Annotated in this window: 115 protein-coding genes and 1 tRNA gene (2 of these 116 cut by a window edge); 75 read left to right on the forward strand and 41 right to left on the reverse strand. The window is 64.2% G+C overall.

Going from position 1 to position 113,391, the window contains the following annotated elements; all coding sequences use genetic code 11:
- From H6955_09335 to H6955_09355, 5 genes are all read right to left on the reverse strand, one after another.
- Positions 1-204, reverse strand: partial view of a hypothetical protein gene (locus H6955_09335; GenBank protein MCP5313749.1) — the 5' portion only. It extends 240 nt beyond the left edge of the window; only the first 204 of its 444 coding nucleotides appear in the window; it begins with the start codon at positions 202-204; its stop codon lies off the left edge, out of view.
- Position 205: 1 nt separating this feature from the next.
- On the reverse strand, positions 206-2,011 hold the full coding sequence (gene sulP / locus H6955_09340; GenBank protein ID MCP5313750.1) for a sulfate permease: 1,806 nt from the start codon (positions 2,009-2,011) through the stop codon (positions 206-208).
- The gene (locus tag H6955_09345) at positions 2,008-2,364 is read right to left on the reverse strand and encodes a hypothetical protein (protein ID MCP5313751.1); all 357 of its coding nucleotides are present in this window, start codon (positions 2,362-2,364) and stop codon (positions 2,008-2,010) included. The genes sulP and H6955_09345 overlap by 4 nt, the downstream gene beginning before the upstream one ends.
- A gap of 109 nt (positions 2,365-2,473) precedes the next feature.
- Positions 2,474-3,757 carry a HAMP domain-containing histidine kinase gene (locus H6955_09350; protein MCP5313752.1) on the reverse strand — a complete coding sequence of 428 codons (1,284 nt, stop codon included), beginning with the start codon at positions 3,755-3,757 and terminating at the stop codon, positions 2,474-2,476.
- The gene (locus H6955_09355; GenBank protein MCP5313753.1) at positions 3,747-4,427 is read right to left on the reverse strand and encodes a response regulator transcription factor; all 681 of its coding nucleotides are present in this window, start codon (positions 4,425-4,427) and stop codon (positions 3,747-3,749) included. Before H6955_09355 ends, H6955_09350 begins: the two co-directional genes overlap by 11 nt.
- A gap of 449 nt (positions 4,428-4,876) precedes the next feature.
- On the opposite strand from H6955_09355, the gene H6955_09360 reads away from it, so the two are divergent.
- Complete coding sequence (locus H6955_09360) at positions 4,877-5,635, forward strand: mobilization protein (GenBank protein ID MCP5313754.1); 759 nt, start codon at positions 4,877-4,879, stop codon at positions 5,633-5,635.
- 433 nt (positions 5,636-6,068) lie between these two features.
- On the opposite strand, the gene H6955_09365 is transcribed toward H6955_09360, so the two are convergent.
- The 5 genes from H6955_09365 to flgA form a co-directional block, all read right to left on the reverse strand.
- Positions 6,069-6,145 (reverse strand) — tRNA-Arg (locus tag H6955_09365).
- Between the two features lie 185 nt (positions 6,146-6,330).
- Complete coding sequence (locus tag H6955_09370; protein ID MCP5313755.1) at positions 6,331-8,598, reverse strand: CZB domain-containing protein; 2,268 nt, start codon at positions 8,596-8,598, stop codon at positions 6,331-6,333.
- A 339-nt stretch (positions 8,599-8,937) separates the two neighbouring features.
- Positions 8,938-9,417 carry a flagellar protein FlgN gene (locus tag H6955_09375; protein ID MCP5313756.1) on the reverse strand — a complete coding sequence of 160 codons (480 nt, stop codon included), beginning with the start codon at positions 9,415-9,417 and terminating at the stop codon, positions 8,938-8,940.
- 5 nt (positions 9,418-9,422) lie between these two features.
- A complete protein-coding gene (gene flgM / locus H6955_09380) occupies positions 9,423-9,758 on the reverse strand; it encodes a flagellar biosynthesis anti-sigma factor FlgM (GenBank protein MCP5313757.1) in 336 nt (111 codons plus the stop codon).
- Positions 9,759-9,892: 134 nt separating this feature from the next.
- Positions 9,893-10,603 (reverse strand): flagellar basal body P-ring formation protein FlgA, encoded by a 711-nt coding sequence (gene flgA / locus H6955_09385; GenBank protein ID MCP5313758.1) that lies wholly within the window; start codon positions 10,601-10,603, stop codon positions 9,893-9,895.
- Between the two features lie 113 nt (positions 10,604-10,716).
- On the opposite strand from flgA, the gene H6955_09390 reads away from it, so the two are divergent.
- The 13 genes from H6955_09390 to flgL all read left to right on the forward strand — a co-directional run bounded on the left by H6955_09390 (position 10,717) and on the right by flgL (position 22,953).
- Positions 10,717-11,658 carry a chemotaxis protein CheV gene (locus tag H6955_09390; protein ID MCP5313759.1) on the forward strand — a complete coding sequence of 314 codons (942 nt, stop codon included), beginning with the start codon at positions 10,717-10,719 and terminating at the stop codon, positions 11,656-11,658.
- A 36-nt stretch (positions 11,659-11,694) separates the two neighbouring features.
- The gene (locus H6955_09395) at positions 11,695-12,516 is read left to right on the forward strand and encodes a methyltransferase domain-containing protein (GenBank protein MCP5313760.1); all 822 of its coding nucleotides are present in this window, start codon (positions 11,695-11,697) and stop codon (positions 12,514-12,516) included.
- Between the two features lie 170 nt (positions 12,517-12,686).
- Positions 12,687-13,082, forward strand: a complete 396-nt coding sequence (flgB, locus tag H6955_09400) for a flagellar basal body rod protein FlgB (GenBank protein ID MCP5313761.1) — start codon at positions 12,687-12,689, stop codon at positions 13,080-13,082.
- A complete protein-coding gene (gene flgC / locus H6955_09405; GenBank protein ID MCP5313762.1) occupies positions 13,079-13,492 on the forward strand; it encodes a flagellar basal body rod protein FlgC in 414 nt (137 codons plus the stop codon). Before flgB ends, flgC begins: the two co-directional genes overlap by 4 nt.
- Positions 13,493-13,498: 6 nt before the next feature.
- Positions 13,499-14,182, forward strand: a complete 684-nt coding sequence (locus H6955_09410) for a flagellar hook assembly protein FlgD (protein MCP5313763.1) — start codon at positions 13,499-13,501, stop codon at positions 14,180-14,182.
- Between the two features lie 14 nt (positions 14,183-14,196).
- Positions 14,197-15,471, forward strand: a complete 1,275-nt coding sequence (gene flgE / locus H6955_09415) for a flagellar hook protein FlgE (GenBank protein MCP5313764.1) — start codon at positions 14,197-14,199, stop codon at positions 15,469-15,471.
- Positions 15,472-15,559: 88 nt separating this feature from the next.
- Positions 15,560-16,300, forward strand: coding sequence for a flagellar basal body rod protein FlgF (locus tag H6955_09420; protein MCP5313765.1), 741 nt, complete (start codon positions 15,560-15,562; stop codon positions 16,298-16,300).
- 96 nt (positions 16,301-16,396) lie between these two features.
- Positions 16,397-17,182, forward strand: coding sequence for a flagellar basal-body rod protein FlgG (flgG, locus tag H6955_09425; GenBank protein ID MCP5313766.1), 786 nt, complete (start codon positions 16,397-16,399; stop codon positions 17,180-17,182).
- Positions 17,183-17,212: 30 nt separating this feature from the next.
- A complete protein-coding gene (locus H6955_09430; GenBank protein MCP5313767.1) occupies positions 17,213-17,926 on the forward strand; it encodes a flagellar basal body L-ring protein FlgH in 714 nt (237 codons plus the stop codon).
- Positions 17,927-17,939: 13 nt separating this feature from the next.
- Positions 17,940-19,130: a flagellar basal body P-ring protein FlgI gene (locus H6955_09435; GenBank protein ID MCP5313768.1), complete on the forward strand. Its 1,191-nt coding sequence runs from the start codon at positions 17,940-17,942 to the stop codon at positions 19,128-19,130.
- Between the two features lie 8 nt (positions 19,131-19,138).
- Positions 19,139-20,062: a flagellar assembly peptidoglycan hydrolase FlgJ gene (gene flgJ, locus H6955_09440; GenBank protein ID MCP5313769.1), complete on the forward strand. Its 924-nt coding sequence runs from the start codon at positions 19,139-19,141 to the stop codon at positions 20,060-20,062.
- A 24-nt stretch (positions 20,063-20,086) separates the two neighbouring features.
- Positions 20,087-22,048: a flagellar hook-associated protein FlgK gene (gene flgK / locus H6955_09445; protein MCP5313770.1), complete on the forward strand. Its 1,962-nt coding sequence runs from the start codon at positions 20,087-20,089 to the stop codon at positions 22,046-22,048.
- Between the two features lie 2 nt (positions 22,049-22,050).
- Entirely contained in the window at positions 22,051-22,953 is a 903-nt protein-coding gene (flgL, locus tag H6955_09450) for a flagellar hook-associated protein FlgL (protein MCP5313771.1), read from the forward strand.
- A gap of 76 nt (positions 22,954-23,029) precedes the next feature.
- Here the strand turns inward: flgL and H6955_09455 are convergent, their stop codons facing one another.
- Complete coding sequence (locus H6955_09455) at positions 23,030-24,772, reverse strand: OmpA family protein (protein ID MCP5313772.1); 1,743 nt, start codon at positions 24,770-24,772, stop codon at positions 23,030-23,032.
- 233 nt (positions 24,773-25,005) lie between these two features.
- On the opposite strand from H6955_09455, the gene H6955_09460 reads away from it, so the two are divergent.
- Together H6955_09460 and H6955_09465 are read left to right on the forward strand one after the other, a co-directional pair.
- Positions 25,006-26,586 carry a CHAD domain-containing protein gene (locus tag H6955_09460; protein ID MCP5313773.1) on the forward strand — a complete coding sequence of 527 codons (1,581 nt, stop codon included), beginning with the start codon at positions 25,006-25,008 and terminating at the stop codon, positions 26,584-26,586.
- Positions 26,583-27,356 (forward strand): AAA family ATPase, encoded by a 774-nt coding sequence (locus tag H6955_09465; protein ID MCP5313774.1) that lies wholly within the window; start codon positions 26,583-26,585, stop codon positions 27,354-27,356. Before H6955_09460 ends, H6955_09465 begins: the two co-directional genes overlap by 4 nt.
- 23 nt (positions 27,357-27,379) lie before the next feature.
- Here the strand turns inward: H6955_09465 and H6955_09470 are convergent, their stop codons facing one another.
- Positions 27,380-29,449, reverse strand: coding sequence for a hypothetical protein (locus H6955_09470; GenBank protein MCP5313775.1), 2,070 nt, complete (start codon positions 29,447-29,449; stop codon positions 27,380-27,382).
- A 278-nt stretch (positions 29,450-29,727) separates the two neighbouring features.
- Between H6955_09470 and pseB the strand changes: the two genes are divergently transcribed.
- From pseB to H6955_09580, 22 genes are all read left to right on the forward strand, one after another.
- Positions 29,728-30,726 carry a UDP-N-acetylglucosamine 4,6-dehydratase (inverting) gene (gene pseB, locus H6955_09475; protein ID MCP5313776.1) on the forward strand — a complete coding sequence of 333 codons (999 nt, stop codon included), beginning with the start codon at positions 29,728-29,730 and terminating at the stop codon, positions 30,724-30,726.
- Positions 30,723-31,871 (forward strand): UDP-4-amino-4,6-dideoxy-N-acetyl-beta-L-altrosamine transaminase, encoded by a 1,149-nt coding sequence (gene pseC / locus H6955_09480; GenBank protein ID MCP5313777.1) that lies wholly within the window; start codon positions 30,723-30,725, stop codon positions 31,869-31,871. The genes pseB and pseC overlap by 4 nt, the downstream gene beginning before the upstream one ends.
- A gap of 53 nt (positions 31,872-31,924) precedes the next feature.
- Positions 31,925-33,052 (forward strand): exo-alpha-sialidase, encoded by a 1,128-nt coding sequence (locus tag H6955_09485; protein ID MCP5313778.1) that lies wholly within the window; start codon positions 31,925-31,927, stop codon positions 33,050-33,052.
- A gap of 5 nt (positions 33,053-33,057) precedes the next feature.
- Positions 33,058-34,146, forward strand: coding sequence for a pseudaminic acid synthase (gene pseI, locus H6955_09490; protein MCP5313779.1), 1,089 nt, complete (start codon positions 33,058-33,060; stop codon positions 34,144-34,146).
- A complete protein-coding gene (locus H6955_09495) occupies positions 34,139-35,827 on the forward strand; it encodes an NTP transferase domain-containing protein (protein MCP5313780.1) in 1,689 nt (562 codons plus the stop codon). Before pseI ends, H6955_09495 begins: the two co-directional genes overlap by 8 nt.
- Positions 35,824-36,531 carry an HAD-IA family hydrolase gene (locus H6955_09500; GenBank protein ID MCP5313781.1) on the forward strand — a complete coding sequence of 236 codons (708 nt, stop codon included), beginning with the start codon at positions 35,824-35,826 and terminating at the stop codon, positions 36,529-36,531. The genes H6955_09495 and H6955_09500 overlap by 4 nt, the downstream gene beginning before the upstream one ends.
- The gene (locus H6955_09505) at positions 36,528-37,403 is read left to right on the forward strand and encodes an ATP-grasp domain-containing protein (GenBank protein MCP5313782.1); all 876 of its coding nucleotides are present in this window, start codon (positions 36,528-36,530) and stop codon (positions 37,401-37,403) included. The genes H6955_09500 and H6955_09505 overlap by 4 nt, the downstream gene beginning before the upstream one ends.
- A 145-nt stretch (positions 37,404-37,548) precedes the next feature.
- Entirely contained in the window at positions 37,549-38,556 is a 1,008-nt protein-coding gene (locus H6955_09510) for an SDR family oxidoreductase (GenBank protein MCP5313783.1), read from the forward strand.
- 82 nt (positions 38,557-38,638) lie between these two features.
- A complete protein-coding gene (locus tag H6955_09515) occupies positions 38,639-39,319 on the forward strand; it encodes a cytidyltransferase (protein MCP5313784.1) in 681 nt (226 codons plus the stop codon).
- A 19-nt stretch (positions 39,320-39,338) separates the two neighbouring features.
- Positions 39,339-39,929 (forward strand): SIS domain-containing protein, encoded by a 591-nt coding sequence (locus H6955_09520; GenBank protein MCP5313785.1) that lies wholly within the window; start codon positions 39,339-39,341, stop codon positions 39,927-39,929.
- On the forward strand, positions 39,926-40,840 hold the full coding sequence (locus tag H6955_09525) for a hydroxyacid dehydrogenase (protein ID MCP5313786.1): 915 nt from the start codon (positions 39,926-39,928) through the stop codon (positions 40,838-40,840). Before H6955_09520 ends, H6955_09525 begins: the two co-directional genes overlap by 4 nt.
- Positions 40,833-41,594 (forward strand): inositol monophosphatase, encoded by a 762-nt coding sequence (locus H6955_09530; protein ID MCP5313787.1) that lies wholly within the window; start codon positions 40,833-40,835, stop codon positions 41,592-41,594. The genes H6955_09525 and H6955_09530 overlap by 8 nt, the downstream gene beginning before the upstream one ends.
- Positions 41,594-42,565, forward strand: a complete 972-nt coding sequence (locus H6955_09535; GenBank protein MCP5313788.1) for a methyltransferase domain-containing protein — start codon at positions 41,594-41,596, stop codon at positions 42,563-42,565. Before H6955_09530 ends, H6955_09535 begins: the two co-directional genes overlap by 1 nt.
- Positions 42,562-43,620, forward strand: a complete 1,059-nt coding sequence (locus H6955_09540; protein MCP5313789.1) for a Gfo/Idh/MocA family oxidoreductase — start codon at positions 42,562-42,564, stop codon at positions 43,618-43,620. The genes H6955_09535 and H6955_09540 overlap by 4 nt, the downstream gene beginning before the upstream one ends.
- A gap of 11 nt (positions 43,621-43,631) precedes the next feature.
- Positions 43,632-44,816, forward strand: coding sequence for a glycosyltransferase (locus H6955_09545; GenBank protein ID MCP5313790.1), 1,185 nt, complete (start codon positions 43,632-43,634; stop codon positions 44,814-44,816).
- Between the two features lie 11 nt (positions 44,817-44,827).
- Positions 44,828-45,646, forward strand: coding sequence for a DUF115 domain-containing protein (locus H6955_09550; GenBank protein ID MCP5313791.1), 819 nt, complete (start codon positions 44,828-44,830; stop codon positions 45,644-45,646).
- A 12-nt stretch (positions 45,647-45,658) separates the two neighbouring features.
- Positions 45,659-46,540 (forward strand): hypothetical protein, encoded by an 882-nt coding sequence (locus H6955_09555; GenBank protein ID MCP5313792.1) that lies wholly within the window; start codon positions 45,659-45,661, stop codon positions 46,538-46,540.
- Between the two features lie 4 nt (positions 46,541-46,544).
- Positions 46,545-47,612 carry a glycosyltransferase gene (locus tag H6955_09560; GenBank protein MCP5313793.1) on the forward strand — a complete coding sequence of 356 codons (1,068 nt, stop codon included), beginning with the start codon at positions 46,545-46,547 and terminating at the stop codon, positions 47,610-47,612.
- A gap of 32 nt (positions 47,613-47,644) precedes the next feature.
- A complete protein-coding gene (locus H6955_09565; GenBank protein ID MCP5313794.1) occupies positions 47,645-48,682 on the forward strand; it encodes an SDR family NAD(P)-dependent oxidoreductase in 1,038 nt (345 codons plus the stop codon).
- Positions 48,683-48,742: 60 nt separating this feature from the next.
- Positions 48,743-50,932 (forward strand): class I SAM-dependent methyltransferase, encoded by a 2,190-nt coding sequence (locus tag H6955_09570; GenBank protein ID MCP5313795.1) that lies wholly within the window; start codon positions 48,743-48,745, stop codon positions 50,930-50,932.
- Between the two features lie 14 nt (positions 50,933-50,946).
- Positions 50,947-51,762, forward strand: coding sequence for a DUF115 domain-containing protein (locus H6955_09575; GenBank protein ID MCP5313796.1), 816 nt, complete (start codon positions 50,947-50,949; stop codon positions 51,760-51,762).
- Positions 51,759-53,225 carry a glycosyltransferase family 2 protein gene (locus H6955_09580; protein MCP5313797.1) on the forward strand — a complete coding sequence of 489 codons (1,467 nt, stop codon included), beginning with the start codon at positions 51,759-51,761 and terminating at the stop codon, positions 53,223-53,225. Before H6955_09575 ends, H6955_09580 begins: the two co-directional genes overlap by 4 nt.
- Before the next feature lie 22 nt (positions 53,226-53,247).
- Here the strand turns inward: H6955_09580 and H6955_09585 are convergent, their stop codons facing one another.
- From H6955_09585 to fliW, 5 genes are all read right to left on the reverse strand, one after another.
- Entirely contained in the window at positions 53,248-53,952 is a 705-nt protein-coding gene (locus H6955_09585; protein ID MCP5313798.1) for a class I SAM-dependent methyltransferase, read from the reverse strand.
- A gap of 169 nt (positions 53,953-54,121) precedes the next feature.
- On the reverse strand, positions 54,122-56,044 hold the full coding sequence (locus H6955_09590; GenBank protein MCP5313799.1) for a hypothetical protein: 1,923 nt from the start codon (positions 56,042-56,044) through the stop codon (positions 54,122-54,124).
- Positions 56,041-57,339: a motility associated factor glycosyltransferase family protein gene (locus tag H6955_09595; protein ID MCP5313800.1), complete on the reverse strand. Its 1,299-nt coding sequence runs from the start codon at positions 57,337-57,339 to the stop codon at positions 56,041-56,043. The genes H6955_09590 and H6955_09595 overlap by 4 nt, the downstream gene beginning before the upstream one ends.
- A 171-nt stretch (positions 57,340-57,510) precedes the next feature.
- On the reverse strand, positions 57,511-58,353 hold the full coding sequence (locus H6955_09600; GenBank protein MCP5313801.1) for a flagellin FliC: 843 nt from the start codon (positions 58,351-58,353) through the stop codon (positions 57,511-57,513).
- A 251-nt stretch (positions 58,354-58,604) separates the two neighbouring features.
- The gene (fliW, locus tag H6955_09605) at positions 58,605-59,069 is read right to left on the reverse strand and encodes a flagellar assembly protein FliW (GenBank protein MCP5313802.1); all 465 of its coding nucleotides are present in this window, start codon (positions 59,067-59,069) and stop codon (positions 58,605-58,607) included.
- Between the two features lie 365 nt (positions 59,070-59,434).
- Here fliW and H6955_09610 point away from each other — a divergent pair, with 365 nt between their 5' ends.
- The 5 genes from H6955_09610 (at position 59,435) to H6955_09630 (ending at position 63,044) form a co-directional block, all read left to right on the forward strand.
- Positions 59,435-60,247 carry a flagellin FliC gene (locus tag H6955_09610; GenBank protein ID MCP5313803.1) on the forward strand — a complete coding sequence of 271 codons (813 nt, stop codon included), beginning with the start codon at positions 59,435-59,437 and terminating at the stop codon, positions 60,245-60,247.
- A 196-nt stretch (positions 60,248-60,443) separates the two neighbouring features.
- Entirely contained in the window at positions 60,444-60,809 is a 366-nt protein-coding gene (locus H6955_09615) for a flagellar protein FlaG (protein MCP5313804.1), read from the forward strand.
- 43 nt (positions 60,810-60,852) lie between these two features.
- On the forward strand, positions 60,853-62,190 hold the full coding sequence (gene fliD / locus H6955_09620) for a flagellar filament capping protein FliD (protein ID MCP5313805.1): 1,338 nt from the start codon (positions 60,853-60,855) through the stop codon (positions 62,188-62,190).
- 98 nt (positions 62,191-62,288) lie between these two features.
- Positions 62,289-62,729 carry a flagellar export chaperone FliS gene (fliS, locus tag H6955_09625; protein ID MCP5313806.1) on the forward strand — a complete coding sequence of 147 codons (441 nt, stop codon included), beginning with the start codon at positions 62,289-62,291 and terminating at the stop codon, positions 62,727-62,729.
- 3 nt (positions 62,730-62,732) lie between these two features.
- Positions 62,733-63,044 (forward strand): flagellar protein FliT, encoded by a 312-nt coding sequence (locus tag H6955_09630; GenBank protein ID MCP5313807.1) that lies wholly within the window; start codon positions 62,733-62,735, stop codon positions 63,042-63,044.
- On the opposite strand, the gene ccsA is transcribed toward H6955_09630, so the two are convergent.
- Entirely contained in the window at positions 63,041-63,850 is an 810-nt protein-coding gene (ccsA, locus tag H6955_09635) for a cytochrome c biogenesis protein CcsA (protein MCP5313808.1), read from the reverse strand. The genes H6955_09630 and ccsA overlap by 4 nt on opposite strands.
- A gap of 96 nt (positions 63,851-63,946) precedes the next feature.
- Here ccsA and ffh point away from each other — a divergent pair, with 96 nt between their 5' ends.
- Together ffh and H6955_09645 are read left to right on the forward strand one after the other, a co-directional pair.
- Positions 63,947-65,320, forward strand: a complete 1,374-nt coding sequence (ffh, locus tag H6955_09640) for a signal recognition particle protein (GenBank protein ID MCP5313809.1) — start codon at positions 63,947-63,949, stop codon at positions 65,318-65,320.
- On the forward strand, positions 65,301-66,074 hold the full coding sequence (locus H6955_09645) for an OmpA family protein (protein MCP5313810.1): 774 nt from the start codon (positions 65,301-65,303) through the stop codon (positions 66,072-66,074). The genes ffh and H6955_09645 overlap by 20 nt, the downstream gene beginning before the upstream one ends.
- 15 nt (positions 66,075-66,089) lie before the next feature.
- On the opposite strand, the gene H6955_09650 is transcribed toward H6955_09645, so the two are convergent.
- Positions 66,090-66,623, reverse strand: coding sequence for a DUF2452 domain-containing protein (locus tag H6955_09650; protein ID MCP5313811.1), 534 nt, complete (start codon positions 66,621-66,623; stop codon positions 66,090-66,092).
- A gap of 108 nt (positions 66,624-66,731) precedes the next feature.
- Between H6955_09650 and rpsP the strand changes: the two genes are divergently transcribed.
- From rpsP to H6955_09685, 7 genes are all read left to right on the forward strand, one after another.
- Complete coding sequence (rpsP, locus tag H6955_09655; GenBank protein ID MCP5313812.1) at positions 66,732-66,986, forward strand: 30S ribosomal protein S16; 255 nt, start codon at positions 66,732-66,734, stop codon at positions 66,984-66,986.
- 72 nt (positions 66,987-67,058) lie between these two features.
- Positions 67,059-67,580 carry a ribosome maturation factor RimM gene (rimM, locus tag H6955_09660; GenBank protein MCP5313813.1) on the forward strand — a complete coding sequence of 174 codons (522 nt, stop codon included), beginning with the start codon at positions 67,059-67,061 and terminating at the stop codon, positions 67,578-67,580.
- 8 nt (positions 67,581-67,588) lie between these two features.
- Positions 67,589-68,326 carry a tRNA (guanosine(37)-N1)-methyltransferase TrmD gene (gene trmD, locus H6955_09665; protein MCP5313814.1) on the forward strand — a complete coding sequence of 246 codons (738 nt, stop codon included), beginning with the start codon at positions 67,589-67,591 and terminating at the stop codon, positions 68,324-68,326.
- Positions 68,327-68,344: 18 nt separating this feature from the next.
- A complete protein-coding gene (gene rplS, locus H6955_09670) occupies positions 68,345-68,701 on the forward strand; it encodes a 50S ribosomal protein L19 (protein MCP5313815.1) in 357 nt (118 codons plus the stop codon).
- A gap of 290 nt (positions 68,702-68,991) precedes the next feature.
- Positions 68,992-69,636 (forward strand): PEP-CTERM sorting domain-containing protein, encoded by a 645-nt coding sequence (locus tag H6955_09675; protein ID MCP5313816.1) that lies wholly within the window; start codon positions 68,992-68,994, stop codon positions 69,634-69,636.
- A gap of 449 nt (positions 69,637-70,085) precedes the next feature.
- Positions 70,086-70,691 carry a glutathione S-transferase family protein gene (locus H6955_09680; protein MCP5313817.1) on the forward strand — a complete coding sequence of 202 codons (606 nt, stop codon included), beginning with the start codon at positions 70,086-70,088 and terminating at the stop codon, positions 70,689-70,691.
- 304 nt (positions 70,692-70,995) lie between these two features.
- Complete coding sequence (locus H6955_09685) at positions 70,996-72,828, forward strand: SLC13 family permease (GenBank protein ID MCP5313818.1); 1,833 nt, start codon at positions 70,996-70,998, stop codon at positions 72,826-72,828.
- Between the two features lie 44 nt (positions 72,829-72,872).
- Here the strand turns inward: H6955_09685 and H6955_09690 are convergent, their stop codons facing one another.
- Genes H6955_09690 through H6955_09700 form a run of 3 tightly spaced genes read right to left on the reverse strand, consistent with a single transcriptional unit; the run spans position 72,873 to position 75,866 of the window.
- Entirely contained in the window at positions 72,873-73,880 is a 1,008-nt protein-coding gene (locus tag H6955_09690) for a GTP-binding protein (protein MCP5313819.1), read from the reverse strand.
- Position 73,881: 1 nt separating this feature from the next.
- Positions 73,882-74,937, reverse strand: coding sequence for a hypothetical protein (locus tag H6955_09695; GenBank protein ID MCP5313820.1), 1,056 nt, complete (start codon positions 74,935-74,937; stop codon positions 73,882-73,884).
- Positions 74,934-75,866: a hypothetical protein gene (locus tag H6955_09700; GenBank protein MCP5313821.1), complete on the reverse strand. Its 933-nt coding sequence runs from the start codon at positions 75,864-75,866 to the stop codon at positions 74,934-74,936. Before H6955_09700 ends, H6955_09695 begins: the two co-directional genes overlap by 4 nt.
- A 155-nt stretch (positions 75,867-76,021) precedes the next feature.
- On the opposite strand from H6955_09700, the gene H6955_09705 reads away from it, so the two are divergent.
- Positions 76,022-76,831 carry a ferritin-like domain-containing protein gene (locus tag H6955_09705; GenBank protein MCP5313822.1) on the forward strand — a complete coding sequence of 270 codons (810 nt, stop codon included), beginning with the start codon at positions 76,022-76,024 and terminating at the stop codon, positions 76,829-76,831.
- Positions 76,816-77,499: a UDP-2,3-diacylglucosamine hydrolase gene (locus tag H6955_09710; GenBank protein ID MCP5313823.1), complete on the forward strand. Its 684-nt coding sequence runs from the start codon at positions 76,816-76,818 to the stop codon at positions 77,497-77,499. The genes H6955_09705 and H6955_09710 overlap by 16 nt, the downstream gene beginning before the upstream one ends.
- Before the next feature lie 13 nt (positions 77,500-77,512).
- On the opposite strand, the gene H6955_09715 is transcribed toward H6955_09710, so the two are convergent.
- Positions 77,513-78,247 (reverse strand): UDP-2,3-diacylglucosamine diphosphatase, encoded by a 735-nt coding sequence (locus tag H6955_09715; protein MCP5313824.1) that lies wholly within the window; start codon positions 78,245-78,247, stop codon positions 77,513-77,515.
- A 101-nt stretch (positions 78,248-78,348) separates the two neighbouring features.
- Between H6955_09715 and H6955_09720 the strand changes: the two genes are divergently transcribed.
- Complete coding sequence (locus H6955_09720; GenBank protein ID MCP5313825.1) at positions 78,349-79,218, forward strand: AEC family transporter; 870 nt, start codon at positions 78,349-78,351, stop codon at positions 79,216-79,218.
- Positions 79,219-79,241: 23 nt separating this feature from the next.
- Here the strand turns inward: H6955_09720 and H6955_09725 are convergent, their stop codons facing one another.
- Both H6955_09725 and H6955_09730 read right to left on the reverse strand, forming a co-directional pair.
- On the reverse strand, positions 79,242-79,682 hold the full coding sequence (locus H6955_09725; protein MCP5313826.1) for a GIY-YIG nuclease family protein: 441 nt from the start codon (positions 79,680-79,682) through the stop codon (positions 79,242-79,244).
- A gap of 124 nt (positions 79,683-79,806) precedes the next feature.
- Positions 79,807-80,409, reverse strand: a complete 603-nt coding sequence (locus H6955_09730; protein MCP5313827.1) for a TetR/AcrR family transcriptional regulator — start codon at positions 80,407-80,409, stop codon at positions 79,807-79,809.
- Between the two features lie 161 nt (positions 80,410-80,570).
- On the opposite strand from H6955_09730, the gene H6955_09735 reads away from it, so the two are divergent.
- A complete protein-coding gene (locus H6955_09735; GenBank protein MCP5313828.1) occupies positions 80,571-81,017 on the forward strand; it encodes a DUF2852 domain-containing protein in 447 nt (148 codons plus the stop codon).
- A gap of 185 nt (positions 81,018-81,202) precedes the next feature.
- On the opposite strand, the gene H6955_09740 is transcribed toward H6955_09735, so the two are convergent.
- The 4 genes from H6955_09740 to H6955_09755 form a co-directional block, all read right to left on the reverse strand.
- Positions 81,203-81,619, reverse strand: coding sequence for a hypothetical protein (locus H6955_09740; protein ID MCP5313829.1), 417 nt, complete (start codon positions 81,617-81,619; stop codon positions 81,203-81,205).
- Positions 81,620-81,760: 141 nt separating this feature from the next.
- The gene (locus tag H6955_09745) at positions 81,761-82,156 is read right to left on the reverse strand and encodes a hypothetical protein (protein ID MCP5313830.1); all 396 of its coding nucleotides are present in this window, start codon (positions 82,154-82,156) and stop codon (positions 81,761-81,763) included.
- Between the two features lie 222 nt (positions 82,157-82,378).
- Complete coding sequence (locus H6955_09750; GenBank protein MCP5313831.1) at positions 82,379-82,867, reverse strand: peptidyl-prolyl cis-trans isomerase; 489 nt, start codon at positions 82,865-82,867, stop codon at positions 82,379-82,381.
- A gap of 45 nt (positions 82,868-82,912) precedes the next feature.
- Entirely contained in the window at positions 82,913-83,476 is a 564-nt protein-coding gene (locus H6955_09755) for a peptidyl-prolyl cis-trans isomerase (GenBank protein MCP5313832.1), read from the reverse strand.
- A 179-nt stretch (positions 83,477-83,655) separates the two neighbouring features.
- Between H6955_09755 and H6955_09760 the strand changes: the two genes are divergently transcribed.
- The 3 genes from H6955_09760 to H6955_09770 are packed head-to-tail and all read left to right on the forward strand — an operon-like array spanning position 83,656 to position 86,460.
- Positions 83,656-85,164, forward strand: coding sequence for a cysteine--tRNA ligase (locus H6955_09760; GenBank protein MCP5313833.1), 1,509 nt, complete (start codon positions 83,656-83,658; stop codon positions 85,162-85,164).
- Positions 85,161-85,514: a hypothetical protein gene (locus tag H6955_09765; GenBank protein MCP5313834.1), complete on the forward strand. Its 354-nt coding sequence runs from the start codon at positions 85,161-85,163 to the stop codon at positions 85,512-85,514. The genes H6955_09760 and H6955_09765 overlap by 4 nt, the downstream gene beginning before the upstream one ends.
- On the forward strand, positions 85,507-86,460 hold the full coding sequence (locus tag H6955_09770; protein MCP5313835.1) for a DUF3616 domain-containing protein: 954 nt from the start codon (positions 85,507-85,509) through the stop codon (positions 86,458-86,460). The genes H6955_09765 and H6955_09770 overlap by 8 nt, the downstream gene beginning before the upstream one ends.
- 40 nt (positions 86,461-86,500) lie before the next feature.
- Here the strand turns inward: H6955_09770 and H6955_09775 are convergent, their stop codons facing one another.
- The 3 genes from H6955_09775 to H6955_09785 all read right to left on the reverse strand — a co-directional run bounded on the left by H6955_09775 (position 86,501) and on the right by H6955_09785 (position 88,467).
- Positions 86,501-87,358: a sulfurtransferase gene (locus H6955_09775; GenBank protein MCP5313836.1), complete on the reverse strand. Its 858-nt coding sequence runs from the start codon at positions 87,356-87,358 to the stop codon at positions 86,501-86,503.
- Positions 87,355-87,831 carry an EVE domain-containing protein gene (locus tag H6955_09780; GenBank protein MCP5313837.1) on the reverse strand — a complete coding sequence of 159 codons (477 nt, stop codon included), beginning with the start codon at positions 87,829-87,831 and terminating at the stop codon, positions 87,355-87,357. The genes H6955_09775 and H6955_09780 overlap by 4 nt, the downstream gene beginning before the upstream one ends.
- A 135-nt stretch (positions 87,832-87,966) precedes the next feature.
- The gene (locus H6955_09785; protein MCP5313838.1) at positions 87,967-88,467 is read right to left on the reverse strand and encodes a rhodanese-like domain-containing protein; all 501 of its coding nucleotides are present in this window, start codon (positions 88,465-88,467) and stop codon (positions 87,967-87,969) included.
- 399 nt (positions 88,468-88,866) lie between these two features.
- Here H6955_09785 and H6955_09790 point away from each other — a divergent pair, with 399 nt between their 5' ends.
- Positions 88,867-89,238: a hypothetical protein gene (locus tag H6955_09790; protein MCP5313839.1), complete on the forward strand. Its 372-nt coding sequence runs from the start codon at positions 88,867-88,869 to the stop codon at positions 89,236-89,238.
- Between the two features lie 131 nt (positions 89,239-89,369).
- Here the strand turns inward: H6955_09790 and H6955_09795 are convergent, their stop codons facing one another.
- The 5 genes from H6955_09795 to H6955_09815 all read right to left on the reverse strand — a co-directional run bounded on the left by H6955_09795 (position 89,370) and on the right by H6955_09815 (position 94,053).
- Entirely contained in the window at positions 89,370-90,173 is an 804-nt protein-coding gene (locus tag H6955_09795) for a hypothetical protein (protein ID MCP5313840.1), read from the reverse strand.
- Positions 90,174-90,286: 113 nt separating this feature from the next.
- Positions 90,287-90,799, reverse strand: coding sequence for a hypothetical protein (locus tag H6955_09800; GenBank protein ID MCP5313841.1), 513 nt, complete (start codon positions 90,797-90,799; stop codon positions 90,287-90,289).
- 692 nt (positions 90,800-91,491) lie between these two features.
- Positions 91,492-92,499, reverse strand: coding sequence for a small ribosomal subunit biogenesis GTPase RsgA (rsgA, locus tag H6955_09805; protein MCP5313842.1), 1,008 nt, complete (start codon positions 92,497-92,499; stop codon positions 91,492-91,494).
- Between the two features lie 5 nt (positions 92,500-92,504).
- Positions 92,505-92,786, reverse strand: a complete 282-nt coding sequence (locus H6955_09810) for a cytochrome c (protein MCP5313843.1) — start codon at positions 92,784-92,786, stop codon at positions 92,505-92,507.
- 19 nt (positions 92,787-92,805) lie between these two features.
- Positions 92,806-94,053, reverse strand: a complete 1,248-nt coding sequence (locus H6955_09815; GenBank protein MCP5313844.1) for a M48 family metallopeptidase — start codon at positions 94,051-94,053, stop codon at positions 92,806-92,808.
- A 149-nt stretch (positions 94,054-94,202) separates the two neighbouring features.
- On the opposite strand from H6955_09815, the gene orn reads away from it, so the two are divergent.
- Positions 94,203-94,748 (forward strand): oligoribonuclease, encoded by a 546-nt coding sequence (orn, locus tag H6955_09820; GenBank protein ID MCP5313845.1) that lies wholly within the window; start codon positions 94,203-94,205, stop codon positions 94,746-94,748.
- Positions 94,749-94,926: 178 nt separating this feature from the next.
- Here the strand turns inward: orn and H6955_09825 are convergent, their stop codons facing one another.
- Both H6955_09825 and H6955_09830 read right to left on the reverse strand, forming a co-directional pair.
- The gene (locus tag H6955_09825; protein ID MCP5313846.1) at positions 94,927-95,379 is read right to left on the reverse strand and encodes a tetratricopeptide repeat protein; all 453 of its coding nucleotides are present in this window, start codon (positions 95,377-95,379) and stop codon (positions 94,927-94,929) included.
- Positions 95,380-95,444: 65 nt separating this feature from the next.
- A complete protein-coding gene (locus H6955_09830) occupies positions 95,445-96,911 on the reverse strand; it encodes a cytochrome C552 (GenBank protein MCP5313847.1) in 1,467 nt (488 codons plus the stop codon).
- Positions 96,912-97,272: 361 nt separating this feature from the next.
- Here H6955_09830 and H6955_09835 point away from each other — a divergent pair, with 361 nt between their 5' ends.
- The gene (locus H6955_09835) at positions 97,273-97,989 is read left to right on the forward strand and encodes a Crp/Fnr family transcriptional regulator (GenBank protein ID MCP5313848.1); all 717 of its coding nucleotides are present in this window, start codon (positions 97,273-97,275) and stop codon (positions 97,987-97,989) included.
- A gap of 6 nt (positions 97,990-97,995) precedes the next feature.
- Here the strand turns inward: H6955_09835 and queG are convergent, their stop codons facing one another.
- Complete coding sequence (gene queG / locus H6955_09840; protein ID MCP5313849.1) at positions 97,996-99,066, reverse strand: tRNA epoxyqueuosine(34) reductase QueG; 1,071 nt, start codon at positions 99,064-99,066, stop codon at positions 97,996-97,998.
- A gap of 155 nt (positions 99,067-99,221) precedes the next feature.
- Between queG and H6955_09845 the strand changes: the two genes are divergently transcribed.
- The 13 genes from H6955_09845 (at position 99,222) to H6955_09905 (ending at position 112,929) form a co-directional block, all read left to right on the forward strand.
- A complete protein-coding gene (locus tag H6955_09845) occupies positions 99,222-100,730 on the forward strand; it encodes an NAD(P)H-hydrate dehydratase (protein MCP5313850.1) in 1,509 nt (502 codons plus the stop codon).
- Positions 100,731-100,750: 20 nt separating this feature from the next.
- A complete protein-coding gene (gene tsaE / locus H6955_09850) occupies positions 100,751-101,203 on the forward strand; it encodes a tRNA (adenosine(37)-N6)-threonylcarbamoyltransferase complex ATPase subunit type 1 TsaE (protein ID MCP5313851.1) in 453 nt (150 codons plus the stop codon).
- 104 nt (positions 101,204-101,307) lie between these two features.
- Complete coding sequence (locus tag H6955_09855; protein MCP5313852.1) at positions 101,308-102,612, forward strand: N-acetylmuramoyl-L-alanine amidase; 1,305 nt, start codon at positions 101,308-101,310, stop codon at positions 102,610-102,612.
- 100 nt (positions 102,613-102,712) lie between these two features.
- Complete coding sequence (locus H6955_09860) at positions 102,713-103,138, forward strand: DsrE family protein (GenBank protein MCP5313853.1); 426 nt, start codon at positions 102,713-102,715, stop codon at positions 103,136-103,138.
- 116 nt (positions 103,139-103,254) lie between these two features.
- Positions 103,255-105,042: a DNA mismatch repair endonuclease MutL gene (mutL, locus tag H6955_09865; protein MCP5313854.1), complete on the forward strand. Its 1,788-nt coding sequence runs from the start codon at positions 103,255-103,257 to the stop codon at positions 105,040-105,042.
- Between the two features lie 67 nt (positions 105,043-105,109).
- Positions 105,110-106,066, forward strand: a complete 957-nt coding sequence (gene miaA, locus H6955_09870; GenBank protein ID MCP5313855.1) for a tRNA (adenosine(37)-N6)-dimethylallyltransferase MiaA — start codon at positions 105,110-105,112, stop codon at positions 106,064-106,066.
- 214 nt (positions 106,067-106,280) lie between these two features.
- A complete protein-coding gene (gene hfq, locus H6955_09875; protein ID MCP5313856.1) occupies positions 106,281-106,541 on the forward strand; it encodes an RNA chaperone Hfq in 261 nt (86 codons plus the stop codon).
- An 86-nt stretch (positions 106,542-106,627) separates the two neighbouring features.
- Positions 106,628-107,938: a GTPase HflX gene (gene hflX / locus H6955_09880; GenBank protein MCP5313857.1), complete on the forward strand. Its 1,311-nt coding sequence runs from the start codon at positions 106,628-106,630 to the stop codon at positions 107,936-107,938.
- An 81-nt stretch (positions 107,939-108,019) separates the two neighbouring features.
- Positions 108,020-109,192 carry an FtsH protease activity modulator HflK gene (hflK, locus tag H6955_09885; GenBank protein ID MCP5313858.1) on the forward strand — a complete coding sequence of 391 codons (1,173 nt, stop codon included), beginning with the start codon at positions 108,020-108,022 and terminating at the stop codon, positions 109,190-109,192.
- A complete protein-coding gene (gene hflC / locus H6955_09890) occupies positions 109,192-110,061 on the forward strand; it encodes a protease modulator HflC (protein MCP5313859.1) in 870 nt (289 codons plus the stop codon). The genes hflK and hflC overlap by 1 nt, the downstream gene beginning before the upstream one ends.
- Before the next feature lie 176 nt (positions 110,062-110,237).
- On the forward strand, positions 110,238-110,423 hold the full coding sequence (locus H6955_09895) for a DUF2065 domain-containing protein (protein ID MCP5313860.1): 186 nt from the start codon (positions 110,238-110,240) through the stop codon (positions 110,421-110,423).
- 3 nt (positions 110,424-110,426) lie between these two features.
- On the forward strand, positions 110,427-111,611 hold the full coding sequence (locus H6955_09900) for an ATP phosphoribosyltransferase regulatory subunit (GenBank protein MCP5313861.1): 1,185 nt from the start codon (positions 110,427-110,429) through the stop codon (positions 111,609-111,611).
- Between the two features lie 25 nt (positions 111,612-111,636).
- The gene (locus tag H6955_09905; GenBank protein ID MCP5313862.1) at positions 111,637-112,929 is read left to right on the forward strand and encodes an adenylosuccinate synthase; all 1,293 of its coding nucleotides are present in this window, start codon (positions 111,637-111,639) and stop codon (positions 112,927-112,929) included.
- Between the two features lie 80 nt (positions 112,930-113,009).
- On the opposite strand, the gene H6955_09910 is transcribed toward H6955_09905, so the two are convergent.
- Positions 113,010-113,391, reverse strand: partial view of a CZB domain-containing protein gene (locus H6955_09910; GenBank protein ID MCP5313863.1) — the final stretch only. 2,015 nt of this gene lie beyond the right edge of the window; 382 of the gene's 2,397 nt are visible here — the last part of the coding sequence; the start codon falls outside the window, past its right edge; it ends in the stop codon at positions 113,010-113,012.

The raw sequence follows: 113,391 nt of genomic DNA on the forward strand, positions 1-113,391 counted from the left end.
ATGGGGAATCGTCTGCTCAAGCAGCCACTGGGCCTCGACCAGTGCCTGGCGGCCCGGGGCGTACAGTTCGCTACGGCGCGACCCGATCCCGAGGATGTCGAAAGAGAGCAGGGCAGTCCCGAACAGGATGACCAGCAACAGCAGGGTGGTTGCCGCGACGTAGATGCGGCGCGCGTTCCTTACCGAAACACTGAACACGGCCATATCACCCCGTCTCGCCGACTGCCAGTTCCTGGCACTCGACGAATACGCGCGCGCTGCAGGTGCTGCAATGCGCGTGGTCCAGCTGTGCGACCGCGGCGGCGATGCCGGCACTCTTCGACTCGTAGACCGCGTCACGCCCGATGTCATCGAGATAGCCGCCGCGCTCGAGGAATGCCAACACGGCCGGCTTGACCCGGAATAGGTACAGTCGCCGACCCGCACGCTTCAGACGTGCCGCCTCCTGGACGAGGAACTCGGCTCCTGCCACGTCGATGAAATTGATGCCGTGGGCGATCAGCGCGGTATCGCGCGGTATCCGGTCGCGGCCTTCCATGTTGCGCAGCCGCTCGGCGACGTGGCTGACCGCGCCGAAGAACAGAGAACCGTCGATACGCACCAAGCGCAGTTTCGGGCACTGCGCAAGGCCCTTGGCGTCGTTGAAGCGACGGCGCGGCAGGTTCGGGTCCGGCACCCGCTGTTCGAGATGCGGGCGCGATGTGCGATTCAGGTAGGCGATCAGCGACAGGCCGACACCGAGCAGTATCGCGAACTCGAGGTCGAGCAACAGTGCGGACAGGAAGGTCACCGTCATGACGGCAGACTCCGACTGGCTGGCACGCAGGATCTTGCGAATGTGGTGGCCGTCGACCAGCCCCCAGGCGACAAGCATCAGCACGCCGGCCATCGCGGCATTGGGCAGGTATGCCGCCAGCGGTGCCACGAGCACGACGATGCCCATCAGCAGCACGCCGGCGAACACGGCCGCCAGCGGGGTCTTGGCGCCGGCCTCGTAGTTGAGCCCGCTACGATTGAACGAGCCGGTGGCGACATAGCCCGAGAAAAAGCTGCCGACCACATTCGACAGACCCTGGCCGACGAATTCCTGGCTGCCGTCGATGTGCTGTCCGGTCTTGATCGCGATCGACCGGGCGATGGAGACGGCCTCGGTCAACGCGAACAGGGTCACGGCCAGTGCCGTCGGCGCCAGTTCGCGCAGGGTCGCGAGATCGAACGCCGGCATCGACAGTGGAGGCAACTGGTCGGGCAGGGCACCGACCGTGGCAATGCCGTGCTCGGGACCGCCGATCAACAGTGCGGTCAGGCTCCCGATCAGCATCGCACCAATCATGTAGGGGACCCGTGGCAGGTAGCGTTTCAGCGCGATACCACTGAACAGCGTGACCAGTGACACGGCGAGTACGTAGGGATTGATCGCGTCCGGTTGGGCGATCAGGTGGTGCAGGGTCCCGAACAGGTCGCTGCCACGTGGAATCGGCACGCCGAAGAAGTGCTTCAGCTGGCTCACGCCGATCAGCACGGCAGCCCCGGCGGTAAATCCCACGATGACCGAATGCGAAATGAAATTGACCAGGGTACCGAGGCGTGCGAAACCCATGAACAACTGGATCGCGCCGACCATCAGTGTCAGGGTCAATGCGAGACGCACGTATTCGACGCTACCCGGTTCGGCAAGAGCGCTCAGCGACGAGAACAGTACGATGGACGCTGCAGTGGTCGGCCCGGAGACCAGGTGCCAGGATGAACCGAACAGCGCGGCGATGATCGCGGGCACCATGCCGGCGTACAAGCCGTACTCCGGCGGCATTCCGGCGATCGTCGCGAACGCGACCCCTTGGGGCAATACCACGATCGCGCCAGTCAGCGCGGCGACCAGGTCGCTGCTCAGCGTGCCGCGGTTGACCCGGGGCAGCCAAGCGAGGAACGGTAACAGGCGCCTCAGGCCGGCACCGGTGCCCACCCGGTCGAGGGCATGCTGCGCGGTGTTGGCGAAGGCTCCGGTTTTCATCGGCCCTGCACCTTCTCCGTGCCGATGTGATGGCGATGTTCCATGCTGCCGCCATCGAGCACCTTGGGCGTTTCGGGGGCGTCGCTCACGGTATCGACTCGGCTCCCGGGGAAGCTCCCGCCGTCGGCGCGCCGTAGTGTCGATCCGGCCGAGGTCTTGAGCGTGCCGGCGGACTCGATCCGAGCTGCCACGGCCAGCGTCGCGATCAGACCGATGACCGCGATCACCATGTGATGGGTGGTCAGGCCGATCACCGCCAGGATCACCGACAGGGCGACGATCACATGGCGGACCGCACTGCTCGCCGGGTCGTCCTGGGCCTGTTTGAAGGGAGAAATAGAGATGTACTGCATGGCGCGCTCCGGTATGGCTTGGGCATCAAATGTTGTTCCCAAGAAGCCTACCGAAGTCGGCGTTAAGACAATGCAAAACGAACGTTAAGGGAGCGTTAAATCGCCGTGGTCAGGCAGGCGAAGGCCTGGTCGCGAAGCTCAGGCGCGCGGCGGTGCCGCCGGTATCGATGTTGGCCAGCGTGACCTGCCAGCCATGGCGCTCGCAAAGGCGGCTTACCAGCGACAAGCCCAGGCCGGCGCCGTCACTCGCGTCGCCACGCACGTAGGGCTTGAACAAGGCGCTGACGTCGAGATCGCCGATGCCGGTGCCGGTATCACGCACCTCGATCGCATCGGATTTTACCTCGACGATCACCTTTCCCTCGCTGGTGAAGCTGAGGGCGTTGCGCAGCAGATTGCCGAGCACCATCGACAGTACGGCCCGGTCAACCCGCAGCTGTGGGTGTCCGGAGATGGTCAGCGCAAGTGCCACGGGTTTGAAGCGGAACAGTTCGCGGTAGCGTTCGACCAGGTCGGCGACCACCGCCGCGACATCACATGTAGGCGTCTCGGCTGACGCCGTGTCCTGTTCACGCGCCAGGGCGAGCAGTGCGCCGGTCATCTCGCTCATCTCGGCGACGGCGCGGCCGATGCGTGCGACGCGTGCCTGGTTGCGTTCGTCCAGGGAGTGATCGTCCAGCAGCAACTCGCTGGCGCCGGCGATTACCGCGAGTGGTGTGCGCAGCTCATGACTGACGTCGCCGGTGAACAGGCGTTCACGTTCGATGAAATCGTGCAGGCGCCCCAGATAGTCGTCGAAATCGGCTGCCAGCTGCTGTACCTCGATCCAAGGAAACTCTCCGGCCAGAGGCTGGTGGTCGTCTTCCGGTCGCAGTTCGGCAGCACGGCGCACCAACTCGGTTACCGGCGCGATCACTCGGGTCGCCAACTGCCTTCCGGAAAGGGCCGAAATCAGCGTGATCACCAGCACGCTGCTGGCAAGCAGAAGCGCAAAGCCGCGTTCACGACGCTGCAGGGCGCTGACGTCGTACAGGACGACGTAGCGCCGATCACGGACCTCGCGGATCGCGGCCCGATAGGGCGTTCCGTCGAGTTGCAGCTGGTGCTGCCCCGGGGCGAGTGACGCCACTTCGGGTGGCGTGTTGCCCAGGGCTCCCTGGGCACGGATGACGAATGCCCGGATGGTCGCAGTGCGTTCCGGCAACGAATACGGATTTCGCGCCTGGCGTTCGACCAGATCGTCCAGTTCCGCGTTCAGCGTGTCGTCAATCAGCTGCCGTTCGAGATCGTGTGAGGCAACATAGATCACCACCGCCAGTATCAGGCTCACCAGGGCGCCGAACACCGCGAGCGCGACCGCGACGCGGTTGCGCAGGCTGCGCCTAGCGGTCATCGCCCAATGCGAGCTGATAGCCGATGCCGCGAATGTTGTGGATCAACGGCTCGGCGGCACCGCGATCCACCGCGGCACGCAGTGCATGGATATGCGCGCGTAGCGCATCGCTGTCCGGCGGGTCGTCGGCCCAGACCTCACGTTCGATCTCCTCGCGGCGAACGACACCCGGCGAACGTCGCATCAACAGCTCGAGGATGCGCAACGGTATCGGTGCCAGGTCGATGCGCCGGCCGGCGCGTTCGACCCGCAGGTTGTCGGGATTGAACCTGAGGTCCGCCACGACCAGCTGTGACTTCGCGACCTCACCATGGGCGCGGCGCACCAGCGCGTTCAGGCGGGCCTCCAGCTCGGGCATCGCGAACGGTTTCACCAGATAATCGTCGGCGCCGCTGTCGAAGCCTTCCAACTTGTTCGCCAGGGTGTCCCGCGCAGTCAACATAAGCACCGGCGTGCCGTTGCCTTCGGCCCGCAGCCGGCTGCACACCTCGAGGCCATCCATTCCGGGCAGCATCAGGTCGAGCACGATGACGTCGTAGCTGTTTTCGAGCGCAAAGCGCAGCCCGGTGAGGCCGTTGTGCGTCACGTCCACGCTGTGTCGATGCGCCTCGAGGTAATCGCAAAGGTTGCCGGTGAGATCCGGATTGTCTTCGACCAACAGGATGTGCATCCGCCGAATCATAACCGACGCCGCGGCGCGACGCGGGGAACCGGTTTGTGCAAAACAGCGGTGTTCTCTGGTCGGCGAACAGCCCGGTAATCCGAAGGTCGAGGCGCCTGGATACATTGCGCAGTGAAGACACCAGCGCTTGGCTTCGTCGGTAGATCGAGTTTCGTTGTTCGATTTCGGGTATCGGGCGTGGCTCGTGTTCAGGGGCCAGGGACAGGCTGGCTTCTTCCCCGATGCGACCGCTTTTGGTGCGTTATGCGTACAAGGGTGCATCGCAGTGGCGGCCGAAAAACGGATGTTTCGATGATTTGGCGTTCGTCACTGGTCTCGCGAAGAGTGGTCTGTATAATCCGCCCGCCTTCGACTCGGGATCGCCCGGTTGAAGGCAAAAACTCTCTTAAATTCATGGAACTAAATTGGTGCAAGGCACCAAGAAGGGGCGCAAGGTAATGAGTCAGATTCATCTCGTGGGTGGCGAGAAAGGTGGTGTTGGCAAGTCCACAGTGGCACGTCTGCTGGCCCAGGAATTCATCGATCGCAATCAATCTTTCGTGGCACTGGATGGCGATCAGTCGCATGGCGACCTGCTGCGTTTCTACGCCGACTACACGAAGGCGCTGGACCTGCGCGACAATGCGAGCGCCGATGCCATCCTGCTGTCGGCGATCGATACCGACCAGACCGTGTTGGTCGACCTGCCGGCGCAAAGCGCCAGTGCGCTGCAGGACTGGGTCCAGGACAGCGGCGTGCTCGACCTGGCAGAAGAACTGGATATCCCCGTCACCGTCTGGCACGTCACTGACGGCAGCCGCAATTCGGTCGATCTCTTGCAGCGTGTGATCAATGATTTTTCCGCTCACCGCGGTGTGTCGTTCGTGATCGTGCGCAACTTCGGTCGCGGCGGAAACTTCGACGCCTTCGATCGCTCGGCAGCGAAGTCACAAGCCGAGGCACATGGCGCGCGGGTCATCGACCTGGCCAAGCTGGACGACAATGTCATGAGTAGCATCGACTGGAAAGGGCTGAGTTTCTGGGCAGCAGCAAACCGCATCGAGGGTGATTGCCTGTCGGTGCTGGATCGTAAACGTGCCAAGGCTTGGTATGGTCGTTGGCAGCAACAGCTCGATCAGGTCTCCGACCTGATCTCGGAACCTGCGTCCACCCTTGGCGGCTCCGCGGAAGTCATCCAGCTGCACTCGGCATCCTGATCGGTGATGCGGCGGCCCGGGCCCACGCGGTCCGCCGCGTCGACCAGATAAGGCCGGCAGGCAACCCCGCCATCTTGGCGGGGTCCCGGGTGGCTGAATGTCTCTCGGGGTTTGCAGCAGTGTTGTTCGGGCCGGGCGGACTCCGCGGTCCGCTATCGGAACGCGTCATCCATTCTGGAATGAAGGTACTTGAAATCTGCCCTTGGCCGGACGAGGCCGTCGTGTGCGTCGAAAACGTCCGCGCGTCATTCGGGCGAAATTCGTTTCTACCTGAGATACCGGTAGTTCATGTCCGAAACTTGGGTGCGGTGCGAACGAGTGAATGGTGCCCCCGAGAGGGTGAGGTGAGTCGGTCTGTCCGGTGGACAGACGCAGCTCACCGAACGCCGCGAAGGGGCCGGGAATCCGAACGGCGGGACATGAACGGAGTGAATGGTGCCCCCGAGAGGATTCGAACCTCTGACCTCACCCTTAGGAGGGGTGCGCTCTATCCAGCTGAGCTACGAGGGCGGATGTGGGATGGGCCGGGGATTTCGCGGGGCTGCTGCGCATCCTGCGGCGCCGCGGCATCGGCACCCCCCGATTCTAACGCGGCATGGGGGTGCTGTGTAACACGGGTGACCGGAAAGGGCCCGACGCGATGCGCCGGCGAGCGGGTGGCCTCGCCGTGCTCGCGGTGGCGGCGATGGGCCGGTTCAGACGACGTGGCGTTCGAGATTCTCGATCAGATGGACGATCTTTTCCGAAAGCCCGGCGAGTCTCTGGTACTCCTTCTCTGCGGCGTCCATGTCACCGCGGTCCTTCAGACCGACGATGCGCTTTACCGCCTCGTGCAACTCGCGGTGGGGTGCCTCGATCGCCCTAAACTCGTGCTGTTGACCGAACTGCTGCGATCCGGTCGAGAAATACCAGCGGCCCATCGCGCACTCGTGGTCAGAGACCAACTCGGATTCGTCCATCGTGCGGACACCATCGAGATAGGCCCGCAGCTTGGCCGTCCATGCCTTGTGCGAGGCCTTGGCGCGTTCCAGCACTGAAGCCGCGGTCGACGCGGTCGCACCGAGCGCATTCATGCCGGCCACGAGTTCCTCCATGATGGCGACGATCCGGTCACTGATCTCGGCGGTGTCCTGTGCGCCGTGCGCGGTCTCCTCGGCCAGTGCACCGATGTTGGTGACGTTTCTACCGATTTCTTCGACAACGGCGCGTTGTTGGCTGGAAGCGCTGGCAACCTGGGTACTCATGCGCGTGATCGTGTCCACGGAGCCGACGATGGCATCGAGTGCTTCGCCCGCAAGACGCGCCTGCTCGACGCTCTCGGTGGTCCGGGCAAGGCTCTTCTCGGTCGTGGAAACCGCCTCGTCCGCACTCTGCTGCAGTTTTTGGATCGTCCCCTGAATCTCTTGCGTGGATTGCTGCGTGCGGTGTGCCAGTGTTCGTACCTCGTCGGCGACCACGGCGAACCCACGGCCCTGTTCACCCGCCCGGGCCGCTTCGATTGCGGCATTGAGTGCAAGCAGGTTGGTCTGTTCGGCGATTCCACGGATGACGTCGAGCACGGTGCCGATCTTCGTCGTGTCGTCATTCACTTTCTTGACGACGGTGTCGACCGATGCAACGTCCGTTGCGACCAACTCGATTGCAGCGATCGTGTTGTTGACCACGTCCTTGCCGGTGCGTGCCTGTTCGCCGGCATTCTTCGCCGATTCCGCGGTCTCTTCGGTGTTCCGTGCGACCTCCTGGACCGTAGACGACATCTCGTTCATCGCGGTGGCCACAACCGAGGTCTCGGAATTCTGCCGTTGCATGCCGTGCTTCGTGTGGGTGGCGCCGGTGGACAGCTGGTCTGCCATGCCGCTCAGTTCGGCGAGCGACAGGCTCATCTTCTCGACCACGCGTTCTATCTTGTCGACGAAGGTGTTGAAGCCACGGGAAAGAAATGCGACCTCGTCCCGGCCCTTCACCGGCAACCGAGCGCCAAGCGCCGCCGTACCGCTGGAAATCTCGTCCAATGCCTGTACCGTGGCACGCAGCGGTTGCACGACGCTGCGGCTTATCCACCATACAAGCAACGCGATGATCGCAAAGCTGGCGAATCCCGCGAATGCCATCGACGACTGCAGGTCGCTCATTTGGGCGACAAAAAAGCTCCGGTCCTTCACCAGCTCGAGTGCGGCGATCGGTTTTCCGGAGTAATCGGTGATCTGATGTACATAGACAGCGACTGGTACGCCATCGACGGTGCGCTCTGCAAAGTAAGGCTCGCCGTTGACGGCCTCGATAATGTGCTCTTTCTCCAGCAGCGGTTGGGTCCCGATGGTGCTGCCAAAGACGGTCAAACCATTGTCTTTGAGCATGTACAGCCCGAGCTTTATGCCATGTTCCTGGGTGAATTCATCGAAGAACTGTTGTCCGAACGACATCCCGAATTCGACCGATCCTATGTGTTCGCCCTGGTGAGAAACGGGCACCATGCCGCGAATTCCGAGGCCGGCAACACCCATTTCGAGGCCTGTGATCGGCTGCTTGGCGCGGTTGGTCTCGACCACCGTCTCGCGGAACGTGGACAGGTCGTCGCCATGTTTCTCCGGCTTGTGGACGCGCAGGAACGAAGTCGCAGGCGGGGTATGGAACTGGAACTGCCGGGCGCCGTACTGTGACTTCAATGCCGCGAAGCCCGGGACGAAAAGCTGTTCCAGCGTCTCTCTCTGGCCGTTCGCAAATGCTGTTTGTACGCTGGGAATCTCGGCTACCAGGGCGCTCATCGCCTGCGCCATCTGACCCTTTTGTGATATCGATGCCATTACATTTTCGTATACGGCCTTGAGTTCCTTCTCCTCCGAGTCGGTCAGGCTGCCGTCCATGAACGACAGCGACAAAAGGGTCAGGATCAATGCCTGAACGGCCACTGCGATTCCAACGGCGACGGCATAGCGGGCCGTGATGCTGAAGTTTCTGAGCATGGAATCTGATACCTCTTCAAGGATATTGGTGTCGCGGATGCCGGATATGCTGTGCGGCCAGGGTCTGCAATAGCGTCGACTCGAAGCGTGATTTCTTAAGCGGTAGATCGAGGCGAATAGCCGTCGTCTGTGGCGTCACGATGGTGCAGTGTGCCTGTGCCAGCATCGTTGACCGCGAATCGGGTCGAACAGCGGTGCCGTGATTCACCTTGCGGATTGCATGCCAGGCATGTGGGTGCATGCACCAGGAGAAGGCAGGCGCCGCCAGGCACCTCAGGTGCGGCAAGTCCACAAGGTACAGCCGCAGACGGCGGCAAGGTAGCGGTCGTCGTGGACGGCTCAGACCTTCCCGAGCGAGTAGCGATCCGCGCCGCTCGCGCGGCGCCGCAATCCGGCGTAGGTGTCGTCCGATGTGGGGCGCCCGGTCAGAATGCCAAGCGCGGCGCGTGTGGCGCGTTGCCCCTGTGCGGCCAGCTGACCGTTGCGCAGGTTCAGGTCGGCGACGGTCTGGGCGAGTTCGGTGAGCTGGTTCCAGGCCCGCTGAAGGTCTGGCAGGCCGAGTCGATCGACCAGGGTGCTCCCGCCTTCCAGACTCTGTTCAAACCCGGCAGCCTTCTGCAGCCGGTCGCGCGCCTGAACGCTGGACGCGAGTTCCTTCAGGACAGCGAGCTTCTCGGTCACGATCTGCTGCAGCAGTTCGGGGTCGCGCCCGGTCAGGGCGGCCTGTTCTCGCGACAGCAGCTGCTGCAGTGTCTGCAGACCGTGCAGGCTGGCCTGCACGGTTGCGGAGAATGCGCCGCTCAACTGATCCCGGTCCACCTGCGTCAGCTCGGCGCCAGCCCGGTTTCGAAGGTCAGCAGTTTGTCCGCGACCTGCGCCGGTTCTATCTGGAATGCACCGGTTGCCAGGGTTCGCTGCACGTCCTGTACGCGTTGCGTATCGACCACCGGTAGGTTGGCGATCTCCGCCTCGAGCGCCTGCAGCTGCGCAGCCTGACTGGAGAGGTTCAGCTTGTCGCCGCCGGTGGACGCCGTCTTTGCGCCCCCGCCGTTGCCCGCCGCCGAGGTCTGGTTGTTGCTCGGGGGGGCTGCTTGTGATTTGGCTGCTTCTACCGCCTCTGCAGGCGGCCTTCCGCTGTTTCCACTGATCTCAATGCCCATCTCGGTCACACCCGTTCACTGTGAGTACGCTCTTGCTATCGTCCGACTTTTGACGGCCTTTAGGCAGCAGCGGTAAGTAGTGAAGTGCGTTCCGAAAAAAGTCATTTCGGCAGTATCTTTAGGGTTTTGCCGGGTCAATTCGTGACCTCGATCACGCCACTGTCCGTGACCGTCCCGGTAATGACCCGGCCGGACGCCAGGTTTTTCGCGCGAATCCGGTCGCCGCGGCCGCCATCGGCGAGGGCCTTGCCCCGCATCGTCACGTGCAAGCCGTCGAGCGCGGACACGATCATTACCTGACTACCTCGTTTGACCAGTTTGGCGCGCTGCAACAGACCGGCATGCAACGTGGCTCCGCCGGACACCGCGCGCTTGGTGCGCAGTCCGACCACGTCCTCGATACGCGTGAAATAGGCCTTGTGCACGGTCGATGTATCGATTTCCTTCAGGGCCAGATCTGCAGCGACCAGGCTTTGCCCCCGCACCAGAGGGCGCTGGCTGACGACCACCTGGTTCAGCGTCGCGACCTGTACCGGTACAAACAGTTTCCACGGCTTGCTGCCGGTGCATCGCACACCCACCACCCCGCGCCCTCCGCTGAGCGCGTTCGGCGAGTCATAGGTTTCGAGCGCTTGGTCGCAGGCGGCAAGACGCAGGCGACTGTCGAGGTTGCCGACCGTCACCTCGATCCGCCCCGAGAGACTCTCGGTACGCGCCAACACGTGCTGCTCGGCGGCCGCACGGATGTCTTCGTGTGGCTCGACCGCAAACTCCTCGCCTGCAGCGGGACCGAAGCTTGCGGCGAGCACCATCGCCGCGACGGTTTTCTGTCGGAGATCGTTCATGCCGGATCAGCAGCAAGGATCGTGCCCGGTCACCGGACCCGACTGGCTAAAGCTTGTTCCCGGTGGGCCGCTACGCAGTCCATCTGATTTTGGTCGCAACCATGGGGTGGCAGATGGCCGGGGTACTCGACGGCGTCGACATGCGCACCAGGCTCGCTGGGCACAATCGGCTGGAGTTGCTGCTATTCCGGCTGGGCAACGGGCAGCGGTTCGGCATCAACGTGTTCAAGGTGCAGGAGGTCATCCAATGTCCCGCACTGACCTCGCTGCCGCAGTCACACCCGGTGATACTCGGTATCGCCAACATGCGGGGCAGGACCATAGCGATCATGGACCTGGCGCGTGCGATCGGCATCGGCGCAGACGGCGACCACCGCGACAAGTTCGTGATCATCACCGAGTACAACCGCAGAATGCAGGGGTTTCTGGTCGATTCGGTGGACCGCATCGTCAACATGAACTGGGAAGAGATTCTTCCGCCGCCAAAAGGCGCCGCGCAGGGTACCTACATGACCGCGGTCACCCAGGTCGACGACGAACTGGTCGAGATCATCGACGTCGAGAAGATCCTCAGCGAAGTGACTGGAAGCCAGGAGCATGTCTCCGACGGCATCATCCAGCAGCGTGAAACCGACGAACCGCAGCATGTGCTGCTGGCCGACGACTCGAGTGTCGCGCGAAAACAGGTCAGCCGGGTGTTGGAGCAGATGGGTGTCGAGTACACCACGGCCAACGACGGCAAGCAGGCGCTCGACCAGCTCAAGGCCTGGCTCGACGAGGGGCGCGACGTATCGAACTGGCTTGCGCTGGTGATCTCGGATGTCGAGATGCCGCGTATGGACGGCTACTCGCTGACCAGGGCGATCCGCGAACACCCGCAGCTCGCACATCTGCATGTGATACTGCATACCTCGCTGAGCGGGGTGTTCAACAAGTCGATGGTAGAGAAAGTCGGCGCGAATGACTTCTTGCCAAAATGGGAGCCTGACTCGCTCGCAACGATCGTACAGGAGCAGTTGCGCCAGCATGCGAACGAGCGTCAAGCTCTCTCCTGATTTCCGCGTCTCCGGACCGGTTGAGCAGTGCAAGCAGTGAACAAGAACCTCACGCCGGCCGAGTACAAAGCGATCCACGAATTCCTTGAAAGCCAGGCCGGTATCAGGCTGGGCACGGGCAAGGAATACCTGGTCATCAGCCGCCTGTCACGGCTGTTTGCAGTGTTCGAGCTGGACGGCTTCGGCGACCTCGTCAGTCGCCTGGGCGATTTCGGCTCGAGCCGGATCCAGGCGGCGGTGGTCGACGCAATGACCACCAACGAGACGTTCTGGTTTCGCGATGCGGCGCACTTTCGTGCGCTGGTCGACGGAATCCTCTCCGAGACCAAGCCGCTCGACCTGCGAATCTGGTCGGCCGCGGCGTCGACGGGTCAGGAGGCATACACGGTCGCGATCACGCTTCAGGACGGGATGCAGGAGGGTCGGCTGGCGCGCTCGATGCGCTACGAGATCGTCGGCACCGATATCTCCGCGACGGCGCTCAAGGAGGCACAGGGCGGCGTGTATTGCGGTATTTCGGCGGCACGTGGATTGACCGACCTGCAGCGCCAACGTTATTTCCGTGAACAGGACGGGTGCATCGAACTGCTTCCGCAATATCGGCAGCGGGTCAACTTCCGGCAGTTCAACCTGCTCAAGTCGTTCGAAAGCCTGGGACGCTTCGACGTCATCTATTGTCGCAATGTGCTGATCTATTTCTCACGCGAGCGCAAACGCGACATCATCGAGCGCATGGCGCGTTCACTACGACCGGGCGGACACCTGTTTCTCGGGTCGACCGAATCGATCAGCGGTCACGAGGATCTGTTCGAGATGCGCAACCTGGCCGGCGGCCTGGTGTACCGCGTCCGCCGCTGACGCCGTTGCCGGCACCGGCCGGCGTTGCCGCCGGAGCCGGCAAACGCTTGCCGCAGGGTCGAAGCCGGGCGACCCTTTCCGCACTTAAGTCTCTGAATTTAAAGCCAAGGTAACTCTAGGCACAGTTCCTGCTTTGGATCGACCGACATGTACGTTCGGAGACCAGCGGGATGAAACTCGACAACGTTCTCGGCATCCACGAAGAGGCCCTGCGCCTGCACGCACGCCGCTCCGAGGTGCTGGCTGCAAACCTCGCCAACGCCGACACGCCTGGCTACAAGGCGCGCGACTTCGACTTCCAGGCGATGTTGCGCAACGAGATGCAGCCCGCCGTGCGCCTCGCAGCCACCCAGGCCGGGCACATGCAGTTCGACCAGGGCCTGGTCGCATCCACCCAGATGGCCTACCGGGTTCCGCAGCAGGCCTCGCTCGACGGCAATACCGTTGAGGTCGAACGCGAGCAGACCGAGTTCAGCGCCAACGCCATGCGCTATCAGGCCAGCCTGCGTTTCCTCGACGGCAAGGTCAAAGGCCTGATGCTGGCCATCAAGGGGAGTGGCGCATGAGCAGTTTCAAGATCTTTGACATCGCCGGCTCCGGCATGAATGCGCAGAACCTGCGCATGAACCTGGTTGCCAGCAACATGGCCAACGTGGACGCCGTGTCGAGCAGTATCGACCAGACCTATCGCGCCCGGCAGCCGGTGTTCCGCGCGCTTCTCGACCAGTCCAATCCAGGTAGCTCGGCGGTCGGTGTGCGCATGGCGGGCGTGGTCGAAAGCCAGGCCCCGCTGGTGCGCGAGTACGCCCCCAACCACGCGTTGGCCGATGCCGAAGGCTACATCTACCGGCCAAACGTCAACATCGTCGAAGAGATGGCCAACATGATCTCAGCGTCGCGCGCCTACCAGAACAACGTCGAGGTGCTGAATGCCACCCGACAGATGCTCAGCGCGACGATCAACCTCGGGAGATAAGCGAAGATGAGCACCATCGCCACGCAGGACAATCTGTTCGCAAGCCTGGGGTTGACCGCTGCCGACACCTCCAGTCGCGGTACCAACAACGCCTCTGAGCTGGGTCTGACGACCTTCTTGAAACTGATGGTCACGCAGCTCAACAACCAGGACCCCTTCAAACCGATGGAGAACGGCGACTTCCTCGGTCAGATCGCACAGTTCGGTTCGGTGACCGGCCTCGAGCAGCTCAACCAGAACTTCGAATCCCTGGCCGCGTCGATCACCTCCGGGCAGGCCCTCCAGGCCGGCTCGCTGGTCGGGCGCGAGGTGTTGGCGCCTGTCGACACCGGCTACCTCGCCGCCGGCGGCGGTCTGCGCGGGCAGGTGCAGCTTGAGCAGAGCAGCCCGCAAGTCACCGCGCGCATCACCGACGCGGTCGGCCAACTGGTGCGCGAGATGCCGCTCGGCAGCGCACCGTCCGGCGAACTCAATTTCACCTGGGACGGGATGGATGACAGCGGCAACTACGTGACACCCGGCCACTACAGGGTGCAGGTCGAGGCGATCCAGAACGACCGCCCGGTCGATCTGCAGACCCAGCTGTTTGCGACCGTCGAAAGCGTCAATCTGAGCGGTAGCAACGGCTTGACGTTGAACCTCGCGGGGTTGGGCCCGATCTCCTTCAACAACGTGCGTCAGATTTATTAAACGGAGAAGCCACCATGCCTTTTCGTATTGCTCTCAGTGGACTCAATGCGGCCTCCACCGACCTGGAGGTAACCGGCAACAACATCGCCAACTCGGCCACCAATGGCTTCAAGGAGTCGCGCGCGGAGTTTGCCGACGTGTATGCCAACGCCATCCAGGACACCAGTTCCAACGCCGCCGGCCAGGGTGTGCGCGTGGCGCGCGTAGCACAGCAGTTCAGCCAGGGAACCATTGATTTCACATCCAACAACCTGGACCTGGCGATCAGCGGCCAGGGCTTTTTCGTCCTCGAGGCCCCGGACGGCACCCAGGCCTATACCCGGGCCGGCGCCTACAGCGTCGACCGCGATGGCTTCGTGGTCAACAGCAGCGCAGACCGGCTGCAGATCTACGAGGCGGTGACCGGGGTCGGTGGTACCACGACGTTCAACACCGGCGTGCTGCGCGACTTCCAGCTGCCGACCACGCCGAGTGCGCCGCTACCGACCCAGTCGATGTTCGAGGCGCTCAATCTCAATTCCTCCGAGGCGGAGGTCGCGGCCGCGGTCACCTTCGATCCAACCGATCCGACCACCTACAACAGCTCGACCTCGACCACGGTCTACGATTCGTTGGGCAACGCGCAGACCGCGACGCTGTACTTCCGCAAGACCGCGCCGAACGCCTGGGACCAGTACATCTACGTGAATGGCGCCAACATCCCACCGGATGGCACCGCCGTGCCGCCCGCTGCGCCCACGCCGTTCTCGTTGGCGTTCGACGGCTCCGGCAATCTGACCGATGTCGATGGCACCGCCGGGACGACCGGCCTGACGGCGTCGTTCGACCCCGGAACCGGCGCCGACCCGATGCAGATCAATCTCGACCTGACCGGCACCACGCAGTACGGCTCGGCGTTCGCGGTGAACAACCTCACCCAGGACGGCTTCACTTCCGGTCGCCTGTCCGGCCTGGATATCGATGCCGAGGGTGTGATCTTTGCGCGCTACACCAATGGCCAGTCGTCGGCGCTCGGCAAGGTGGCGCTCGCGAAGTTCAACAACCAGCAGGGACTGCGCCAGGTCGGGGACACCAACTGGGCGGAGAGTTTTTCATCCGGGGCGCCGCAGCTCGGTGAGGCCGGCACCTCGAGCTTCGGCCAGATTCAATCCGGTGCCCTGGAGGCCTCCAATGTGGACATCGCGCAGCAGCTGGTCAACCTGATCACTGCGCAGCGCATGTTCCAGGCGAATGCCGAGGTCATCTCCACGGCCGATTCGATCACCCAGACGATCATCAACATCCGTTAACCCGGGAACGCGGGTCGGTGACCGGGGTTCGAGCCTACCCGGTCGCCGATCCGGCGTCCCCGCCCTGAGATTCTGAGCGGAGGCCACCATGGATCGCATGTTGTACGTCGCGATGAGCGGCGCAAAGGAGACCCTGGTCGCGCAGGCGAACTCCAGCAACAACCTGGCGAACGCAGGCACGGCAGGTTTCCTCGCCGACCTCAACCAGTTCCGCAGCATGCCGGTATTCGGCAGCGGTCATCCGACACGCGTGTATGCGATGGATGAACGGCCGACGACAGACTTTGATCAGGGAAGCATCCAGTACTCCGGGCGCGACCTCGACGTCGCACTCAAGGACGGCGGCTGGCTCGCGGTCCAGTCGTCCGACGGCAACGAGGCCTACACCCGGCGCGGCGACCTCCAGGTCGACGAAAACGGCCTGCTGATGACCGGCAACAGATTGCCGGTCATGGGCAATGGTGGGCCGATTGCCGTGCCGCCTTTCGAAAAGATCGAGATCGGTACCGACGGCACCGTCTCGATTCGCCCGCTTGGTGCCACCGGCGAACAGCTCGCCGTGATCGACCGCATCAAGCTCGTCGCGCCACAGTACGACCAGATGGAGAAGGGCGACGATGGTCTGTTTCGCCTCAAAGGCGGTGGTGTCGCTGAAGCCGATGCCACGCAGCGCGTGACTGCTGGTGCCCTGGTGGCGAGCAATGTCAACGCGGTCAACGAGATGGTCGAGATGATCGAACTCGGACGTCGTTTCGAGTTGCAGGTGAAGATGATGCGCACGGCCGACGAGGATGCCGAGGCGGCGGCACGTCTGTTGCGCCCGGTATAAAGCTGGCAAGCGTTTTGCAGCAGTTCTGGTAGACGACATTGAAACAGTTGGCACCGCCGCCCTAGCGGCCGCCTGAAACGACAAGAGGCAAGCGATATGTACCCTGCACTGTGGATCGCCAAGACCGGACTCGACGCCGAGCAGACGCGCATGTCGGTCATCTCGAACAATCTGGCAAACGTCAACACGAATGGCTTCAAGCGCGACCGCGCGGTGTTCGAAGACCTGATCTACCAGAACATCCGCCAAGCCGGTGCGAACTCGACCGAGGACACCACCTTGCCGTCGGGTCTGTACCTGGGGACCGGAGTGCGAACTGTCGCGACCCAGAAGTTGCACACCCAGGGCAACATCGTTCAGACCAACAACAGCTTCGACCTCGCGGTGCAGGGCAGTGGGTTCTTTCAGATCACGCATCCCGACGGGAGCCTCGTGTACACCCGTGACGGCGCCTTCGGTATGGACTCGACCGGTCAGCTGGTCACCCAGAACGGTTATCTGCTCGATCCCGCGATCACGATCCCGGCGAACACCGTGAGCGTGACCGTCGGTTCGGACGGCACCGTCTCGGCCCTGGTCGCCGGCAACAGCGCGCCGACACAGATCGGCAACATCACCCTGGCGCAGTTCGTCAATCCGACCGGACTCGAAGCGATCGGCGACAACCTGTATCGCGAGACCTTCGCCAGCGGTGCGCCGCAGACGGATACACCCGGAACCAACGGTGCCGGCACCCTGATCCAGGGATCGTTGGAGAGTTCCAACGTCAATGTGGTCGAGGAGCTGGTCAACATGATCGAGACGCAGCGCGCCTACGAGATGAACAGCAAGGCGATTTCGACCACGGACAACATGCTCGCCTACATCAGTCAGCAGCTGTAACGGCCCGGTGAGCGACGAGGAAGAATCCAGATGAACATCGGTCACCGGATCCAGCGACAAGGGGTTCGCGCACTCGCGGCATTGAGTTGCCTGGCGTTGCTCGCCGGGTGCAATTCCGTGCCCAAGCGCGATGCCGAGTTCGCCGCGGTGCCACCGGCGCAGATCCCGCCTGTGCCACAAGGCAACGGTGCGATCTTTCAGGCGGGCTTCGAACGCAGCTGGTTCGAGAACGTGCGTGCGCGCCATATCGGCGACATCGTACTGGTCAACCTGGTCGAGGATACCGAGGCCAAACACACGAACTCGGGTACCGTGTCGAAGGAGAACGACACCTCGATCACCAACCCGACGCTGTTCGGCAAACTGCTGAGCTTCGACATTCCCGGACGCAGCGGTTCTTACAACCTGGACCAGAGTCTGGCCTCGTCGACCGATTTCTCGGGTGACGCGGACAACACGCAGAACAATGAATTCAGCGGCTCCATTTCGGTGATGGTCACCGAGGTGCTGCCGAACGGTTATCTGCGCGTTCGCGGCGAGAAGCGCATCGGGATGACCGGTGGAAACGAATACATCCGCGTGTCGGGCATCATCCGACCCGAAGACATCGACACCCGCAATACCGTGGATTCGACCCGGGTCGCGGATGCGACGCTGATCTATATCGGCGACGGTCAGGTGGCGAGTGCCAGCAAGATGGGCTGGCTGGCGAAGTTCTTCATCTCGGCGATCATGCCGTTCTAACGAGGTGGCTGCGATGCGTGCATCGAGCATTCGGCTGAACATCTTTAACCCACGGCGTCACTTCACGTCGGGCGAGTCGCGCACCCGGTCCGTCGGTCTGCAGCGACTGGTGACGCTGGCGATATGCGCAATGCTGGTGCTGGCCGTGCCGGCACAGGCGGAACGGATAAAGGACCTCGCTGCCATCCAGGGCGTGCGTAACAACCAGCTGCTCGGTTACGGCCTGGTCGTCGGCCTCGACGGGAGTGGCGACAAGGTCAATTCATCTCCGTTCACCCAGCAGAGCCTGCGCAGCATGTTGACCCAGCTGGGCATCGTCGTCCCCCCGAACATCAATCTGAACCCGAAGAACGTCGCAGCGGTCACGGTGCATGCGGATCTTCCGCCATTCGCCAAACCGGGTCAGGAGGTCGACGTCACGGTTTCTTCGATCGGTGATGCCAAGAGCCTGCGCGGCGGCAGCCTGCTGATGACACCCTTGAAGGGTATAGACGGTCAGGTCTATGCGATCGCACAGGGCAACCTCGTCGTTGGTGGTCTGTCGGCGGCGGGCGCGGACGGGTCCAAGATCACGATCAATATTCCGAGTTCCGGTCGTGTCCCGGGCGGGGCGACCGTGGAGCGCAGCGTGCCGACGCCTTTCGGTGAAGACGCGATGCTCACGTTGAATCTGAAGTCCGGTGACTTCACCACCGTGCAGCGCGTCACCGATGCGATCAACAAGGCGATCGGCGAGGGTACCGCGTTTGCGATCGACGCGACTTCGGTGAAGGTCAACGCGCCGCGCAACATCGGCCAGCGGGTCGGGTTCGTGTCGCTGGTCGAGAACCTGGAGGTCGAACCGGCCGAGGCGGTGGCGCGTGTGATCGTGAACTCGCGTACCGGCACCGTGGTGATCAACAGTACCGTGCGCGTCAGCCCGGCCGCGGTGTCGCACGGCAACCTGGTCGTGACGATCAGCGAGAACGCGCAGGTATCGCAACCGAACGCATTGGCCGCCGGCAGGACCGTGGTCACGCCACAGTCGGATGTCAGCGTGCAGGCACCGGGCGACCGGCGCATGTTCCTGTTCGATCCGGGCGTCACGCTCGACAATGTTGTGCGCGCGGTCAATCAGGTCGGAGCCGGTCCGAGCGACCTGGTGGCAATCCTCGAGGCACTCAAACAGGCCGGTGCGCTGAAGGCCGACCTGGTGGTGATCTGAGGTCCGGCATGGCACTCGACATGGCCCAGGTCTACACGGATTTTTCCGGTCTCGCCGCGCTGCGCGCGCGGGCCCGCGAGGATCAGGAGGCCGCGCTGGACCAGGTTGCCCGTCAGTTCGAGTCCTTGTTCGTACAGATGATGCTCAAGAGCATGCGCGACGCGAGTTTCGGGGGCGGCCTGATGGACAGCCAGCAGAGCGAATTCTACCGCGAGATGTACGACAAGCAGATCGCGATCGACATGGCCGACAAACAGGGCATAGGGCTGGCCGACGTGATCAAGCGTCAGCTGGGCGGCGGTGTCGCCGCGTCCTATCGGGACCTCGATCCGCAGGACTATCTCGGGATGCCGATCGTCGCACGTCCGCCGACCGGTGGGCGTGACGAGCCCGCCTTGACGGGCGCTGACGACACGCTGTCCAGGCCGCTCGACGGTACGCCCGAGGCATTCATCGACCGGCTGATGCCGATCGCGGAACAGGCCGCCGCTCAGCTCGACCTGCCGCCCGAGGCCCTGCTGGCTCAGGCGGCATTGGAAACCGGATGGGGACGCCACGTGATGCGTGGCACCGGCGGTGACAGCAGTCACAACCTGTTCGGCATCAAGGCGGACTCGCGCTGGGGCGGCGAGCGCGTGCGCGTCGGCACGCTGGAATACCGGGACGGTGTCGCGCTCAACACACGCGCAGACTTCCGAGCCTATACGTCGTACGAAGAGAGTTTCGACGACTACGTCAGTTTCATCAAACGCAACCCGCGTTATCGCGCCGCGCTGCAGAACACTGACGACCCGGCGGCGTATTTCGACGCCCTGCAGGCAGCGGGTTATGCGACCGATCCGGCGTACTCGCAGAAGATCCAGGGCATTCTCGACAGCTCCGCGATGCAGCGGGCCCGGCAGTCGCTGCGCGACCGGACCGCGGCGAGCTGAGCAGCGATGAGAGGGTGACGCAAAATGGCGAGCATCATCAATACCGGCATCAGTGCGCTGACCGCGTTCAAGCGGCAGATGGAGACCACGGGCCATAACATCGCCAACGTCAACACCGAAGGCTACAGCCGGCAGCGCGTACAACTCGAGACGCGCAACCCGCAGGTGTCGCCGGCCGGGTACATCGGTTCAGGCGTCGAAGTTGCATCGATCCACCGCGCGTACGACGACTTTCTCGCGGCGCGGGTGCGTGACTACACCTCGTCGTACGAGGAATCGAGCGTGTTCTACGACCGGGCGCTGCAGATCGACAACGTGTTTGCAGACGCATCGGCCAGCATGAGCGACATGATGCAGCAGTTCTTCGCCGCGGTCGACGACGTTGCCGATGATCCGACCTCGATCGCCGCGCGCAGCGTGATGATCAGCCGCGGCAACCAACTCGCGGAGCGCTTCAATACGCTCGACAGATGGCTCGACGACATGCGGCGCCAGCTGAACCAGGATCTCGAACACCAGGTCGGGGAGATCAACAGCCTGGCCCAGTCCCTGGCGGACGTGAACTCACGCATCGGTGCCCTGAACGGCTCCGCGGGCGGCATCCCCAACGACATCCTCGACGAGCGCGACCGGCTGGTCGATCAACTCAGCCACTACACCAGTGTTTCGACGCTGCAGCAGTCCGATGGCTCGATGAACGTCTTCATCGGCACCGGGCAGGCGCTGGTGGTCGGTGGGGTCGCCAATTCGCTGGCGGTGAGCAGCAACGTCTACGACAGCGAAAAGAAAGAGATCGTGCTGCAGCAGTCCGGTGGTCTGACGGTCAACGTATCGTCGCAGATCACCGGCGGCAGTCTTGGCGGTCTGTTGCGCTTCGGTGGCGAGGTGCTCGACGATTCACAGGCGGCGCTGGGACGTGTTGCGCTCGGTCTGGCCGATTATTTCAATGGTGAACACCAGACCGGCATGGACCTCGACGGCGACCTGGGTGGTCTGTTCTTCGGCCTGGATACGCCCGAGGTCCTGGGCAGGCAGGGCAACGCCGCCGCCAGCACGGCCGCCATCACGATCACTGACCCCTCGCAGCTCACCACGCATAGCTACCGTCTCGACCGCGCCGGTGGCGCCTGGTCGATGACCGACCTGACGACCGGTGCGGCGGTGGCGCTCAGCGGTGCCGGCACCGCAGCCAGCCCGTTGGTCGCGGCACCCCCCGCGGACCTGGGTTTCAGCGTCGTGGCCAGCGCGGTGAACGGCGACAGCTTTCTGTTGCGCCCGACGCGCAACGGTGCCGAGGGCTTCCGTGTACTGGTCGACGCCGAACGCGACATCGCCGCGGCCGACCCGATCCGGTCGACTGCCGCGTCGGCGAACAGTGGTACCGGCACCATGAGTCCCGGCGCGCTGACCAGTCTGGTCGCATCGCCGACCAAGCTGGCGACGCCGCTGACCCTGCAGTTCAACACGGCGGCGAATCGGTTCGACATCTACAGTGGCAATCCGCCGGCCGGACCGGCGATCGGCAACGTTGCCTACAATCCGGCGACCGACAGCGGCGATACCCTGACCGTGAGCATCGGTGGATTGGGAGATTTCAGCTTCGAGATGACCGGCACACCGGCGAACGGTGATCGCTTCGTGCTGGCGGACAACACCGGCGGCGTCGGCGACAACCGCAATGCGCGTCGGCTGGCCGACCTGCAGACCGCGAACCTGATGATCGGTGGCACCGCGACCCTGGCCAACACCTATGGGGCCTTGATCGCCGACGTGGGCACCAGTACCCAGCAGGCCGGCAACAATGCGAGCGTCCAGGAGAACCTGCTGGCGCAGGCCGAGGCGGCCAAGGCCGAGGTGTCGGGCGTGAACCTCGACGAGGAAGCCGCCGACCTGATGCGCTTTCAGCAGGCCTATCAGGCCGCGGCGCAGGTCATCAATATCGCGAACAGCCTGTTTGACTCGTTGCTCGCCGCGGTGCGGAGGTAGGTATGCGGATCTCCACGGCACAGATCTTCCAGCAGAGCGTCGATGCGATGCTCACCCAGCAGCGGCAGCTCAGCGAGACCGAACTGCAGGTCGCGAGCGGCAAACGCATTCTGCGTCCATCGGACGACCCGTCGGCCGCGGTGCGCGTGCTCGACCTCAACGAGGCGGAAAAACGTATCACACAGTATCAGCGCAACGCAGATGCCGCGGTTGCCCGCCTGGATCAGGAAGAGAGCGCACTGACCGGCATCGAAGACCTGCTGCAGCGGGTGCGCGAACTCGCCGTGCAGGGCGCGAGCGATTCGGTCGGCGCCGAGGGGCGGCAGGCGATCGCGGCCGAGGTACGCGAACTGATGGGCAGTTTCCTGCGACTGGCAAATTCCCGGGATGCCAACGGCGAATACCTGTTCGCCGGCTACCAGAGCCTCACCCAGCCGTTCGTCCACGATGGCACAGGCGGTTTCACCTACCAAGGTGACGATGGCCAACGCATGGTCGAGATCGGCGCGGGCCGCGAGATCGCCACCGGCGATCCGGGCCAGATCTTCATGGATTTCGCCGCGGCCGGTGGAGGAACGACGAATATCGGCGAGGTCCTGTACGATCTCGCCGCGAGCCTCGAGGCCGGCAACGGCTACCCCGAGGCGCTCACCGACATCGATACCGCGTTCACTACATTGGACAACACGCGCGCAAAGATCGGCGCGCGCATGAATGCAATCGACGAGCAGCGTGGTGTCAACGACACCTTCGATCTCGCCGTCAAGGATGTCCGGTCGACCCTCGAAGACCTCGACTACGCCGAGGCGATCAGTCGCTTCAACCAGCAGATGACCGCGTTGCAGGCCTCGCAGCAGGCGTTTGTGCGCATCCAGGACCTGAGCCTGTTCAACTTCCTGCGTTGATCCGCGGGGCAGGCGTCCCGGGAAAAAAAACGCGGCCGGACGACCGCGTCTTTACGACCGTGACACGCGGCCGCGGTTACAGTCGATTCAGCTCGACGCGGCGGTTCTGAGCCTTGCCTTCCGTCGTATCGTTGGTCGCGATCGGCTGTTCTTCGCCGTAGCCCTTGGCGATCATGTTGTTACGGTCCACGCCCTGGCTGCTCAGATAGTTGACCACGCTCTGCGCACGGCGTTGCGACAGGTCCTTGTTGTAGGCATCGTCGCCGTCGCTGTCGGTGTGACCGGCGACCATCACCTGGATCTGCGGGTGCGCCGAAAGGGTCTCGGAGACCCCGTCGAGGATCGCCAGTGACTCGTCGGTCAGCTCGTCGGAGTCGGTCTTGAAGTGTACGCCGCGCAGCACGATGCGCTCGTCGCTGCCGCAGCCCAGTTCGTCGACCGTGGATCCGGCCGTGGAATCAGGGCACAGATCGGTGCCGTCGACCACGCCGTCCTGGTCGCCGTCGGCAGGGCCCGCCGGTTCCGCGGCAGGTGCGGGCGGCAGCATTGCGACCGGCGGTGGCCAATACCCGGGGGCATAGCCCTGGTAACCGTAGCCATTGCCCCAGCCGTCGCCGTAACCGTAGCCGTCCCCACGACCGCGCAGGTCGCCGCTGGCCCAGGCGCGCATTGCGAAACTGAAGTCCGCCTCACCACTGCCGTCGCCTGCGGCATCGGCCCGGGTGTCGCCCCAACCGTTACCCCAGCCGCTGCCGTAGCCGTCGTTCCAGCCATCGCCGCCCCAACCACTGCCCCAGGGTGCCCAGTTGCTACCGCCCCAGTTGTTGCCACCCCATCCGTTGTCCCAGGGCCACCAGTTGTTGCCACCCCAGTTGTTGCCTCCCCAGCCGCTGTCCCAGGGCCACCAGCTGTTGCCTCCCCAGTTGTTGCCACCCCAGCCGTTGCCCCAGGGCATCCAGTTGTTGCCACCCCAACCGCTACCCCACGGACGATTCCAGCCGCCGTAGGCCGGTGCCCAACCGCCGTAGGGGACCCCGCCCCAGGGTTGATAGCCCTGATAGGGGATCGGGGTCGGCTGCGCGACCTGGGGTGCAGCCTCGTAGGCGGGTTCCGCGGGCTGTGGAGGGACAGGCACCTGTGGCGGTTCCGGAGCCTCGGCAACAGGCGGCATCGGCGGCGCCGGTGGCGGCTCGACCGCGGCGATCGGCTCCGGGGGCTCCGCTTCGAGCGGTCTCAACGCTGGTTCCTGCCCCTGTGGCGCCCGCGGCTGCGCCGGCGGGCTGTAGATCCCCGGCGCCTGGGCAGCCCAGGCGGGCATCTCGGGTCTGTCCGGCGCCGCCGGCGCTGTGGGGAACGCCGGGGCCTGTGGTGCCGCGGATTGTGCAGGCCGTTCTTTGACCCAGTCCGGGAGCTCAGGTTTCGTCGGCGCCGCCTGGCGCGTTGGCGGTTCGTGAGCGGTCGGTGCGGCCTGTTCCTTCACCCAGGCCGGCAGTTCAGGACGCGCGGGTGCGGTGCCAGCGGTCGGCGCCTGTGGCGCGGCGGCCCATTCGGGTCTCTGCTGAGATCGAACGGGTGCCTCGGGCGGTTGCGGCGGGGCGGCTGCGGCCGGCGCTTGCGGCCGGGCCGGTGCGGCGGCGCCTGTCGCGAGTTCGGCACGGCGCTGTTCCACCCAGGCCGGAAGCTGTGCGGCCGCGGGCATCGATGGTGCGGCGGGGGCCGGCGCCTGTGCAGATGCCCCGGCTGGTGGCTGCTCCGCATACGTCTGCGGCGCGTGGACTGCACCGATCAGGATGGTTCCGATCAGCATGGATCTGTACATCTGCCTCTCCTTGAATCTGGGGCCGATAACGCCGGAGCGCCCGGCGTGGTGAGTCGGGCACTCTGCGAGTACTGCCAAATCTGAGTCATTGCGTGCGCCGAACGTTAGTATGCGAGCGGCGCGCGGTGCAAGGTCATTTGCGTTGCACGTCGCGTCGGGCGCCGGGTCTCGTGTAGGCTGTCGAGCCAAGCTTTCGACCGCGACGAGTGGCCCGCAATCGATACTCCAGCTCAATGAACGAACAGACCAACACCGGATTTCTGCTGCCCCATGACTTCGGCGTGGCACGTCTGATCCAACGCCTGGGCGGTGAGGCGCGTTGTCGGGTCGGTACTGCGGATGCGTTCGCGGCACATTTTTACGACAGCTTCGATTGGCGCCTGCACGCGGCCGGGTTGCGCCTGATGCAGCTGGAAACGCCGCAGGGCACCCTGTTGAAACTGAAGTCCGGCGACGGCGCCGAGAGTGCCGAACCTGTGGTCGGGGAGGCGCGGCCACAATGGCCCGCGGACCTGCCCAACGGTGAACTCAAGGACGCGGTTGTGAATGCCCTGGCGATGCGCGTGCTGCTTCCGGTGGTCAGCGTGCGCGGCGAGGTGACGGAGGTCGCGCTGCTCAACGAAGACGCCAAGACGGTCGTCAGGCTGCAGCACCTGGCACTGCGTTGTGAATCGGCCGACGTCGACGAGCCGCGCAAGCTGCTGCCACGCGTGCGGCTGCTCGAAGTGCGCGGCTATGCCGACGAGTTGGCGGATGTGGCGGCCTTCATGCAGGACAAGATGGAGTGGCCGCGCGCGCCGGCCTGTCTGTTCGATGAGGCGCTCGCGGCGATCGGGCGCGAGGCCGGCGATTACAGCTCCAAACTGGATGTACCGCTCAAGCCGGGCCTGCCGGCGCTCAATGCACTGCGACGCGTATTGTTGACGCTGCTGGATACCATCGAACGCAATCTGGCCGGCACACGTGCCGACCTGGATTCGGAGTTCCTGCATGACCTGCGTGTCGCGACGCGTCGTACGCGCTCTGCGATCGCACAGGTCAAGCGGGTGTTGCCGGACGAGGTGGTCGCCGACTTTCGTCAACGCTTCGCCTGGTTGGGTCAGATCACGGGCCCGACCCGCGACCTCGACGTGTTTCTGCTGGAGTTGCCGCACTACCGCGCGAGTCTCCCGGCGCCCATGGGCGGCCACCTCGACGCCCTCGAGGAGCACCTGCGCGCGGCCCACAAGCAGGAGCAGAACAAGCTGGCGCGTCAGCTCGGGTCCGCCGAGATGAAGGCGCTGCTGGCTGACTGGCGGCATGTGCTGGAGGCCGAGTCGCCGCCCGGAGAGACGGCGTGGTTCGCCGATCTGCCGATCGAGCGGGTCGCTGCGCAACGCATCTGGCGCATGTATCGCAAGGTCCGCAAGGATGGTCGCTTGGCACTGCAGGGCGGTCCGCCCGAGGTGTTGCATGCTCTGCGCAAAGACTGCAAGAAGCTGCGTTACCTGATCGAGTTCTTCCGCAGGGCCTTTCCCGAGGACGATCTGAAAGACGTCGTCCGTAACCTGAAACGGTTGCTCGATAATCTGGGGACCTTCCAGGATCGCCAGGTCCAGGCGGAGAAACTCGCGGCATTCGCCGAAGGCTTCGATCGCGACGACCCACGCTGCATGTCCACCGTGTTGGCGATTGGCGGACTGGTGGCAGACCTGTTGCGGGATCAGCAGCGGGCACACGAGCGGTTTGCCGACTGCTTCGCGGCATTCGATTCCGAGGCCAACCGCGCCGACTACAAGCGCGTATTCAAACAGCGCGCCGAGGGCCTGGGATGAAGATCCTCGGCGTGTACAACATCAAGGGAGGCGTCGGCAAGACGGCGACCGCGGTCAACCTGGGGCACCTGGCGGCCAGCAGCGGGCTGCGCACGCTGATCTGGGATCTCGATCCACAGGCGGCGGCGACCTTTTACCTGCGGGTAAAACCGAAGGTCAAGGACACCACCAAGATCCTGCGCGGCAAGCGCGATCTGGATGACGTGGTCAAGGGTTCGGACTTTGCGAACCTGGACCTTTTGCCCTCGGATTTTTCGTACCGCAATATGGATCTGTTGCTGGGTGAGAACAAGAAACCGGCACTGCGCCTGCTGAAGCTGTTGCGGCCGATGGCGGACCAGTACGATCTGGTCGTGCTCGACTGCCCACCGAGCATCTCGCTGGTGTCGGAGAACATCTTCCGCGCGGCCGACGCGTTGCTGCTGCCGACGATCCCGACGACGCTATCGCTGCGCACACTCGAACAGTTGCTGGATTTCATGCAGGGCCACGCGCTGCAGACCCCTGTGTACACCTTCTACTCGATGGTCGACCGTCGCAAGCGTCTGCACCAGGATGTGATTGCCGCGCCGGGTGACGCGCGCTGCACGGTGCTCGACACCACCATCCCCTATGCGAGTGAGGTGGAGCGCATGGGCCTGGAGCGTCGGCCGGTCACGGATTACGCTCCGCGCTCGACGGCGGCGCGTGCCTACCGGGCGCTGTGGGACGAGGTGCGTTCCAGAGTCGGGGGGTTGCGACCTCGCGATGCATTCGACTGGCCGTTCTGACGCCCGGTCGCGGGAAGACCGGGTCAGTCGATCTGCTGTAGCAGTTCCTCGATCTGCCTCCGGTGCTCGGGGTCGTGCGCGCCGGACAGTGCCTGCTTGAGCATGTCCCTGGCGCCTTCCTGGTCGCCGATCTCGAGATAGGCGCGCGCCAGATCCAGGCTCATCGTGAAGGTGTCGTCTTCCTCGTATTCCTCGTCGAGAGGTTCCATCTCGACGTCGGTGGACGGTGTGATGCCTTCTGGCTTCGAACTCGCCAGCTGATCGTCGAGTTCGGTAAGAATGCTCGGGATGTCCTCGTCGCTGGGCAGCTGCTCTTCGGCGCTGCCTGGCAGTTGCTCATCGTTGGCGCTGCGTGCGTCGTTGCGGTTGACGTCCGTGCTGAGCTCCTTGATCCAGGATGCAATGTCATCGTCGTCGAACTCAGCACCCGGCGGCGGTTCGGTTGCGGCCTGCTGCGGGTTTTCGTGCACACCCAGGGTCTCGTTGAGCAGCGACTCGGTGATCGCGTCTTCGTCCGCATCGTACGCGGCCTGCCGCGCAATGGGTTCGAGCTCGGGCAGCGGTGCCAGCTCGACCTCTTCCGGCGGCGGAGGGGAGGGCTGGAGTGAGCGGAAGTCGTCCTCGGCGCGCCGCAGATCGGCTGCTCGCGGCGTCGATGCGGCCGCGTAAGGCGGTGGCCCGGAATCGCGGATCTCGGGCAATTCGGCCATCGGGATGTCGTCGTGGGCGGAATGCGTGCGGCGGAACAGCAGCAGCAGAACCAACAGGCCGAGTACCGCCAGCGCCACCCAGATCAGCCAGAGATTCTGCTCGTACCATGCCCGGCCATTGCCGGTGGACGGGCGGTTGATGATCGGCTCGATCTTGGTGATCGTCACCGGGGCGGGTTGTGCTTCGGCTACCGCGGTTGCCGTGCGCTGTTGCGGCCGATCACTGGTCGCGGGTGCCGGCGGTTCACCGGCCGGGACCGGTGCTTCCGTCACCGGTGCCGCTGCATTGCGTGCGTCGAGCTCGGACTGCAGGGTCGCGATCTGTGCGTCCTTGAGATCGATCAGGCGTTGCATGCGATCGAGTTCCGATTCCAGGCGTGCGAGTCGGGCCTCGATCGCACCGGTCGTCAGCCGGTTGCTTTCGATCTCCTCCATGGTCACCAGCAGTTTGTCCTTCAGCGCCTGCTCGTTGTCTGAGGGCTTTTCGGTCTCGTCGCCCGGAGACACGATGCGCAGTTGCGGGTCTTCCGATTCGGCCGCCGGTGCCGGCGGCTCAGCGGCCGACTGCCCCGGGCTCCGCGCGGTGGCCGCGACGCCCTCGGTGTCGCGTGGCGATGTCGCCACTGCCGGCAGTGTGCGACGGCTGCCCTGCGCCGCTTCGGCGAACGCGCGACGTGCGGCGGCTGCGTCCAGTTCCTCGATCAGCGTGCGTGCCGGTATATTGAGCACGGCGCCTGCCTTGAGCCTGTTGATGTCGCCGTCGATGAACGCCTGGGGATTCGCACGCAACAACGCCATAGCCATCTGGCGCGTGGTGATCCCCTGCGGTTTGACTTTCTGCGCGATCGGCCACAGCGTCTCGCCGCGCTGCACCGGTCCGTAACTGTCGGTCGCGCCGGTGACGTCCGGTATCGGTTCGCGCGGCGTGGCAGATGCCGGCGGTAGCGCTGCGGCCGGGCGTGGCGCCCGGCTGGTGCGCGCCGATCGGATACGGTTGACCGGGTCGAACAGCAGGGTGTACTGGCGAATAAGCTGTCCGCCGGGCCAGTTCATCTGCAGCGGAAACTCGAGGAAGGGTTCGGTGATCGGCCTGTCGGTCCGTGCGCGCACCATCCAGCGATTGTCCGATTTCACCACCTGAAACCGGATGAGATTCACTACCCGGTCGTACACAATCCCCAGGCGGTCGAATTGATCCTGGTTGGCGATCCGCAGGCGCAGGTCTTCGTGCTGGCCCGGGCCGACGCCGAGCAGCTCGATCTCTACGTCAAGCGGCTGGTTGAGGTAGGAGTGGACATGTGCCTCGCCAAGCGTCACCGCGTGACCGGCGTGCCAGATACCGACCGCGACGAGCAGCACCAGTCGACCGAGGAAATCCTTCATAGCGTCTATGTTCGAGTTTTTTTGTCGCCAGTCGGCGCCTTGCATGTTAATTGCTATTCTATCGGCAGATTCCCATAAAGTTTTATTCGGGTATCCGTCGGGCCGCTTTATGTCCGGTCGTGTCGGGCTTCGACCGACACGCCTGGCGATCCTAGCATGCCGTTGCTCGGCCGAGCGCGGTTCAGTCCGGGTACCGGCGACCGGCTAGGTGGCATGCGAATCGGGGCATTGAGTTCCACGGCCCTTCCCGACGAGGTCTGAGGAGGACGTTTCCGGACATGTTCGACAACAAATCGATCCTGGTGACCGGCGGTACCGGCTCGTTCGGCCAGGCGTTTATCAAGACCCTTCTGGAGCGTCATAAACCGCGGCGCGTTGTGGTGTTCTCACGCGACGAACTCAAGCAGTACGAGATGCAGCAGCAGTTCTCGGGGCCGATGATGCGCTATTTCATCGGTGACGTTCGCGATCGTGAGCGCCTCAAGCAGGGAATGCGCGAGATCGATTTCGTGGTGCATGCCGCGGCGCTCAAGCATGTATCGGCGGCCGAGTACAACCCGATGGAGTGCATCAAGACCAATGTCCACGGTGCACAGAACGTCATCGAGGCGGCGCTGGAAAACAACGTCGAGAAGGTGATCGCGCTTTCGACCGACAAGGCGGCCAATCCCATCAGTCTGTATGGGGCGACCAAGCTGGCCTCGGACAAGTTGTTCGTGGCTGCGAACAATATCGTCGGCAGGCGCGAGACGCGTTTCTCGGTTGTGCGCTACGGCAACGTCGTGTGTTCGCGCGGATCTGTCGTTCCGTACTTCCGCGGTCTGCTGGCGCAGGGCGTCGAGAAACTGCCGATCACCGACCCGCGCATGACGCGTTTCTGGATCACGCTGCAGCAGGGCGTCGATTTCGTGTTCAAGAGTTTTGCCCGGATGCACGGTGGTGAGATCTTCGTCCCGAAGATCCCGTCGATCCGTATCGTGGATCTCGCGGAATCGATGGCGCCGGGGATGGCGCTCGACATCATCGGCATCCGCCCGGGCGAGAAGCTGCATGAGGTGATGTGCCCGTCGGACGATTCGCATCTGACGCTCGCGTTCGCGGACCACTTCGTCATACAGCCGAGCATCAGCATGTCGCACCGCAAGCCCTACACCGTCAACGGCCTGAACGAGCGGGGCGCATCGGTCGCCCAGGGATTCGCCTACAGCTCAGGTGACAACGACGACTTTCTCACCGTGGAACAGTTGGTCCGCCTGAACAAGCAGCTGTTGGCATGATCCCGTATTCACGCCAGCAGGTCAGCCAGGCCGATATCGATGCCGTGGTCGAGGTGCTGCGTGGGGACTGGCTGACCCAGGGGCCGGCCGTCGAGCGGTTCGAGCGGGCCCTTGCAGGCTATTGTGGCGTGGCATCGGCGGTCGCGGTTTCGAGCGGCACCGCTGCGCTGCATCTGGCCTGTCGCGCGCTGGGGCTGGGTCCGGGGGACACCTTGTGGACTTCGCCGATCACGTTTGTCGCATCGGCCAACTGCGCCCTGTATTGCGGTGCCGATGTCGATTTCGTCGACGTCGATCCGCGGACCTACAGCCTCTGTCCCGATGCCCTGGCCGCCAAACTCGAGGATGCCGAACGGAAAGGTCGCCTCCCGAAGGTCGTGGTGCCGGTGCACTTCGCCGGGCAGTCGTGCGACATGTCGCGTATCCATGCCTTGTCGGCGCGTTACGGATTTCGCGTGATCGAGGATGCCGCGCATGCGCTTGGCGGGCGCTACCACGACGCCCCCGTCGGTGGCTGCCGGCATGCAGACATCACGGTATTCAGCTTTCACCCGGTGAAGTCGATAACGACCGGCGAGGGTGGTGCCGTACTGACCGGGGATCCCGAACTCTATCGGCGTGTCTGTGCCTTGCGTAGTCACGGCATCGAGCGCGACCGGAAGCTCTGGTCCTCCCGGGACGAGGGGGGCTGGTACTACGAGCAGACCGATCTGGGTTACAACTACCGAATGACCGACATCCAGGCTGCACTCGGTCTGAGTCAACTCGGCAAACTGGACGACTTCGTGATGGAAAGAAGGCACCTGGCCGCGCGATATGATCGCCTCCTCACCGATCTGCCACTGGTCCCTCCCATCCGGCATGAGCCGGACGATTCCGCCCGGCACCTGTATCCGGTGCGTCTGCACGGCGGAGCAGACGCGAGGCGCCGCGCCTACGATGCATTGCGTCGCGCCGGCATCGCGACCCAGGTGCACTACATTCCGGTCCACCGGCAGCCGTACTATCGAACGCGCGGATTCCGGAAGGGTGATTTCCCGGTGGCCGAGTCTTACTACGACGGCGCCTTGAGTCTCCCACTCTTTCCGGGGCTTACCGAAGTACAGCAGGATCACGTGGTCGCGACGCTGGGTGCGGCTCTGTGAGGCCGGTGCCGCCCGTGTCGGCCGGACGATCACGCCGCTGAGTACTTGGCCGAATGCTCAAGGTCATCGGACACCAGACCCTGTATCGTGAATCACGTTTTCACGCCGCCTTTCCGGCGCTGGCCAGATTCTCCGACGGGAGCCTGGTGGTCGCATTCCGCAGGGCCCGTGATGCGTTGTGGCTGTTGCCCAAACCCAGGCGTGAAGGTCTGAACCTGTTCGCCCGCATGGACCACATCGACAGCCGTTCGCATATCGTGCTGATGGCGCTCGATGCGCAGGGCAACCCCACCGATGCGCCGTTGGACCTGCTGCCGTTCAATCCCGAAGCGAGCGATCAGGATCCCTCGCTGTTGGTGCTGCCCGACGACAGTCTGTTCGTGGCGTCGTTCTCGTACTATCCGCTGTCGGCCGAGATCGGCGAGCTGCTGGGCGGGCGGGTCGAGAACCCCGAAATCCTTGGTGGTTGCCGCTATCTGCCATGGGGCAGTCATGCCTCGCTACGTGGTCGGGAGGTGGGCGACTGGCGGTTCCACCATCAGTTCGTCCAACCCGGCGGAGGCTATGGTGGCTACCGCGGGGTGGAGGACAGCCAACCCGTGGTCGGGGCAGTGCGCGGGCAGCCCGTTTGGTCGCGCGGCGAGATCCTGCTGCCCCTGTACTGGGGCATGCGCGAAGGCGCTGCGCTGTTCGCCAGCGACGACGCCGGTGTGACCTGGCAATTTCGTGGTCGGATCGCGGTGGATCGCGATGCCACCGTCACCTTTCAGGAGCCGGCGTTGTGTGCGACGCGGGAAGGCGGGCTGGTGTGCTTCCTGCGCACGGCGGATGCCGATGGAAGGCTTGCTACCACGGTATCGTCGGATGGCGTGACATGGAGCGAGCCGAGACTGCACGACGTGATCGGTCACCCGTTTCATCCGCTGCTGTTGGACGACGGGCGGGTGTTGCTGAGTTACGGTTACCGCGAAGAGCCCTACGGCGTTCGCGTCCGCGTGCTCGCCTCGCCGCTCGACGATCCCGGTGATGCCCCCGAACTGGTCGTCCGCAGCGACGGTCTGTGTCGCGATATCGGTTATCCATGGGGCGTGCAGTTGAGTGACGGCAGGGTCCTGCTTGCCTATTACTGGACGGATGCCAGCGGCATGCGGGGCATTGAGGCAACGTGGCTGGAGGTGTGACGGATATGCCTGGTGACCGGCCCACGACGGACCTCGAGATTGCGGGTTTGCGGTGCGGTGGGACACGCCCCCCGTTGCTGGTCGCCGAACTGTCGGGTAATCACGCCGGCCGACTGGCGCATGCGCTGGCGCTGATCGATGCCGCCGTCGACGCCGGTGCGGACCTGATCAAGATCCAGACCTACCGCCCCGATACGATCACGCTGGACTGCGATCGACCGGAGTTTCGGATCGACGACGGGCTCTGGCGGGGTCGGTCACTCTACGAGTTGTATGAGGAGGCGCACACGCCCTGGGAATGGCATCCGGCATTGTTCGCGCGCGCACGCGAACGCGGGGTGCCGCTGTTCAGTTCGCCTTTCGACCCCTCGGCGGTCGATCTGCTCGAGTCGCTCGACTGCCCGGCGTACAAGATCGCCTCGTTCGAACTGGTCGACATCGGGCTTCTGGAGCGCGTAGCGGCGACCGGCAAGCCGGTGATCCTGTCCACCGGTATGGCGACGCTGGCCGAGATCGACGAGGCACTCCAGGTGTTCGGAGGAAGGGCCGCCGGCCGGGTGGTGCTGCTGCATTGCACCAGCGCCTATCCGGCGCCTGTCGATGCAGCGAATCTGCGCTCACTGGACATGCTTCGCCGGCACTTCGCGGTCAACGTCGGGCTGTCCGATCACACGCAGGGGAACCTGGTCCCGATCGCCGCCGTTGCACTGGGTGCGTGCATGATCGAGAAGCACTTCGTGCTGGACCGCCGCGGCAATGCGATCGACGCGGCCTTTTCGCTCGAGCCGGCCGAGTTCAGCGAAATGGCCGACGCCTGTCGGACGGCCTGGCGGGCGCTCGGCGAAGCGCGGCGCGGGCCGGTCGCCGCCGAGCGGGCGCAGACTGCGCACCGGCGGTCGCTCTATGCGGTCGCGGACATACCCGCGGGCGCCATCATCACGGCGGGTGACGTGCGCTCGGTCCGGCCGGGTCTGGGGTTACACCCGCGCGAGCTGCGCCGCGTGATCGGCTGCGTCGCGAGGCAGGCGATACCGCGTGGCACACCGCTGGCCTGGGAACAGTTGGAGGTGCCGGCTGCACACGACGATGACTGAGTTGCGCGAACGGGCGGTCGCCTTCGTCGTGGCCCGCCTGTCGTCGTCCCGGCTGCCGCAGAAGCAGCTCAGACAGATCGGCGGCAAGTCCATCCTCGACTGGATCATGGACGAGCTCGGCGCCTGCCGTGAACTCGACCAGGTCGTCGTGGCCACGGTCGCCGAGCCAGACAACGTACCGCTGCGCGACCTGGCGGCGGCCCGTGGCTGGGAGTGTTTCTGGTACGACGGCGGGGTCGACGACGTCGTCGGGCGCCTGGTTGCGGCGGCGCACCGATACGACGCCGGCATCTGCCTGTTGATCAGCGCCGACTGCCCCCTGGTGCACGGTGCCTCGGTGGATCGGCTGGTCGCCCGGTTCCGTCGCCACCGCGATGCCGACTACCTGGTGCTCCCGCCGCGCGCACCCGGTCAGGTCCCGCTGCTGGAGGGCGTGCAGGTTGCGCGCCTCGACGCATGGCAACGCGCCGACGCCATGTCCGACAGACCGGAGCTTCGCGAACACCAGTTCCCGGTGATCTACCGCAATCCGGACCGGTTCCGGGCGGTCGATGCGACGCTCGACGCGGCGCTGTACGGGGACCGACACCGGATGAGCGTGGATACCTGGGCGGATCTCGAGTTCATGCAGACGCTCCATCAGCATCTGGCGGCGGATGGGCGGCCTTTCCAGCTGCCCGAGGCGGTCGCATTGCTGGATCGGAATCCGCAGCTCAAAGCGGTCAACGCGCACGTCCACCAGCGCAAGCTGGTCGAAGACGTCCGCCGTGTACTGTTCGTTGTCGACGCCGGCCGCGAGTATGGATTCGGTCACCTGATGCGTTGCCGGGAGCTGGCGGGACAACTGGTCGAACGCCTCGGCTGGCCGGTGGCCTTCGCGCTCGACGACCCGGATGCCGCGGGGCTCGTCGAGGCATGTGGTTTCAGCGTGTTCTGGGGCGCCGCAGGGCGCAGGGTGCGCAGTACCGGGGCGGGACGACCCCCGCACGGGCTCGAGGCCGTGGTACCGGCTCACGACCTGGTCGTCGTCGACATCTCGGTGCGTCGGACACTCGACCCCGGCTGGCGCGACGCGTTCGCCCCCACAGTGCCGGCGGTGGTCGTGGACCGCGAGGATGCCATGGCGGCCGAGGCCGACCTGATCCTGTATCCGGGGGTATCCGGCAGGGTGAACGCCTCGCGCGGCGGACTGCCGCCGATCGTCGAAGGCCTGGAGCATGTCGTGCTCCGGCGCGAGGTGCGGCGCTATCGCGACCTGCGGCGCGACCGGGACATCGATCTGCTGGCCTATCTCGCCGATCCGGATCGACGCCGCGAGGTCGCGGAACTGGCGGTGCGGCGTGGCTGGCGCTGTGTCCTGCCGGAAGGCTTCGACGACCGCTTCCCCGAACTGCTGTCGCGCAGCCGGGCATTTCTCAGCGGGTATGGGCACAGCTTCTACGAGGCGGTCGCGCTGGGTGTCCATCCGGTCGCGTGGCCGCTTTCGACCGCCCACGCGGCCGATGCGGCGGCTTTCTACCGCGCGCTGGGCATGGCGCCCCGCGTCGTCGATTCCGCGGGCGGCCTGGGCGACCTGCTCGAGCCGATTGTCGCCGGACGGGTCGCGGCATTGCCCGCGCTCGATGACGGCACACCGCGGATTGTCGCCCGATTGCAAGCGCTGGCGAACGAATGGGGATGACAAGGGGCCGCCTGTCCGGCGTGCAGGCGATCGTGTTCGACCTGGACGACACCCTGTATGCGCAGGTCGACTTCAAGAGGAGCGGCTTCCGGGCTGTCGCGTCCTGGCTTGCCGGCACCAGCGGCGTCGACGAAGGTGCCATGTACCAAGCGTTGAGCGAACAGCTGGACAGGCTGGGGCCGTCCCACCCGGCGATCGTCGATCACGCCCTGCGCCGGGTGCCGTCACCGCTGCCGCCGGTCGACGAGATCGTCGAGAAGTTCCGCACGCACCGACCGGATATCGCACTGTATCCTGGGGTGCGGTCGATGCTGGTCGCGCTGCGACGCGACTTTCCACTCGGGCTGCTGAGTGACGGTCTGGCCACGGTGCAACGCAACAAGATCGCCGCGCTCGGGCTTGCGACCCTCGTCGACCATGTGTTGTTGAGCGATGAGTATGGCAGCGCTAAACCCGACCCGGCGCTGTTCGAACGGCTCGAACAGTGGTTCGGCGTGCCGGGCGACCGGATGCTCTACGTCGGCGACAATCCGCACAAGGATTTCATCGGCGCACGCATGCGGGGCTGGTGTACGGTGCGCGTCGCATCCGGGGAGCATGCAGCGGCGCAGGTGCCGGCAGCACAGCAGGCCGACTTCGTGATCGCCGGGGTCGGCGATCTTCCGGCGCTGCTGGCGACCGCGCGCGGTGTATTGTCGCAATGACGCCGCGGCTGCTGATCCCTTCGGTTGGTGGCAAGTCCGACTTGGTTCGCCTGCTGGGTGATGCCGTGCGGACACGTGGTGGGCAGTTGTTCGGTAGTGACCTGAACGACGCGGCACCGGCACTCGCGTGGCTCGACCGGCGCCTCGATCTGCCGGGGTTCGATGACCCGCGCTTCTGGGCCGCCGTGCGCGCCGCGGTTCTCGAACACCGCATCACCGGCGTGGTCCCGGTCAGAGATGCGGAACTCGCCGGTTGGGCCGCGCAGGCCGAGGCCGGCGTGCTCGATCTGCGCGTTATGACGTCCCCGGCGCAGACGCTGCGCACCTGCATTGACAAGCGACTGCTGTACCAGGCGGCCGAAGCCGCCGGCATCGCCTGCCCGGCCTGGCGAGTGCGCGAACCGGACGGGCGCCTCACCGGCCTGAGGTTTCCTGTCATACTGAAGCCGGTCTTCGGTTCGGGCTCGCGCGACACGTGTGTCGTCGACCGTTCCGGCGACCTCCCGGTCGGCGCCGACGGGTCGCGCACGCTGCGGCTCGTCCAGGAATTCAAATCCGGACCCGAGTACAGCGTCGACTGCTTCGCAGAGCGCGATGGCGTTCTGCGCGCCTGTTTCGTGCGCGAGCGGACCCTGGTCGCGTTTGGGCAGTCGATTGCCGGGACCGCGGTCGACGACCCGGAACTGGTGGCGCTCTGTCATTCGATGGCCCGAGCCCTGCCGTTTCGGGGGGTGGTGAACTTCCAGTTCATCAGAGACGCCGACGGCGCCTGGCTGATCGACCTCAATCCGCGGTTTCCGGGCGGAATCGCGATCACCGAAGCGGCCGGTTTCCCGCTGTGCGAGTGGACGGTGCAGGCATTGGCGGACTGACCGCAGATCGCGCAGCCCGCGGGACAGCGATGCCGGGGCTCGTGTTGGCGCGAAACCGGCCGCTACAGGTGGGTGATGTGGACGATCCCACGGCGGCCGCCGTGGGAAGAACAAAGAGGCATGCAGAGGAGCAGAGGCGCAAACCATGCGGGGATATTCGACGACCAAGAGGGTACTGGTTACCGGCGGGGCAGGGTTCCTGGGCTCGCACCTCTGCGAGCGGTTGATCCGCGACGGGTGCGATGTACTGTGTGTCGACAACCTCTACACGGGCACCAAGCGCAACATCGCACACCTGCTTTGCCACCCGCGGTTCGAGTTCATGCGCCACGACGTGACGTTCCCGCTCTACGTGGAGGTTGACGAGATCTACAACCTCGCCTGCCCGGCGTCGCCGATCCACTACCAGCACGATCCGGTGCAGACCACCAAGACCAGCGTGCACGGCGCCATCAATATGCTGGGGCTGGCCAAGCGGACCAAGGCACGCATCCTCCAGGCGTCCACCAGCGAGGTGTACGGCGACCCGGAGGTGCACCCGCAGTGTGAGTCGTACTGGGGCAAGGTCAACCCGATCGGCGAGCGCGCCTGCTATGACGAGGGCAAACGCTGTGCGGAAACCCTGTTCTTCGATTACCACCGCCAGCACGGCCTGGAGATCAAGGTCGCACGGATCTTCAATACCTATGGCCCGCGTATGCACCCGAACGACGGCAGGGTGGTGAGCAACTTCATCGTCCAGGCTTTGCAGAATGCACCGATAACGCTTTACGGTGCAGGCTCTCAGACGCGCTCGTTCTGCTATGTCGACGATCTCATCGACGGAATGATTCGCCTGATGGAATCACCGCCGGAATTGGTCGGTCCGGTCAACCTGGGCAACCCGATCGAGGTGTCGGTCAAGGCGCTTGCCGAAATGGTCATCGAGCTGTCCGGTTCGACTTCGCCGATGCGGCATCTTTCGCTACCGGCGGACGATCCACGGCGGCGCAGACCGGATATCTCGGCGGCACGGGAAAGGCTGGATTGGCATCCGCAAACTGAGCTCGCGGCCGGTCTCGAGAAGACCATCGCCTATTTCCGGCAGATGTTGGACGAGCTACCCGGTGATACGACCGCGGCGTTCGAGGAACTGTTCAGGGCCGCCGAGTGAGTCCGCAGCCCGTGCTCCGCGGCGATGCCGCGGCATCTCTGTCGCATCGTGCTGTCGCGTACCCCATGAGCAGTGACCCGCGATGAAGATAATCGGAATGGTCCCGGCGCGGATTGGCAGCAAACGGCTTGCGGCCAAGAACCTGAAACGGTTGCAGGGGCGGCCGTTGCTCGCGATCGCGGTGCAGAAGTGCCTCGACGCGGGGGTGTTCGACGAGATCTGGGTGAACGCGGACGATCCGGCGTTCGAGCGGATCGCCGTGGACATGGGAGTCCGCTATCACCCGCGCCCCGCGCATCTGGCCGACGACAATGCCACCAGCGAGGAGTACGTGCAGGAGTTCCTCGAGGTACACCCCTGCGACCTGCTCGTGCAGGTCCATTCGATTGCTCCGGCGATTGGACATTCGACCGTGGCGCGGTTTGTCGAGGCGTTCCGCTCGGCAGACGCGGATGTGATGCTGAGCGTCGTGCATGAACCGTTGGAATGCCTGTATGAGGGCAGGCCGGTGAACTTCTCGATGGCGTCCAAGCAGAATTCTCAGGACCTGCGCGTCCTCGAGCGGATAACATGGGGATTGACCGGGTGGCGGCGATCGGTTTACCTCGATGCCGCGGCACAGGGCCGCTGTGCGACCTGGTACGGCAGAATAGCGACATTTCCACTGACCCGGTTCGAGGGTCATGTCATCAAGACCGAGGAAGACCTGCAGCTTGCGGAGTGCATGTTGCAGGCACCGATCGCGGAGCACGGCGGCGGGTGATGCACGCGACGGAGGGTGTATGGGTTTCTATGCCGACTATGTAGACAAGATCAACCGCGCGCTGATGAGCGCACGCGTCAGTGTGGACGGCATCGAGATCGATGCCGAACACGGGATGCGTCGCTGGTGCGACCTGACCCATGCATTGCGCGAGGCGGCGGGTACCATCTTCTTTATCGGCAACGGTGCCAGTGCCAGCATGGCGAGCCACATGTCGGCGGACGCCTGCAAGAATGGAGGGCTGCGCTGCTCCTGCTTCAACGAGATATCGTTGCTGACGGCGATTGCGAACGACGTCTCTTACGATCAGGCGTTCGCGGTCCCACTGCGGCGGTTCGGGCGTGCCGGCGACATTCTGGTCGCGATCAGCAGCTCGGGAAATTCGCCGAACATCGTGCGCGCGATCGAAGCGGCGAAGGATATCGGCCTCCAGGTGGTGACGTTGACCGGGATGTCGGCGGACAACCAGGCCCGCGCGGGCGGCCATCTGAATTTCTACGTGCCCGCCCAGGAATATGGTCACGTCGAGTCGAGTCACCAGGTGATCCTGCACAGTTGGCTCGATCAGTATCTGCAGGAACGCGAGGAGCCACGGGGCAAGTGGGGATGAAGGTCATCGTCGGCGCATCGACGTTCGCGGACGCCGATCCGGCGCCGCTGGAACTGCTTCAGAAGCACGGTATCGAGGTGGTGCGCAACCCCTATGGCCGGCGCATGGATGCCGAGGAGATCACCGCCCTGCTGCACGATGCCGACGGGTTGCTGGCGGGCCTCGAACCTCTGCACGCCGAAGTCCTCGGACAGGCCCCGATTCTGAAGGCCCTGGCGCGCATCGGCATCGGCATGGACAACGTCGACGTCGCGTTTGCCGAAGCGCGCGGGATTCGTGTATCGAACACGCCGGATGGCCCGACCCAGGCCGTTGCCGAGTTGGCTTTGGCCGCGTTGATGAGCCTGCTTCGCAACCTGACACAGGCGAACGAGGCACTGCACCGGGGCGAATGGGACAAGCGGATCGGCATCGGTCTGCAGGGTCTCAAGGTGCTTTTGGTCGGCTACGGCCGGATCGGCGCCCGCTTCGGCGGCATGCTGCATGGTCTCGGCGCCGAGGTCATGGCCTGCGACCCGGGCGTCGCTGACCGAGCCTTTGCGCCGGTACGCCGTGTCACGTTCGATCAGGGACTGGCAGAGGCTCAGGTCATCAGCCTGCACGCCAGCGGCAATGAGGTCATCCTCGATCAGGCCGCGTTCGATCGCATCGATCACCCGGTCATGCTGTTGAACTGTGCGCGTGCCGGGCTGATCGAAGAGCGCGCCCTGCTGTCCGCCTTGCACAATGGCAAGGTGACGAAGGCGTGGCTGGACGTGTTCTGGGCCGAGCCCTATACCGGGCCGCTCCAGGAGTTTCCGCAGGTCCTGATGACCCCTCACGTCAGTTCGTATACGCGGCAATGCCGGCTGGACATGGAGATGCAGGCAGTGCGCAACCTGCTGCGCGATCTACGGGTCGGCAATGCCTGATTTCATCGACGAACTGCGGGTCGCGGAGCGTGCGGCGCTCGCCGCGGGGAAATGGCTGGGTCAATTGCCGCTGTCTGAACGTGCCGTCGACAGTGCCGAGGGTCGTGATATCAAGCTCGCTGCCGACCGCGAAGCGGAGCGCATCATACTGCAGGCGCTTTCCGCGAGCGGACGCCCGGTGCTTTCCGAGGAACAGGGCACAATCGGTCAGGTGGGAACGGAGTCGCCGTACTGGGTCGTCGACCCGCTTGACGGCACGATGAACTTCAAGCGCGGCCTGGGTCTCGAGTGCGTTTCGATCGCGCTTTGGCGCCGCAGCGAACCCCTGCTCGGCGTGGTGTACGATTTTGACCGCGACGAATTGTTCAGCGGACTCGTTGGGCATGGCGCCTGGTGCAATGCGCAGCCGATCCGGGTTTCGGGGCTTGACGACCGCGGCCAGGCGGTGCTGGCCACGGGTTTTCCGGTGGGTCGCGACTATGCCGCAGATGCACTTGCCGCGTTCGTCGGCGGGATCCAGTCTTTCAAGAAGGTACGCATGCTGGGCACCGCGGCGTTGTCGCTCGCCTACCTCGCCAGCGGGCGGCTCGATGCGTACTGGGAGGACGGCATTCGTTTATGGGACGTGGCCGCCGGCCTTGCGCTGGTCGAGGCCGCGGGCGGCTGGTCGCGTCACCGTGCCGTCGCCAACCTCGCGTTTCAGATGGATGTGAAGGCGGCCGCGAATGCGGCGCTGTTCGACCGGGAGGCGTGATGATTCGTTACCAGGACATGGATCCCTCGGTGACCCAGGACAGCCTGCACCCACACGCGGTGTTTCATGAGGAGCTCGTGCTCGCCCGGCACTTCACCGAACATGCCACACAACCCGGGGGGCTGGATCCCTGTCCAGTGTCCGGACAGGTCCGCTACGAGATCTTTTTCGAGAAATGGGGCAGGGCCTACGCATTCTGTCCCCAGACCTGGAGCCTGGCATTGGCCAGTCTGCCTTCACGGGCGGATCTGCAGGACTATTTCCACACGTCCGATCTGTCGCGACTCAGGTGCACGACGGCATATCAAACGCAGCTTACCGCCAGGAGGCATCAGCTCTGGCGCCATCTGGCAGACTGGGTCGAGGGGCGCGTGCAGCGCTACCTGCGCAAAGACGCCGTCGACCTGATCGACTGGGGCAGCAAGGCCAGCGGCTGGTCGGAGATGCTGGGACGCGCCGGCTGGGTCCGGCGGCTGTCGGTTGTCGATCCGTTGCCACCCGTACAGGAGCGCGACGACGGTGGCGACGCCGATCTGGTCTGCCTGTTCGACGTGATACAACGCAGCGCGGAGCCGGCCCGCCTTCTCGGGGAGGTCGCACGGCGGATGCGGCCGGGTGGCCTACTGTTGGCCAGCTGCCGCTCGGGTACGGGGTTCGATGTGCTGACCCTCGGTGGCGCGTCGAACTCCATCTTCCCGTTCGATCATGTGTGCCTGCCGTCGCCGGAAGGCATGCGTGGCTTGCTGCAGCAATCGGGCCTCGAGTTGTTGGAGCTGACAACGCCGGGCATGCTCGATATCCAGTTGGTCCGTGCGGCGGAGCAGGAACTGCCCCGCGATCGCTACTTTCAACGCTACCTGCTGGAGCATGGAGGCCCCGAGATGGACGAGCGCTTCCAGTTGTTTCTGCAGCAGAACAATCTCAGTTCGCATCTGCGCGTCGTTGCGCGCAAGCCACGGGAGGCGGCATGAACGGGAGGCCGCTGCGTACGGCGATCATCGGGATGGGCAAGATGGGGTGCATCCGCAAGGTCGAGCTGGATCGCCACCCGGGCTTCGAAGTGGTGGCGCTGTGTGACCTGGATCCCGCAGTCGGCCAGTCGCACCCGGCGCTGTCTTTCTACGACGACTGGCGCCGGGTATTCGCGCTCGACCTCGATGCCGTCGTGGTATGCACCTTCAACAACGTCGCCCCCGACGTCATCTGCATGGCCCTCGATCATGGCCTTCACGTGTTCTGCGAGAAGCCGCCGGGCCGGAGCGTGGCCGATGTGCAGCGGATCATCCGACATCAGCGCAACGCGGCCGGACCGATCGTCAAGTTCGGCTTCAATCACCGTTTCCATTACGCGATCATGGAGGCGCGGTCGCTGATCGAAAGTGGACGTTATGGTCGCCTGCTGTGGGCGCGCGGCGTCTACGGCAAGGCGGGTGGCCTGGCGTTTGAGAACTCGTGGCGATCGGATCGCGAGCTGGCCGGTGGCGGTATCCTGCTCGATCAGGGGATCCACATGCTCGACCTGATGCTGCTGTTTCTCGGTGAGTTCACCGAGGTCAAGAGCATGGTGGAGAACGCGTTCTGGAAGAATATCCCGTTCGAAGACAACGCATTTGCGCTGATGCGCACCGCGGACGGGCGCGTTGCAATGGTCCATTCGAGCGCAACACAATGGAAGCACAAGTTCTCCCTCGATCTGTTTCTCGAGGATGGCTACGTGTGCGTCAACGGGATCCTCTCGTCGACGCGAAGCTACGGCGAGGAGAGCATCACCTTCGCGCGCCGCCAGTTCGAAGACGAGGCGCGCGCCATGGGCAAACCGCGTGAAGAGACCATCTACTTCGACCAGGACGACTCCTGGCGGCTCGAGATCGAAGAGTTCTACGACTGCATCACGGGTCGGTCGGAGATAAGCGGCGGTGGAACGACAGACGCGCTGATGGTGATGCAACTGATTGAGCAGATCTATGCAGCGGGTGGAGAGTGCCGCGGCACCGACAGGATACCGGGTCTCGCCCTCGGCGAGTGAGTGCGCAATCCATGGAGCCGGTGGCAGTTGTCATTCCTGCACACAATGCCGCTGCGCATCTGGCGGACGCGATCGAAAGCGTCCTCGCGCAGACACACCAGGCAGCCGAGGTGTGGGTGGTGGACGACGGTTCGACCGACGAAACGGCGGCGGTGGCCGGTCGCTTCCGCGACCGGGTCCGCATGATCCGCTTCGACCGCCCGCACGGCGCGGCAGCGGCGCGCAACGCCGGCGTCGAATGCTGCCTCTCGCCGTTGGTGGCGTTTCTGGACGCAGACGATGTTGCGATGCCCGACCGGCTCATGCGGCAGGCGGGTCAGCTCGGCAGCAATCCAGACGCCGCGATGACATTCTGTGCAATGGCGTACATCGATGAACGGGGTCGCACGATCGGTGATGTCGTCGAGGCAGACGTCTTCGGCAGCAGGGAATTCCTCGGGCGCCTGCTGGTGCGCAACCGCATTGGATCGACGTCTGCCGCGATGGTGCGTCGGCAGGCGTTTCTCGATCTCGGCGGCTTCGACGCGTCACTCTCGCACAACGAAGAGTATGCGCTCTGGTTGCGAATGGCCGCACATGCGTCGGTGTTGGCGACCAATGCGGTGCTCGTCAAGTACCGGATCCACGCCGGCAACATCAGCCGCGACACCATCACGCAGCGGGTGAACGAGACTTCGGTGTTGCGCCGATTCGATGCGGAACAGATTCGGCGAGCCATTGCCGACGCCTATCCGCGAGAACCCGATCACTCGGTCGCGCTGGCGCGCGTGTTCGCGAGGCGCACGGAATATCCATTGGCCGAGTCGTTGCTCGACGAAATCGAGCACCAGGGTTATGCGGATGCAAGGATCGCCTTTCTTCAAGGCGTTATCGCTTGTCATCGCGGTGACATGGTGCGTGCCGGTGAGCGTTTCAGGGCGAGTCTGGAGCGGGATCCCGACCTTGCTCCGGCATTGAACAACCTCGCAGTGATCGAGGCACGGGCCGGCCGCGGCGAAGATGCAAAGCATCTGCTGCAACGTGCCGTTGCGTGCATCCGGGGGTATGCCGATGCGGCCTTCAATCTTGCATCCGTCATCGAGGGGCGCCGCGTCGAAGAACTGCGCTTTACGCTGACGCTCTTGCGCAGCGTACTCAAACCGCAGATTGCCGCTGAATTCGGGGCAGCCGTCGTCGATACGGAGTCTGAGGACTAGTGTACGGTTTGATGAGATTCAAACCCTATCGACGCGTCCGGCGTATCGTGCGTCGCCCCTGGGTCATACTGAAGGCCGCCCTGGCCGATGCCGGGTATCCAGTCACCGCGAATGACGCAAGGCTCAAACGCCTCGAGGGCGTACACAGCGGTCGTCGCTGCTTTGTGATCGGCAATGGGCCGAGTCTTACGATCGCCGATCTCGATCGGCTGCAGGGCGAGATAACCTTTGCCGCGAACAAGGTGTATCTCGCGTTTGCGGACACGCGCTGGCGACCGACGTATTATTTCGTCGTCGACCGGGTGGTCGCCGAGAGCAATCGTCAGGCCATCGTCGATCTGACCCTGGACAAGTATGCCGTCGATCTGTTGCGTCCCCTGCTGGGACGTACTGGTTTCACGTACTTCGACATCCGCGGCGGCAGTCGCCGCGATGTGCGACACGGCCTCGATGTAGGCGCTACGGTGATCTCGTCGATGGTCCAGTTTGCGTACTATATGGGCTGCAGCGAGATCTACCTGGTCGGAGTGGATTTCGACTTCGTGCTCGCACCCGAGACGGGCGAGGTCAACAACGGCGGTGAACGGATACTCGTCTCGTCGGGGGAACGCAATCATTTTCACCCGGATTACCGTGCGCCCGGAGAACGCTGGACGGCCCCCAGGCTGGACGTGCAGCGGGCATTCTTCGAGCGCCAGGCGTCCTTCATGCGCGATCGCGAGGGACGTGACGTATTGTTCAATGCGTCGCGCCGTTCAAAACTCGACGTCCTGCCGAAGGTGGACTTTGATCGCCTTTTTGACGCCGATGAAACGGTGCCGGTCAGGTAGGTAAAACACATCATGCACAGCGATAAATTGCCCGAGTTCGACCGATGCGGGCCGAGTCGGCCGATGTACCCGGCACAGGCTTCGTTGCCGGATGGCACCTTGCTGGCCGCGCGGCTGACCGATGACTATTACGCGGTGCGTGACCCGTTGATCCAGTCACGGATCGAGCTGCTGCGCCAGGGAGTGGACCTTGCGACCGCTTTGTCTGACCTGCGCGCACGGTTCTTCGATGACAGGGTCCTCGAGTACCTGGTTTTCGCAGATTGGCTGCTGAAGCGGGAAGCGACGGACGCACTGCTGGATGTCGGATGCGTTTTGAACAACAAGCTCGTTTCTTCGCTGCTTCCGCTGCGGGTGCGGAATCTGCATCTGTGTAACCCCGCGCGGGAACGACTCAAGGTGACGACCCTGCCGGTCGAGTTGCACGTCGCCAGTCTGGCCAGTGCCTTTCCCGACGGTCGTCAGTTCCAGCGCGTAACCTGCCTGTCCACGATTGAGCATATCGGGTATGACAATTCGCAGTACGGCCCCTGTGAGCCGGCACGATACGAGGTGCCGCAGGTGGACACGCTGCTCGATTCGCTGCGCCAGCTCGCGGCGCTCACAGCTCAGGGTGGGGAACTGCTGGTCAGTACCCTGTACGGCTTCCGAGAGGTGCTCGTTCATCCGGTCACCGGCAAGATCGGGCAGCAGGTGTTCGATCACGATGCGCTGCAGCAGGGGATGGAGGTCTTGCGCATGGGCGGCATGGATGCCGAAGTGACGGTGTTCGAGGCCTTCGATACAGGCTGGCGGCGGGTTGCGCCCGAAACATGCCACGCCCGGTATGCCCAAGGCTGCCCCGCGGCAAGCGCCGTCGCGATTATCAGTGGACGCAAGATCGAGGGGGGCTGAATCGGTGCGCGTGCGGTTTATCGGTGCGATGCCGGAGAAGGGATACTCGGGTGGGCGGCTTCTGGTGTTGACATTGGCGAATGCGTTGCTGAATGCAGGGATAGACACCGATTTCGTGACCAACGTTCTGCCTGAGATGGCCGATGAATTCGGCGATGAACTGCCGATCCTAACCGCCGCGCTGGACAACTTTTCTCCTCTTTGTGATCGTGACGTCGACGTTGCGATAGTCGTACCGGGGCAGGGGCATTTCGATCACCACGGCGAGTTTCTACGCCATGCGCTGGAGTGCGGGGCCAAGATCGTACTGCTGAACTTCGAGAGTCCGAACTGGTTCAATGCACTGAGTCCGCAACCCAGGCGCGAGGCGTTGTGGGACGGATGGCGACTGGTTTCGGCGTATGCGGACATGGTTCTGTCGATCTCGGCCGAGGGAGACCATTGGGCACGCGACTACTACAAGAACGTCACCCCGAACTGTCGGTTTCGCCATTGCTATACGGCGATCAACTCGGATCTCGCCGATGCGGTACCGGAACCCACGGCCAGGGAACGGCGCATCCTGATGCTGACGCGCATCGACGGGCACAAGGGGTACGGTGCCCTGGATCCGCTGCTGGACGAGCGATTTGCGGGTTTCGAGGTATTGGTATGCCTGGGCATGGGCAGCATGGATCCGCAGCAGCAGGCAGAGTGGACATCGAGGCTTGCTGAATTCGGCGTTCAGCTGAATGTTCGCGGTCCGGCCATCGGTCTGGAGAAGTTCGCGCTGATCAAATCGTCGGCGGTACTCTATTTTCCGACCCGCTTCGAAGGGTTTGGGATCCCGCCGCTGGAGGCGGGATACTGCGGCACGCCTGTGGCGTGCAGCGACCTGCCGGTCCTGCGCGAGTTCGGCGGGGACGCCTTCCACTACGCACAACCCGGCGATACGCACGCGATGCGCGCGACTCTGTTGACCGCCATAGCCTCGGGCGGGATTGCCGCTGCGGATCGGCAGCGGCTTCGTGAGATCGGATCGCTGCAGCATTGTGGTGTGAGGCTCGGCGGGATATTGCGCGAATTGTTGTGAACCGGCGGATAGCGGGCGAAGATGAGGATTAGATGACAAAGAAAGTGCTTATCACCGGCGGGGCGGGCTTCATCGGCTCGAATGTGGCCAAACGCTGTCTCGATCGGGGCGAATCGGTGACCGTACTGGACGACCTGTCCCGACCCAGTGCACCGCTCAACCTCGCCTGGCTGCGCACGCAGGCCGGCGGCGAACTGGATTTCGTCCAGGCAGACGTGACCGACCAGGGTGCCGTCGACGCGGCGATCGCCGGGGCGGACGTTGTCTATCATCTTGCCGCCCAGACCGCGGTCACGATCTCGGTGCAGGACCCGGTGCTGGATTTCGAGACCAATCTGCGCGGGAGTCTGGTGGTGCTCGAGGCGGCGCGCCGCCTGGCACCTGACGCGGCACTGATCTTTTCGTCGACCAACAAGGTTTATGGTGACCTGGAATCGGCGGCATTGCGCGAGGAGGAGACGCGCTACGTGTATGCCGACGGCCGAAGCGGTATCGATGAGTCCGAGGCGTTGTCCTTCCACAGCCCCTACGGTTGCTCGAAGGGTGGTGCTGACATGTATTTCCAGGATTATCACCGAATCTATGGGCTCAACACCGTGGTGTTCCGGCAGTCGTGCATCTATGGGCCCCGCCAATTCGGCGTCGAAGACCAGGGCTGGGTCGCCTGGTTCGCCATCAAGGGTCTGCTCGACGGCAGGCTCAATGTGTACGGTGATGGCAAGCAGGTGCGAGACCTGCTGCATGTCGATGACCTGATGGACGCATATGACCTGGCAATCGAGCATCTCGCGGTTGCCGGCGGCAAGGCCTACAACATAGGTGGCGGCGCTGAGAACAGCCTTTCGATCTGGCGCGAGTTCGGCCCGCTGCTCGAGCGGGCGATGGGCAGGACGATGGATATCACCTTCAGGGACTGGCGGCCGGGCGACCAGAAAGTGTTCATCAGCGACAACCGTCGTGTAATGGCCGACCTCGGTTGGCGGCCCGCAGTCCCGGTGGAGGACGGTATCCGGGCGCTGGTCGACTGGCTGCAGCAGCATCGCGAGCTGGTCGAGACGCTGAATGCCTGAGCGCGCACTGTACCTGGTGTCGTATACGGCGTTCGGGCAAACGGTGTTGCGGAGCGACAGTTGACGGGAGGCGGAGTGACCCACCAGGGGGAAGGTAGTGATCGGGGCCAGACCGGTGTCGCCGGTTCTGCGGCTGCCCACGTTGCCGCCGCCGAGAAACTCGCGGCCAACGGGGACTGGCAAAGCGCGCTGTCGCATCTCGATCAGGCGTTTGACGAGGATGCGCAGGTGATGCGCGATCGTCCGGCGGCCTTCGTACTGGATGCGGCCGTGGCCTTTGCACGGCGGGGCGACATGGCACGCGCGGAATCTCTGGTCGTCGATCTGTACGCATCGGACGCCGCAGCGCGCGATGGCTTCCTGCGACTGGCCTGGTCACGGGTCGATGACGGCGATATCGCGGGCGCACTGCACATGGGTAGTCGCGATCAGCAGCAACGACGGCTCAGTGCGAATGGCCAGTTGGGCCTCGCGGGGATCCACGCTCGCGCGCAGGCATTCGATCGTGCGCAGCAACTCGTCGAAGCCGCCTACGGGTCGCACGCCGGGCTGGTGGATGGCTATGCACGCATCGCGCAACGGTTCTTCGCGAAGAGAGACTGGGCGAATGCCGTGACGTGGTTCGATCGCGACCAACATCTGGACCGCCTGAGCGCCAGTCAGCAGTTCTATTACGCGGTATGCCTTGCGCGACTGGGCCGATGGGACGAGGCCGTTTCGCGCGTCGACGAGGCCTACGCCCGTAGCCCGCAGTTGCGCGACTGCCATGCCAGGGTCGGTTGGATTCGGACCGAGGCCCGCGACTGGGCAGGTGCGCTGGAAATCGTCCGTCGTGACCAGGAGTTGGATCGGATATCTCCGGGCTGGCAGATCAACCTGGCGATCCTGCACGGCCGGATCGGCGACCTCGAAATGGCGGCAGGGCTGGTGGAAGCGGCCTACCGGCGCGATGCGGGGCTGACCGATGGCTATGCACGGCTTGGTTCGGTTCGCAGCGAGGCCGCGGATTGGCAGGGAGCGCTCGCACTGGTGCGTCGCGACTACTACGCCGCACGGATATCCACCGACTGGCTGATCAATCTGGCTGTGCTGCACGCGCGTGTCGGCAATGACCGCGAGGCGGCACAACTGGTGGAAGAGGCTTACGCACGTAGCACCGATGCGAGAGACGGCTTCGCGCGCCTCGGGTGGCTCAAGGCGGAAACCAAAGACTGGTCAGCGGCATTCGAACTGGTCGAGCGTGACCGCGTGCTGGCACGACTCACCCCGGCGGGCAGGGTCAATCTGGCACAGATCCATGGGCAGCTGGGTGCGTTCGGTTCGGCGGCGGAGTTGATCGAACTGGCCTACCGGGAAGATGCCGACGTACGCGACGGGTTTGCGCGGCTTGGCTGGATCGAGGCGGGGCGCGGGCTGTGGTCCGATGCGTGCGAGATCATGGCCAGGGACCATAAGGCTGGCCGCATGAGCCATGCCTGGCGCCTGCGGTTTGCGCAGACCCTGGCACGCTGCGGTGAAGCGGGGGACGCACACGACGCGATCCGGTCGGTGTTCGACGGCGGACCGGGCGAGACCGGGCCGGCCGTCGAATGGCTCGTCGAGCAGTTTGCCAAAGAATCGACGATCCCGAGTCGTTACGACCATCTGCTGGTCCTGTTCAGCGAACATCGCCCGCGCACCCTGGCGGAGATCGGTGTGTGGCGCGGGGACAGGGCCGTGCGGTTCCTCGCCGAAGGCGCGCAGTTAAAGCGTTATGTCGGGTTCGACCTGTTCGAGGACATCTCGGAGAGCACCTTTGTCAGCGAGGGCATGGGCGCCTGTGAGCCGCACAGCGAGGCGGCGGTTCGGCGCAGGCTCGCGCCGGTCGCTGCATTGCGCGGCTGCACTGTGGAACTGATCGCCGGCACGACGCACGAGACGCTGCCCGGTTTTGCCGATGCCAACCGCGGGCAGTTCGATTTCGTCTACCTGGACGGGGGACACAGCCTGGAGACGATTGCCAGTGATTGGGCCTGTGCGCATCGTATGGTGCGTCCGGGTGGGCTGGTGGTGTTCGATGACTATTATCTCAACGACGACACAAAGGGCGCGAAACCGCTGATCGATGGACTGGTGAAAGACCCCGCGTACGAGGTGCGGTTCTTTCCGATGATCGAATCGATCATCGATGGTCTGCAGTCAACGATGGTGGCGGTGTGCGTGCTCGAATCCGGCAGCGACGGGATCGCGGAGCCGAGCGATAACCGGTGATCGATGGAGAAGCGATGAGCACAGACGCCCGGCCGCCCTACCTGATGGACCTGAACCGACCTGTGACGCGTTGGCTCTATGATCGTGGCGTACTGTTGAACAGGAGCCTGCGTGAATGGAATGCGTTGCACAACGCCTACGCCGGCCAGGCCGGGTTCGTTATCGGCAACGGGCCGAGCCTGCAGATCGAGGATCTCGAGCGGATCAAGGGGCTGCCATCCATCGGCTCGAACAAGCTCTATCTCGCCTATGGTGAGACCGGGTTTCGACCGACGCTGCTCACCGCGATCGATCCCATCGTGACCGCGAACGTCGTCGATGAACTGCGTGCGCTTCCGGGCAAGAAATATTTCTCGCACCGGTTGGCCGAGATCGTCGAGCCAATGCCCGGCGCCATCTATTGGGTCGACCAGACCGGTGCGACGAACGATGCGAAGGTCAAGCGCAAGTTCTCGTTCGATGCACGCCGCGTGGTCTATGCCGGCCACACGGTGACCTTCAACAACCTTCAACTCGCGTTTCACCTCGGGTTGAAGACGGTTTACCTGATCGGAATGGATTTCCGCTTCGTACTGCCGAGCCAGTCGGTCGACCACAGCTACAACACCGCACTGGTGTCTGAAGGCGAGCGCAATCACTTTCACCCCGACTATCGCAAGCCGGGTGAGATCTGGACCATTCCTCAGCTCGATCACCAGAAGACGGCATTCGAGTCGGCGAAGCTGCACTACGAGCGACACGGGCGAAAGATCTACAACGCGAGTCGAGAGACCGACCTGGACGTGTTCGAGCGTGTCGACTTCGACGAGGTGTTGAGCAATTGGGGATGAGTGCGATGCCGACGCTGAGCGTGGTGATCCCCACCCGGAACCGGCCGCAGGTGCTGCTGAAGGCCCTTGCATGTATCCAGGAGGGCAGCGAGCATCCCGAAGAGGTCATCGTCGTCGACGATGGTTCCGACCCGCCGCTGGGCGGGTCGATCGATTCGGCGGGCTACCCGTTTGCGCTGACCGTGCTCCGTAACGCGCCAGCACGCGGTGCGCCGGCGGCACGCAACCGCGGCATGCGCATGGCCAGGGGTGAGGTCGTGCTGATCATCGACGACGATATCCTGCTCGACAGACATGCGATTCGTTACCACAAGGCCCTGCATCAGCGTCATCCCGAGCCCGGCTACGCAGTCTCCGGGCGAGTGATCTTCGACCCCGACATGCCGCGTACGGTGATCCTCGATTACCTCGAGGAGTATGGATCGCATGCATGGATGGCCCGGCGCGCCGAGGGGGAATTGTTCAGGAGCGGGGTCATCTCGGCGAACCTGTCGATGAAGACGGTCTTCCTGCGCGACAGGCCATTGTTCGACGAGCGCTTCCCCTACAATCGCAACGAGGATACCGAGTTTGGACTCCGCATGATGCGCCACGGTATGCGGCCGCGGTTCAGCTATGCGCCGAGCGCCCGGCACCATTCGCCACTGACCCTGCATGACTATCTGGGGGTTTTGGAGAAATCCGGTCTGTGCAAGGGGTTCTGGGCGTTGCACATGCCAGACGACACGGATCGCTGCTTCATGCTGGAGCGGCTGCTGCGTGGTGCCGGCGAAAGGTCACGCGTATTCGACGAAGCGGGCGCGGTCATGCGCGAACTGGGCGAGGATTTCGCGGATCGCGCGGTCGACGATGTTTCTGTATCCGATCGGCACAGGTTTTGTGAGATCGCTCCTCGCTGGTTCGCCTACATCGAGCAGGAGTTCCAGCTTCGCTATTGGCGAGATCATGTCTCGGGCTTTGACCGCATCGAGTCGTTGCTCGACCGGAATGGCGGCCCATGGAGTGCCGAGGCCTTCGCGGCCGCACACGCTGTCAACCGGGGTTTTCTTCCATTGGCATTGGTGTACGCGAATTACTTGATTGATACGGGTAGGTCGGTCGAGGTGTCCGGCGTCCTGGAGCCGTTCGACGGTGTCTGGGCAGACCTGACCAGGGCGCATGCGGCCGTCGAACTCGGTGATTGGCAGTCAACCGAAGCGCTGATCCGGCGCGTCATCGATCGTACCGAGGATCCCACGGTGATCGCCGCCCGACAGCGACAATTGGCCGCGCAGCGGTTGAACGGTGTCTGTGACACCGGCCATGTGCCATCAGAGCTGAAGTCGCTCGCGTGCCGGCTGCGGGATCTGGAACCGGACTTTGCGTTCCTCGGCTCGATCGCGCCCGCCGAAAAGCACCTGGCCGTAGAGGCACGTTACGAACATATGCGGGAGATCCTGCCGCACGACCGTCCGTCGGCCTGATCGACCGACCGGCAGTGACGAATCAATCGGCGCGTTTCTGCGCGTATCCCCAGTTGCCGTCACAGCTGTAACGGAAATTGTGGAACTCAGGGGAAGTCTTGACCAGAAGTTCATAGATCAAGCCAACGTGGCATGCCTTCAACTCGTCATCCCCCATCGGCGCGCGTACGACCCGTGATCTCGGATCGTAGGTGTCGAGAGAGAACTGGTTACTGATGCCGGAGCGTTCATTCATCGTGTGGTAGTTGTAACGCAGGTCGTCGAACAACACCCAGGCGTTGGGCTTCATCAGTCTCGTGCAGAGAAAGAACGCCAGGCCATCGACGGTGAAGTTGTGCGAACCATCGATGAACACGAAGTCGTACAGCGGTTCGATGCGATCTCCGTCGAGTTGCTGTTCCAGTCGTTTTTTCAGGAACCAGTTGTAGCTGTGATTCTCCAGGTGGATCTCGGCGAATTCGCTGAGCCCCAGGGCTTCCAGGTGGCGGCTGCAGGAGTCGGCGTAGAAGCGCTCGTTGGCCGCCTTGAGATCTACGGTATCGACGGAGCCGGCTCCCAGCTCCTGCAATGCCGCCGCCATGGTGACGGTCGCCTTGCCGTACGCGGTGCCGAGTTCAAGTATCCGGCTCGGACGATGGGTCATGACGAATTCAAAGATCTCGTGGATCTGCTCGTTGGACGAATATTGAAGTGTGGAGACTTGTGGTGCGAGTTGCTCGAACTTCATGGACAGTACCTGAAGGGTCGCGGATGTTTGGTATCGATGGCATGGAGCAGGGTGAGGGTGGCACGCTCGACGCCCTTGGCATACCCAGAATTGGCGGACAGGGCGCGACACGAATTGGCGCTGCAGAGGCCGAACCTGTGGCCATGCCCGAGCCGTACGCCGGCCTGCATCATGCGTGTGTGGACTCGTCAAGTACGCGACGCCGCAATGCATTGCCGTCGAGCAATGCCTCCGGCTGCGTCCAGAAACCAATCGGGTAAGAAGTGCCCGAAACGAGCGGTATGGCACCGAGCAAGTCCACGGCCTCTTTGGTACGGCCGTAGCGCGCGAGCAGCATCGCATAGGTGGGCAGCCACGCTGTATCCATGCGATCCAGCGCGCGATCGCGGGCCATGAGGTCGATGGCGCGACCGTCATCGCCGGCGACGTGATGAGCCCAGCCCAGCAGCGTCAGCCAGTTGCGCCGACCGGCGTCAGCGAGCACCAGTGCCTCCACATCGTGTGCGTGGTCTTGAAACGGGAGGCCGGCAAGCACGTCGCGGACTGCCTGGTGCAACCGACCGACAGAGGAGAATCGATCGATTTCCCGATCACGCTGTAGCAGCCGGTGCAGGATCCCGGTGTCGCCGCTCGTCAGGTAGGCGTGCCAGCCGATGGCGCCGAATTGATCGTGCGCGTGCTCGTCGAGTGCGTAAACGCGCTCAACAAGCTGCAATGCGCGCTCAAGGTCGCCGAGATACACCTTGACGACAGCACACCTGCTCAACCAGACGGTGTTCATACGTCCCGTTTCAAGGTCTCGCTGCATCAGCGTGTCAGCCTCGTTCCACTGGCGCTGTTGCGCCTTGATCCAACCCAGGCGGGCATAACCGTCACGCTGCAATGGATCCTCGTGGTACGCGGTAGCGACCAACTTGACCGCGCGGTCCTCGTCGTTCAGCCGCATGCACAACTCGGCGAGGTGGATTGTCCACGCGGGAGTCAGCCGGTGCTGCGCCTCGTCGCGTGACGCGATTTGCCACGCGTCGCCATAGTGTCCCGCCTCGACTCTGATCCAGCCGAGCTGTGCGAAGCCGTCGCGCTGGTATGGATCGCGACTGTAGGCGTCGTCGATCAATCCGGCGGCACGCTCGAACTGCCCGATTCGGCCGAGCAGCTGGGCATGCTGGATCATGCCGCGAGGTGTGGCACGGTCCAGGTCGTGATCCTTTTGCGCGAATTCGAGCGCCTCGGTCAGTGCCCCCGCGTCAGCGCGTATCCCGGCCAGGGCAATGAAGCCGTCGCGTAGCGTGGTGTCCTGCCGGTAGGCCTGTTCCACCAGGGCCACTGCCTGCGTGAGGTCTCCAGCGAGGGCATACAGGCGGGCGAGGTTCGTATGTTGCTGCAGCGACAATCGTCGCTCCGCCTGATCACGCCGGGCGATTGCCAGGGCATCCGCCCAGCTGGCGGTCGGAGCGGCCAACCACGCGATCTGCAGGAACCCGTCGCGCAGGCTTGGCGCACCGCGATAGGCGTCGCTCATGGTCTCGCAGGCAGGATCTATCCGGCCCGCGCGGGCATCGACCAGGGCGAGGTAGTAGGCCGCGGCTGGGCTGCGGTGGCCAAGGTCGCCTGCCAGGCGGAGCAGCACTCCGGCGTCGCTGTATCGACCGGCGTGATACAGCGCCATGGCTGCGCACACGGCCACCACGGCGATGGCAGGATCGCCCTCGGGCGCCGACAGGGCGCGCTGCCTGATCTGCTCGACGCCCGCCTGGTCCGCGATCAGCGTATCGATGGCGCGCAGTCGGTCCGTGGCTGCGATGGAGAGCAACTCGGCACCGATCTCGCCACCGTCCAGGAGTACAGGGAGCTGGTGCTCGATGACGTCGGCGAGGGCGATCGCGTCATCGCGTTGTCGTGCGTTGAGCATCTGCTGAATGACCGGAACGGCGGCCTTCTGGGCCGGCGCGGGCAACGCCTGCACGTGCTGCTGCACCAGGGTGAGCAGTTCGTTGAAGTAGATATTCGCCCGGCCAACCTGACCGCAGCGCAAACCGGTGACCGTCTCGTAGAAGCTGTTCGCCAGGGCCCGCAGCGTGGCAAGCATCATGAAGCGTCACCGTCGAGATAACGTGCACCGGCGATGCGTGCCCCGTCGCGGGACATGTTGACAAAGTCGACCTGGGGGCACCGCGCGATATAGTTCTCGAGACTGACACGGTAGCCGTTGAAATTCGCCATCGTCGGAATCGGTTCTCCCCGGCCGTTCAGCGCCGCGACGCCGGCCTTTGCGGCGTTGGCGTAGCTGTCGACCGGTGCGTCGCGGTTGGCGTGTATCAGGCCGTGCGGAAATCCGAAGTCAGCACCGAACAAGTGGATGCGTGCGGCACCCATCTTCACCGCCAGGTCCACCGCGCGGTGTGTGACGGAGCCGGCGACGAACAACTCGGCCCGCGGATGTGCGCTGCGCAGCTCGTCATAGAGGGGCTCCCAGGTATAGGTGGCGAGACGCCTGCCCGGCCACAGGCGGAGCACGTCCCGGTGCACGACCGGCGCGTACACCAGGGAGCTGACGGCGCACGCGGACAGGTCACCGGCGAAATACGGCATCACGGTACTGCGGTTGTCGTCGACGCTGACCACGATGTTCGGGACCATGCCCAGATCCAGCAGGGGTCGCAAAGCGCCGTCGACCGCGATCAGGATGCCGTCGTCGCGGTGCCGAAGGAGCTCGCGCATCGTCGTCGCCAGGGTCGGTCCGGCGACGGCCAGAAACACGGTGGCGGCCGGTGCGCTGCCGAAAAGTTCGGCGACATCCCCGTCGCTCTCGATGAACGGCAGATTCTGTGCAATCTGCGCGCGGCGCCGCGGTTCCCGACGGTCGATCATCTGCCATTGAAACGGTCGTTCGATCTCCTGGCGCAGCCGGTCGCGCAACCCGGCGGTGGCCGGTGTCCCCAGCGTGAGGCAGGGAGGGACGGCGGCAAACGGCGTCCCCGGCTGTTGCTGCTGCTCACCGTCGACGAGTTCGACACGGGGGTCGTTCAACCAGTCGCGATGATCCAGCAGGTGCATCAGCAGATGTACGAGGCCAGGGTTCAGCACGACGACGCCCAGCCTTCGGATTGCGGGCCGCTGGAGGACGGCACGGATGAGATCGCCACCGCCGATGCCATATATCCAGGCCTGGGCAGACTCCATAGGGATCAGCGTTGCCTGCAGGCGGGCCTCGGCGTCCGCATCGTAAGCGCTCCACAGGCGATGTCCCGCGACCTCGAGGGCTCGCTGTGGTCCGTCTTCCGACCATTGCAGGGGCTCGGGTGCCACCGCTGCGGTCACCCGCCTGGCCAGGTCCGGCCAGCGCTCGGTCAGGATGCGCAGATTCTCCTGTGCGATCTCGCTCATCTGTGGGTTGCTTCAATCGCACCAGGCGCTGTTTGCGCCAGGGGGTGTTGTCATGGCGCCAGCATAGCGACTGCCGCGCCGGCGGCCAAGGCGCCGAGCCGTTCGCCACGGGACCTGATGTCCCGTGACTCTCCGGTGCCTGGCGCGACGCCGAGGATGGGTCTGACGACCTCAGCCGAGCAACTGCAATACGTTCTGCGGGATCGCGTTGGCCTGGGCCAGCATCGCGGTGCCGGCCTGTTGCAGGATCTGCGTACGCGTCAGGTTCGCCGTCTCGGCGGCGAAGTCGGCGTCACGGATGCGCGAACGTGCAGCGCTCTGATTTTCGACCACATTGGCGATGTTGCGTATGGTGGATTCCAGGCGGTTCTGCACCGCACCGAGGTCGGCACGGCTGGATGAGATCGTGTTGATGTCGGCGTCGATCAGTGCCAGTGCCGCGAGCGCGCCGGACTCCGTGTCGATCGCCGACGGATGGGTCGGCGTCGCGGCGACCTGCACCGCGGTCAGGTCGGTCGACAGATCCACGAACGAGATATCGATCTGGTCGTCGGTGGTGTCCTTGTAGCCCACCTGCAGGGTCACGTCGGCGGCGCCGTTGAGCACGTACACCTCGTTGAAGCTCGTCGCGCGGGTGGTACGCGAGATCTCGTTGGCGAGCGCCTGGTACTCGGCGTTCAGCGACGCCTTGTCACTGGCGTTGACGGTGCCGTTGGCGGCCTGCACCGCAAGTTCGCGCATACGCTGCAGGGCGTTCGCGATCTCGTCCATCGCGCCTTCGGCGGTCTGCATCATCGAGATACCGTCGTTGGCGTTACGCTGCGCCTGGCTGAGACCCCGGATCTGCGCAGTGATGCGCTCCGTGATCGCCATTCCGGCGGCGTCGTCCTTGGCGCGATTGATCCGCAGTCCCGATGACAGGCGTTCTACGGATGTCATCATGCTGAGCTGAGAACCGTTCAGATGGCGCTGCGAGTTCAGCGACATCATGTTCGTATTGATTACCTGTGGCATGTTGCTTTCCTCTTGCCTTTGTCACTCGGTCTGCGCCGTACTCGCAGGTGTCTGCCGTCAGAGCGCTGATCGAATCTCAGCAAAACCAATGCCAACTCGCGAAAAAGCGTCAACGAGCCTCCAAAATACATCAAATACAAGCGAAAAAGCCCGCAGTGTTGTCACTGCGGGCTGTGCAGGCAGAGGCTGGCGGCGGGCACTTGGCCGGCCTGGCAAGCGATTGCCGGCGGCGGCCGGCAATGGCTTGCCGATCAGCGCGCGTCGATGACCACGCCGCCCTGGATCTGATGCAGGCTCTTCTGCATGCCGATGCGGCTTGAGGCGTTGATGATGATCGGCGCCATCAGGTTGGCAGTGATGCCGGACTGTGGATTGTCCTGGTTGTCGGACAACGTCAACACCACGATCATGTCGTCGTCCGGACCGGCCCGCAGCAGCTGCTCCTCGCTGTCGTCCAGTTCGATCCGGTAATTGATGTTGCAGGACCCGGGGGTGACCACGGGCAGGCGAACGTCGGGATCCTCCGTCGACTGCAGGTAGAACACCGTCGAGGTGCCTTCTTCGTGAAACAGCTTGAACTCCCGCAGCTCGTCGAATCCAGGCAACCCCTGCGGAAAGCTCAGCAGGCTGGATTTGGCGACGATCTGTCTGCCATAGCGCGTGTTGATTTCCATGTATTCCTCTTCCGCCCACTGCGCAGCGTTAGTGATACCCATGTCGATGTACTCCTCTGCGAGCAATTGCACGATTAACGGCAGCACGATCGCGTGGCACGCGGCCTGCCGGCAAAAAGTCCTCGCGTAACAGTCAGCACGATGTGTGCCAGTCGGGAAATCCCGGAAGTTCAGCTCAAAACCACCGGCACCCGGTCGATCTACTGCCGCGCATGGCGGCAATGGGTGGCAATCAGGCGGCAAGTCTTTGCCGAATTGGGGATCGAAAGTATTAAAGAATCCTGATACAGGGCCGCCACATTGCTTGAAAGCGGTAAATGCGGGGATTGGCCCCAGCATATCCGCTCACAATCAGCGGTCGGTTCACGCATTGCGATGCGGTGAAGCGTCCGCGAGGAGCTTTCAAAATGGCACAGGTCATCAACACCAATATCTTCTCCATCAACTCGCAGCGCGCGCTGATGAACTCGCAGTCGAGCATGCAGACCTCGTTGGAGCGTCTGTCGTCCGGTCTGCGTATCAACCATGCGAAAGACGACGCCGCCGGCCTGGCGATCTCCGAGCGCCTGACCGCGCAGATCCGGGGTCTCAACCAGGCGCAGCGTAACGCCAACGACGGCATCTCGCTGGTGCAGACTGCCGACGGCGCGATGGACGAGATCTCGAACTCGTTGCAGCGTATGCGCGAGCTGGCCGTTCAGGCCTCGACCGGTACCGTCAACGCGTCCGACAAGGCCTCGCTGAACGCTGAATTCACCCAGCTGCGTACCTCGATCAGCAACATCGTCAGCCGTACGTCGTTCAACAACGTCAACCTGCTCGACGGCAGCACCGCATCGGTCTCGATCCAGACCGGGCACAAGGCCGGCGAGACCTCGACCGTGACCCTGGAAGACATGAGTGCCGTCAACACTGCGCTCTCCAGCCTCGACCTGACCTCGGATGCGAGCGCAGCGATCACCTCGCTGGATACCCAGCTGAATACGGTCAGCTCGGGTCGTGCCGACCTCGGTGCCCTGCAGAGTAGCCTCGAGTCGACGGTGCGCAACCTGGCGAACGTCTCTGAGAACCTGCAGGCCGCCCGGTCGCGAGTGCGTGATGCCGACTTCGCGGCAGAGACGGCCAACCTGACCCGTTCGCAGATCCTGCAGCAGGCGGGTGCGGCGATGCTGGCCCAGGCCAATGCGCTGCCGCAGAACGTCCTGTCGCTGCTGCGTTAAGGTCCGGTGACCTGAGGGCCGTGTGATCCGGGCTCATGGTCCGGTTCACACGGGAGTCAGAGGCGGTCGGTAACGAAGGTGCGTAGGATGGTGAATCTGCCACGGCGACAACGGTGCCCACGGTACGAAACGCCGTCGCCCTGTTTGGAATCACCCCACGAACCCCGACCGCCGCTGCCCGCATGAGGGTAGAGACATGATCGAAGATTCCGGGACGATCAAGGCGGTGCTGCCAGCGACAGCGCAGAACAGTCCCACTGCGCTGCGGCGGCCGACAGAGGCTGACGTGGCGAAGAATGCCGTGCGCCAGCCGGTCGAAACCCAGGCCGAAAAGGAACAGCCGCAGCCCCTGGAGAATGTCGTTCAGGAGCTGAATCACCTGGTACGTGAATTGCATCGTGAATTGCACTTTACCGTCGACAACGAGAGCGGAGACACCGTGATCAAGGTGGTGGACCGCGAGACCGACGAAGTGGTGCGGCAGATTCCGAGTGAAGAGGTGATGCGCCTGCGCGAACGTCTTCAGGAAGCGGCCGGTGTGATATTCCGCGATTCGGCCTGAGCGCGTGCCGTCATAAGACGCTGCTCGGGCGGGAGAAACCGAAATGGCGATTACCGCAGCGGGCGTCGGGTCTGGACTCGACATCGAAAACATCGTCTCGCAGCTGATGTCGCTGGAGCGTCGGCCGCTGGTCGCATTGCAGCAGAAGACGAATGCCACGCAGACGAGTATCTCGTCGTTCGGCAATCTGAAGAGCGCGATCTCGTCTTTCCAGGACAAGATGCAGGAACTCGGCTCGCTGGATGCATTTCGCAAGTTCGCGGTGACCTCTTCGAACGAGGAGGCGTTGACGGCGAGTGCCGACGGCGATGCGGCCGCAGGCATCTACAGCATCGACGTTCTCCGCCTCGCGCAGAACCACAAGCAGGGTTCCAACGAACTCAACGAGACGGCGACCGTCGGCGGTGGCGCCGGCGATTCGCTGACGCTCACCGTCGGCACCGGCTCCTCGACGATCGACCTGTCGAGTGCACGTACATTGACCAGCTTGCGCGACGCCATCAACTCGGCGGCCGACAATCCGGGCGTGACGGCGACCATCCTGAACACCGGCAACGGCAATCAGCGGTTGATCGTGACGGCCGATGAGTCCGGCTACGACGGGCGGGTCCAGCTGTCTTACAGCAGTTCGGCGATCGAGACGGCACTCGGTTTTGCGACCACCAACCGCGACGAACTGGGTGATCCGATCGGCGATCTGGCACAACTCGACGCCGCGTACCGGGTTGACGGTTTCGACCTCACCGCATCCAGCAACCGGGTCAGCGATGCCATCGATGGCCTGACGCTGGAGCTCAAGGGCATCGGTTCGAGCACGCTGGCGCTCGAGCGTGACAACGAGGCGATCGAGGAATCGGCAAAGTCGTTCGTCGAGGCCTACAACGCGTTGCTGGATACGATCAACGATCTGCGCGGCGACGAACTCGCCGGAGATTCGCTGCTGCCGGGTATCGCACGCGCGCTGCGTGGGGTGTTGAACACCGCCCCGGTTGGATTGAGCGGGGAATTCTCGGCGCTGTCGCAGGTGGGTATCCGCACCAATGCGCAGAGTGGTCGGCTGGAGATCGACAGCGATGATTTTGCGGATGCGCTGGACAACGATTTTTCCGCGGTCGCCCAGTTGTTTGCCAACGACGACCAGGGGTTCGCATTCCGTTTCGACGCGATGGCGGATTACTACCTCGGTACCGACAGTCCGATCGACAGTCGCGTCGATGGGCTGAACGCCCGGGTGCGCCGCCTCGGCAACGAAGAATCGTCGCTCGAGTTCCGACTCGAACGCAAAGAGGCCGCGTTGCGCGCGCAGTACGCTTCGCTCGACAGCCTCATCGGCGGACTGCAGTCGACCAGCACCTTCCTGCTGCAGAATTTCTTCACTTGATGTGACTCAATCGGACGACCTGGGGATTCAAACTCCCTTCATTTTTTTCTCCGATCGCCGCTAGTCTGGGTACCCGAGATTCTCACTGGACAACAGCAATGAGCTACGGCAAGAAACGTTCTGGAATCGCTCAGTACGGCAAGGTTGCCGCCGAGTCCGAAGTCGCCTATGCCAACCCGCATCGCCTGGTGCAGATGTTGATGGAAGGCGTGCTGGACAAGGTGGCGACCGCCAAGGGCTGCATCGAGCGGAACGACCTTGCCGGCAAGAGCCGCCAGATCTCGTGGGCGATGTCCATCGTCAATGGTCTGCGCAGCAGCCTCGACATGGAGACGGGGGGCGAGATCGCGGTCAATCTGGACGACCTGTACGCCTACATGACGCGCCGTCTGATCGATGCCTCTGCGCAGAACGATGCCGCGGCACTCAGTGAGGTCATCGACCTGATGCTCGAGATCAAGGGTGCCTGGGATGCGATGCCGGAAAGCGTTCGCGGCAACGGTGGCGGAAAGTTCGCCACGGACCAGCAGGCGGGTTGAGCGATGAACCTCTCACGGCATCGCCTGCTGGACGACGCGCTCGACATGAGCCGGCGGATGGCCACGCTTGGCGATGCGGGTGACTGGGATGCGGTGATTGCGCTCGAGCCCGAGCGCCGCATGTTGCTCGAAAAGGCATTCGCGACGCACGCGCCGGCGGATGAGTTTGTCGCCTCACGGGTGCGTGAAATCCTCGATCTGGACAAGCGGCTGATGGCGCGAAGCGTAGAGGCGCGCGACCGGATTGCCGCCGAATTGGGACGCAGCAACCAGGGTCGCCGCGCTACCAGCGCCTACCACGCCGTGCGCGGTTAGCGCCGCAGGATCAGTTCGATCACCGCCTTGCTGCCGAAGTAGGCGAGCATCAACACCGCAAATCCGACCAGCGTCCAGCGGATAGCCTTGCGTCCCCGCCATCCGAAGCGATAGCGGCCCCACAGCAGGGTCGCGAACGTCATCCAGGCAACGATCGACAGCACCGTCTTGTGCACCAGGTGCTGGGCAAACATGTCCTCCAGATACAGAAAACCGGTCGCCAGCGCGATGCTGAGCAGCACGAACCCGAGCGTGATCATCTCGAACAGCAGCGATTCCATGGTCTGCAGCGGTGGCAGCGCACGGATGAAGCCACCCGGGTGGTGGTGCCGGAGATGGGTGTCCTGGATCGCGAGCAGGATGGCCTGCGCGCTGGCCAGCGTCAGCAGGCTGTAGGCCAGCATCGAGGTCAGCACGTGCAGCCTCAGTTCGATGCCCGCGTGTTCGCCGAGCAGATGGCTGCCGGGGAATCGCAGATCGAGCAGCACCGTGATCGCGGCCAGCGGCAGCGCCAAAATGCCGAGATTTTCGACCGGTTTGCTGAGTGACGACACCAGCAACAGCGCGGCAACCGTCCAGGCAGCCAGCGACACCGCGTTGAAGAAACTGAGGTTCAGGCCGTGTGCGGTGAACAACTCGTGGTAGAGCAACAGACCGTGCAGCAGCAGGCCGGCGAAACCCAGCAACAGACCCAGGCTGCGCGGCGGTCGTGGACCGTCCGCGGTGGCGAACAGGCGCAGACCGGTGCTCAGGCCGCTGGCGAAATACAGCGCTGCAGACGAGTATGCGAACAGGGATTCGTTCATCGGAACGCTCATGATGGCATAACGCCGAAACGCCTGCATCCGTATAATGAGCGAACCCAGGGACACCATTCCGTCATCTTCAAGTAGGCGAAGATCATGTTTGCCAGCCTCTCCGACCGCCTCGGCGGCGTATTGCAAAAAGTTCGCGGCCAGGGTCGGATCAGCGAAGAGAATATCCGCGAGACGCTGCGCGAGGTGCGCATGGCGCTGCTCGAGGCGGATGTCGCGCTGCCCGTGGTCAAGGATTTTGTCGAGCAGGTGCGCGTGCAGGCGCTCGGCGAAGAGGTGCTGCGTAGCCTGACCCCCGGCCAGGTCCTGATCAAGATCGTCAACGATGAGTTGGTCCGCGTCATGGGCGAGGCCAACGAGCGACTGAACCTAGCGGCACAGCCGCCCGCGGTCATCCTGATGGCGGGCCTGCAGGGCTCGGGGAAGACGACCAGTGTCGCCAAGCTGGCCCGCCTGCTGCGCGAACGTGAACGCAAGAAGGTCATGGTGGTCAGCGCCGACGTCTACCGTCCGGCAGCGATTGATCAGCTGGAGACGCTGGCCGCCGAGGTCGAGGCCGAGTTTCTGCCGTCGTCACCGGACCAAAAGCCGCTCGTGATCGCGCGCAACGCACTCTCGGCGGCGCGGCGGGGCTATTTCGATGTGCTGATCGTGGATACCGCCGGGCGCCTGCACGTCGATGGCGAGATGATGGAGGAGATCCGCGCGCTGCACGAGGAGCTCGATCCGGTCGAGACCCTGTTCGTGGTCGACGCGATGACCGGCCAGGATGCGGCCAACACGGCGCGCGCGTTCAACGAGGCATTGCCGCTCACCGGTGTCGTTTTGACCAAGACCGACGGCGACGCCCGTGGCGGCGCCGCGCTGTCGATCCGGCAGATCACCGGCAAGCCGATCAAGTTCCTCGGCGTCGGCGAAAAAACCACCGCCCTGGAACCGTTTCATCCGGAGCGTGTCGCGTCGCGCATCCTCGGTATGGGCGACGTGTTGTCGCTGGTCGAGGAGGTCACCGCCAAGGTCGACCAGGAGAAGGCCGCGAAGCTCGCCAAGAAGATCCACAAGGGCGAGGGCTTCGACCTTGGCGACTTCAAGGAGCAGATGGAACAGATGTCGAACATGGGCGGCATGGCAGGCCTCCTGGACAAGCTGCCCGGGATGGGCCAAGTGCCGGATGCGGTCAAGGCCCAGGTCGGTGACAAGGAGATCAAGCGCCTGATCGCGATCGTCAACTCGATGACGCCTCAAGAGCGCGCCTTTCCGGCCGTCATAAAGGGATCGCGCAAGAAACGCATTGCCGCCGGGTCGGGTACCCAGGTACAGGATGTGAACAAGCTGCTCAAGCAGTTTGCGCAGATGCAGAAGGTGATGAAGAAAATGAAGGGAGGCGGTTTGTCGAAAATGATGCGTGGCATGAAGGGCAAGATGCCCGGTGGATTTCCCGGTGGCGGCCTGCCGTTCTGAGGCTACCGGTGCGGCGCTGTCCGGCCGGTTTTCAATACTCCTGGGGGTGATCGGCCTGCTGGCCGGGCCGGCGCATGCCGTCGATCCCTGTGAGATCCTGATCGAGCAGAGCAACGCGCAGCTCGACGCGATGCGCCGGCATACCGAGTCGATCCAGGAAAGCGTGCAGCGCCTGAACGAGGCGTTGATCCAGGCGGAACAGCGCAATGCCGAACAGACCCGCCAGATCGAACGCCTCGAGGCCGAGCTGCGCGCCCAGCGTGCGCGAGGTCCGGAGCAGTTCGAGCACCAGCAGCGCGAGTTCTTCCGTGCCCTGCGCCGTCAGCTGCCGGTGTCGTCGCTTTACGAGGTATTGCCGGACCGTCTGATCGTCGCCAATGACCCGGTATTCGTGTTCGGTACCGGCGAACTGGGTGCGGAAGGCCAGGAGCGCCTGGCGCATCTGGTCGATACGCTGCGCGGGCTGGTCTCGCAACTGCCGCCGGAGTCACCCTGGCGGCTGCGCATCGAGGGCCACAGCGACAGCCGCCCGCTGCGCAGCAACCGGCGGTTCGCGAGCAACTGGGAGCTGTCGTCGGCCCGTGCGGTCAGTATGTTGAAGTTTCTGGTCGAGCGCGGCCTGCCGGAAGACCGGTTGTCGGCGGTGGGACTCGCGGATACCCAGCTGCGGGACCCGGGCGACAGCTCCGCCGCGCATCGGCGCAATCGACGTATCGAGCTACACCTGGTGTTTGCCGCGACCGGCAACGAGTAAGGCGGCTGTGGTGGTTCAGCCGGTGTCGCCGCGATCGCCGGTCGCTGCCCCGAGCAGCCGGGCGAGCTGATCGACACCGCTTTCGGCCTCGGCCGGGGTGTCTGCGGCTGTCCAACTCATGTCGGTTTGCAGACGGTAGGAACCGATGAAGCGCTGCGGCGGTTGGCCGCGCCAGTCGTCCGGCGACAGCATCGAGAACACCAGGCCGCCGTCTTCCGCCTGATACAGGTGGTAGACGCGGCCGGGAATCCGCCGGAAGGCGCAACGCGCGCGGTTCAGCTGCTGGTCCGAGCGGGCCTGAGCCAGGATGGCGCGCGCCTGGGCCTGTAGCGCCTTGACCTGCTCGGCGATCACCGCCATTTGCCCACCCAGGCGAGCGTTGATCATCTGATCGGCGGTTTCGATCTCGCGGGCCAGATCGACCAGATCGAAACGCGGCGCCAGCCGGCTGACAGGATAGGGTGCGCTGTGCGCGGGTCCGTCATGGCGCAACGGACGGTCGTCGCGATGGTCCGCAGGCTCGCTGGTATCCTGACTGTTGCCGGTCATGAGGCCGTTCGCTACTTCACAAAGCCCGAATTTTGCGTAGAATACCCGGTTTCTCTCGGGCCGGTTGGCTCCGGGCCAATCGAAGACTGAATTTAAGGCTAACAGAAAATGGTATCGATTCGACTTTCCAGATCGGGTGCGAAGAAGCGTCCCTACTACCATCTCGTCGCCGCTGACTCGCGCCGCGCACGTGGCGGCCGCTATATCGAGCGCCTGGGTTTCTACAACCCGATCGCAGTGGAAGGTGAAGAGGGCCTGCGCATCGATCTCGGCCGCGTCGACCATTGGGTGTCGGTCGGTGCGCAGTTGAGCGATCGTGCGCGCAAGCTTGTCGAAAGCTACCGCCAGACGGTACAGAGCTGATTCGCCCGCCGTCGCGCCGTGCGCGACCCGGGGGGAGCCCCGGTGAGCGGGTCCGGTGACGGAGAGCAAGGGATCAGAGCCGAGGGTGACGAGCAGCGTTTCGTCACCCTCGGTCGCATTACCGGGGCGCATGGTATCAAGGGTTGGGTGAAAGTCCTGTCGGAGACCAGCCCCCGCGCGAACATCGTGCAGTATTCCCCGTGGTACCTCGTGCGAGGGGGGAGGCACGAGGAATGGAAGGTCCAGGACGGGCGCATGCAGGGCAAGTCGGTGGTCGCGAAGCTGACCGGCTGCAACGATCGCGACATGGCCGAGGGCCTCGCCGGACTCGAGATCAGGATCCGGCGTGATCAGCTGCCACCGGCCACCGAACCGGGCGAATTCTACTGGGCCGATCTGGTCGGCCTGCGGGTGCAGACCCTCGACGGGGTCGAGCTGGGCCGAATCCAGCGGTTGTTCGAGACCGGCGCCAACGACGTGATCGTCGTCGACGGTGATCGCGAACGCCTGATCCCCTACCTCTGGGAGCAGGTCGTGCGCGAAGTGGACCTGCAGCAGGGCGTGATGCGGGTCGATTGGGACCCGGATTTCTAGGGGGCGGTGTGCGTTTCGACGTGGTCAGCCTGTTCCCCGAGATGTTCGACGCATTACGGGTCGGCGTGACCGGCCGCGCGTTGCAACGTGGCCAGGTCGAACTGGTGATATGGAACCCGCGCGACTACGCGGACGACCCGCACCGGACAGTCGATGACCGCCCCTATGGCGGCGGTCCCGGCATGGTGATGATGGTCGAACCGTTGCGCCGCGCGATTCGCGACGCCAGGGCGGCGGCCCCGGACAGCGCGGTGGTCTACCTGAGCCCGCAGGGCCGACGTCTGGATCAGGCGGCCGTGCGCGGGTTGGCCGCACGACCGGGACTGGTCCTGCTGGCCGGGCGCTACGAGGGCGTCGACGAGCGCCTGATCGAGACCGAGGTCGACGAGGAGTGGTCGATCGGCGACTACGTGCTGTCCGGTGGCGAACTGCCGGCGATGGTGTTGATGGATGCGTTGATTCGGTTGCAGCCGGGGGTGCTCGGTCACGCCGACTCGGCGGAACAGGACTCGTACGTGGACGGCCTGTTGGACTGTCCGCATTACACGCGGCCTGAGACGATCGATGGGCGCGCGGTGCCGGAGGTGTTGACCTCGGGCAATCACGCGTCGATCCGCCGCTGGCGGCTGCAGCAGGCGCTCGGACGCACCTGGCTGCGCAGACCGGACCTCCTCGAGGGCCGTGCGCTGAGCGGCGAAGAACAGGAATTACTTGATGAATTTATCCGTGCCCGGGTGGGCACCTGAGGTATAGGAGCAGCGGCGATGAGCAACATCATCCAGGAACTCGAACAAGAACAGATGGGCAAGCAACTGCCGGATTTCGGTCCTGGCGATACCGTCGTGGTGCAGGTCAAAGTGGTCGAAGGGCAGCGCGAGCGTCTGCAGGCGTTCGAAGGGATCTGCATCGCCAAACGCAACCGCGGCCTGAACTCGTCGTTCACGGTGCGCAAGATCTCGCATGGCGAGGGCGTGGAGCGCGTGTTCCAGTCGTACAGCCCGAGCGTTGCCGAGGTCCAGGTGAAGCGCCGCGGCGACGTGCGTCGCGCCAAGCTGTACTACCTGCGTGGCCTGACCGGCAAGGCGGCACGTATCAAGGAGAAGATCAAGTCGTCTTCTTGATTCACCGCGCCGCGCCCACTGGCGCCTGAGCATGAAAAGCCGCTGTGGCGACACAGCGGCTTTTTGCTGTCTGGCGTGACTGTCCATTCAGTTGGGCGTTCGTGATGCGAAGTTGGTGACGAGACAGTCAACGACTCGCTGTATTGTCAGGTTTGTTAACACAGAAGCCCCGGCGACGAGCCTGCGACACCCTAACCTGCTGATTATCAATACTAAAAATTTATTGGCGCGGAAAATGCTTAAAGGCAGCACAGGTTAACGAGCAGATCGAGTCAAGGGGTATGGGGACAATGAAGAATTCTAATCTGATCAGATCTTTGGTCGCAGCGTGCGCCATGGTGGGTTGGTCGTCGCAAGCGGCTGCCGTGTTCATCGACTTCGAAACGGATGCCGGTGGTGCTGCGATAACGCCAGAGGTCTCTCTGCTGAATCAATATGCCAGCCTCGGCGTTGTTTTTTCCGCCTTGGAAGACGGTCAGTCGGTCGACCCGACTATCCAAAGTCCCGATGTGTTCTTCGGTGAGCCTGCATTCTCGGGCAACAACTTTGCGGATAACCAGATCGCGGGTTTCGGTCCATCCGACTCTACCAACCGCGCCGACGTGTTCATCATGTCGTTTGCAAGTGCGGTGTCCGGTGTCAGCTTCTACGTCGATCCGAATGGCGGCGCAGACCCGACGTTCAATGCCTACGACTCCGCCGACAACCTTCTCGAAACCATTGTTGTCTCTACAAACGGTTGGAATCAGATCACCTTCGCTTCTACGAATATTTCGCGGATCGAAGGCATTCAACCCACGGATACCTGGAACTACGGCATTGACGATCTGGCATTCACGATAAACGAAGTGCCTGTCCCCGCGACTATTGCGTTGCTCGGTCTGGGCCTGGCGGGAATCGGATACCGTAGGCGCAAACAGCTCGAGGCTGCATAAGCACCCTCGTTCGACCTGCCAACCAAGCGGGCTGCCGCGGCGCGGGTCGAGTCAACCTGGGTTCGGATACCAAAGCGGCTGTCAGGCTTCCTGGCAGGCCGCTTTCGGCTTTTTCAGGGCCTGGTATCACCCGCACCACAGCTCCTCCATATTCGATCACACACCAGGGCCCGCAATTTGATGCGGTCCTCGATCGTTGCACGGGCTCGCTTCGAAAGCACCCTTCAGATCCTCGAACCTGAGCCGAACGGCCGGTCGGGCACCGCCATCAGGACAACTCGTTGCGGCCGGTGTCGGGGCACCCAGGTCACCGGGCCGCGCGAGCGCCGGCAACAGGGTCAGGTGTGTCCATCCTGGACGCCCCCTTGCCGCGCTATTTTTGACAGCAAGGTGAGCAATCTGGGCTCCGGTTGCTCATACTTTCGTAGCAACGATCGGTGGAGGCCACGATGGAGCTCGTCCTGTATTACCAGCCCGGAACCCGGGCGCTTCGGGTACGCTGGGTGCTCGAGGAACTGGCGCTGCCGTACCGACTCGAACGCATCGACCTGCGCAAGGGAGAGGGCAACACCCGCGCCTACCGGGCGATCCACCCACTGGGCCAGCTGCCGGCGCTGCAGGTCGACGGCGAGGTGATGATCGAAAGCGGCGCGATCGTTCACTGGCTGGCCGAGACGCACCCTGAGCAGGGGCTGGCGCCGCCGCCGGGAACACCGGCGCGGCGGGCGTTCGATCAGTGGATGTACTTTGCGGTGAGCACCCTGGAGGATCCGGCCTGGGAGATTATCCTGCATCGCGACATCCTGCCGGAGAGGCACGCGGTGAAAGCGATCGTGCCGTTCGCCGAACGCCGCCTGCGCCAGGTGCTCGACGTGCTCGAGTCTGCGCTGACCGGTCGCCAATACCTGGTCGAAGACCGCTTCGGTGCGGCCGACATCATGGTCGGTTACATCCTGATGTGGTTTGCCGATGAATGCGCCACGCGGCCGGCGCTGCACGGTTACGTCGAGCGGCTCGCGCAGCGTCCCGCGTATCTGCGCGCGCGCAACGACTGAATAGACCGCAACACCTGGTGCCCGTCGAGCGGGCCGCCGGCGTCCGCTGCCTGTTTGCTGCGGTGGCCTGCACTGTCTGCTTTTTTTTCATGCGACCGGCACCTTTGCCGTGTTCACGTTCGGCATCCTTCGGCCGCGGATGCCGGCCTTCGCTTCGCGGTCGGTGTCGCTTGCCGGGTTTTTCTTGCACTGAGCGTATTGCGTCTGGTGTGGCGCACCAAAGTGAGGCGCGGAAAGCGCTTGACTTGCCGCGGGCTATTCAGTGAATTGCAGCGCTGGAAGGCAGTAGTGGCGAGGCTTGCCGATGTCGTGGCAGATCGGGTTCGTGTACGCGCTGACGCTTGGTGCGATCGGGTTGTTTCTCAGCGGACGCGTGCGCCTCGATCTGACTGCGGCACTGGTGATCGTCGCACTGGCGGTGAGCGGTGTACTTACGCCGGCCCAGGCGGTCGCCGGCTTCGGCAATCCGTTGGTGATTCTGATCGCCGGCCTGTTCATCGTCAGCGAAGGGCTGCATCGTACCGGGGTTGCCGCCGCGGCCGGGTTGAGGATCGCGCACATCGCCGGTTCCAGCGAGACGCGTGTCATCGTGCTGATGATGACGGTGGTTGCGCTGTTGTCGGCGTTCATGAGTTCGACCGGTGTCGTGGCGCTGTTCGTCCCGGTGGTGATGAGCCTGGCGCGCGAGGCGGGCCTCATCCCGGCGCGGCTGTTGATGCCGCTGGCGATCGGTTCCCTGATCGGTGGCATGCTGACGTTGATCGGCACGCCGCCCAACCTGGTCGTACACCGTGCCTTGGTCGACGCCGGCTGGGCGGGTTTCGATTTTTTCGATTTTGCGCCGATCGGCGGCGTGATCCTGCTGGCCGGGATCGTCTACATGATGACCCTGGGACGGTGGCTGCTGCCGGCGCGCGGTGAGCCGCAGCCAGCGCACCGGCGCAAGCGTCTGCACGAGATGGCCGCGCAGTTCGGCATCGACGGCAGTCTGCATCGCCTGCGGGTCGAACCGGGCTCGCGCCTGATCGGTCACACCGTGGGCGAGGTCGGGCTGCGGCGCAATCACGAACTGGCGGTGATCGCGGTCGAGCGTCAGGGCAGGCTGCTGGCATCGCTGGCGCCGGTGTTGACCGGTACCCGGCTGCGTGCCGCAGACACGCTGATCGTTTCCGCGCCTGCGTCGGCGATAGCCGGGCAAAAGGCCGACCTGGGACTGACCGATCTGGGTTTTCCGCATGGTCTGCAACGTCGCTTTCGTGAGTCGTTCGGTGTCGCGGAGGCGTTGGTCGTCCCGGGTTCGCCGCTGGTCGGCAAGACGGTTTTCGAGAGCAACCTGCGCGAGCGGCAGCGCCTGAACGTGCTGTCTGTACGCCGTGGTGACGGCCCAATGGCACTGGACTTTCAGGCTACCGAGTTGCTCGCCGGCGACATCCTGTTGGTCGCCGGTGCCTGGACGGACCTCGAACGGCTCGGCGGGCCGCGCCGTGACCTGGTGTTGCTCGAGATGCCGGAGGAGGTCGCCGAACGGACCTGGCATGCGAATCAGGCGCCATGGGCGATCGTTATCACGCTCGGCATGCTGGCGTTGATGGTCAGTGAACTGACCTCGACTCTGGTCGCGGTGATGCTGGCGGCGTTCGCGATGGTCGCTACGCGCTGCGTCGAACCGGAGGAGGCCTACCGGTCGATGAACTGGCAGAGCCTGGTGCTGATCGCCGGCATGCTGCCGCTGGCCGATGCGTTGCAGGCAACCGGCGGCGCGGGGTTGATCGTCGGAGGCCTGACCACGCTGTTCCGCGACCTCGGTCCACACGCGATCCTGTTCGGCCTGTTCGTCCTGACCTCGTTGCTCAGTCAGTTCATTTCGAACACTGCGACCACGGTGCTGATCGCACCGATCGCATTGGGTATCGCCGGTGACCTCGGATACCAACCACCGGCCTTCATGATGACGGTCGCGATCGCCGCGTCGACCGCATTCGCGACCCCGGTCGCGTCGCCAGTGAACACCCTGGTGTTGGCACCCGGCGAATACCGCTTCGTGGACTTCGTGAAGGTCGGTGTCCCGCTGCAGCTGATCGCCTTGCTCATCACCGTCGTGTTGGTGCCGATCGTGTTTCCGCTCACCGGCGCATGACCGCCACGAGACGTCGAAGACCTCGACGTCGATAGCGGGAAGGCTCAGCCCGGGGCTTCGGACAGACGGCGTAGTGCGGTGTCGATCGCTGCGACGTCGAGCGGTGCGGGATCGAGCAGTTCCAAACGCGAGCGCCGGTCTGCGGGTGGGTGCTCGAGCCTCGACCAATCCGTCTGGTTGAGCGTCAGCCAGCCGCGATCGGTGTCGAACAGGCCCTTTTTGCGCTCCGCCTCGAGACCGGCGATGAACGCGGCGAGGCGCTCGGCTGGCCACGGCTGGGGCGTGCGCATCAGCCAGCCGGCTCGCTGGTAGCCGTCGCCGCGCCCTTCCAGCATCACCCAGTCCTGAGACCCCTGCGCCGCCGCATCGGCCCGCGGTTCGCCGTGATCGAGCAGAAACGCGTGTGCCTCTGGAAACGCGGCGCGTCGATCGGTGCCGCGTCCCAGTTCCAGCCAGTTCGGATCCAGCATGCCGCGTTCGGTCACGGCGATCTTTCGCTTGGCCGGCTGCAGTGCGATGACGAACTCCTCGAGCGCGGCGAAGTCCGCGGCGGCGTACAGGTCGCCCTTGTTCGCGACCAACACGTCGGCCAGGTGAATCTGGTCGACGAAATTCGGGTGTGCGAGGTGTCGTTCGGAACGCAGGTGGCGGGCATCGAGCAGGCACACGGTGGCGAGCACGCTGAGCACGTCGGCATACAGCGGACCGCTCAGCGTATCCAGCACCTGGGCTGGATGCCCGAGGCCGCTCGGTTCGATCAGGATACGCTGCGGCCGGTATTGGCGGATCAAGCGGTTGAGGCCGGTGGTGAACGCCGGCGCCGCGACACAGCATAGACAGCCACCGGCGACCTCCTGCACGGCGACCTCGCGCCCGTCGTCGAGCAGCGCGCCATCGACCCCGACCTCGCCGACCTCGTTGACCAATACCGCCCATTGCTGTCCCGGCGGCACATGGTTCAACAGATGGCGTATCGCCGTGGTCTTGCCGACGCCGAGAAAGCCGGTGATCAGATTGACCGCGATGGGCGGTGCTTGCGGGGGGCGACTCACGCTATTGCGATCTGTCCTGGTCGGCGGCCTTCTGCGCCTGCTGGTCGGCTTCGGCCTCGGCCTTGAAGTAGTAGTCGTAATTGCTGTGCAGATGGCTGGTGAATTCCCAGGCCTCGTTGTACGAGAGGCCGCTGTTCTCGGGGAAGATCACCTTCACATACAGGCCGTCTTCGTGCTCAGTCTGCAGGCGTGTCAGCACCTTGTCGAGTTGCGTGCGGCTGATCGCCTGGTAGTTGCCTTCGCCGCCTTCGCGCCACGAGATCTGATACTTGCCGTCTTCTTTCCAGTAGCGCACCTCGATCAGATGGCGACCGGCGGAACTGCGTGCGGGGCGCACCAGCTTGTCGTATTTCACCTTGAGACTGTCGAAGTCGTCGATCAGCACCAGGTAGCGGCGCTCGAAGTCCTGGCTCTGTAGCTGCGCCTCCTCGAGCGCCTTGCGTTGTTCGGCAATCGTCGTCTGCAGCTGTTCACTGCGCTGTTCGCTTTCACTGAACCGCGTGCGCATCTGTTCGAGGCCCTCCTCGAGGGTGACGATGCTGCGCTGTGCGGCGCTGAGTTGCAGCTGTTTGTTGTCGATATCCTGCAGCGCCTTGCTCAACTGGGTCTGCCGTTTCTCGACGTCGGCCTCGAGTCGCTGGCGCAGCAGGGCCAGCTGCGCGGACTGCTGCGCCAGGTCGTCGCGCTCGTTGGTGAGGCCGGTAATCGCGCGCAGCTGCTCGGCGATCTGCGTCTCCTGGCGCAGGTCGCGGTCCTGCAGTCGCATGATCTCCAGCTGCATGCGTTGCACCTGCTCTTCGGCACGGTGCAGCGCGGTCGACAGGCTGTCTTTTTCTTCGCCGGTGGCGCGAGCGAGTTCGGCGGCGATGCGTTCCGCCTCCATGGTCGCGCGCAACTGGTTGACGAGTTCCATGTTGCGCACCAGCAGTACGACCATGGCGATCAGGAAGATCATCACGACGACGGTCATGATGTCGGTGAACGACGGCCAGAAGCCCTCCTGGACCTCGCCACCGCCGCCGTTGAGGCGCAGGTCGGTGAAGCCTTCCTGGCTCATTCGTCGTCGCGCAGGCGGAAGCCGACCTGCAGTTGATGCTGGATCGTGCCGAGGTGGCCGTCCAGCCCGTCGACCTGCTTGCGGTACGACTCGATTGTCGTGGACAACTGGTCCTGGGTGGCTTCGAAACCGAGCTGCGATTTCTGCATCTGGTCGACGAGGCCCTGCAGCGAGCGGATCAGGCCGGTGAACTCGTACAGCACGCTGTCGGTCTGGATCTGGAACTTGGGCATCAGGTAGGTCGTCGTCACCTGCTCGACACCGCTGATCAGGTTGGTCTGGGCGTCGGTCAGGCGCTGGTAGATGTAACCGAAAAACACGTAACAGACGATCGCGGTGATGGTCGTCGACAGCGCGGTCGACATGCCGTGGATCACCATACCCATGCCGGTCGCGCTGACTGCGTTTTCCAGCACATTGGAGGCGCCGATCAGAGCGATCGACAACGAGACGATGGTGCCGAACACGCCGGTAAGGATCAGTATGTTGTTGATGAAGCGCGGCGTTCCATTGCGGGTGCTCTCGCTTGCGACCAGCGTCGAGGCGAGTGCGTTCTGATTGATCGGGGTACGTGCCTCGTGCAGGCGGCGCATCGTCGCGTAGCGGCGACCGATCATCGACGAGACACTGATGCCTTTCAGAGGATCGGCGTCCGGGCGCTTCTCGACGTTGCGCACGAAACGGGTCAATGCGGCCTCTTCACCGACATAGCTCAGCAGGATGATCACGGTACGCAGCAGTCCGACCGCGAACAGCGCCAGGATCGCGCCGTTGATCACGACGCCCATCGTGGTGAGCTGGTCTTTGAAGTAGACCTGGTTGATCAGGTCGAACTTCCAGAAACCCACGCCGGCGGCCAACGCGGCGAGTACGATCATTCGCAACAGGGTGTTGCGGCTGTAGTTGCGCCGCAGATTGATGCTTTCCAACGTGTCAAACCTCACACAGGGGCGCTGCACGGGCCCGGCGGCCGGCTGGTCCGAGCGGTGAATACCGGCGGCATCTTAGCATGCGTCCCCGATCGCCGTGGTCGCGGTCCGCGCACCGGTCGGCGGCCGGGCGCGGTGCGGTGTAGACTCGCGCGATGTCCGACAACCTGTATGCCGCCGCCGAACGCTGCCTGCGCTGCGCCGATGTGCCGCAGAAGCTGGCGCTGGCGCGTGCCCTTACCGTCGACTGGCGCGACGATCGCCTGCGCCGCGACGATCCGCCCGACCCGGCCGACCTGACGGAGGCCGGTCGGCCGCCACGGCCCGAACTCGTGGCCCCCGCGGACCTCGCGCAACGACGGATCGGCACCCCGCGGGGCCACGCTGCGCTGATCCATGCGGTCGCGCACATCGAGTTCAACGCGATCAACCTGGCCTGCGACGCGGTCTACCGGTTCCGCGACATGCCAGACGCGTTCTATACCGATTGGACCCGGGTCGCGGCCGAGGAGGCCTATCACTTCTCGCTGTTGCAGGCGCGCCTGGAGCAGTTGGGGCATGCCTACGGCGATTTCCCCGCGCACAACGGTCTCTGGGACATGGCCCAGCAGACCGCACACGACGTGCTGTTGCGCATGGCGCTGGTGCCGCGGGTACTCGAGGCGCGCGGACTCGATGTGACACCGGGGATGATGGAACGATTCGCCGCCGTCGGTGACCAACAGACCGTGGCGATCCTGGAGATCATCCTGCGCGACGAGGTCGGACACGTCGAGGCCGGCAGCCGCTGGTTCCGCTACCTGTGCGAGCGCCGCGGTCTCGAGCCGGAGACGACCTATTTCGCGTTGCTCGAGAAACACCTTGCCGGGGGGATGCGCTGCCCGCTGCACAAGGCGGCGCGTCGCGACGCCGGCTTCACCGAATCCGAATTGGCACGCCTGGAGGCGTTATGTACAAGATCCTGAGTGCGTTCGCGTTGAGCACCGCGTCAATGGTCGCGGCTGCCGACCCGGTATCGTTGCTGGTCTACCGCGTCTGGGAGCAGGGGAGCGAACCCTATCTCAGCCGCGTCCTCGTGTCACCGGACCACGTGCGACTCGACGAGGGAGACGGCGGTGGCTATACGCTGTTCGATCGGCGTCAGGAGATCCTGTACAACGTATCGCCGCAGGACCGCTCGATCCTGGTGATGAATCCAACCCAGATGGTTGGCGACCAGCCCGAGGACCTGAGTCTCCGCGAAGAGGTCAAGCCGGACGAGCAGGCCCCCGAGGTGGCCGGCAAGCAGCCACAGGATGTCCGCCTGTTCGCGAATGGCGAGCTGTGCAGCGAACTGGTGGTCATCGACGGTGTGATGCAGGACGCTGTCGACGCACTCGCCGAACTGAAACTGGCGCTGGCCAGGATCCAGGCTGCGACCCTGGCCGCGACGCCGGTCGAGATGCGCACGCCGTGCGACATGGCGACCAACATATACGCGGCCGACCGCTCGCTGCGGTTCGGCCTGCCGGTGCAGGAACGCAGTGACGGGCGCAGCCAGTCGCTGGTGGATTTCACGGCCGCCTACGAGGCCGACGCCGACACCTTCAGTCTGCCGGCGGAGTTCGATCGCAGGCCGCTGTTCTCGTTCTGAGTCGCCGCGCCGATCAGCCGATGGCGAACTCCACCGTCTGCAGTCGCTCGCCGTCGTCCAGCCATGCGGCCGCGTGCCCGGCGTGCCACTCCGGTAATACGATGCGGGTCGCGGTACGGCCGTCGGGCAGCCGGTGCCGGTGGACTGCCGGGCGGTGCGTGTGGCCGTGGATCAACTGGGTGACCCGATACCGGTCCAGGTAACGCGAAACGGTATCCAGGTTCACGTCCATGATGTCGCTGGTCTTGATCGCGGTCGCTTCGCCGCTGCGCCGGCGTATTCCGGCACCGATCCGTCTGCGCCGGGAGAGCGGAAGGCGCAGCACCAGCCATTGCAGCAGCGGATTGCGCAGGAAACGGCGTGCCCGCTGGTAATCCACGTCGTCGGTGCACAACAGGTCACCGTGCATCAGCAGGGTCGGTTGGCCGGCGACCTGCGTGACGACGCAATCGGGCAGCAACTGCACTCCACAGTCGCGCATCAGGCGCCGTCCCATCAGAAAGTCACGATTTCCGCGCTGGATCTTCACCGTGATGCCGCGCCGCGAGGCGCGACGCAGGACGTCGCGCACCCGACCCGCGGGTTCTGCGCCGTCGTCGTCGCCGACCCAGACGTCGAACAGGTCGCCCAGGATGAACAGGGTGTCGCCGGACTGCGTGTAGTCGGCCATGAAGCGCTCGAACAACGCCAGGGTCTGCGGCCGCTCGGCCGCCAGGTGCAGATCCGCGATGAACCACTGCCTCGACATGGGCGGCCATTGTAGCGACTCGTCCAGCCACTGGCGCGGCCCCGGTTGTCGATCGGCGGAGCCGTTCGTATGCTCGCGGTTTGTTCTAACAGGGGGCACGCATGCTCCAGGTCTTTGAGATCGTCTTTCCGATCTTCGCGATCGTGCTGCTCGGTTATCTGTATGCGCGCCGCTTCGGGCCGGATATGGCCTCGGCGAATCGGCTGAACCTGGAGGTGTTCACGCCGGCGCTGATCTTCTCGGTGTTGTCCGGCGAAGGCTTTGAGCTGGCGCGTTACGCGGAGTTGGCGTTGGCCGCGCTGGCCGTTGTCCTCGGTTCCGGGTTGGTCGCGTGGCCCGTCGCGCGGCTGTTTGGTTTTGCCAACAAGACCTTCCTTCCGCCGATGATGTTCAACAATTCCGGCAACATGGGCCTGCCGCTGGCGTTGTTCGCATTCGGCGAGGCCGCGCTGCCGGCGGCGATGATCCTGTTCCTGGTCGAGAACACCCTGCACTTCACGGTGGGCAACGCGATGCTGACAGGGCACGTGAATCCGCTGAAACTGCTGCGCATGCCGATGCTGGTCTCGACCCTGGCGGGGTTGTTGGTCGCGGTACTGCAGCTGCGCGTGCCCGGGCCTGTGCACGAGGCGATCGATCTGCTCGGGCAGATCGCCATTCCGTTGATGCTGTTCGCGCTCGGCGTGCGCATGACCGGCGTGGATCTGTCCGACTGGCGTATCGGTGTGGTCGGGGCGATCGTCTGTCCTCTGAGCGGGTTGATCATCGCCGGCCTGGTCACGTTCGCGGTGCCGCTGCCGGGGACGCAGGGCGCTCAGCTGCTGGCGTTCGCCGCGTTGCCGCCGGCGGTACTCAACTTCATGCTGGCCGAGCGTTACCACGTCGAACCGCGCAAGGTCGCGGCGATCGTGCTGCTCGGCAACCTGGCGAGCCTGTTCGTGTTGCCCGCGGTGTTGTTGTTGGTGCTTTGATCAGAACGGGCAGGGCCGTGGCGTCAGTCGGGCGTAGTACCCCGCCAGGCGGCCGGGTCGCCCGGAGCGACGCGGGCGAAGGTCGCAAGTGTCGGACGTTTCGCAGCGAAGAACAGGTGGGCTGCGCAGCGACAATCGCTACAGCCGAACCCCTGTACCGGTCTCATGCCGGGCAGCTGTGCGAGTGCCTGCGCCCAACGGTGTTCGAGGCGCCGCGCATCCCGGCTGTACCAGACAAGCACTGGCGTGGTGATCGCACGCAGGTAGTCGATATGCCAGTGAGGGGTCTTGTCGCGACGCCAATGGCGCAAGACACGCGCCCGCAGGCCCCCGGGGCCGAAGGCGCTGCCGACGTAGACGTAGTATCCCGGCCGGGTCACGAGCCGGCCCCATCGCCCGATCTGTACCGACATATCCTGATCGCAGCGCAACAGCAACGCATAGGTGCCCGGCGATGAGTCCATCAGCCGCGCCGCCGGTCGGTCCCACAATGGGCGAGGCGATCCGGCGTGCGTGCCGTGAGTCCGTTCAGATGCGTTCGCAGAGCGACCTTGGTCACCGGGTCCAGGTCCACGGTGTTGCGAGTTGCTATCGCGCCAATGCCGGGCTCAGGGCCCTGAGCACCGCGTCCGCCAGGTGCAGCTTGTGCCCGCGATCCTGGTCGCGGGCCACCGGGCCATCGACGTACAGGTTCGCCAGCCCGTGCACCGAGGACCAGGCCAGCAGCTCCTGCGGGCTGAAGTCGTGCGGATCCACGTCGTCGATGGTCTTCACGAAGCCTTCCTGCAGGTAACCGGCCAGGCGTTCGGCGGCCGCGAGGTAGGCGCCATCCATCGAGTAGATCATTTCCTCGCGCCACATCGCGCGAAAGAACGCGGGTTTGTCGAGGGCGAAGGTGACGTAGGCCATGCCGACTGCGTGAAAGGCGTCGGTTCCTTCCCGGTTCGCCTGCCGCTTCGCGGCCTCCATCGCATCGGCGAGCTGGTCGAGGGCCCGGGCCGCAAAGGCGGTCATCAGCGCACGTTTGTCGGTGTAGTGGCGGAACGCCGATGCCGGCGAGACACCGAGGCGTTTGGCGCAGGCGCGCAGAGTGACCGCCTCGATGCCGAACTGCGAGGCGATCTCGTCGACCGCATCGAGCAACGATTCGGCCAGGTGGCCGTGGTGGTAGCCGGTCTTGGTCGTTGTCATGGCCATATTTCTAGCACAAAAGTGAACATTGTTAACTTTTTTGCCGCGCCCTCTTGAAATGGGTCGCGGTTTCCTCTAAATTGCATGTGAACGGCGTTAACATTAGTCGGATAAATGGAGTTAACCCGTTATTTTTATTGAAATATCGGAGGTCAACGACCATGTCATCGACAGACTATTCACATCCCGGTCACGTACGCGGTCGCTGTGTTGAGGGTGCGATGCGCTCCTGCTGCGGTGGACACTGGAGCGGCGCGAACATCGCCGCGATGGTGCTGGGGTTCGTCCTGTTCCCACCGCTCGGTCTGGCGGTGTTGATCTGGACCATGATGGGGCGCCCAATCCAGGATCTGCCCGGCTGGGCCCACGAAAAGTGGACGCGGGTGTTCGGAAAAGGGGGTACTCGCAGCTACGACGAGAGCGAGAACGTTGTGTTCAACGAGTATCAACAGACCCAGTACGACCGCATCAGCGAGATCAAGGAGGAGATCAAGCGCCGCGCCGAGGCATTCCGGACTTTTCGATTCGACGCCAAGCGGCGTGCGGACAGACGGGAATTCGACGATTTCATGTCGAGTAATCCGGACAGGGGTAACGACAGGAACTGAGTCGCCTCATGCCCCGGTGGTATCACCGATGTCCCGGGTCGCCGCGCGGCTGCGCGGCGGCCCGCCGGGGATGCGGCGTTTCGTCGACCCCAAGGATTCACGTTTTGGAGTTGCCCGTCGAGGGAATCGATGCAACCGCGTCGGCTGGCTGCGCAGGCGCTGCACCGGTCTGACCGGTCGACAGCTCACTCGGCGGTGCGGTCGTGGAAAAATACCTCCAGGCCCGGGTTTTCTGTCCGTACGCCGGGTCGATACAGGTAACAGCTGATCCTCGCGTGGTTGTCCAGATCCGCTCTGAACAGACAGGTTTCCTCGAAGGGCACGCCGGCCTCGGCAAACCGGATGCGCAGTACCTCGGCGTCGCCATTCAGCGCGGTTTCAACGGCCGCGGTACCCTCGGCCGCCGTGCCATTGATTGTCCGGGTCACGGCCAGGCCGCCATCCGTGGCGAAGACCTCGACCTTGCCGACATAGGTGTGGTCGGAATCGACTGCCTTGCCGACCAGGATGTAATGGCCGATCAGCGCCTCTTCCACGAAACCCGTCTCGGCGACGCAGGCGCTCGAAACCAGTAAAAATGCCGCTGAAATCGCCCTGTTCATGCCTGATGGATGCTCCGGGTCCGATCAAGGTCGATGCGTCGCACGATCTCGTACGGTCGCGAGCGGCCCTGGTATTCGACGTCCCGGTCCTGGCTCACAACGACCTGGTAGCCAGTCGACGACCGTCGGATTGAGAACCGCTCATTCACAACGGCCCACCAGGAAGCTCAGTTGGCCGACGAAGAAGATCACCAGCACCAGGCTGCCGGTCGCCATCAGATTTCGCTGCACGGTGTTGACGCGCGGCTTTCCGAAGAGCGCCTGGACCAGCCGCTGCCCGAAAGACAACCCGGGCTGCCGGATCGACGTCTCGCGGATCGCCAAGTACATCGCCGCACCCTGCAAGACGATCGCCAGCGCCAAAAGAGGCAGCGCAAAGGCATCGAAACGACACCCTAGTGTGATGACCCTGTTGGCGAAACTGCCGCTGCCCTGCAGATCGGCACCGGAGACCAGCAGCATGACGTGCGCTGCGACGACCAAGATCGCGATGGCCGCGCCCAGCGCGGAAACGATGCCTGAGTAGGTGATCTTCATAGTCCGCTACCCGGCGGCCTTAATTGCCAAACGAGACGAATGACGGTGTGCAGCGGCTGCGGCTGCCGCTTGGTACGCCCCTCGGCCCGGGTACGAGTATCGGACCTTCTGGCCGCGTCCCTGTGTCACCGGACGACATCGGCCAGGCCGTACCGTCCACGGAGGAGAACCGCCAGGCGCCTGTGTGGCGGGGCTGGCGGACAGATTGCGGGCGGCGTGTCGTCAGTCGCCGATCTCGGCTTTCTCGATCACGACAGGCTCGGTCGGCACGTCGGAATGACCGGCGCGATTGGTCGTCTCGACGGCCTTGATCTTGTTCACCACGTCCATGCCGTCAGTGACCTTGCCGAACACGCAGTAGCCCCAGCCGTCCTGTCCCGGGTGGTCCAGGAAGCCGTTGTCTTTCACGTTGATGAAGAACTGCGCGGTGGCCGAATGCGGCTGCATGGTGCGCGCCATCGCGATGCTGCCGGTAACGTTGCTCAGCCCGTTCTTGGCCTCGTTCTCGATCGGGTCGCGGGTTGGCTTCTGCGTCATGTCGGGCAGGAAGCCGCCACCCTGGATCATGAAATTGTTGATCACCCGGTGGAAGATGGTGCCGTCGAAATGGCCGTCGCGCACGTATTGCTCGAAGTTGGCGCAGGTCTTGGGGGCCTTGTCGTGGTCGAGTTCGATGACGATGTCGCCCATGCTGGTCTTCAAGGTGATCATGAGTGCTCCTGGTCGATGGATTCGGTGGTTGCGGCTTGGGTGATGTCAGGGCAGGCGGGTGACCGATTCGATCGTCACGGTCTCCTTCGGCACGTCGCGATGCCCGGCGCGGGTGCCGGTCGGGACGTCCGCGATCGCATCGACCACGTCCATGCCGTCGACGACCTTGCCGAACACTGCGTAGCCCCATCCGTCGAAGCTCGGATAGTCGAGGTTGGTGTTGTCCTTGTGATTGATGAAGAACTGGGCGGTCGCCGAGTGCGGCGCATTGGTGCGCGCCATCGCGATGCTGCCGCGTGCGTTCTTCAGCCCGTTCTTCGCCTCGTTTTCGACTGGTTCGCGGGTCGGTTTCTTCTCCATGTCCGGCAGCATGCCGCCGCCCTGGATCATGAATCCGCTGATGACGCGGTGGAAGATGGTGCCGTCGTAGAAGCCATCGTCGACATAGGTGAGGAAGTTCTCGACCGTCTTGGGGGCCTTTTCGGCATCCAGTTCCAGGGTGATATCGCCTTTACTGGTCTTCATCAGGACACGCGCGTTTTCGGCATTCACCTGCAGTGCAGTGGCCAGCAACAGCGCGCTGACCAGCAGTGGGATCCGGGATTTCATTCGTTCGACCCATTGGATGGATGAAAGGGGTCGCTAGTGTAGCGACCTCGGCGGGGCGACAAAACCCCGGGGCGTGGGTGGGGGCGGCCGGCCGTGCCCCCGGTACTCGGGCAAAGCGACCGTTTCAGTTAGTATTCACCCTCGATCAACCGCTTCACCGCTGCACCCTCCGGATCCCGATGCTGAACCTGTACAACGACCTGACCCGCACCAAAGAGCCCTTCGAGCCGCTGCACCCGGGCCGCGTGAACATGTATGTCTGCGGCATGACGGTCTACGACCTGTGCCACCTCGGGCATGCGCGCGTCATGGTGGTGTTTGACGTGGTCGCGCGCTACCTGCGCCTGCTGGGTTACGACGTGACCTACGTACGCAACATCACCGACATAGACGACAAGATCATCAACCGGGCGAACGAGCGCGGCGAACCGTTCCAGGCGCTGACCGAGCGTTTCATCCGGGCGATGCACGAGGACGCCGCGGCGCTGGGCGTGCTGCCGCCGGACCAGGAGCCACGTGCGACCGAGCACCTGCCCGACATCATCGACATGATCGAACGCCTGATCGAGCGCAGGCATGCCTATGTCGCCGACAACGGTGACGTCTACTACGACGTCAACAGCTTCCCCGGGTACGGTCGGCTGTCGGGCAAATCGCTCGCCGACCTGCAGGCCGGGGCGCGTGTCGAGCCCGGCGAGGCCAAGCGCAATCCGCTGGACTTCGCGCTGTGGAAGGCGGCCAAGCCCGGCGAACCCGCCTGGGAGTCGCCGTGGGGCCCGGGGCGGCCGGGTTGGCACATCGAGTGCTCGGCGATGTCGACCAAGGCGCTCGGTGACACCTTCGACATTCATGGCGGCGGCGCCGACCTGACTTTTCCGCACCACGAGAACGAGATCGCCCAGTCCGAGGGTGCGACCGGTCATCCGTTCGTCCGCTACTGGATGCACAACGGCTTCGTGCGCATCAACGACGAGAAGATGTCGAAATCCCTGAACAACTTCTTCACCGTGCGCGAGATCCTGGCGCGCTACCGGGCCGAGGAGATACGTTACTTCATTCTGACCAGCCAGTACCGCAGCCCGCTGAACTTCGGCGACGAGCAGCTGGACAACGCGCGCGCCGCGCTGACGCGCCTGTACACGGCGCTGCGGGGTCTGCCGGATGCGGAGCCGGCGGTCGACGAGGCGCTCGAGGCGCGTTTCCACGCGGCGATGCAGGATGACTTCAACACCCCCGAGGCGCTCGCCGCGCTGTTTGAACTGGCGCGCGAGCTGAACCGGGCGCGGGCCGAGGAGCCGGCGCGCGCCGCGGCGCTCGCGTCCCTGCTGCGTCGGCTCGGTGCTGTGCTCGGCCTGCTGCAGGATGATCCGGAGACGGTTTTGAAATCGGGACCTCCGCGTGTGACTGGCCATTTGCATGCGCGGGAAAACGGGAGCGATGTGGCCGCGATCACTGGAAACGTGCGCGTAACCGGTCAATTGCAAGCGACGGAAGTGGGAAGTGACGTCGCATCATTCGCCGGACATGTTGGGCTCACCGAAGAACACATAGAAGCGTTGATTGCCAAGCGCACTGCGGCCAAAAAAGACAAGAACTGGTCCGAGGCCGATGCGATCCGCGACCAGTTGAAGGCGGCCGGGATCGTGTTGGAAGACGCACCCGGTGGGACGACCTGGCGACGCGCATGAATCCCGCTGTGCAAAACCGGCAGATGCGGGTGTTCTACCGGGATTACGCGAACGACCGCGCGGTGCCCTCGAGTCGACCGGAATGGCTGCCGCTCGAGCGGATCGCGCCGATGGCCGGACAGGTGCTGATCGCCCCTGACAACTTCTTCGGTGTGATCGACCAGAATGACGTGATTCTGCAGTGTTATCTGGCGGACGCCCCGGACACCGTCACGCTGGAGCTGGTCTACCCGGAGGCAACCGGCTGCCTGCGTCTCCGCCTGCCGATCGCGGCCGCGTTGGAGTGTCTGACCGGCTTGCCGTCGGTGTTCGATGAGTCGCTGCTGAGAGGGGCGCAATACGTTGACTGAACAGACTCTGCCGAACGCTGTCTCGGAGCGGATATCGGATGTGCGTCCGCTGGTCCTGCAGGGCGAAGTGGATGCCGCGATGGAGCTCAGCGGTGTCGCGCTGGCCGGCGACTTCCTCGCGCTCGGTGCCGACGAAGGACATCAGCTGCAGATCCTGCGCCGTCAGAACGGCACTGCATGGGCACTCGCACAGCGCGTCGCGCTCGCCAAACAGGACCAGGAGGCGGACATCGAGGCGATCACCTTCGGTGACGGGCATCTGTACGTCGTCGGATCGCATTCACTGCGACGCCGGCGGCTCAAGCCGGAACTCAGCGTGCGCCGCAACCGCGAGCGCCTGTTGCAGGTCGAAGAACAGGACGCGCGTTGCCGACTGTACCGGATCCCGTTCGACACAGGCACCGGCGACCTCGGACCGGTGCAGCGCATCGACCTGCGCAAGCGCCTGCGCAAAGATCCGCTGTTGGGACCGTTCAGCAAGCTCCCGGGCAAGGAGAACGGTGTCGATATCGAGGGGGTCGCATTCAGTCGCGGGCTGTTGCACCTGGGATTCCGTGGGCCGGTTTTGCGCGACAACTATGTACCGGTGATGAGCCTGCGGTTCGACCGACCGAAGGACTACGCGTTGCGCTACGTGCGCCTGGACGGTCAGGGCATCCGCGACATCTGCGCGCTCGATGAGGGTTTCCTGATTCTGTCCGGACCGGTCAATGATGCCGCCGGACCGTTCTGCCTCTGGTGGTGGGATGGCAGTGACCAGATCCCCGGCAAGGGACGCACGCCAAGACCGGCGCGTCGGCTGGCCGAGATCAGCACGCCGGGTGGAGCGAAGGCCGAGGGTCTCGCGGTCGTCGACAGCGGTCCCGGGGATGTCGACTTGATCGTGATCTACGAGACCGGGACCGCGGCCCAGGCGGTCGCGATGCGTCTGCGCCTGGGCGAATGAGCCCGTCCGCCGACAGCGTCGCCTCGCCGCGGGGCGCTTTTCAGACCCCGGTCGCGATGGGGCGCGCCGGGTCGCGTATCCATTCGCTCCATGAACCCGCGTACAGGCGGCCGCCACGCAATCCGGCAATCTCCATCGCCAGCAGGCTGTGGCAGGCGGTGACCCCGGAGCCGCACATCGCCACCACCGCTTCGGACGGATGCCCGCCGAGCGCGGCGTCGTACAAAGCGCGCAATGCGGACGGTGCCAGGAAGCGACCGTCGCTGCCGATGTTGCGCTGAAGGGGCAGGTTGATCGCTCCGGGGATGTGGCCGGCGACCGGATCGATCGGTTCGGCCTCGCCGGCGAACCGCTCGCGGGTGCGGACGTCGAGCAACAGCAGTTCGTGTCCGTCGCGCTGCAGCTGGCCCAGCAGCGCATCGCTGTCGACCACCTGATGCCAATCCGGATTGCAGGGCAGGGTGCGCGCTGTCGGCGACGCGGGTGGTTCGCTGTCACATGCGAGGCCGGCCGCCTGCCACGCCGGCCAGCCGCCGTCCAGTACCGCTACGGCCGGATGTCCGAGCCAGCGCAGCAGCCACCACAGGCGCACCGCCATGGTGCCGCCACTGTCGTCGTAGGCAACCACCTGGACACCGTCATCGATACCGTGCCGGCCGAGCCAGTCGCACAGCGCCTGCAGATCGGGCAGCGGATGACGTCCGGATTGCGCTGTGATCGGGCTCGACAGGTCGTGGTCGAGATGGGCGTAAAAGGCGCCAGGGATGTGTGCAGCCCGATAGTCGCGGGCGCCGCGGCCGGTGTCCGCGAGATCGAAGCGACAGTCGAACAGACGCCATTGCGGATCGTCCAGGTGGCGGGCGAGTTCGTCGGTGTCGACCAGGGTTTCGTAGCTCACGGGCGGATCTGTTCCAGTTCCAGGATCAGGTCCCAGTGCGCCTTGCCCACCGGCATGACCGACAGGCGGTTGCCCTTGCGCAGCAGCGGCAGGTCCGCCAGTCTCGGGTCGTCCAGCTGCTTGAGTTCGCGCAGCGAAACGACGCGTTTCAGGCGGCGTTTGTACCGGACGTCGACCATGAACCAACGCGGCGCGGCAGGATCGCTCTTCGGATCGTAATACTTGGCGTCCGGATCGAATGCGGTGGGGTCGGGGTAGCCCTCGCGGGCGATCTCGACGATCCCGACGATCCCCGGTTCGTCGCAATTGGAGTGGTAGAAGAACGCGAGGTCGCCCTTCTTCATCTCGTCGCGCATCATGTTGCGCGCCTGGTAGTTGCGCACGCCGTCCCAGGGTTCGGTCTTTTTGGGGCGCGCCTTGAGATGATCGATCCCGAACACATCGGGTTCGGACTTCATCAGCCAGTAGTTCATGGGCTCTCTTTAGGGGTCAACGCTCATCGCGGTTTCGGCCGACAGTCTATCGCAGTCGTATCGCGGCGTTGCAACGGCATCGGCCCGGCGAACGCGATGCGGCCGACCGAGGTCGGCCGCTTGTCGTGGGTCAGATCAACGGGCGGCGGTGGCCGGCCCCAGCGGTTTGTTGGCCTCTTTAGGACCCAGGTATCCGACCAGTCCCTTGAAGCCGCCTTTCAGCACGTAGGTGTCCTCGAAACCGATACTGCGCAGTGCCGTTGCTGCGGCTGTCGCGCGGGTGCCCGAGAGGCACATCACGACGATCGGCCGGTCGGTCGGCAGTTTCGCGAGCTGCTCATGATCGAACAGCTGGGCAAGCGGAATGGCCAGGTGCCCAGGCAGGTTGCCGGTGAAGAACTGGGTCTCTTCCGGGGTGCGGATGTCGAGCGTGACATAGGGTTGGCCGCGCCTCACCGCCTCGACGAACTGGTCTGGATTGATCAGGTGCAGTGCCTTGCCGGCCTTCGCGCCCTGCACCTGCGCGAACATCTGCGCATATTGATCGGCGCGTCCCTGGTCATAGGCGATCGCCGGCATGGCGAGCAGCGCCGATGTCACGACGAGGAAGATGTATTTCAAGAATCGAGTTTTCATCTGGAGCCTCCTTTCGAACTACATTCCTTTCATCAACAATGTGCGCCCTGGCGGCGCCTGGCGAAAGCGGGTCAACCAAAAGGCCTGCGCAGGATCAGGTCGGTATCACGACTTCGAATCTTTTTGCGAATTGGTGACGCCATTCGCCGTGAATTGCGACAAAATAGAAAAATGATCATCGTGCCGCGACGAGTGGTGGGGCGGTCTGCGGATCGTCAGATCACCGCCGATAACACGTCGGTCGAGCGGCGTTCGCGGGTGTGATCACGATGCAAAGTGCAGAGTACACTGCTCGCTGACGAAGGCGCCACGAAGGGTGCTGCCGCCACTCGTAGCGTTTCGTTGTTCGCAATCTTGTTACGTCCGGTTGCAGTACGGATTACCGATGATGGCTTGGGCATGGTGGAACTGATCTGGGAGGATGCCGGCGTACTTCGTCGGATGTCGGGTGTTGTCACCGCAGAGGAACTGGACACGACTGCGGTTGCGCTGCAAGCGGATGAACGAGTGGACCGGCTGCGGTACATCATTCACGATTTTTCGGCCGCCACAGAAATCACCCTGTCGCAGGACGACGTCGAATTCATGGCCGTGCGTGCCAGCGTGGCCCTGCTGCGCAACCCGGGTGTGAGGATCGCTTTCGTGGGCGACCATCCGGTCGTTCATGCACTGATCGATGCGTTCAACAGCCAGGGGGTATCACCCCATCAGTGCCACCGTTTCGATGCAATCGAAGAAGCACGACGTTTTACGGCTGAGCCAGACGGATAGCGCAGGTTCCCATAAGATCACATCGCTTGGAGACGCCGCTTTTCGCGGGGACCAGGCTCCAACCCCATTGGGTGGTCGCGCGCACGGCCCGACCACGCAAAAGGACGGAAATCGAGGCAATCCGATGGTCGCTACCGGCCCCTGTTGCGCTCAACGACTCGCAGTTTGACGATCGTGTCGGCCCCGGGATCCAATGCCAGTGCCGGCAACCCGCCGGCAGCCGAATAAGGCACCTCGATCGTACTGTAGGCGGCGGTCCGATCGTCGACAGGCGCAACCTCCATAGCCGGAAGTGCATCGCCGGCGACCGGCTCGCGAACCGCGACGGTGCCACCGTCCTCGGGCCACTGCCCGCCCGCATATATCGCACCTTCGGCCCATGTCACGGAGCGATCGTAGGCCGCGCCTGTCGCTGCGAGCTGAGCGGTTGTGCGTGCCATCTCCCGCAGCGCGCTTTGCGGGACCAACCGGACATTGACGACCGATTCGTCGGCCCGGTCCCAGACATGGTCGGGCAGGGGCATGCCTTCGACCAACTGCACGATCACCGGCTCGTCCACCGCCTTTGCCCGGACAGGGATTTCGCCGGCGGAGCCTGGAGCGGCTTGAGCGCCACTCTGCCGCAGCTTGACGATCACGCCTTCGTCGACCCGCGCCAAGGCGTCCGGCACCGAAGCATCTTGGGGCAGTGTCAACACGATCGTGTCGGGTTCGACAGCTTCGGACTTCTCCGCGGCGGTTACCGCGGAAGGCTCGCCGGAAAGACCGTTCGGGTTGAACTGGAGCATCACCAGGGTTCCTTCCGGCGGCGACAGGGCTTCGGCCGGCAGCGGGCCTTGAACATAGGGCACGACTATTTCCTCGACAGCTTGCGCTGCAGTCACGTCTCCCCAGTGGAACACAGCCATGGTCGAGACGAGCGCGGTCCGCGCCAATCGTCCAGAGCGCTGCAAGGATCGGATACGGGCCGGTGCGTTCATGTGATTCTCCTTTGCTCCCAAAGGACGCCGCGGTGTCTGGCGCGACTCGGCGAGCGGCCTTGGGCGGCTCAGATGTTGACGGTGTGACCGCTGACCGAGAATGTACAACTCGTCGTACCGGTTCCGTTCGCCCTCTGCACTGCACTGATGACGCCGACGCCGCTCAAGCCACGGTCGGCATACAGTCGCGTGGCCAGCGCACCGACATAGACGGCTCCGAACGCGCCGGTGCCCTGGTATTGAATCGGTATCTGGAAGTTGCGGGTAATGGTGCCGGTTGCCACCGCCTCGACGATGCCGAGTGATGTAACCACGACGGGGTTGCCTGCGTTTGTGGTGCAGGATACCGAGACATACTCCACGACCAGACGGGTGTTCTCCGGTACCTCGGCGATGGGCGTGCCGAAAACGCCGACGAAGCCGGGGTCAACGGTCGTGGTGCCGGAGTCCGCTACCGGCGTGCGCGCGGGGTTCTCGACATCACGCACCGGTGTCGAATAGGCAGCCAGCGCAGACGTCGTAAGCAGGCAGGCACCGAGTACGACTGCGGCACGTTCAACGAAAGATGCAGCGGATGTCATTGTGCAATCCTCCTTGGAAGGATGTTCTTAAACACGTGAACCCAGTGAGGGTCACGGGAAGATTCGAAAGACCTGGAACCGGTACATGTGCAGTCTGCGGCACCTCCAAAGGAGAGCGCATTGGGGACACAAGAGAGGGCACGTGGATGGCCCGGCACGACGGCAGGGAATGACGCGGCCTGGATCGCAACCCGATCGTCAGACAATGAACCGACGCACGTTGTACGAAGGCCGATGGGCATTGAAGATCTCTCGTGTTCTCGACGAGATCTCTATGCATAACGTAAGCCACTGAAAAATTGTCTGCGCGAATCATAGGCTTGCGAAATGTAAGGTTTGTATTGCGGTGTCGGGATGTAAAGAAGTCTGACGGAAAGGGGTTGTGCGGTCGGACTCATGCGTCGTCAGCTGCGAGTGGATGCCTGCTCCGGGCGGATCAGAACCAGGAACAACGTAGCGGGAAGGTCGCTTTCGGATCGCATGCACGCTGCCGTTCGACGGCGAGCATCGGCTTGGAGACTCGGTCGATGGATGGCGTCTTTCCGACTCAAATCCGGCGTCGACCGCGGCCGACTAGCCATGACGCCGGGTGACGCAAGCCGCGCTGCCTTGGCAATGCCCCGGGTTCTCGCCTGATGCCAATCGTCGGGGGCGTTCGACCCATCCGGGCCTATGCGGATGGCGCCGACCGTTCACTCCGGTTCTGCAACGGCGGCAGCCATGTGCTGGTAGCTCTCGAGTCTCGACGGATGGATCTTGCCGGCCTCGACTGCGGCGCGAATCGCGCATCCGGGTTCGGCCAGATGGGCACAGTTGTGGAAGCGGCACTGGCCGAGAAACGGCAGAAAGTCGCGGAAACCACGTTCGAGTTCCTGACGGGAGAGCGGGCCGAGGCGGAAACTGCGCACCCCCGGCGAGTCGATCAGGTCGCCGCCATGTTCCAGCGGATACAGAGTCGCCGCCGACGTGGTGTGCCTGCCAAGCCCGGTCGCTTCGGAGAGCTGTCCTTCCTCGGCGCGCCGATGCGGTATCAGCGCATTGATCAGCGACGATTTACCAACCCCGGACTGGCCGACCAGTATGCTGGTTTCGCCGCGCAGATGCGCCAGCAGCGGGTCCAGTCCGTGTTCTGTCTTGGCGCTGATCTCGATCAATGGGTAACCCAGCTGTTCGTAGTGTTCGAAGCGCGCGTGGAATGCCGCGCGTCCGGCCTCGTCGAGCAGGTCGACCTTGTTCAGGCAGATCACACCGCGAACACCGATTCGCTCTGCGGCGACCAGGTATTGGTCGAGCAGATATCCGGTCGGTTCCGGTCGGGCGGCGAGTACCACGACGAGTTGCGTGATGTTCGCGGCGATTGCCTTTTCCTGGCCATCCGGTGCGGGTCTGGTCAACGCGGTCACCCGCGGCTGAACTGCGACCACCACGGCCTCGCCGTCCCCGACCGGCTGCCACACCACGTTGTCGCCGCACACGACCTCGCCGAGGTTCGCGCGAAACATCGCGTGCAGTTCGTCGCCCAATGGGGTGCGCACGGTCAGGTTGCGGCCATGCCGTACCACGACCCGTCCCGCGTGTTGACGTTCCTGATCCGTTCCGGCGAGCGCGTGCTCGGCGCGCGCGTCGGCGCGTTGCCGGCGTTGTTCCTGGATTCGAGCGATGCGCGCCTGCTGTTGTTTGCTGAGCCTGCGGCGCGCCATACGCGTTACTTGGCGAACTTGTAGTAGCGGGTGTTCAGGTAGTCGATCAGTTGTGCCAGCGGTTCGGGTGGCAGCTTTGCCGCCAGGTTGATGTCGCACCGTTCGACCTGCGCCTCGAGCGCGGGATACGACCGGACGCGGCGGTCTTCACGGGTGTAGACGCTGCTGTCGTGGCAACGTGTGCATTGCTCGTTGTGGTACGCGGAGGCGTCGAATGCGCGGGCTGCTGCGGGCAGGGTAGCGCTGATCAGGGCGGCGGCAAACGCGAGCGGAAGCTGATGTCTCATGGAAGATCTCCTAACCAGGTCAGGCACCGATTTTCGCCGACAGGTGCGCGATCCGCAGCGGTGCCGGGGGGTGACTGTGATAAAAAGCGGAGTACAGCGGATCCGGTGTCAGCGTGCTTGCGTTGTCGCGGTACATTTTCACCAGGCCGCTGATCAGATGGCTCGCGTCGGTCTGCTCGGCGGCGAAGTCGTCCGCCTCGAACTCGTGACGCCGGGACAACGCGGTCAGTAGCGGGTTGATGAACAGCGTGAACACCGGCAGGACCAGCATGAAAAGCGCCAGCGCCAGCCCCGGCGAAGCGCGCGTCACACCCAGGTCCTCGAAGAACCAGGGTTGCTGTACCAGCCATCCGAGCAACGCGAGTCCGGCCAGCGCCATGGCTGCCGACAAAGACAGCATCTTGACCACGTGACGACGTTTGAAATGGCCCAACTCGTGCGCCAGCACCGCCTCCACCTCGTCGGCACTGAGTCCGTCGAGCAGGGTGTCGAAGAATACGATTCGCTTGTTCGTTCCAAAGCCGGTGAAGTAGGCGTTGCCGTGCGCGGAACGCCGCGAACCGTCCATCACGAACATCCCGTTGCTGCGAAAACCGCAGCGATGCAGCAGCGCCTCGAGGCGGGTGCGCAGTGCCTCGTCGGCGAGCGGCTTGAAACGATTGAACACCGGTGCTATCCAGATCGGATAGGCCCAGGTGATGAACAGCGAGAACGCCATCCAGACCAGCCAGGCCCAAAGCCACCAGAAGGTACCGGCACCGTCCATCAGCCACAGGATTGCAGCGATCAAGGGAGTGCCCAGCACCAACAGCAGCGCGACGCCGAGCAGCTTGTCCTTGACGAAGCCGACCGGAGAGGTGCGATTGAATCCGAATCGCTCCTCGATGTGGAAGGTACGCCAAATCGAGAGCGGCAGGTCGATCAGGCCACCGATCAGGATCGTGGCGATGATCAGCACGACGCCGCCCCACGGGGCCGAAAGACCCCAGTCCGCGATCCTGGTGTCGAGCCATGCGAGGCCGCCGCCCAGAGTCCACCCGAGCACGACCAGCGCGGTCAACAGCAGATCCCAGCGTTCGGCCGCGAGTCGCGCGAGACTGTAACTGGCGGCCTTCTGGTGTTCCGCGAGGCTGATGCGGTCCGCGAAGGCCCTCGGGACTGTGCGCTGATGCGCAATCACATGTGCCGACTGGCGCGCGACCAGCCACAGCTGCATCGCGAGACCCGCGACCAGCGCAAGCAGAAAAAGCAGGGTAAAGGTACTCATGGCGAAGATCATACGTCACCGCGGCCGGCCCCGGGGGGGTTGTCGCGCGCGGCGCAGGGTTTCTTTGCAGGTGAAGCGGCGACTGCGCTTGGTCCACGGATGCGTCTAGAATGGGCGCTGTTTTTTGCTCAGCAGGGGAGCGATTGCCGATGCCGGTGGCCGACACGAATCTGATCTGGATCGATCTCGAGATGACCGGTCTCGATCCACAGCTTGACCAGATCATCGAGATCGCCACCGTGGTCACCGATGCCGAGCTGAACGAGTTGGCCGAAGGGCCGGTGATCGCTATCCACCAGCCGGATGCGGTTCTGGCAGGGATGGACGAGTGGAACACGCGGCAGCACGGCGGTTCGGGGCTGACCGCGCGGGTGCGCACCAGTAGCGTCGATCTGGCTGGTGCCGAGCAGCGAACGCTGACGTTCCTTGAGCAGTGGGTGCCGAAAGGCGTGTCACCGATGTGTGGCAACTCGATCTGTCAGGACAGGCGATTCATGGCGCGCCTGATGCCGACCCTCGAGGCATTTTTTCATTACCGCAATCTCGATGTCTCGACAGTGAAGGAGCTGGCGCGGCGATGGGCGCCAACGGTCTACCAGGGCTTCAACAAGGATTCGTCGCACCTCGCGCTCGACGACATCCGCGACTCGATTGCCGAGTTGCGTCACTACCGCGAACATTTTTTGCGCGGCTGAGCACCGGTGGATCGGTTGCGTACCGGTTGGGGTCGGGCAGCTGCGTCGGTGCGTTGCAGGCAGGCCCCACTCGCTCGTGATGGCCGGGCTCGGGAAACCCGGCGGTGCGGTGGTAGGAAAGGCGTCGGGTGGGGGCGCTGCGCGAGCCGGTAACGGTCCCGCGCAAAAAGGATCTCTGTTATTGGTGCATGCCGAGCATGCCCGGCTCGCGGCTGTCGATCCACTCGATCACCGAGTCGACCTCGGCCGGATTCTGCACACCGCGTGCCTTGGCCTCGACAAAGGCCGCGCGCGCAGGACCGTACTCGCCCATGTGCAGGTAACCCATGCCCATGCCGATGAAGGCCCCGGCGCTGGGGTCGCCCAGCATGACCGCCTGCTGAAAACTCTTGACCGCATCGGCATAGTGCTGACTGGCGAGTTGCATGCCGCCGAGACGGTTAAAGGCCTGGTGGGAGTCCGGTTGCTCCTTGACCAGGGTTTCGTAGACACCCAATGCACCCTGCACATCGCCGGCGGCGGCCAGCCGCTCACCTTCGTCGAGGGTCGCCGCCGATTGCGCAAGCGCGGGGCCCGCGCCCGTCAGCACCAGGTACAGGCATCCACTCAACAGAAAAATCAAACGTCGCATCTTTAGAGTACTCCACAAAAAAGGCGTGCCCGGTTACCCGGACACGCCCACTCGGTGTTGGCCGATTACTTCAGCGAGCCTTTTCCGTAGCGCTCTTCAAAGCCCTTGCGGACCTTGTCGATCTGCTCCTTGCTCATGCCCTCGAAGTACCAGCTGTGGCCGTCGATCGGCTTGAAGTACTTTTCGAGCATCGCATCGGCGAACTTTTCGTTGCCGTCCTTCTTGTGAACGACCTCTTTGAGCTCCGGAATCCACTCAAAATAGGTGTTCTTGGCGACATCGTAGATGCCGTGCCACCAGGCGTAGTCCGGACCGGACATCGAGGCGCCGTGACGTGCGCGGCGTCCTTCGTGGTGCCAGATCTCCCACCAAACCCATTCGATCTTCTCGTCGAACGGCGACCCGGTGATGTAGCCGGCCTTCTTCAGTTCACCCATGATCGCGGCGATCGGCTTGGCGAACTTTTCGTTGTACAGCTCCACGAGGTTGTCGAACTGGATGTAGTGGCCTTCCACAACGCCTTCGCTATGACAGGCAAGGCAGACTTCCTGCATCTTGTCGCGGCGGTCCTTCCAGGTCAGGACCTCGACGACCTTGGCACCGGCGGCCCAGTCGGGCGACGAACCGATCTTCGGCAGCTCGGGGTTTTCACCCGGGATGTCCTTCTCCTGGCCGTTGTCTAGGCGGACCAGGTTGATCTTGTTCGATATCGGCGGACGCAGCGTCCAGGAGATGCGATCACCGACGTTGTGCGTCTTCGGCTGGTCGCCGCCACGGCTCATGTGGCAGGTGGCGCAGGTCGGAGCGGCCGAGTAGTCGATGCCGGCGACCCACTTGTCGGACTCGAGGTTCATCTCGTCGACCTTGGCACGATAGATGATGCCGTGCTTGGACTCGTTGTAGACCTCGATCTGCGGATGGTCGGGACCGACGTGGCACTTGCCGCAGGTGTCCGGCGTACGGGCCTGGGCCTTCGAGAAGCGGTGACGACCGTGGCAGGCGGTGCAGGAGCCTTCGCTGCCGTCCGGGTTCTTGCGCCCGATACCGGTGTTCGGCCAGGTGCCCGGCGTGGGTTTGCCGTCTTTGCCGACCTCGACGACCGCGCCATGACACTGGCGGCAGCCGACGACGACGGCGGCCGGTCCACCGACCACTTCGCCGAGCAGGTTATCCAGCGAGGCCAGGATACGGCCGGCATGCGCATGGTGCGAGCCGTCCATCTCTTCGAACTCGGTCTGGTGACAGCGCGAGCAGTCTTTCGGGGAAACGATAATCGAGATCAGTTGCTTCTTGTGTTCGAAGGCGTCTTTGTCGCCTTTTTCGGCTTTATGACAGTCGAGGCAGTTGACCCCGGCCTGTCCGTGCTGGCTATGGTTCCATTCCTGGGTCAGGCCTGGATTCTCTGTCCAGTGACACTCGACACATTCCTGGCCCGCCGGGTCGCCCCAGTCTTTGCCTATCTCGCCGGCCGGTCGGGCGGCGAAGGCGGTGCCTGCTGCCAGCATCAAACCCAGCGCCATCAAGCGACGCATGAGACGATGGCTGGCCGCGCTGTTCGCTTGGCTCATCGCGGAGTCCTCCAAAATGGTGCGGCCGGGTCCAGAGGACTCGGCGGTTATTCTTTATTGCCCGAGCCTGGCCACGCGCAACAGGCCAAGTCGGTCCGCGGAACGCTACCTGGGGCTCCCGCCGGGAACCTTGAGTGAAATCAAGAATCAGAGTGTGGTTTTTCGACCTCGACACAAAGCGAGCTTTTCTTGACTTGAATCAATATTCGGGGGCCGGTCACCAAATCGAAGTCAAGTCGTCCCCGGTTCCCAGGATTGAGAATAGCGGTTCAGGGACGCCGGGTATCCCCGCCGGGAGGTGGCGGCACACGCATTGGGAGTGATCATGGGGGCGAGCGCAATCGGTCTGGACCCCGAGCAGCTGCGGGATCAGACGCTTTTTCGCAACCTGGCCGCCGCGGATCTGGAGGTCATGGCAGCGGGCGGCTGCCTCGTCAGCGAGGCACGGGGGGCACGCATCATCGGACGCGGCGACCGGCTCGACGGGATGTACACGGTATTCGACGGGCGTCTGAAACTGTACATGCTGTCCTGCAACGGTGATGAGCGGGTATTGCGGGTGCTGCGACCGGGTGAAAGCTTCGGTGAGGCGATCATGTTCAACGCCATCCCCAGCCCGGTGTTCGTCGATGCCCTGACCCAGGTGGAGCTCGGGTACTTTCCCCGCCAGGTCATCGCCGATGCGCTGGCCCGGTTGCCGAATTTCACCACCTCGATGCTGCAGGGAATGAGCGCCCTGATGCGGGAACTGATTCAGGATCTCGAAACCTGCTGCCTGCACAGCGCGATGCAGCGGACGGTGAACTACCTGCTGCGTGAGGCCGAATCCAGTCCGCCCCCGCACATCGCGGTCGAATTGCCGGCGCCCAAGTCGGTCGTGGCCAGCACGCTCAACATCTCCGCGGAGACCTTTTCGCGGGAGCTGCACCGATTGCAGGGTGAAAGTCTGATCGAGATCGATCGGCGCACCATCTATCTACGTGACCGCGAGGCGCTGGCCGCGTTGCTCGATGGTGGCCCGCCGGCGGCAAGGTCGAACTGAACGCAGTCAGGCGCCACCGACACGCTGTCGGGCCAGTGCCCATCGTACGTGTTCGCGCACCATGGGATCGGCGTGGTCCGCCCGCGTCTGCAGTATGCCGATCACCCGGGCGTCGTGCGGCGCATTCCCGAGCGCGACTGCGATGTTGCGCAGCCAGCGCCGGTAACCGATGCGGCGGATCGCCGAGCCGGTCGTCCGCTCCAGGAATTCCTCCTCGTTCCACGCAAACAGCTCGATCAGAGTAGCGCTGTCCAGGCCATGCCGGGGCAGGAAATCGACCTCGTCGGTCGGGGTCGCGAACCGGTTCCATGGGCAGACCTGCTGGCAGTCATCACAGCCGTAGACGCGGTTGCCGAGCAGCGGGCGGAGTGATTCGGGGATCGAATCGGACAACTCGATCGTCAGGTAGGAGATGCAGCGCCGCGCATCGACTTCGTACGGTGCGACGATCGCGCCTGTCGGACAGGCGTCGATGCATGCCCGGCAGTCGCCGCAGTGCTCGTCGACCGGCCGGTCGATCGGCAGTGGCAGGTCGGTGTACAGCTCGCCAAGGAAAAACCACGAACCGGCACTGCGGTCGAGCAGGTTGCTGTGTTTGCCGATCCAGCCAAGCCCGGCCTTGGCCGCGATCGCCTTTTCCATCACCGGTGCCGAGTCGACGAACGCACGGTAGCCGAACCTGCCGACCTCGCCCTCGATCCGCTCGGCGAGTTTCTGCAGTCGACCGCGCAACACCTTGTGGTAGTCCCGGCCGAGCGCATAGCGAGAAACGAAAGCCTGTGCCGGTTGCGTCAGCAATGGCCGAGGGTCCGGTTCGTCCGGCAGGTAGTCCATGCGCACCGCGATGATCCGCAGCGTGCCCGGTACCAGTTCGGCTGGACGCGTGCGCCGCGTGCCGTGCCGCTGCATGTAGGCCATCTGGCCGTGGTAGCCCTGTGCGAGCCAGCGTCGCAGATGCTGTTCGGCGTCGTCCAGATCGGTGTCGCTGATGCCGATTTTCTGGAAACCGAGTTCGCGTCCCCATTGCTTGATGCAACGGGCGAGGTGATCGAAATCGATGTCGCTTGACCTGTCCACTGCGCGACAAGGTAAACCACAAGCCGGTTGGACTTCACGCAATCGCGGGTTGCTGCCGACAATCGTTGCCGGTCCACGCGCTGCGCCGGATCTGGTTTAACCTAGGGAGCTATCGCGAGCCGCTCCCGTTGCCGCGCTCCAGTCGGTTGAAAACCATGGGTTATCGAACTCTGCCAGCATCGTCGGACCTGCCGCGCGCCTTGTATACCGCCGAGCAGGTGCGCGCATTCGATCGGATCGCGATCGAGCACTTCCAGATCCCCGGGCTGGAGCTCATGGAACGGGCAGGGCGTGCGGTGTTCGGGCACCTGGTGCAGCGCTGGCCGGAGGCCCGCAGACTGGTTGTGGTGACCGGGACCGGCAACAATGCGGGTGACGGTTTCGTGGTCGCGCGACTCGCCCGCGAGGCCGGACTCGACGTGCAGGTGCTGCAGCTCGGCGACCCTGCGCGGTTGCGCGGCGATGCGCTGACCAACGCCGAGCGCTGGGCCGGGGTCGGCGGGCATTGGGAACCGTTCGAGCGTCTGCCGGACGACGCCGAACTGATCGTCGATGCGATCTTCGGTACCGGTCTGGAGCGGCCGGTCGAGGGCGTCTGGGCGCAGGCGGTCGCGGCATTGAATGCGCACCGTGCGCCCTGTCTGGCAATCGATGTGCCATCCGGTCTCCACACCGACTACGGCAGCGTCCTCGGCATCGCGATCCGGGCCACGCTGACGGTGACGTTCATCGGCCTGAAGATCGGCCTGTTCACGGGTGATGGACCGGATTGCTGTGGCGAGGTGGTGTTCGACGGGCTTGGCGTGCCGGCCGCGGTGTATGGCAGCAGCGTCGCCAGCGCGCGGCGCATCGACTGGGTCAAGCAATCGGGGCTGCTCGGCACGCGTCGGCGCAATGTGCACAAGGGGCATTTCGGCCATGTGCTGGTGATCGGTGGGAACCATGGCATGGGCGGCGCGGCGCGGCTCGCCGCCGAAGCGGCGCTGCGTTGCGGTGCGGGCCTGGTCAGTCTGGCGACCCGCCCGGAGCATGTCGCTCCGGTGCTCGCCGCCCGTCCAGAGGTCATGGTGAAGGGGGTCGAGGATGCGGCCGCACTGCAACCGCTGCTGCGTCAGTCGAGCGTGGTCGCGATCGGTCCCGGGCTGGGCCGCGATGCCTGGGCCGGGGCGCTCTGGCAGGCCGCCCTGGAGAGCGGTCGGCCGCTGGTCGTGGACGCCGACGCGCTGCGCCTGTTGGCCGGGTACGGCAAGCGGCGCAGCGACTGGGTGTTGACGCCCCATCCGGGCGAGGCCGCGGCACTGCTCGATGTGTGCAGCGCCGAGATCAACGCCCAGCGCGTGTCGAGCGCGCTGCAGATCCAGCGTCGCTTCGGCGGCAGCGTGGTGCTGAAGGGGGCCGGTTCGGTCGTCGCCAGCGAAGGCGATGCACCGCCCGCGTTGTGCAGCGACGGCAACCCGGGCATGGCCAGCGGCGGCATGGGCGACGCGCTGACCGGGGTGATCGCCGGCCTCCTCGCCCAGGGGCTCGCACTGCGTGATGCCACGGAATCCGGCGTCTGTCTGCATGCGGCGGCCGGGGATGCCGCTGCCCGGCAGGGCGGCCAGCGTGGCCTGCTGGCCGGCGACCTGATCGGCGAATTGCGTCGCCTGGTGAATCCGAAGTGAACGAATCGACTTTCTGGCCGATAGTCCTGTGCAGTGAGACCGAGCAGGCGGCGTTTGGCGCGCGCCTGGCGGCTGCCTGCACCGGGCCGGCGCTGATCTTCCTGGAAGGGGAGCTGGGCGCCGGCAAGACGACGCTGACGCGCGGTTTCCTGCGCGGCCTGGGGCATCAGGGTGCGGTCAGGAGTCCGACCTACACGCTGGTCGAGCCGTACCTGATTGGTAAGCGGCGGGTGTACCACCTCGATCTCTACCGGGTCGCCGACCCGGCCGAGCTGGAGTTTCTGGGATTGCGCGAGATGCTCACGGAGGACGCGGTGCTGCTGATCGAATGGCCTGAGCGCGGTGCCGGCTGGCTGCCAGCCGCCGACCTGCGGATACATATCGAGCACTGCCCCGAGGGGCGCCGGGTCTGGCCGGAGGCCTTCGGCGAGCGTGGCAGGGCCTGCCTCAGCCGGCTCGAGGAGCACTTCTAGTAGTCAACGAGGAAAGTAGTATATCTGACGGTTTTAACTGGGAAATATGAAATTCATATGCTATCTTCATCGCATTGGCTCCGGGCTATCGGAACGCTGAACCCATGAAGCGACTGCTCAGCTCTCTACTGCTGATCCTTTTGGCCGGCCCATCGTTTGCGGCGGAGGTGGCCGGAGTACGCCTGTGGACCGCACCCGATCACACCCGCCTGGTGTTCGATACCACAGGACCGGCCGACCACAAGGTGTTCGCACTCGACGAACCCGATCGGCTGGTGATCGATTTCACGCAGGTGAGCCTCGCCGAAGGGTTTTCCGACAACGGCCTGAGCGATCGGTATCTCACCCGTATGCGGCACGCAGCGCGCCCGGACGGCGGCCTGCGCGTGGTACTGGACCTGCGTCAGCCGGTCCGTCCCAAGACCTTTCTACTGAAGCCGAACGAGACCTATGGACATCGCCTGGTGGTCGATCTGTACCCGGTGGAGGCCACCAGTGAACCGCGGGTGGCCAAGTCGGCGGCGGACATCGAGCGGGCACGCGATGTGGTGGTCGCGGTCGACGCCGGCCATGGTGGCGACGACCCCGGCGCGACCGGGCGACGCTATAGGACCGACGAGAAAGACGTCACGCTGGAGATCGCGCGACGCGTGAAACGGGCGATCGACGCGCGCCCCGGCATGCGCGCCGAGCTGACCCGGACCGGCGACTATTACATCGGCCTGCGCAAGCGCATGGCGCTCGCCCGGGAAAAACGCGCCGATCTGTTCGTGTCGATTCACGCGGATGCGTTCCGTGACAAGCGCGTGCGGGGATCTTCGGTCTATGTGCTGTCGCAGCGTGGTGCATCCAGTGAGGCCGCGCGTTGGCTGGCGGAGAAGGAGAACGCCTCCGATCTGGTCGGCGGCGTGAGCCTGGACGACAAGGACGACGTGCTCGCCTCGGTATTGCTCGATCTGTCGCAGTCCGCGACCCAACACGCCAGCCTGGATGCGGCGGGCAAGCTGTACCAGCAGCTCCGACAGGTCGGCAAGATACATGGCCGACGCGTGCAGCAGGCCGGTTTCATGGTGCTGAAATCGCCGGACGTACCCTCCGTGCTGGTCGAGACCGGGTTCATCTCCAACCCCGACGAAGAGCACAATCTGCGCGATCCCGGGCACCAGGAACGCCTCGCCAAGGCGATCGCCGACGGCGTCGAAAGGTTTTTCGCCGAGGCGCCGCCGCCCGGGACACTGCTTGCCGAACGCACCAAGGCGGTGGTCAAGCATGTGATCTCCCGGGGTGACACCCTGTCGGAGATCGCCGAACGCTACCAGGTCAGCCTGGCCTCGCTGCGCCGGGAGAACGCGATCAGCAGCGACAATCATATCCGTATCGGTCAGGTGCTGGTGATTCCCGGCACCTGATTTGCGTCGCTTTGGAATAAGCCGACATCAGCTGCGTCTACAGTGTGGCAAACCGGGGCAAAGGTCAGGCACCCGGTACAACCACCGACTGGAGAGAGCTATGCGGTTTTTGTTTATCCCCCTTGCCATGTTGCTGGCGTCCGCGGTCAATGCCGCCGACGTGCATCGTATCGTGTTGCATCTCGACGAGGCCGACCCGGAGCGGCAGAACCTCGTATTGAACAATGCGTCCAATATCAACAACTACTACCTGGACAAGGGCGAGGAAGCCGAGATCGAGATCGTCGCGTACGGCCCGGGCCTGACGCTGCTGGTGCCCGGCAAGTCACCGGCCGGCGACCGGGTGAAGAGCATCTCGCAGAGCTACAACAACGTGAAGTTCAAGGCGTGTGGCAACACCTTGACCAAGATGTCCAAGAAGGCCGGCAAGGAAATCAAGTTGATGCCCGAGGCGGAGATCGTACCGGCCGGCGTGATCCACCTGGTCCAGCGCCAGGAGGAGGGGTGGAGCTATATCCGACCCTGAGCCGATCAAGACTCCAAATGGAAGGCCTTGGCCCGCGCGATGCGGGCCTTTTTGTTGGCTGCGCACGCACGGTCACGGTGTGGCCAGGTGGTCGGGCGCAGTGGCAGAATGCGCCGATGTCGGCCCGAATCCACGCCCTCCCCGTACAACTCGTCAACCAGATCGCCGCGGGCGAAGTCGTCGAGCGGCCGGCATCGGTCGTCAAGGAACTGGTCGAGAACAGTCTCGACGCCGGCGCGACGCGCGTGCAGGTCGACGTCGAACAGGGCGGGATCAAGTTGATCCGCATCACCGACGACGGTGTCGGTATCGAGCGCGATGACCTGGCGCTTGCGCTCGCGCGCCACGCGACCAGCAAGCTGAGCGCACTCGAAGACCTGGAGCGGATTGCGAGTATGGGCTTTCGTGGCGAGGCATTGCCGGCAATCGCGTCGGTGTCGCGCCTGACCCTGGCATCGCGTGCCCGCGGCGCGCAGCACGCCTGGGAGATGCAGGCCCCCGACGAACAGCCACGTCCGCATGCACTGCCGGCGGGCACTGTCGTCACCGTGCGCGACCTGTTCTTCAACACCCCGGCGCGGCGCAAGTTCCTGCGCAGCGACAAGACCGAATTCGGGCATCTCGAACTGGTGGTCAGACGGCTCGCACTGGCGCGCCCGGAGGTCGCGTTCACGCTCAATCACAATGGCCGCGAGGTGTTCGCGAGCCGGCGCGCCGACGACCGCGCGAGCCATGCGCGCCGGCTGGCCGATCTGCTCGGCGACACCTTCGTTGACGCGGCGATCCATGTCGAGCACGCGGCGGCCGGCCTGCATCTCTCCGGATGGGTGGCGCGGCCGACGTTCTCGCGCAGCCAGGCGGACATGCAGCACTTCTACGTCAACCGCCGCATGGTGCGTGACAAGCTGGTGACCCACGCGGTTCGCCAGGCATTCCAGGACGTGCTGTTTCACGGTCGCCACCCGGCCTATGTGTTGTTTCTAGAACTGGATCCCGCACTGGTGGATGTCAATGTGCACCCGACCAAACACGAGGTCCGGTTTCGCGAGGGCCGACTGGTCCACGACTTCCTGTTCCGTACGCTGCATAGTGCATTGGCCGAGCCGCTGAACGAAGGCGAGGCCGCTGCAGGCGACCTGGCGGCCGTCACGGCTCCGGCAGCCGTCGGGCGGGACTCAGTGCCGGTGGCCGAACCGCCACGCCAGGCCGCGATGCCGCTGCGTGTCGCGGAACACCGCAGCGCCTACCGCGCGGCCTACGACTGGCAGGCGCCGGCACCCGCGGGAGCGGCGCACAGTGTCACCGATGAACAACCGTCCGAGCACCCATTGGGGTTTGCGATCGCCCAGCTGCACGGCGTGTACGTGCTCGCGCAGAACATCAACGGCCTGGTGTTGGTCGACATGCACGCGGCGCACGAACGGATCACCTACGAAGCCTTCAAGCGCGCGCTGCAGGGCGAGGGCATCAAGAGTCAGCCGCTGCTGGTACCGGTCACGGTGGCGGTCAGCGCGCGCGAAGCGGACCTGATCGAGGAACAGGGTACGGCGCTTGCCGGGCTAGGTATGCAGGTCGACCGCATCGGGCGACAGAGCCTGGTGGTGCGCGCGTTGCCGGCGTTGTTGCGCAATGCCGATGCGGAACGCCTGCTGCGCGACGTGTTGGCCGATCTCGCGGTGCACGGCAGCAGCCGACGGGTCGCCGAGCAGATCAACGAGGTACTCGCGACCATGGCCTGCCACGCGTCGGTGCGCGCCAACCGCCGCCTGACGTCGGAAGAGATGAATGCGCTGCTGCGCGATATCGAACGCACCGAGCGCAGCGGGCAGTGCAATCACGGGCGGCCGACCTGGATCGAGGTCGATATGCAGAGTCTGGATCGCCTGTTTCTGCGTGGTCGCTGAGGGTCGGGACGGTGCGTCAGTTCCTGCATCGCATGCCTTGCTGCCGAGCGCAATGGATGCCGATCGGGTGAACGCCGCTCAGGACGCGTTGCCGCCGGCGATCCTGCTGATGGGCCCGACCGCGTCGGGCAAGACCGATCTCGCGATTGCGTTGCGCGACGAATTCCCGGTCGAACTGATCAGCGTCGATTCGGCGATGGTCTATCGCGGCATGGATATCGGCACCGCCAAGCCGAGTCCGGCGGAGCTGGCACGTGCGCCACACCGCCTGGTCGACATCTGTGATCCCGCCGAAAGCTACTCGGCGGCGCGTTTCCGCGAGGACGCGCTGCGCGCGATGCGGGAGATCACCGCCGCGGGACGGATCCCGCTGCTGGTGGGCGGCACCATGCTGTATTTCCGTGCGCTGCAATACGGCCTTTCGGAACTGCCGCAGGCCAATCCGGCGATCCGCGCGCGCCTCGAGAAACAACTCGCGGTACGAGGCCTGGCGGCGCTGCATGCAAAACTGAGCGAAGTCGACCCGGCCGCGGCGGCGCGCATCCACCCCAACGATCCGCAACGCACCCTGCGCGCGCTCGAAGTCTGGGAGGTGACCGGGCGCCCGCTGAGCGAATTGCAGCGGGGTGCAGGCGCGGCGATGCCGTTCCGCGCAATCAAGCTGGTGCGCTGCCCGTCGTCGCGTGCCGAGCTGCACGCGCGGATCGATGCGCGCTTCGTGCGCATGCTCGACGAGGGCCTGCTCGACGAGGTGAGGCGTCTGGTCGCACGTGGCGATCTGGATCCGGAGATGCCGTCGATGCGCTCGGTCGGCTACCGCCAGGTGTGGGCATGGATGCGCGGGGAATTTTCTCGCACGGAGATGGTCGAACGGGGCCAGGCAGCGACCCGCCAGCTCGCCAAACGGCAGATGACCTGGTTGCGCAGCGAGACGGGGCCCGAATGGCTCGACGAGACCGGCGGGGTGTTGCGCCAGGCGATGGCGTCGATTGCCGCGGCATTGTCCGGGCGGACGCGAAGCTAAGTCCGGTGGCGCGCCAGGGGCACGGCTAACCATTCGTAAGCATTGATGAATTCACAAACCCGAGCAGGCCGCTGTGCTATAGTTTCGTCGCTAGTCAATCAGGAGTTTGGCGCGGTGAAGCGGACCGCTTTGGTCTGGCTGCCGTGCCGCCAATGCGCCCAGACAATTGAGCGTAGAAAGAATTAAACGAAACCAGAACAATACGGAGCCCCCCATGTCTAAGGGACAAAGCCTACAGGACCCATTTCTCAATGCGTTGCGCAAAGAGCGCGTGCCGGTGTCGATCTTCCTGGTGAACGGAATCAAGCTCCAGGGAACCATCGAGTCGTTCGACCAGTTTGTCGTGCTGTTGAAAAACAGCGTCAGTCAGATGGTCTACAAGCACGCGATCTCGACCGTCGTTCCGGCGCGCAACGTTCGCATCCAGCATGCGCACGGTGACAGCGAAGGTGACGCGGAACCTGGCAACGCCTGATCCCGACGCTGCACATCCGGCAGATCCGATGACCCCGCGGTCAGACCGTGGGGTCGTTCGTTTGCGCGTGCGGCAAAGGTAAATCGATGTTTGAACGACCGAACAGTGGCGAGCGTGCAGTACTCGTCCACGTGAGCCTCGGCGGTGCACCCGATCCGGAAGCGATGCAGGAGTTCCGCGAACTCGTGCGTTCTGCGGGAGCAGAGCCCCTGGCGCTGATCGTCGCGCAACGCCCTGTCCCGGATCCGCGCCTGTATGTCGGCAGTGGCAAGGCCGACGAGGTGCGCCAGCAGGTCGAACAGCTGGGTGCGGAACTGGTGATCTTCGACAATCCGTTGTCGCCGAGTCAGGAACGCAACCTCGAGCAACTGCTGCAATGCCGCGTCCTCGACCGGACCGGGCTCATCCTCGATATCTTCGCGCAACGTGCGCGCTCGCATGAGGGCAAGCTGCAGGTCGAGCTGGCGCAGCTGCGGCATCTTTCGACGCGCCTGGTGCGCGGCTGGACACACCTGGAGCGACAAAAAGGAGGTATCGGTCTGCGCGGTCCGGGCGAGACCCAGCTCGAGACCGACCGCCGTCTCCTCAACCAGCGGATCGACCAGATCGGCCGCCGCCTGTCACGCGTCGACAGCCAGCGCGAGCAGGGCCGACGCGCGAGGCGGCGCAACGAGGTACCGACGGTGTCGCTGGTCGGTTACACCAACGCCGGTAAGTCCACGCTGTTCAACCGCCTGACCGCGGCCGGCGTGTACGCTCGGGACCAGCTGTTCGCGACGCTCGATCCGACACTGCGCCGTGTGGACCTCGACGATGGTGGCGCGATCATCCTGGCCGACACGGTCGGTTTCGTTTCGCGCCTGCCGCACGAACTGGTAGCGGCGTTCAGGTCCACCCTGCAGGAGACCGTGGAGGCCGACCTGCTCCTGCACGTGATCGATGCGCACAGCACACAGCGCAGCCAGCAGATCGCCGAAGTCGAGGACGTCCTGGCGCAGATCGGTGCGCACGAGGTGCCGCGCATCGAGGTCTACAACAAGATCGATCTGCTGCCGGACGCGGCGCCGCATGTCGATTATGACGCGCATGGCATGCCCGCCAGGGTCTGGCTGTCCGCCGCGAACGGCGCCGGGATCGAGCAGCTGCTGGGCGCGCTGACCCTGAAGTTTCGCAGCGACACCGTCAGCGGACACCTGCACCTCGGCCCCGAGGATGGGCGCCTGCGTGCGCTGCTGTTCGCGCAAGGGGCGATCGTGAGTGAAAACCACGCCAGTGACGGGGGTTGGGAACTGGACGTCGCTCTGCAGCGTCGAGAATACGACCGTCTGTGCAAGCGCGAACCGGTTTTGGTCGAACGCTGGCGGGACAAGGTCCAAGCGGCCCGAGAGGCCGGGTAATGCCCTGGGTGCGGCTCTGTTGGTAGAATCGCCGCGTACGCATCCTTCGGGACCGAATTAACCAGTGCACGGGAGTATTGCATGGCCTGGAACGAACCGGGTGGCGGGAACCGCGACCCTTGGGGCAACAAGGGCGGTGACCAGGGTCCTCCGGACCTCGACGAAGTGGTCCGCAAGCTACAGGAAAAGATGGGTGGCCTGTTCGGCGGCAAACGGCGTGGCGGCGGCGGCAACGGCGAAAGCAGCGGTGGCGGCTCCGGGGCGAGCAAGAAGGGCATCGGACTGATCGTCGGCCTGGTCGTGCTGGTGGTGCTGGGCATGGAGTCGTTCTACATCGTCCAGCCGGCCGAGCGCGGCGTGGTCAAGCGCTTTGGGGCCTACCACATCGTCACGGCGCCGGGACCACACCTGAAGCTGCCGTTCATCGACACCGTGGACGTGGTCAACGTCGACCAGGTGAACAAGTTCCAGCATCGGGCGCAGATGCTGACCAAGGACGAAAACATCGCCGATGTCACGCTCGAGGTGCAGTTCCGCATCCAGGATGCGGCCGACTTCCTGTTCCAGGACGCCGATCCGGGTGCGACCATCCACGGTGCGATGGAGTCTAGCCTGCGCGAGGTGATCGGCAAGAGCCGCCTGGATGACATCATTACCGAGAACCGCAGCGCAATCGCGATCGCGGTCCAGCAGGGCACCCAGGCACTGCTGGATCTGTATCGCACCGGTCTGATCGTTACCAACGTGAACATTCAGCGCGCCGAGGCACCGGAAGCGGTGGCCGAGGCCTTTGCCGACGCGATCCGCGCCCGCGAGGACAAGGAACGCCTGCAGAATCAGGCCGAGACCTATGCCAACGACGTGGTGCCGCGTGCCCGCGGTGAGGCGGCGCGACTGGTCGAAGACGCCAAGGGCTACAAGGCACGCGTGATCGCCGAGGCCGAGGGTGAGTCGCAGCGTTTCCTGGCGTTGCTGCGCGAGTATGAAAAGGCACCCGCGGTGACCCGTGAGCGCCTGTACCTCGAGACCATGCAGGACGTGCTGAGAAATACCGGCAAGGTGTTGCTGGATGTGAAGGAAGGCAGCAATCTGACCTATCTTCCGCTCGACCGGATGATCCAGCCGGGGACTCGCCAGACCGAGTTCAAGGCTCCCGAATCGCCGCGCATCGCACTGCCTTCGACGGGCGATTCGCGCAACTTGGGTTCGAGCAGCGATCGGCGCAGTTTTGACCGCACGCGGAGGGAACGTTAATGAACGCCGGTAAAGGTTTGTTCGCACTGGTGCTGATAGGCGTGCTGGCGGTGGTCGGCAGTTCATCGCTGTTCGTCGTACAGGAGCAGCAGTTGGCGTTGTTGCTGCGCCTCGGTGAGATCGTCGATGCCGATTTCAAACCCGGCCTGCATTTCAAGGTCCCGCTGATCCAGGATGTCGTTAAATTCGACAAGCGCATCCAGACCCTGGATGCCAATCCCGAGCGTTTCCTGACGATCGAGAAGAAATTCGTCGTCGTGAACTCGTACGCCAAATGGCGCATCTCGGATGTCGCGCAGTTCTACCGTTCGACCCGGGGCAGTGCGGACGCCACCTCGCGCCTGCTGTCGGCGCGGATCAATGCGGCGCTGCGTGACGAATTCGGCAAGCGTACCGTGCAGGAGGTGGTCTCCGGCGAACGCACCGAGATCATGGCGACGCTGGCCAGGAATGCCAACGAACAGGCGGCCGACCTCGGGGTCGAGATCGTCGACGTGCGGGTCAAGCAGATCGACTTCTCCGAGGACATCAGCGAAAACATCTACGAGCGTATGCGCACCGAACGGCATCGTGTGGCCGCCGAACTGCGTGCCCAGGGCGCCGAGGCGGCCGAGCGCATACAGGCCGACGCCGATCGCCAGCGTATCGAGATCGTCGCCGATGCCTATCGCCAGGCTGAACTCCTGCGCGGTGAGGGTGACGCCGGAGCGGCCGACATCTACGCCAAGGCGTTTGCGCAGAACGGCGAGTTCTACAGCTTCTGGCGGAGCCTGACAGCCTATCGGGACGTCTTTTCCGACGGTGGCAGCATGATGGTGCTGGATCCGGATTCGGAGTTTTTCCGCTACTTCAAGTCCGAGGGCAAGTAACCCCACTCGTCGTCCGACGCGGCCCGGTCGTCCGGCCGGGCCGCCGTTAAATGGACAAGGTGAGGGTGATCTGGGAAAATTCGCGCCGTTTGGCGCTTCCCGGCGGAGTCGGTGCGCGCCGCTGGATCAACCGAGCGAGGCCGGGTCATGACCCCGGCTTTTTTGTGGACGCGGCGATGTGGCAGGACCTTTGGGCGGCATTGGCATTGATGCTGGTACTGGAAGGCATTCTGCCGTTCGCCAGTCCGCGCAGCTTCCGCAATATGCTGCGGCTGGCCGGTGAGATGGATGACAGGACACTGCGTAACAGCGGCCTGTTCACGATGCTTGCCGGGCTGGTGCTGCTGTACCTGGTGAGATAAAGAGTGAACCAAGACACCACCTGGCTGTTGCCGGAGGGCATCGACGAACTGTTGCCGGCCCAGGCGCGTACCCTCGAGCAGCTGCGGCGCGCGCTGCTCGACTGCTACCGCGGCTGGGGCTATCAGCTGGTGATCACGCCGTTCATCGAGTTCCTCGATTCGCTGTTGACCGGTACCGGCAAGGACCTTGACCTGCAGACCTTCAAGCTGACCGACCAGGTCAGCGGGCGGCAACTCGGGCTGCGTGCCGACATCACGCCGCAGGCGGCGCGGATCGACGCTCACCGGCTACGGCACGACGCACCGACCCGTTTGTGTTACATCGGCAGCGTGCTGCGCACCCGGGGCGACGGTTTCTCCGGTTCCCGCAGTCCGTTGCAGATCGGGGCCGAGCTGTACGGCCATGCCGGCGTCGAGAGCGATGTCGAGATCGTGTGCCTGATGATGGAGACGCTGCGCGTCGCCGGGCTCGAACAGATCTACCTGGACCTCGGTCATGTCGGTATCTACCGCGAACTGGCAAGGGCCGCCGGCCTGAGCGCGCGTCAGGAGGCCGCGTTGTTCGATGCCCTGCAACGCAAGGCGAGCGCTGAGATCGAGGCGCTGGTCGACGGCTTCGACCAGCCGCCGGCAATGCGCGACATGTTGATCGCGCTGGCCACGCTGAACGGCGACGACGAGGTGCTGCCGCGGGCGCGCGCGATACTCGCAGCGGCACCGCCGGCAGTGACCAGCGCCATCGACTACGTCGAAGCGGTCGCCGCGCAGCTGCGCCGCTTCCAACCCGACCTGCAGGTGCACTTCGACCTGGCGGAACTGCGCGCCTACCACTACCAGACGGGCGTGGTGTTTGCGGCCTTCGTGCCCGGTGAGGGTCAGGAGGTCGCGCGCGGTGGGCGTTACGATCAGATTGGCGAGGTGTTCGGCCGGGCGCGCCCGGCGACCGGTTTCAGTGCCGACCTCAAGACCCTGATGCGCCTCGGCAGCCATGTACCGCGGCCGCTCGTCGACGCGGTGCTGGCACCGGCCGATCCGGCGCCGGAACTGACTGCACGGATCGCCGAACTGCGTGCCGAGGGTCGCGTGGTGATCCGCGAACTGCCAGGGCAGGCCGGCGATGCGGCGCAGATGGGCTGTGCATACCGTTTAGTGAAACAGGCCGGGGGTTGGGACGTCGTCCCGCTCTAGCCGCGAACCGAGAAGAGATCATGTAATGGGCAGGAATGTAGTTGTCATTGGCACCCAGTGGGGCGACGAGGGCAAGGGCAAGGTCGTCGATCTGCTGACCGACAAGGCCGACGCCGTGGTGCGCTTCCAGGGTGGCCACAACGCCGGTCACACGCTGGTGATTCAGGGCCGCAAGACGGTGCTGCACCTGATTCCGTCCGGCATCCTGCGTGACAACGTCCGCTGCCTGATCGGCAACGGTGTGGTGCTGTCACCGAGCGCGTTGCTCGAAGAGATCGACATGCTCGAAGCCGGCGGTGTCGACGCTCGCGCTCGCATGGGCATCAGCGAGTCGTGTCCGGTGATCCTGCCGTATCACATCACGCTCGATCAGGCGCGTGAAGCGGCGCGTGGCAGCAAGGCGATCGGCACGACCGGGCGCGGCATCGGTCCTTGCTACGAGGACAAGGTATCGCGGCGCGGTATCCGGCTCGGCGAGATGCTCGACCCGGAGCACTTCAAGGAGCGTCTGCGTGAGGTGATGGAGTATCACAACTTCGCGCTCGAGCACTATTTCAAGTACGAGACGGTCGATTATCAGAAGGTGCTGGACGAGGCGCTTGCGCAGGCCGAGCAGATCCGTCCGATGATCGAAGACGTGCCCGGCACCCTGCACCGTCTGCGTCGCCAGGGCCGCAGCGTGATGTTCGAAGGTGCGCAGGGCGCCTTGCTGGACATCGACCACGGTACCTACCCCTATGTCACCTCGTCGAACACCACGGCGGGTGGCGCCGCGACCGGCAGCGGAGTCGGTCCGCGTGATTTCGACTACGTACTGGGCATCGTCAAGGCGTACACGACGCGTGTCGGTGCCGGTCCGTTTCCGACCGAACTGTTCGACGACGCCGGTGATCACCTCGGCGAGAAGGGTCACGAGTTTGGCGCGACCACCGGTCGCAAGCGTCGTTGCGGCTGGCTCGACACGGTCGCGCTCAGGCGTTCACTGCAGATCAACAGCGTGACCGGGATGTGTATCACCAAGCTGGACGTGCTCGACGGACTCGACACGGTCAAGATCTGCGTCGCCTACAAGCTCGATGGTCGCGAGGTCGACACGCCACCGGTCGGTGCGGACCGGTTTGCGCAGTGCGAGCCGGTGTTCATCGAAGTGCCGGGCTGGAAGGAGTCGACCGTCGGCGCGAAGTCGCGCGACGCGCTGCCCGAAGCCGCGCGCAGCTACCTGCGCAAGGTCGAAGAGCTGTGTGAGACACCGGTCGACATCATCTCGACTGGGCCGGATCGCGACGAGACGATCGTGCTGCGGCATCCGTTCGAGTAGGTCTCGGCCCGACACACACCAGCGGTCTGCTCGATCGCGGGGAGTTGGCGCTATTCTGAAGGGTGCCGCGCCGCCGGTATTCAGGCGGTCGACTGCCGTCCGGGGTCGGAAGTGATCTGCGATTCCAACCGGTCGAGCTGGCCCACGATCTCGTTGGACAGCGTCGCCAGCTCGCCGAAGCGCTGTTCGGCCCCCGCGTCGTCGTGGTGGTGCTGGCAGTCGATGATCTCTCCGATCAGCGCATGCAGACGCTCGTGCGGTGCTTCGATCTTGCGCATCTCCGGCAGGTTGCCGTACTTCCTCAGCCCTTCGCCGTAGTACCACTTGCCGAGTACACACTCGCGATGCGAGACGACCTCCTGGGCCTGCAATGAACCCTTGCCATCCAGGAAGTTGCGTACCCTTGCGCGCCAAGCGAGGTGAGCGCTCTTCGCCTTTTCGAAATCGAGCTCTGCGCTGTCG

The organism is Chromatiaceae bacterium (assembly GCA_024235395.1).
Classification (GTDB): Bacteria; Pseudomonadota; Gammaproteobacteria; order Chromatiales; family Chromatiaceae; genus Thiosocius.

Bases quoted from the DNA above. Each gene is read 5' to 3' on its own strand.
- flgJ (MCP5313769.1), top strand. From the start codon at position 19,139: ATGGCACTCGACATGGCCCAGGTCTACACGGATTTTTCCGGTCTCGCC.
- H6955_09905 (MCP5313862.1), top strand. From the start codon at position 111,637: ATGGGCAGGAATGTAGTTGTCATTGGCACCCAGTGGGGCGACGAGGGC.
- H6955_09705 (MCP5313822.1), top strand. From the start codon at position 76,022: ATGTCCGACAACCTGTATGCCGCCGCCGAACGCTGCCTGCGCTGCGCC.
- ffh (MCP5313809.1), top strand. From the start codon at position 63,947: ATGTTTGCCAGCCTCTCCGACCGCCTCGGCGGCGTATTGCAAAAAGTT.
- H6955_09485 (MCP5313778.1), top strand. From the start codon at position 31,925: ATGCTCAAGGTCATCGGACACCAGACCCTGTATCGTGAATCACGTTTT.
- H6955_09410 (MCP5313763.1), top strand. From the start codon at position 13,499: ATGAGCACCATCGCCACGCAGGACAATCTGTTCGCAAGCCTGGGGTTG.
- H6955_09345 (MCP5313751.1), bottom strand. From the start codon at position 2,364: ATGCAGTACATCTCTATTTCTCCCTTCAAACAGGCCCAGGACGACCCG.
- H6955_09435 (MCP5313768.1), top strand. From the start codon at position 17,940: ATGCGTGCATCGAGCATTCGGCTGAACATCTTTAACCCACGGCGTCAC.
- H6955_09520 (MCP5313785.1), top strand. From the start codon at position 39,339: ATGGGTTTCTATGCCGACTATGTAGACAAGATCAACCGCGCGCTGATG.
- H6955_09525 (MCP5313786.1), top strand. From the start codon at position 39,926: ATGAAGGTCATCGTCGGCGCATCGACGTTCGCGGACGCCGATCCGGCG.
- H6955_09780 (MCP5313837.1), bottom strand. From the start codon at position 87,831: ATGAACTACTGGCTGATGAAGTCCGAACCCGATGTGTTCGGGATCGAT.
- flgG (MCP5313766.1), top strand. From the start codon at position 16,397: ATGTACCCTGCACTGTGGATCGCCAAGACCGGACTCGACGCCGAGCAG.
- pseI (MCP5313779.1), top strand. From the start codon at position 33,058: ATGCCTGGTGACCGGCCCACGACGGACCTCGAGATTGCGGGTTTGCGG.
- H6955_09600 (MCP5313801.1), bottom strand. From the start codon at position 58,353: ATGCCACAGGTAATCAATACGAACATGATGTCGCTGAACTCGCAGCGC.
- H6955_09555 (MCP5313792.1), top strand. From the start codon at position 45,659: ATGCACAGCGATAAATTGCCCGAGTTCGACCGATGCGGGCCGAGTCGG.
- H6955_09815 (MCP5313844.1), bottom strand. From the start codon at position 94,053: ATGAGTACCTTTACCCTGCTTTTTCTGCTTGCGCTGGTCGCGGGTCTC.
- rpsP (MCP5313812.1), top strand. From the start codon at position 66,732: ATGGTATCGATTCGACTTTCCAGATCGGGTGCGAAGAAGCGTCCCTAC.
- H6955_09845 (MCP5313850.1), top strand. From the start codon at position 99,222: ATGGGTTATCGAACTCTGCCAGCATCGTCGGACCTGCCGCGCGCCTTG.
- H6955_09575 (MCP5313796.1), top strand. From the start codon at position 50,947: ATGAGCACAGACGCCCGGCCGCCCTACCTGATGGACCTGAACCGACCT.
- H6955_09535 (MCP5313788.1), top strand. From the start codon at position 41,594: ATGATTCGTTACCAGGACATGGATCCCTCGGTGACCCAGGACAGCCTG.
- H6955_09355 (MCP5313753.1), bottom strand. From the start codon at position 4,427: ATGCACATCCTGTTGGTCGAAGACAATCCGGATCTCACCGGCAACCTT.
- H6955_09545 (MCP5313790.1), top strand. From the start codon at position 43,632: ATGGAGCCGGTGGCAGTTGTCATTCCTGCACACAATGCCGCTGCGCAT.
- H6955_09800 (MCP5313841.1), bottom strand. From the start codon at position 90,799: ATGACATCCGCTGCATCTTTCGTTGAACGTGCCGCAGTCGTACTCGGT.
- H6955_09505 (MCP5313782.1), top strand. From the start codon at position 36,528: ATGACGCCGCGGCTGCTGATCCCTTCGGTTGGTGGCAAGTCCGACTTG.
- H6955_09360 (MCP5313754.1), top strand. From the start codon at position 4,877: ATGAGTCAGATTCATCTCGTGGGTGGCGAGAAAGGTGGTGTTGGCAAG.
- H6955_09680 (MCP5313817.1), top strand. From the start codon at position 70,086: ATGGAGCTCGTCCTGTATTACCAGCCCGGAACCCGGGCGCTTCGGGTA.
- fliD (MCP5313805.1), top strand. From the start codon at position 60,853: ATGGCGATTACCGCAGCGGGCGTCGGGTCTGGACTCGACATCGAAAAC.
- H6955_09565 (MCP5313794.1), top strand. From the start codon at position 47,645: ATGACAAAGAAAGTGCTTATCACCGGCGGGGCGGGCTTCATCGGCTCG.
- fliW (MCP5313802.1), bottom strand. From the start codon at position 59,069: ATGGGTATCACTAACGCTGCGCAGTGGGCGGAAGAGGAATACATGGAA.
- hflX (MCP5313857.1), top strand. From the start codon at position 106,628: ATGTTTGAACGACCGAACAGTGGCGAGCGTGCAGTACTCGTCCACGTG.
- sulP (MCP5313750.1), bottom strand. From the start codon at position 2,011: ATGAAAACCGGAGCCTTCGCCAACACCGCGCAGCATGCCCTCGACCGG.
- flgK (MCP5313770.1), top strand. From the start codon at position 20,087: ATGGCGAGCATCATCAATACCGGCATCAGTGCGCTGACCGCGTTCAAG.
- flgE (MCP5313764.1), top strand. From the start codon at position 14,197: ATGCCTTTTCGTATTGCTCTCAGTGGACTCAATGCGGCCTCCACCGAC.
- H6955_09370 (MCP5313755.1), bottom strand. From the start codon at position 8,598: ATGCTCAGAAACTTCAGCATCACGGCCCGCTATGCCGTCGCCGTTGGA.
- H6955_09855 (MCP5313852.1), top strand. From the start codon at position 101,308: ATGAAGCGACTGCTCAGCTCTCTACTGCTGATCCTTTTGGCCGGCCCA.
- H6955_09810 (MCP5313843.1), bottom strand. From the start codon at position 92,786: ATGAGACATCAGCTTCCGCTCGCGTTTGCCGCCGCCCTGATCAGCGCT.
- H6955_09730 (MCP5313827.1), bottom strand. From the start codon at position 80,409: ATGACAACGACCAAGACCGGCTACCACCACGGCCACCTGGCCGAATCG.
- H6955_09765 (MCP5313834.1), top strand. From the start codon at position 85,161: ATGAATCCCGCTGTGCAAAACCGGCAGATGCGGGTGTTCTACCGGGAT.
- H6955_09720 (MCP5313825.1), top strand. From the start codon at position 78,349: ATGCTCCAGGTCTTTGAGATCGTCTTTCCGATCTTCGCGATCGTGCTG.
- H6955_09470 (MCP5313775.1), bottom strand. From the start codon at position 29,449: ATGAAGGATTTCCTCGGTCGACTGGTGCTGCTCGTCGCGGTCGGTATC.
- H6955_09465 (MCP5313774.1), top strand. From the start codon at position 26,583: ATGAAGATCCTCGGCGTGTACAACATCAAGGGAGGCGTCGGCAAGACG.
- H6955_09630 (MCP5313807.1), top strand. From the start codon at position 62,733: ATGAACCTCTCACGGCATCGCCTGCTGGACGACGCGCTCGACATGAGC.
- pseC (MCP5313777.1), top strand. From the start codon at position 30,723: ATGATCCCGTATTCACGCCAGCAGGTCAGCCAGGCCGATATCGATGCC.
- H6955_09530 (MCP5313787.1), top strand. From the start codon at position 40,833: ATGCCTGATTTCATCGACGAACTGCGGGTCGCGGAGCGTGCGGCGCTC.
- hfq (MCP5313856.1), top strand. From the start codon at position 106,281: ATGTCTAAGGGACAAAGCCTACAGGACCCATTTCTCAATGCGTTGCGC.
- H6955_09750 (MCP5313831.1), bottom strand. From the start codon at position 82,867: ATGATCACCTTGAAGACCAGCATGGGCGACATCGTCATCGAACTCGAC.
- H6955_09675 (MCP5313816.1), top strand. From the start codon at position 68,992: ATGAAGAATTCTAATCTGATCAGATCTTTGGTCGCAGCGTGCGCCATG.
- flgL (MCP5313771.1), top strand. From the start codon at position 22,051: ATGCGGATCTCCACGGCACAGATCTTCCAGCAGAGCGTCGATGCGATG.
- H6955_09790 (MCP5313839.1), top strand. From the start codon at position 88,867: ATGGTGGAACTGATCTGGGAGGATGCCGGCGTACTTCGTCGGATGTCG.
- H6955_09540 (MCP5313789.1), top strand. From the start codon at position 42,562: ATGAACGGGAGGCCGCTGCGTACGGCGATCATCGGGATGGGCAAGATG.
- H6955_09515 (MCP5313784.1), top strand. From the start codon at position 38,639: ATGAAGATAATCGGAATGGTCCCGGCGCGGATTGGCAGCAAACGGCTT.
- H6955_09735 (MCP5313828.1), top strand. From the start codon at position 80,571: ATGTCATCGACAGACTATTCACATCCCGGTCACGTACGCGGTCGCTGT.
- mutL (MCP5313854.1), top strand. From the start codon at position 103,255: ATGTCGGCCCGAATCCACGCCCTCCCCGTACAACTCGTCAACCAGATC.
- hflK (MCP5313858.1), top strand. From the start codon at position 108,020: ATGGCCTGGAACGAACCGGGTGGCGGGAACCGCGACCCTTGGGGCAAC.
- H6955_09740 (MCP5313829.1), bottom strand. From the start codon at position 81,619: ATGAACAGGGCGATTTCAGCGGCATTTTTACTGGTTTCGAGCGCCTGC.
- H6955_09590 (MCP5313799.1), bottom strand. From the start codon at position 56,044: ATGATGCTTGCCACGCTGCGGGCCCTGGCGAACAGCTTCTACGAGACG.
- H6955_09825 (MCP5313846.1), bottom strand. From the start codon at position 95,379: ATGCGACGTTTGATTTTTCTGTTGAGTGGATGCCTGTACCTGGTGCTG.
- H6955_09835 (MCP5313848.1), top strand. From the start codon at position 97,273: ATGGGGGCGAGCGCAATCGGTCTGGACCCCGAGCAGCTGCGGGATCAG.
- H6955_09695 (MCP5313820.1), bottom strand. From the start codon at position 74,937: ATGAGCCAGGAAGGCTTCACCGACCTGCGCCTCAACGGCGGCGGTGGC.
- H6955_09745 (MCP5313830.1), bottom strand. From the start codon at position 82,156: ATGAAGATCACCTACTCAGGCATCGTTTCCGCGCTGGGCGCGGCCATC.
- H6955_09430 (MCP5313767.1), top strand. From the start codon at position 17,213: ATGAACATCGGTCACCGGATCCAGCGACAAGGGGTTCGCGCACTCGCG.
- H6955_09725 (MCP5313826.1), bottom strand. From the start codon at position 79,682: ATGGACTCATCGCCGGGCACCTATGCGTTGCTGTTGCGCTGCGATCAG.
- H6955_09895 (MCP5313860.1), top strand. From the start codon at position 110,238: ATGTGGCAGGACCTTTGGGCGGCATTGGCATTGATGCTGGTACTGGAA.
- H6955_09500 (MCP5313781.1), top strand. From the start codon at position 35,824: ATGACAAGGGGCCGCCTGTCCGGCGTGCAGGCGATCGTGTTCGACCTG.
- H6955_09715 (MCP5313824.1), bottom strand. From the start codon at position 78,247: ATGTCGAGGCAGTGGTTCATCGCGGATCTGCACCTGGCGGCCGAGCGG.
- H6955_09420 (MCP5313765.1), top strand. From the start codon at position 15,560: ATGGATCGCATGTTGTACGTCGCGATGAGCGGCGCAAAGGAGACCCTG.
- H6955_09460 (MCP5313773.1), top strand. From the start codon at position 25,006: ATGAACGAACAGACCAACACCGGATTTCTGCTGCCCCATGACTTCGGC.
- H6955_09550 (MCP5313791.1), top strand. From the start codon at position 44,828: ATGAGATTCAAACCCTATCGACGCGTCCGGCGTATCGTGCGTCGCCCC.
- H6955_09860 (MCP5313853.1), top strand. From the start codon at position 102,713: ATGCGGTTTTTGTTTATCCCCCTTGCCATGTTGCTGGCGTCCGCGGTC.
- H6955_09615 (MCP5313804.1), top strand. From the start codon at position 60,444: ATGATCGAAGATTCCGGGACGATCAAGGCGGTGCTGCCAGCGACAGCG.
- H6955_09510 (MCP5313783.1), top strand. From the start codon at position 37,549: ATGCGGGGATATTCGACGACCAAGAGGGTACTGGTTACCGGCGGGGCA.
- H6955_09755 (MCP5313832.1), bottom strand. From the start codon at position 83,476: ATGAAATCCCGGATCCCACTGCTGGTCAGCGCGCTGTTGCTGGCCACT.
- H6955_09760 (MCP5313833.1), top strand. From the start codon at position 83,656: ATGCTGAACCTGTACAACGACCTGACCCGCACCAAAGAGCCCTTCGAG.
- hflC (MCP5313859.1), top strand. From the start codon at position 109,192: ATGAACGCCGGTAAAGGTTTGTTCGCACTGGTGCTGATAGGCGTGCTG.
- orn (MCP5313845.1), top strand. From the start codon at position 94,203: ATGCCGGTGGCCGACACGAATCTGATCTGGATCGATCTCGAGATGACC.
- pseB (MCP5313776.1), top strand. From the start codon at position 29,728: ATGTTCGACAACAAATCGATCCTGGTGACCGGCGGTACCGGCTCGTTC.
- fliS (MCP5313806.1), top strand. From the start codon at position 62,289: ATGAGCTACGGCAAGAAACGTTCTGGAATCGCTCAGTACGGCAAGGTT.
- H6955_09685 (MCP5313818.1), top strand. From the start codon at position 70,996: ATGTCGTGGCAGATCGGGTTCGTGTACGCGCTGACGCTTGGTGCGATC.
- H6955_09830 (MCP5313847.1), bottom strand. From the start codon at position 96,911: ATGCGTCGCTTGATGGCGCTGGGTTTGATGCTGGCAGCAGGCACCGCC.
- flgA (MCP5313758.1), bottom strand. From the start codon at position 10,603: ATGAACGATCTCCGACAGAAAACCGTCGCGGCGATGGTGCTCGCCGCA.
- flgB (MCP5313761.1), top strand. From the start codon at position 12,687: ATGAAACTCGACAACGTTCTCGGCATCCACGAAGAGGCCCTGCGCCTG.
- H6955_09585 (MCP5313798.1), bottom strand. From the start codon at position 53,952: ATGAAGTTCGAGCAACTCGCACCACAAGTCTCCACACTTCAATATTCG.
- H6955_09390 (MCP5313759.1), top strand. From the start codon at position 10,717: ATGGCCGGGGTACTCGACGGCGTCGACATGCGCACCAGGCTCGCTGGG.
- ccsA (MCP5313808.1), bottom strand. From the start codon at position 63,850: ATGAACGAATCCCTGTTCGCATACTCGTCTGCAGCGCTGTATTTCGCC.
- H6955_09350 (MCP5313752.1), bottom strand. From the start codon at position 3,757: ATGACCGCTAGGCGCAGCCTGCGCAACCGCGTCGCGGTCGCGCTCGCG.
- rsgA (MCP5313842.1), bottom strand. From the start codon at position 92,499: ATGGCGCGCCGCAGGCTCAGCAAACAACAGCAGGCGCGCATCGCTCGA.
- H6955_09710 (MCP5313823.1), top strand. From the start codon at position 76,816: ATGTACAAGATCCTGAGTGCGTTCGCGTTGAGCACCGCGTCAATGGTC.
- flgC (MCP5313762.1), top strand. From the start codon at position 13,079: ATGAGCAGTTTCAAGATCTTTGACATCGCCGGCTCCGGCATGAATGCG.
- H6955_09650 (MCP5313811.1), bottom strand. From the start codon at position 66,623: ATGACCGGCAACAGTCAGGATACCAGCGAGCCTGCGGACCATCGCGAC.
- flgM (MCP5313757.1), bottom strand. From the start codon at position 9,758: ATGGGCATTGAGATCAGTGGAAACAGCGGAAGGCCGCCTGCAGAGGCG.
- H6955_09455 (MCP5313772.1), bottom strand. From the start codon at position 24,772: ATGTACAGATCCATGCTGATCGGAACCATCCTGATCGGTGCAGTCCAC.
- H6955_09495 (MCP5313780.1), top strand. From the start codon at position 34,139: ATGACTGAGTTGCGCGAACGGGCGGTCGCCTTCGTCGTGGCCCGCCTG.
- H6955_09595 (MCP5313800.1), bottom strand. From the start codon at position 57,339: ATGAGCGAGATCGCACAGGAGAATCTGCGCATCCTGACCGAGCGCTGG.
- H6955_09785 (MCP5313838.1), bottom strand. From the start codon at position 88,467: ATGAAAACTCGATTCTTGAAATACATCTTCCTCGTCGTGACATCGGCG.
- H6955_09580 (MCP5313797.1), top strand. From the start codon at position 51,759: ATGAGTGCGATGCCGACGCTGAGCGTGGTGATCCCCACCCGGAACCGG.
- H6955_09610 (MCP5313803.1), top strand. From the start codon at position 59,435: ATGGCACAGGTCATCAACACCAATATCTTCTCCATCAACTCGCAGCGC.
- rplS (MCP5313815.1), top strand. From the start codon at position 68,345: ATGAGCAACATCATCCAGGAACTCGAACAAGAACAGATGGGCAAGCAA.